Origin of the sequence: Flavobacterium sp. KMS (assembly GCF_000813005.1) — a bacterium.
In the GTDB taxonomy this organism is placed as follows: domain Bacteria; phylum Bacteroidota; class Bacteroidia; order Flavobacteriales; family Flavobacteriaceae; genus Flavobacterium.
In genome coordinates, this window is record NZ_JSYP01000024.1 from 115,343 (window position 1) to 201,508 (window position 86,166).

General features: G+C 31.8%; 81 protein-coding genes and 1 rRNA gene (1 of these 82 running past the window's edge). 61 read left to right on the forward strand and 21 right to left on the reverse strand.

Going from position 1 to position 86,166, the window contains the following annotated elements; all coding sequences use genetic code 11:
• The 5 genes from OA93_RS20110 to OA93_RS20135 all read right to left on the reverse strand — a co-directional run.
• Positions 1 to 95 carry the start of a BamA/TamA family outer membrane protein gene (locus OA93_RS20110; protein ID WP_039115726.1) on the reverse strand. Its footprint begins 1,165 nt before the window's first position, so only the first 95 of its 1,260 coding nucleotides appear in the window; it begins with the start codon at positions 93 to 95; the stop codon falls past the left edge of the window.
• Between the two features lie 30 nt (positions 96 to 125).
• On the reverse strand, positions 126 to 1,583 hold the full coding sequence (locus OA93_RS20115) for a DUF1254 domain-containing protein (protein WP_052259539.1): 1,458 nt from the start codon (positions 1,581 to 1,583) through the stop codon (positions 126 to 128).
• Positions 1,584 to 1,924: 341 nt separating this feature from the next.
• Positions 1,925 to 4,141, reverse strand: coding sequence for a glycoside hydrolase family 3 C-terminal domain-containing protein (locus OA93_RS20120; protein ID WP_039115727.1), 2,217 nt, complete (start codon positions 4,139 to 4,141; stop codon positions 1,925 to 1,927).
• A gap of 210 nt (positions 4,142 to 4,351) precedes the next feature.
• A complete protein-coding gene (locus OA93_RS20125; protein ID WP_052259540.1) occupies positions 4,352 to 5,998 on the reverse strand; it encodes a DUF6377 domain-containing protein in 1,647 nt (548 codons plus the stop codon).
• A gap of 325 nt (positions 5,999 to 6,323) precedes the next feature.
• Entirely contained in the window at positions 6,324 to 6,941 is a 618-nt protein-coding gene (locus tag OA93_RS20135; protein ID WP_039115730.1) for an outer membrane beta-barrel protein, read from the reverse strand.
• A gap of 420 nt (positions 6,942 to 7,361) precedes the next feature.
• Here OA93_RS20135 and OA93_RS20140 point away from each other — a divergent pair, with 420 nt between their 5' ends.
• The 7 genes from OA93_RS20140 (at position 7,362) to OA93_RS20170 (ending at position 14,987) form a co-directional block, all read left to right on the forward strand.
• Positions 7,362 to 7,913, forward strand: coding sequence for a hypothetical protein (locus OA93_RS20140; RefSeq protein WP_052259541.1), 552 nt, complete (start codon positions 7,362 to 7,364; stop codon positions 7,911 to 7,913).
• An 87-nt stretch (positions 7,914 to 8,000) separates the two neighbouring features.
• Complete coding sequence (locus OA93_RS20145; RefSeq protein WP_039115732.1) at positions 8,001 to 8,678, forward strand: response regulator transcription factor; 678 nt, start codon at positions 8,001 to 8,003, stop codon at positions 8,676 to 8,678.
• Positions 8,671 to 9,933 (forward strand): HAMP domain-containing sensor histidine kinase, encoded by a 1,263-nt coding sequence (locus OA93_RS20150; RefSeq protein WP_039115734.1) that lies wholly within the window; start codon positions 8,671 to 8,673, stop codon positions 9,931 to 9,933. Before OA93_RS20145 ends, OA93_RS20150 begins: the two co-directional genes overlap by 8 nt.
• Positions 9,934 to 10,004: 71 nt before the next feature.
• Positions 10,005 to 10,439, forward strand: coding sequence for a PepSY-like domain-containing protein (locus OA93_RS20155; protein WP_052259542.1), 435 nt, complete (start codon positions 10,005 to 10,007; stop codon positions 10,437 to 10,439).
• 177 nt (positions 10,440 to 10,616) lie between these two features.
• Positions 10,617 to 13,031 carry a TonB-dependent receptor gene (locus tag OA93_RS20160; RefSeq protein WP_039115736.1) on the forward strand — a complete coding sequence of 805 codons (2,415 nt, stop codon included), beginning with the start codon at positions 10,617 to 10,619 and terminating at the stop codon, positions 13,029 to 13,031.
• A gap of 98 nt (positions 13,032 to 13,129) precedes the next feature.
• The gene (locus OA93_RS20165; RefSeq protein WP_039115738.1) at positions 13,130 to 14,011 is read left to right on the forward strand and encodes a diacylglycerol kinase family protein; all 882 of its coding nucleotides are present in this window, start codon (positions 13,130 to 13,132) and stop codon (positions 14,009 to 14,011) included.
• Positions 14,012 to 14,156: 145 nt separating this feature from the next.
• On the forward strand, positions 14,157 to 14,987 hold the full coding sequence (locus OA93_RS20170; RefSeq protein ID WP_039115739.1) for a helix-turn-helix domain-containing protein: 831 nt from the start codon (positions 14,157 to 14,159) through the stop codon (positions 14,985 to 14,987).
• 375 nt (positions 14,988 to 15,362) lie between these two features.
• On the opposite strand, the gene OA93_RS20175 is transcribed toward OA93_RS20170, so the two are convergent.
• The gene (locus tag OA93_RS20175; protein ID WP_039115740.1) at positions 15,363 to 16,121 is read right to left on the reverse strand and encodes a phosphatase PAP2 family protein; all 759 of its coding nucleotides are present in this window, start codon (positions 16,119 to 16,121) and stop codon (positions 15,363 to 15,365) included.
• Positions 16,122 to 16,388: 267 nt separating this feature from the next.
• Between OA93_RS20175 and OA93_RS20180 the strand changes: the two genes are divergently transcribed.
• The 9 genes from OA93_RS20180 to OA93_RS20220 all read left to right on the forward strand — a co-directional run bounded on the left by OA93_RS20180 (position 16,389) and on the right by OA93_RS20220 (position 22,301).
• Entirely contained in the window at positions 16,389 to 16,829 is a 441-nt protein-coding gene (locus OA93_RS20180; RefSeq protein WP_039115742.1) for a hypothetical protein, read from the forward strand.
• On the forward strand, positions 16,819 to 17,316 hold the full coding sequence (locus OA93_RS20185) for a hypothetical protein (protein ID WP_039115743.1): 498 nt from the start codon (positions 16,819 to 16,821) through the stop codon (positions 17,314 to 17,316). The genes OA93_RS20180 and OA93_RS20185 overlap by 11 nt, the downstream gene beginning before the upstream one ends.
• A gap of 37 nt (positions 17,317 to 17,353) precedes the next feature.
• Positions 17,354 to 17,902, forward strand: coding sequence for a DUF2199 domain-containing protein (locus OA93_RS20190; protein WP_052259543.1), 549 nt, complete (start codon positions 17,354 to 17,356; stop codon positions 17,900 to 17,902).
• A 7-nt stretch (positions 17,903 to 17,909) separates the two neighbouring features.
• Positions 17,910 to 18,365 carry a hypothetical protein gene (locus OA93_RS20195; protein ID WP_039115744.1) on the forward strand — a complete coding sequence of 152 codons (456 nt, stop codon included), beginning with the start codon at positions 17,910 to 17,912 and terminating at the stop codon, positions 18,363 to 18,365.
• Positions 18,366 to 18,416: 51 nt separating this feature from the next.
• A complete protein-coding gene (locus OA93_RS20200) occupies positions 18,417 to 18,827 on the forward strand; it encodes a hypothetical protein (RefSeq protein ID WP_039115745.1) in 411 nt (136 codons plus the stop codon).
• Between the two features lie 102 nt (positions 18,828 to 18,929).
• Positions 18,930 to 19,310 carry a hypothetical protein gene (locus OA93_RS20205; RefSeq protein WP_039115747.1) on the forward strand — a complete coding sequence of 127 codons (381 nt, stop codon included), beginning with the start codon at positions 18,930 to 18,932 and terminating at the stop codon, positions 19,308 to 19,310.
• 55 nt (positions 19,311 to 19,365) lie between these two features.
• The gene (locus OA93_RS20210; RefSeq protein ID WP_039115748.1) at positions 19,366 to 20,385 is read left to right on the forward strand and encodes a TQO small subunit DoxD; all 1,020 of its coding nucleotides are present in this window, start codon (positions 19,366 to 19,368) and stop codon (positions 20,383 to 20,385) included.
• Between the two features lie 345 nt (positions 20,386 to 20,730).
• The gene (locus OA93_RS20215) at positions 20,731 to 21,123 is read left to right on the forward strand and encodes a VOC family protein (RefSeq protein WP_039115749.1); all 393 of its coding nucleotides are present in this window, start codon (positions 20,731 to 20,733) and stop codon (positions 21,121 to 21,123) included.
• Positions 21,124 to 21,593: 470 nt separating this feature from the next.
• Positions 21,594 to 22,301: a DUF4328 domain-containing protein gene (locus OA93_RS20220; RefSeq protein WP_052259544.1), complete on the forward strand. Its 708-nt coding sequence runs from the start codon at positions 21,594 to 21,596 to the stop codon at positions 22,299 to 22,301.
• Between the two features lie 23 nt (positions 22,302 to 22,324).
• Here OA93_RS20220 and OA93_RS20225 read toward each other — a convergent pair whose 3' ends face one another.
• Together OA93_RS20225 and OA93_RS20230 are read right to left on the reverse strand one after the other, a co-directional pair.
• Positions 22,325 to 22,714: a DUF1634 domain-containing protein gene (locus OA93_RS20225; RefSeq protein WP_039115856.1), complete on the reverse strand. Its 390-nt coding sequence runs from the start codon at positions 22,712 to 22,714 to the stop codon at positions 22,325 to 22,327.
• Positions 22,715 to 22,718: 4 nt separating this feature from the next.
• A complete protein-coding gene (locus OA93_RS20230; protein ID WP_039115750.1) occupies positions 22,719 to 23,555 on the reverse strand; it encodes a sulfite exporter TauE/SafE family protein in 837 nt (278 codons plus the stop codon).
• A 355-nt stretch (positions 23,556 to 23,910) separates the two neighbouring features.
• Between OA93_RS20230 and OA93_RS20235 the strand changes: the two genes are divergently transcribed.
• The 5 genes from OA93_RS20235 to OA93_RS20255 all read left to right on the forward strand — a co-directional run bounded on the left by OA93_RS20235 (position 23,911) and on the right by OA93_RS20255 (position 31,584).
• A complete protein-coding gene (locus OA93_RS20235) occupies positions 23,911 to 24,582 on the forward strand; it encodes a response regulator transcription factor (RefSeq protein WP_039115752.1) in 672 nt (223 codons plus the stop codon).
• Positions 24,583 to 24,584: 2 nt separating this feature from the next.
• Positions 24,585 to 25,943, forward strand: a complete 1,359-nt coding sequence (locus tag OA93_RS20240; RefSeq protein ID WP_039115754.1) for a HAMP domain-containing sensor histidine kinase — start codon at positions 24,585 to 24,587, stop codon at positions 25,941 to 25,943.
• Between the two features lie 96 nt (positions 25,944 to 26,039).
• The gene (locus tag OA93_RS20245) at positions 26,040 to 27,326 is read left to right on the forward strand and encodes a TolC family protein (RefSeq protein ID WP_039115755.1); all 1,287 of its coding nucleotides are present in this window, start codon (positions 26,040 to 26,042) and stop codon (positions 27,324 to 27,326) included.
• A gap of 27 nt (positions 27,327 to 27,353) precedes the next feature.
• Positions 27,354 to 28,442 (forward strand): efflux RND transporter periplasmic adaptor subunit, encoded by a 1,089-nt coding sequence (locus OA93_RS20250; RefSeq protein ID WP_039115756.1) that lies wholly within the window; start codon positions 27,354 to 27,356, stop codon positions 28,440 to 28,442.
• 37 nt (positions 28,443 to 28,479) lie between these two features.
• A complete protein-coding gene (locus OA93_RS20255) occupies positions 28,480 to 31,584 on the forward strand; it encodes a CusA/CzcA family heavy metal efflux RND transporter (protein ID WP_039115758.1) in 3,105 nt (1,034 codons plus the stop codon).
• A gap of 268 nt (positions 31,585 to 31,852) precedes the next feature.
• On the opposite strand, the gene OA93_RS20260 is transcribed toward OA93_RS20255, so the two are convergent.
• Positions 31,853 to 32,680 (reverse strand): helix-turn-helix transcriptional regulator, encoded by an 828-nt coding sequence (locus OA93_RS20260; protein ID WP_039115760.1) that lies wholly within the window; start codon positions 32,678 to 32,680, stop codon positions 31,853 to 31,855.
• 101 nt (positions 32,681 to 32,781) lie between these two features.
• Between OA93_RS20260 and OA93_RS20265 the strand changes: the two genes are divergently transcribed.
• The 21 genes from OA93_RS20265 (at position 32,782) to OA93_RS20365 (ending at position 52,382) form a co-directional block, all read left to right on the forward strand.
• Positions 32,782 to 33,699 (forward strand): 2-dehydropantoate 2-reductase, encoded by a 918-nt coding sequence (locus tag OA93_RS20265; protein ID WP_039115763.1) that lies wholly within the window; start codon positions 32,782 to 32,784, stop codon positions 33,697 to 33,699.
• 454 nt (positions 33,700 to 34,153) lie between these two features.
• The gene (locus tag OA93_RS20270) at positions 34,154 to 34,747 is read left to right on the forward strand and encodes a TetR/AcrR family transcriptional regulator (RefSeq protein ID WP_039115765.1); all 594 of its coding nucleotides are present in this window, start codon (positions 34,154 to 34,156) and stop codon (positions 34,745 to 34,747) included.
• Positions 34,748 to 35,170: 423 nt separating this feature from the next.
• Entirely contained in the window at positions 35,171 to 36,316 is a 1,146-nt protein-coding gene (locus OA93_RS20275; protein ID WP_039115857.1) for an efflux RND transporter periplasmic adaptor subunit, read from the forward strand.
• A 10-nt stretch (positions 36,317 to 36,326) separates the two neighbouring features.
• The gene (locus tag OA93_RS20280) at positions 36,327 to 39,488 is read left to right on the forward strand and encodes an efflux RND transporter permease subunit (protein ID WP_039115767.1); all 3,162 of its coding nucleotides are present in this window, start codon (positions 36,327 to 36,329) and stop codon (positions 39,486 to 39,488) included.
• A gap of 131 nt (positions 39,489 to 39,619) precedes the next feature.
• Positions 39,620 to 41,038 carry a TolC family protein gene (locus tag OA93_RS20285; protein ID WP_039115858.1) on the forward strand — a complete coding sequence of 473 codons (1,419 nt, stop codon included), beginning with the start codon at positions 39,620 to 39,622 and terminating at the stop codon, positions 41,036 to 41,038.
• Between the two features lie 291 nt (positions 41,039 to 41,329).
• Positions 41,330 to 42,682, forward strand: coding sequence for a hypothetical protein (locus tag OA93_RS20290; protein ID WP_039115769.1), 1,353 nt, complete (start codon positions 41,330 to 41,332; stop codon positions 42,680 to 42,682).
• 403 nt (positions 42,683 to 43,085) lie between these two features.
• Positions 43,086 to 43,472, forward strand: a complete 387-nt coding sequence (locus OA93_RS24255; protein ID WP_052259546.1) for a hypothetical protein — start codon at positions 43,086 to 43,088, stop codon at positions 43,470 to 43,472.
• A 151-nt stretch (positions 43,473 to 43,623) separates the two neighbouring features.
• Positions 43,624 to 44,229: a Crp/Fnr family transcriptional regulator gene (locus OA93_RS20300; RefSeq protein ID WP_039115772.1), complete on the forward strand. Its 606-nt coding sequence runs from the start codon at positions 43,624 to 43,626 to the stop codon at positions 44,227 to 44,229.
• A gap of 74 nt (positions 44,230 to 44,303) precedes the next feature.
• Complete coding sequence (locus OA93_RS20305; protein WP_039115774.1) at positions 44,304 to 45,044, forward strand: GNAT family N-acetyltransferase; 741 nt, start codon at positions 44,304 to 44,306, stop codon at positions 45,042 to 45,044.
• Positions 45,045 to 45,562: 518 nt separating this feature from the next.
• The gene (locus OA93_RS20310; RefSeq protein ID WP_039115776.1) at positions 45,563 to 45,940 is read left to right on the forward strand and encodes a DoxX family protein; all 378 of its coding nucleotides are present in this window, start codon (positions 45,563 to 45,565) and stop codon (positions 45,938 to 45,940) included.
• A gap of 265 nt (positions 45,941 to 46,205) precedes the next feature.
• Positions 46,206 to 46,415: a hypothetical protein gene (locus OA93_RS20315; RefSeq protein WP_039115779.1), complete on the forward strand. Its 210-nt coding sequence runs from the start codon at positions 46,206 to 46,208 to the stop codon at positions 46,413 to 46,415.
• Between the two features lie 92 nt (positions 46,416 to 46,507).
• A complete protein-coding gene (locus OA93_RS20320) occupies positions 46,508 to 46,894 on the forward strand; it encodes a VOC family protein (RefSeq protein ID WP_039115780.1) in 387 nt (128 codons plus the stop codon).
• Between the two features lie 28 nt (positions 46,895 to 46,922).
• Entirely contained in the window at positions 46,923 to 47,432 is a 510-nt protein-coding gene (locus OA93_RS20325; protein ID WP_039115782.1) for a DinB family protein, read from the forward strand.
• 44 nt (positions 47,433 to 47,476) lie between these two features.
• Positions 47,477 to 47,950, forward strand: coding sequence for a hypothetical protein (locus tag OA93_RS20330; RefSeq protein ID WP_039115783.1), 474 nt, complete (start codon positions 47,477 to 47,479; stop codon positions 47,948 to 47,950).
• A gap of 68 nt (positions 47,951 to 48,018) precedes the next feature.
• Positions 48,019 to 48,714 (forward strand): alpha/beta hydrolase, encoded by a 696-nt coding sequence (locus tag OA93_RS20335; protein ID WP_039115785.1) that lies wholly within the window; start codon positions 48,019 to 48,021, stop codon positions 48,712 to 48,714.
• A 183-nt stretch (positions 48,715 to 48,897) separates the two neighbouring features.
• Complete coding sequence (locus tag OA93_RS20340; protein WP_039115787.1) at positions 48,898 to 49,353, forward strand: SRPBCC domain-containing protein; 456 nt, start codon at positions 48,898 to 48,900, stop codon at positions 49,351 to 49,353.
• Positions 49,354 to 49,917, forward strand: a complete 564-nt coding sequence (locus OA93_RS20345; RefSeq protein WP_039115791.1) for a YdeI/OmpD-associated family protein — start codon at positions 49,354 to 49,356, stop codon at positions 49,915 to 49,917. It abuts the gene before it with no gap.
• A 215-nt stretch (positions 49,918 to 50,132) separates the two neighbouring features.
• Positions 50,133 to 50,924 carry an AraC family transcriptional regulator gene (locus tag OA93_RS20350; protein WP_039115793.1) on the forward strand — a complete coding sequence of 264 codons (792 nt, stop codon included), beginning with the start codon at positions 50,133 to 50,135 and terminating at the stop codon, positions 50,922 to 50,924.
• 91 nt (positions 50,925 to 51,015) lie between these two features.
• A complete protein-coding gene (locus tag OA93_RS20355; protein ID WP_039115794.1) occupies positions 51,016 to 51,444 on the forward strand; it encodes a DoxX family membrane protein in 429 nt (142 codons plus the stop codon).
• 23 nt (positions 51,445 to 51,467) lie between these two features.
• Positions 51,468 to 51,812 carry a cupin domain-containing protein gene (locus tag OA93_RS20360; RefSeq protein ID WP_039115795.1) on the forward strand — a complete coding sequence of 115 codons (345 nt, stop codon included), beginning with the start codon at positions 51,468 to 51,470 and terminating at the stop codon, positions 51,810 to 51,812.
• A 135-nt stretch (positions 51,813 to 51,947) separates the two neighbouring features.
• Positions 51,948 to 52,382, forward strand: coding sequence for a DUF6526 family protein (locus OA93_RS20365; RefSeq protein WP_039115797.1), 435 nt, complete (start codon positions 51,948 to 51,950; stop codon positions 52,380 to 52,382).
• 186 nt (positions 52,383 to 52,568) lie between these two features.
• On the opposite strand, the gene OA93_RS20370 is transcribed toward OA93_RS20365, so the two are convergent.
• Both OA93_RS20370 and OA93_RS20375 read right to left on the reverse strand, forming a co-directional pair.
• Positions 52,569 to 53,279 (reverse strand): response regulator transcription factor, encoded by a 711-nt coding sequence (locus OA93_RS20370; RefSeq protein WP_039115798.1) that lies wholly within the window; start codon positions 53,277 to 53,279, stop codon positions 52,569 to 52,571.
• Between the two features lies 1 nt (position 53,280).
• Positions 53,281 to 54,318 (reverse strand): histidine kinase, encoded by a 1,038-nt coding sequence (locus OA93_RS20375; RefSeq protein ID WP_039115800.1) that lies wholly within the window; start codon positions 54,316 to 54,318, stop codon positions 53,281 to 53,283.
• A 164-nt stretch (positions 54,319 to 54,482) separates the two neighbouring features.
• Between OA93_RS20375 and OA93_RS20380 the strand changes: the two genes are divergently transcribed.
• The 5 genes from OA93_RS20380 to OA93_RS20400 all read left to right on the forward strand — a co-directional run bounded on the left by OA93_RS20380 (position 54,483) and on the right by OA93_RS20400 (position 65,132).
• Complete coding sequence (locus OA93_RS20380; RefSeq protein ID WP_039115801.1) at positions 54,483 to 55,868, forward strand: TolC family protein; 1,386 nt, start codon at positions 54,483 to 54,485, stop codon at positions 55,866 to 55,868.
• Positions 55,869 to 55,880: 12 nt separating this feature from the next.
• Entirely contained in the window at positions 55,881 to 59,165 is a 3,285-nt protein-coding gene (locus OA93_RS20385) for an efflux RND transporter permease subunit (protein ID WP_039115803.1), read from the forward strand.
• A complete protein-coding gene (locus tag OA93_RS20390; protein WP_039115805.1) occupies positions 59,155 to 60,243 on the forward strand; it encodes an efflux RND transporter periplasmic adaptor subunit in 1,089 nt (362 codons plus the stop codon). Before OA93_RS20385 ends, OA93_RS20390 begins: the two co-directional genes overlap by 11 nt.
• 790 nt (positions 60,244 to 61,033) lie before the next feature.
• Complete coding sequence (locus OA93_RS20395; protein ID WP_039115807.1) at positions 61,034 to 63,217, forward strand: AAA family ATPase; 2,184 nt, start codon at positions 61,034 to 61,036, stop codon at positions 63,215 to 63,217.
• A gap of 10 nt (positions 63,218 to 63,227) precedes the next feature.
• Complete coding sequence (locus tag OA93_RS20400) at positions 63,228 to 65,132, forward strand: UvrD-helicase domain-containing protein (protein ID WP_039115808.1); 1,905 nt, start codon at positions 63,228 to 63,230, stop codon at positions 65,130 to 65,132.
• Positions 65,133 to 65,587: 455 nt separating this feature from the next.
• On the opposite strand, the gene OA93_RS20405 is transcribed toward OA93_RS20400, so the two are convergent.
• Complete coding sequence (locus OA93_RS20405) at positions 65,588 to 65,818, reverse strand: hypothetical protein (RefSeq protein WP_039115809.1); 231 nt, start codon at positions 65,816 to 65,818, stop codon at positions 65,588 to 65,590.
• 315 nt (positions 65,819 to 66,133) lie between these two features.
• Between OA93_RS20405 and OA93_RS25170 the strand changes: the two genes are divergently transcribed.
• Complete coding sequence (locus tag OA93_RS25170) at positions 66,134 to 66,280, forward strand: hypothetical protein (protein ID WP_165572126.1); 147 nt, start codon at positions 66,134 to 66,136, stop codon at positions 66,278 to 66,280.
• 49 nt (positions 66,281 to 66,329) lie between these two features.
• On the opposite strand, the gene OA93_RS24260 is transcribed toward OA93_RS25170, so the two are convergent.
• From OA93_RS24260 to OA93_RS24265, 5 genes are all read right to left on the reverse strand, one after another.
• Positions 66,330 to 67,028, reverse strand: a complete 699-nt coding sequence (locus OA93_RS24260; RefSeq protein WP_052259547.1) for a hypothetical protein — start codon at positions 67,026 to 67,028, stop codon at positions 66,330 to 66,332.
• A 103-nt stretch (positions 67,029 to 67,131) separates the two neighbouring features.
• On the reverse strand, positions 67,132 to 67,986 hold the full coding sequence (locus tag OA93_RS20420; RefSeq protein ID WP_039115811.1) for a hypothetical protein: 855 nt from the start codon (positions 67,984 to 67,986) through the stop codon (positions 67,132 to 67,134).
• Between the two features lie 40 nt (positions 67,987 to 68,026).
• Positions 68,027 to 68,452, reverse strand: a complete 426-nt coding sequence (locus OA93_RS20425) for a hypothetical protein (protein WP_039115812.1) — start codon at positions 68,450 to 68,452, stop codon at positions 68,027 to 68,029.
• A 42-nt stretch (positions 68,453 to 68,494) separates the two neighbouring features.
• Positions 68,495 to 69,166 carry a hypothetical protein gene (locus OA93_RS20430; protein WP_039115813.1) on the reverse strand — a complete coding sequence of 224 codons (672 nt, stop codon included), beginning with the start codon at positions 69,164 to 69,166 and terminating at the stop codon, positions 68,495 to 68,497.
• Positions 69,167 to 71,473 (reverse strand): hypothetical protein, encoded by a 2,307-nt coding sequence (locus OA93_RS24265; RefSeq protein ID WP_052259548.1) that lies wholly within the window; start codon positions 71,471 to 71,473, stop codon positions 69,167 to 69,169. It lies immediately after the preceding gene.
• 294 nt (positions 71,474 to 71,767) lie between these two features.
• Between OA93_RS24265 and OA93_RS20440 the strand changes: the two genes are divergently transcribed.
• From OA93_RS20440 to OA93_RS20495, 12 genes are all read left to right on the forward strand, one after another.
• A complete protein-coding gene (locus OA93_RS20440; RefSeq protein WP_039115815.1) occupies positions 71,768 to 72,088 on the forward strand; it encodes a metalloregulator ArsR/SmtB family transcription factor in 321 nt (106 codons plus the stop codon).
• Complete coding sequence (locus OA93_RS20445) at positions 72,085 to 72,582, forward strand: SRPBCC domain-containing protein (protein WP_039115816.1); 498 nt, start codon at positions 72,085 to 72,087, stop codon at positions 72,580 to 72,582. The genes OA93_RS20440 and OA93_RS20445 overlap by 4 nt, the downstream gene beginning before the upstream one ends.
• A gap of 499 nt (positions 72,583 to 73,081) precedes the next feature.
• Positions 73,082 to 73,531 (forward strand): GNAT family N-acetyltransferase, encoded by a 450-nt coding sequence (locus OA93_RS20450; protein ID WP_082001857.1) that lies wholly within the window; start codon positions 73,082 to 73,084, stop codon positions 73,529 to 73,531.
• A gap of 121 nt (positions 73,532 to 73,652) precedes the next feature.
• Positions 73,653 to 74,510 carry a transporter gene (locus OA93_RS20455; RefSeq protein ID WP_039115817.1) on the forward strand — a complete coding sequence of 286 codons (858 nt, stop codon included), beginning with the start codon at positions 73,653 to 73,655 and terminating at the stop codon, positions 74,508 to 74,510.
• 8 nt (positions 74,511 to 74,518) lie between these two features.
• A complete protein-coding gene (locus OA93_RS20460; RefSeq protein ID WP_039115819.1) occupies positions 74,519 to 75,013 on the forward strand; it encodes a DNA-deoxyinosine glycosylase in 495 nt (164 codons plus the stop codon).
• Between the two features lie 98 nt (positions 75,014 to 75,111).
• Positions 75,112 to 75,681, forward strand: a complete 570-nt coding sequence (locus OA93_RS20465) for a pentapeptide repeat-containing protein (protein WP_039115820.1) — start codon at positions 75,112 to 75,114, stop codon at positions 75,679 to 75,681.
• Positions 75,682 to 76,113: 432 nt separating this feature from the next.
• Entirely contained in the window at positions 76,114 to 76,638 is a 525-nt protein-coding gene (locus tag OA93_RS20470) for a GNAT family N-acetyltransferase (RefSeq protein ID WP_039115821.1), read from the forward strand.
• Positions 76,639 to 77,238: 600 nt separating this feature from the next.
• Positions 77,239 to 78,000, forward strand: a complete 762-nt coding sequence (locus tag OA93_RS20475; RefSeq protein WP_039115822.1) for an ABC transporter permease — start codon at positions 77,239 to 77,241, stop codon at positions 77,998 to 78,000.
• A 1-nt stretch (position 78,001) separates the two neighbouring features.
• Positions 78,002 to 78,778, forward strand: coding sequence for an ATP-binding cassette domain-containing protein (locus tag OA93_RS20480; protein WP_039115823.1), 777 nt, complete (start codon positions 78,002 to 78,004; stop codon positions 78,776 to 78,778).
• Positions 78,779 to 78,798: 20 nt separating this feature from the next.
• Complete coding sequence (locus OA93_RS20485; protein WP_039115824.1) at positions 78,799 to 79,611, forward strand: MlaD family protein; 813 nt, start codon at positions 78,799 to 78,801, stop codon at positions 79,609 to 79,611.
• A gap of 85 nt (positions 79,612 to 79,696) precedes the next feature.
• The gene (locus OA93_RS20490) at positions 79,697 to 80,896 is read left to right on the forward strand and encodes an FAD-dependent oxidoreductase (protein WP_039115825.1); all 1,200 of its coding nucleotides are present in this window, start codon (positions 79,697 to 79,699) and stop codon (positions 80,894 to 80,896) included.
• A 21-nt stretch (positions 80,897 to 80,917) separates the two neighbouring features.
• Entirely contained in the window at positions 80,918 to 81,178 is a 261-nt protein-coding gene (locus OA93_RS20495) for a SemiSWEET transporter (RefSeq protein ID WP_039115827.1), read from the forward strand.
• 56 nt (positions 81,179 to 81,234) lie between these two features.
• Here the strand turns inward: OA93_RS20495 and OA93_RS20500 are convergent, their stop codons facing one another.
• From OA93_RS20500 to OA93_RS24670, 3 genes are all read right to left on the reverse strand, one after another.
• Positions 81,235 to 82,254: an AraC family transcriptional regulator gene (locus OA93_RS20500; protein ID WP_039115829.1), complete on the reverse strand. Its 1,020-nt coding sequence runs from the start codon at positions 82,252 to 82,254 to the stop codon at positions 81,235 to 81,237.
• Between the two features lie 255 nt (positions 82,255 to 82,509).
• Positions 82,510 to 82,848 (reverse strand): hypothetical protein, encoded by a 339-nt coding sequence (locus OA93_RS20505; protein WP_039115831.1) that lies wholly within the window; start codon positions 82,846 to 82,848, stop codon positions 82,510 to 82,512.
• Between the two features lie 51 nt (positions 82,849 to 82,899).
• Positions 82,900 to 83,061: a DUF1328 family protein gene (locus OA93_RS24670; RefSeq protein ID WP_039115832.1), complete on the reverse strand. Its 162-nt coding sequence runs from the start codon at positions 83,059 to 83,061 to the stop codon at positions 82,900 to 82,902.
• Between the two features lie 547 nt (positions 83,062 to 83,608).
• On the opposite strand from OA93_RS24670, the gene OA93_RS20515 reads away from it, so the two are divergent.
• Positions 83,609 to 85,882, forward strand: coding sequence for a glycosyltransferase (locus OA93_RS20515; protein ID WP_039115834.1), 2,274 nt, complete (start codon positions 83,609 to 83,611; stop codon positions 85,880 to 85,882).
• Positions 85,883 to 86,065: 183 nt separating this feature from the next.
• Here the strand turns inward: OA93_RS20515 and rrf are convergent.
• Positions 86,066 to 86,166, reverse strand: a 5S ribosomal RNA gene (rrf, locus tag OA93_RS20520); the annotation flags it as partial.

The following is an 86,166-nucleotide window of genomic DNA, read 5'->3' on the forward strand; positions in this document are numbered from 1 at the left end:
TCGTTTTGTGCAATCGTACTATTTTGCATGAATATAACCAACAATATTATTGTCGCTTTAGTGAAGTATTTTTTCTTTCTAAAGAGTATATTCATCTACAAATATCATTTTGTTCCTAAAACTAATTATTCGACTGTTGCTACTACATCTGTTGCTGGTACAATTGGAACTATTTTTTTAATTGCTGGTATTTCCCATTTGCCTTTTAGCATTTGTTCATTTGGAGAATATACTCGCAATACGATATTAAAATCTCCTGATGATACTGGCAACCAATTACTTTCTCTAATTTTCCCTGGATATGATCTCTGAAAATAGATATCTATTGAACCATCTGCGTTTCTAATTAACTTATCACGATTACCTATCGTAAAACGATTCATCGGATTGCCTGCCGCGAATAATCCTTTAGAATCATAGGCTGTTAATGACCAGAAAACATTTGCCAATGGAACCTGATCTTTATTAAAGTGAATTGTATATTTATTAGCGCCATTAAGTTTTTCACCATCTTCGTCATTTATACAAAATGAGTAAATTAAATCTTGCGGAAGATTAATTTCTAATCCTGAGTATGCAATCTCGGCTCTGCGTTTATAGTCGGTTCCAAATACTCCTATTTTTGTATCTATTGGACTCCATCCATTTTCAAGCTTTGGTGGCGATTTAATGTCTTTATCTAACTCTCCTAATATTTTCTCAGGAAGTCCTCTTAAAGCAGCTTGTACGGAACTATTAAAGGAACTTAAATTGAATTTTGTTCCTGGTTTAATTCCTATCGTTGCAAGCAATTTTATTGTTTCGGCATCTGCTTCTTTTGGCGGATTGTTTGCCATTAACTGGTTTACATAATTAAAAAACTCTCCGATAGGTATTTTCGAAACAATTTCTGTTGGTGTACCTTTTGGTACCGATGAATCGATTTTTCCCATTGGTGCAATATAATCTGCTCCCCAACTGCTTAAAGGTATAAGTTTGTATAAGCGTTGTAGTTTGTAAACCTTTAGTCCATCGACATAACTATTCATCTGGATTCTGCTAATAATACGAACTATATTGGTTGGTGATTTAATCTCTTCCATTCCTATAGGAACAGGCTCATTAGATTTTGGTCCTGTTATTAAAAAATTTGCCGCAGTTATTCCTGTTGTTCTTTTGCCCACAGAGGAGAATACATTTGTATAAGCATCCTCCATAGAAAGTTGGTAATATCTACCATATGTATCTGGAACAGAAAGCACCACAGGCCCTTTACCCAAATCTAGCCAAGCCGATGAATAATAGGTGTCGGCATTAGGATATAAACCATTTTTAAGGGTTGCATCAGGAAACACCGATTTATGACTAAACTGGTTCATGGGTGCTACTACATTATTTGGCACCTCAGTATTAGTTAATTGTCTTCGGGTAATATCCATTATTACTAATGGTAATCCATATAAATAGGCTGCTTCAGCTGCTGCTATGATGGTATTATCATCGGCAACAGCAACTGTTTCTTTTGCCTTATCCTCTTTTTTTTCCTCTTTTTTGCATGCTATAAATAAGCAAATTATAAAAAGTGTAATAGTAAAGTTTTTCATAAGTTTTGGAATTTAATACAAAGCAAAATTATATACTTTGTAATTAATAAATATTCTCGAAACATCAATTATTAAAAAAATTATGTGACTAACTTAATTAAATTAAAAAATTTCTTACAAGTTACGTTTTATAATTAAACTCTCAAACCTTAAAATTAATTTTACTTTTTAACCTATCCTATTTAAACCTGCGAATTCTGTTGCATTTTACAATATGCAACAGAATTACTTAATTTAAGGCACAAAAAAATCCCGATTACAAAAAGTAGTCGGGATCATGCAAACTAACTAACCAACCATTGAAGCCCTAATTATTAAGCTCCAAAAGCATCTTTAGTGAACTATTTTAATTTAAATTTCACTTTCGTTTTAATGTCTGTAGAAGAAGCTCCAATTAATGCCTCAAAATCACCAGGTTCTGCAACCCAGTCATGTTTAACAGGGTCGAAAAAGCTTAAAGCAGCTTTATCTACTGTAATCGAAACTGTTTTTTCTTCTCCAGCTTTTAAGCTTACTTTTTCAAATCCTTTCAATTCTTTGATAGGACGTGGTAAAGAAGATTTTAAATCACTTATGTATAACTGAACTGTTTCTGAACCGTCTTTGGTTCCTGTATTTTTCACTTTTACAGTAAATGTAATTTTATCTGCAGCCGTTATTTCTTTCGCGCTAGCGGTAACATTTCCGTATTGAAAAGTAGTGTAGCTTAATCCGTGTCCGAAGCTGAACAATGGTTTTACTTTTTGCTTATCTGCCCAACGGTATCCTACAAATATACTTTCGTTATAAGTAACTTCTGGACCTCCAGGAAATTCTCCTAAAGCGTGTGCTCCATTATCTTTTAATTTTACTGGGAAAGTAAATGGTAATTTTCCTGATGGATTAGTATCCCCAACTAAAATTGATGCCAAAGCATTACCAGTTTCTGAACCTAAAAACCATCCTTGTACAATTCCTGGTACTTCGTTTACCCACGGCATTGCTACTGCATTTCCAGAAATATTTACAAATACAAGGTTTTTATTTGCTTTAAGCAATTCAGTTACAATTTTATCCTGATTGTACGGAAGGTCTAATGACAAACGATCTACACCTTCAGCATCTTGATGATTACTTTTGTTTAATCCACCAATAAACAATACAATGTCAGCTTTTTTAGCAACATCTATAGCTTCTGCTAATAATTGTTCTGCCGAACGTTTTTCTGATAAATCTTGCCCAGATGCAACTCCGTTATAACTACTTTCTGCATCTCCTACATATCCACGAGCATAGATAATTTCAGCTTGAGATCCGATTCTTTTCTTTAAACCATCTAATGGCGAAATTTCATATTTTGCTTTCAAAGATGAACTACCACCTCCTACTGTCATCATCTTAATTGCATTTTCTCCAATAACTGCAATTTTCTTAGTTTTGTTAAGATTAATTGGCAATATATTATTTTTGTTTTGCAATAAAACAATTCCTTCTTCGGCAATTTTACGACCTGCAAGACCATGCTCTTCCGTTCCAAACGAACCATAAGGTTTGTTTCTGTCCATTGTTGTAAGGAATGCCAATCGAAGTATGTTGCGTATTTTTTGATCTAATTCTTTCGTTCCTACTTTTCCTGATTTTATTAAATTCAGATATGGTTTTGCTAAATAATAGTTATCATATGCATTACTTGTTCCTGCAGATAAACCATTTGTCCATGTTCCGAATTCCATGTCCAGACCATTTGTAATTGCTTGTTCGGTATTACTAACGCCTCCCCAATCGGCAACAACAGCACCTTTAAAACCCCATTCTCCTCTAAGAATATCGTTTAACAAAAACTCATTGTGGCAGTTAGGTTGTCCTTTGTATTTATTGTAAGAACCCATAATTGTCCAGGCATCTCCTTCTTGAACTGCAGCTTTAAATGCCGGTAAATAGATTTCGTACAAAGCACGATCATCTACATTTACATTTACTGTATGACGATTTGTTTCCTGATTATTTAATGCAAAATGTTTTACACAAGCTGCAACTCCGTTTTCCTGAACACCTTTAATGTAAGGCACAACCATTTTTGAAGCCAAAAACGGATCTTCGCCCATGTATTCAAAATTACGTCCGTTAAGTGGTGATCTGTAAATATTTACTCCAGGCCCTAATAAAATATTTTTATTACGGTAACGAGCTTCCTCCCCTATAGATTTTCCGTATAATGCAGACATTTCTTTGTTCCAGGTTGCTGCAAGAGCAGTAAGCGCAGGAAATGCAATACAAGAATCATTTGTCCATCCTGCCTGATCCCATTCATCCCATAAAACTTCTGGGCGAATACCATGAGGACCATCGGTCATCCAGAAATCAGGAATTCCTAAACGTGGTACTCCAGGCGAACTAAATTTTGATTGCGCATGAACCATTGCTATTTTTTCTTCTAATGTCATTCTTGCAAGTGCATCCTCTACACGTTCCTGAATTGGCTTTTTATCATCTAGATAAACTGGCACTTTATTTTGTGCATTCATTCCGAATGAACCCAATAAAAGCAAAACAACAACTGCTTTAATGTTTCTAAACATAACTACTTATTTATTTTAATATAAAGACTAAACTTAAATTCTAGCTAATCTTAAACTAAGATTCCTATAATTAATATTGTAAAACTAAAACGTTATAGTTTACATAAGAAGTCTTATTATAGAAAAGTAGTGAATTAAAAACATAAAAAACTAATTAACAAATAGTTAATCAATTTTATAGCACAAAAAAAGTAGTAGATTTAAAATAAATTATTGCGTTTTGGCTACAATTAAGCCAATTTTAATAACCATTTCTTCAAAATCATTACGAGAAACTGCAGCCTTATTTCTCGCCCTTGTACGATAATTGTAAATGGTGCTTAATGAGTAACGAAGAAAAGCTGCGATTTTTACACTATCACTAATACCAAGACGTATTAATGCAAAAATTCGTAGTTCGGTATTTAATAATTCGCCCTGCTTAAGTACGATTTGTTCTTCTTTTATAAGCAAAGAATTAAAATCTTTTACAAAAGTGGGATATAGATTTAAGAAGATGGTATCAAAGTTCTTGTACAACTCTTCGAGTTCATTATCTACCAAGGTGGTTGATTTTAAAATTTTATATAACTCATCAAACTGTTTGGCGGTAGCCTTCTTGTTTAGGGTAATACGGTAATTTTCTAATTTATTGATGTAAGTAGAACAAAGACTAAAAAAATGCGCGATGTACTCTTCTTTAATATGATTAGATTCTGATAATTGAGCGTTTCTTTCTTGCAACTGATTATTTGTGTTACTAATATCAGCGTTTAGCTTTACCAGTTCTTCGCTTGTTTTCGAAAGTTCTTCTTTAATTCTCGAAACTCTTTTCATCTGCTTGTAAACATAAATTACAGCTACAACAAGAAAAACAGAAAGTATGCTTATAAATAAAAGGTACAATTGCAATTGACTTTTGCTTTTGGCTTCTTTCTCTAAATAGGCAGTATTGATAATCGAATATACTTCGGACATTTGTAGCGTACGGAATTGTACATTACAAAAAATAGCATCTTCGATAGCCGATCTTGTTAATTTATAAGCAGTATCTACATCTCCTAATTCATAATAAACCAATGCCAATTCCTGGATAGAAGCATTGTCTTTTATAGAGTTTTTTAAATCCGCAGTGGCAGAGATAGCGTAATATATTTTCTTTAATTCCAGATTCTCTTTCTTTTTATTGATGCTTCCCAAAAGATAAGCAATCATAGCATATTGCGGATTGTCATCATTTGTTTCTTTCAATAATTTTATCAAATCTTTTTCTGTACTATCAATTCTTCCTTCAGAAATATTCTTTTCGGCTAGATTGATCTTGTATTTCAGCGATTGCGGATTTAGTATTGCCAATAATGAATCACGATACTTTATAACCTGTTCTACATACATCGGATTATAACTATTGGTCGAATAATGCGAGAAAAACTCACGATATCCTTCATAGTAATCCGGAAGTAATTGTGGGGATAATTGCTTTTTGTTTATGCCTTTTAAAATTTCTTCGGACTCGCGGTATCTCCCCGACGAAGAATATAGATTTGCTAATTGTAATTGAGCCGTTTCTTCTAAATCTTTTTTATGAAGTTCATTGGCTATCTTCAGATTCTTTTTTACATAAAAAATAGCCGAATCTGAATCAAATTTTTGGTATTCCTTATATAAACTCTTGTTGTAATTATACTCCTGATAATCGGTTAAATCAGTCGATTTTATCTTTTTGAAATTAGCAATACGCTCTTCCTTTAACTCAACATATTTCTGCTTGTTCTTTAATGCTAAATTCAGTTTTACAAATACCGAATCGGCTCTGTTTTCAGCATAAGCAGGAAAGCATACAATAACAAGAAAAAGAAACAAAAGAGTATTTTTCAAAACCGTTTTTAGATATAAATAATTATGATAGCCAAAGATAGTAAAGTGCAATTAATTTTAAAGGTTCTTTCTTTATAAGGCTCATTCTTTATAAGGTTCTAAGAAACTAAGGTTCTAAGGCACTAAGAAACTTTGCGTAATCCTTTGCGAACTCTGCGGTTAAAATTTTGCCACAGATTAAAAGGATTTTTTTACTTTGCGCTTTGCGACCTTTGCGTAATCCTTTGTGAACTCTGCGGTTAAATTCCTTAATGGTAAATCGTTCTAAATGAAAAAAGCACCCAATCATGGATGCTTTTAATTTATCTTGTAAAAGATTCTGTTCTTATTTAAAATTGAAGCTAAATACAGCTCCTAATCCAAACTGATACGAAGCTACATAATCGGTTACAGCTACCGGACCATAATAATATGTCCAATAATAGCTATTTCCTACCGCAGTGCTCACAGATTGCAAATAGGCATTTAGGTTTATTGATAGTAATGAACTTGTTCTTAGTTTTACACCAGCTTTAACATCCCATGCAAAATTAGTATCGCTACCATTTCTTGGTATTTGGACAATTGCAACTCCAAGACCACCTCCTAAATAAGGGGAAACATTAGATGAACCTGTATCAAAATAATAAGTTCCTTCACCAAGAATAAAATTAAAAGTTGATTTATCATCACCTGCATTAATTTGATTTCCTAATATGTATATAGGTAAATCAACCTGCTGTCTTAAATATTTTAATTCGACAGAAGCGTTCTTTGTAATAAAATACTCAAAACCAGCACCATATTCAAATCCATCACCTACTTCACCAGAGGAATTATAATACGATACTTTATCAGAAAAAGTATATCCTCCGTATAGGTTAAGGGAAAAAGAATTTGCATCTTGGGCTTTCACTCCCATCGACACTAAAAAAACAACAAATAATAGACTGAAATGTTTCATAATTTTTGATTTTGATTATTAAAATGTAATTCCGTTAGGGGCAATAAAATAATTACAATCCTAAAATTAATCTTACTTTTTTAATCAGCCTATTTTTCTCAAATAAGTATGTTTCATTTTCTAAAATGGAACATAATTTGCCTAAAATCTCCAAAAAACTAAAAATTTGCGTTTTAAATAGTTAGTATTTTCTATCTAAAAAAATAAAAATTTAATTCTTTAATTTATCCCAAAAAGTCTTATTAATTTATAACTTCGGTTTTTTGACCAAAAATCTGGCGTGTCAAGTCAATATTTACGGAAGAAAAAGAGAAATCTAGTTTTTTAGATTATCTAAACAGAATCACATAAAGTAAACAATAGCAAAACGGCTGTTTTAATAAAAGACAGTACAAATTATTTAAAAATTAAAAAAACGCAATGCAGAAATTTAATGCTCTAAAATTTACCTTCATTTTAGTATCAACATTGGTAATAATTCAAAATGGAAATGCACAATCTAATAAAGGATTAATATCTCCATCTAATGCTACAATAAATAATACAGCTAAGCAAAAATTAGAAAATCAGAATCAAGAAAATGCAAAAAAATGGCTGATCAAAACTATTGAAACCAATTTTAATAAAGACACTTATGAAATGAGTGATATGACTACCAAAACCTATGCTCAGTATAAAAGCGATGCCATAAATATTGAGTATGATAATGGACTAACAGAGGAGTCTTTTAAAAAGAAATGGAAAAGTAAATTTGACACCAAATACGTTGGCATGAATGGTTTTCTTGTTCCAACACAAGATTATGGGAAAATAAAAGTATCTAGCTGCAAATTATTATATGTAATAAAAGACAAAGGCTTTGTTTTTGAAACCATAATTAAAGACCTTACTTTTAAAACAAGTTATAAAAGAGATATAAAAGTTATTCCTTCTGGCAAATCATTTTTAATAGCCGATGTTAAGGAATATTAATAAAAAACGAAACATATTTTCTTTATTAAAAACCAAGCAAATTTATAAATTCAGATTTCATTCAAAATTGAATTAGTAAATTGCAGTATGAAAATTTTAATAATAGAAGACGAATTAGAAATAGCTGCAAGTATAAAAAGCTATTTTAAGCCCAATGGTATTCATTGTGAGACATCTGGAACATACAAAGATGCTCTTGATAAAATCAATGCTTATGATTACGATTGTGTATTATTAGACTTGATGCTTCCTGATGGAGATGGTTTTGACATCTTAAAAGAATTAAAAAAAAGAAATAAAACCGAAGGCGTTATTATTATTTCTGCCAAAGAAACACTAGATACCCGAATTGAAGGTTTTAACCTTGGTGCCGATGATTATTTGACTAAACCATTTCATTTATCTGAATTACTAGTACGAATTCAAGCGCTTATTAGACGTAAAAACTTTAAAGGAAATAATAATGTTATCTTTAATGAAATTGTCATTGATATTCTTTCTAAAACTGTCACAGTAAACAATACCAGACTAGATATCACAAAAAAAGAAATAGACTTATTACTGTTTTTAATTGGTAATGAAACCAAGGTATTATCTAAAGGTGCTATAGCCGAACATCTTTCCGGAGATATGGCGGATATGCTCGACAATCATGATTTTGTTTACGCGCATATAAAAAACTTAAAAAAGAAACTAAACAATGCAGGAAGTGGCGATTATATAAAAACGGTGTATGGTTTAGGATATAAATGGGATAATGAATAAGAAACTTTTAAATAAAACAACGACCAGTTTTTTGATATTTTCAGTTTTTATACTGTTAATATCAGTTCCTGTTTTTTACTACATTACCGAGCGATTGTACCTGGAGGAAACCGATGAAACACTCACTTTACATAAGGATGAATTCTTAAAAAATGAGTTGTCAAAATTTGATAACAAAGACATCGCTTTGTGGAATAAATACAATCGAAACGTTCAAATTACCCCATCTCATATTGCTGCCAAAGACACCATTTTTAATAAAGTTTATTTTGATGAACTAGAAAACGAAAATGAACCTTACAGAGAACTTAATGCTCCAATTATAATAAAAGGGCAACCATACACTTACATAGGAAGAATTAACCTAATAGAGACTGAAGATTTGGTAACAAGTATTGCTATGCTATTTCTCGTTGTAATTGTCATTTTGCTTTTAGGGATATTAATCATTACCAAAATTTCGTCCCGAAAACTTTGGAAACCGTTTTACGATACGCTAGACCAAATTCAGGGATTTGAAATAGACAAAAACAAGACCCCTCGTTTTATGGATACTGATGTAGAAGAATTTGACCGTCTTAATAAAAGTCTTAATCGTCTTATCGAAAAAAATACTGATATTTATAACAATCAGAGAGAATTTGTCGAGAATGCTGCACATGAGTTACAAACCCCATTGGCACTTTTTCAGACAAAAATTGATACCCTTTTTCAGCTTGATATAACCCAAGAACAATCGGAGGTTTTAAGTTCTCTAAACAAAGATGTTTCCAGACTTAATAGGCTTAATAAAAATCTTTTGTTATTATCTAAAATTGAAAACGAAAATTATCTCGACAAGCAACCTATTGTTATAAATGAGTATTTAAAAAAACATCTCGATTTCTTTACAGAACAAGCAAAGGCCAAAAACCTCAACATAGTTATCGAATATACCGAAAAACTAAAAATAGAAGGAAATCCATCGCTAACAGAAGTACTTATTAATAATTTGTTTCTTAATGCTATTAGACACAATATTAAAAACGGAAAAATTAGCATTATAATTACTGGCGATTCTATTACGTTTTTAAATACTGGTCAGGAAACACCATTGGTTGTAGATAAATTATTCAATCGTTTTTCTAAATCAAACCCTTCATCACAAGGCAACGGACTAGGAATGGCGATTATAAAGAAAATAACTGAAATAAGTCATTGGAAAATAGACTACGCATTCGAAAATAATTTGCATCGTTTTACCGTTAAATTCTAAAAATTCAAACTTCCTACAGATTCCAAGAGTAATTTTGGCATAAATATTCATCAATCAAAAAATAAAAAAATATGAAAACCTCAATACTAACACTTTTTGCAATACTAACTTCGGCTTTTGCAATGGCACAGGCTCAAGATTTAGACCCAAAAGATGTTCCTGGAATTGTAAAATCGACTGTTTTAATAAAATTTCCAGATGCAACAAATATAAAATGGGAAAAAGAAAAGGATAATTACGAAGCCTCATTTATTTATGAAAAACAAGAACAATTTGCTTTATTAGATCCTTCTGGAAACCTCATCGAAACCGAAATAAAAATAACGAAAGACGATTTGCCTAATAGTGTTTTGCCATACGTTAAAGTTAATTACCGTCGCAAAAAAGTAAAAGAAGTCTCTAAAGTTACAGACGCAAACGGCAAAGTTTTTTATGATGTAGAAATCTATAAAAAAGATATACGATTTGACCATAAAGGAAATTTCGTAAAAGAAATCGACGAATAACCTACATCTTTCGTCTAGAGAACGTATCAGAATCTCCCTAGTCCTGATACATTTTTAACTGAAACACATTTTTAAAAACAGAATTTACAAATGCTATATGGAGTAATCATCTATAACTAGCAAAGGAATCTATTTGCCTATTTTTTCGGCAAAACAAATCATTGAATACCATATAAAATGAAAGCAAAAATAATTTTGTTGCTTGCTTTGGCTCTATTTATAGCTACAAAGACAACAGCACAAACCAAAACGGTTACCATATCTGGAATAATAAAGGATAAGACTTTAAAGTCTACAATTCCTTATGTAAACATTGTTTTAAAATCATCCAAGAATCAGTCATTTATTGCAGGAACAGTTAGTAACGAAGAAGGTCATTTTACATTATCGAATATTAACTCTGGGAATTATATCTTAGAAATTAGTTTCTTAGGATATAAAACAAAAAATCAATCCTTATATGTAGGTACATTATCTGAATTTCTTGATTTATCCAATATAAAGCTTGAAGAAGATATAAACACATTAAATGAAGTGGTTGTAAAAGCATCTAAAACGGATGAAGTATCGGCTAAAATGGATAAAAAAGTTTTCTCGGTAGCCGATAATATTACCCAAAGTGGTGGTTCGGTTTTACAATCTATGCAAAGTCTTCCCGGCGTTACTGTACAAGACGGAAAAGTACAATTGAGAGGCAATGATAAAGTAATGGTTCTTATAGATGGGAAACAAACTGCGTTGACTGGTTTTGGTAACCAATCGGGATTGGACAATATTCCTGCATCGGCAATAGAGAAAATAGAAATCATAAATAATCCTTCGGCTAAATTTGATGCCAATGGTAATGCAGGAATTATTAATATTATTTACAAAAAGAATAAACAAGAAGGTTTTAACGGAAAAATAGGTATTGCATCTGGATATGGTTCTTTATGGGAACGTAAAGCTAATTTGCCAACCATACGACCACAATACCAGGTTACGCCAAAAATTAATCCTTCGCTTTCGCTAAATTACCGCAAGAATAAAATAAACGCCTACTTACAAGCCGATTATTTATATACCGAAACACTCAATAAAAATGAGTTTGTTACCCGAACTTATGATGATGGTACTATTATAAACCAGCAAACAAAGAGAAATCGCAATACCCATTTTACAACTATTAAAACAGGACTTGATTGGAATTATAATGAGCAAAATACATTTGCATTCTCAGGTATGTTTGGGAGCGAAAAGATTATTGATAATGGCGATGAACCCTTTTTTAATCAAGACTATTCGGAACGTTTACGATTATGGCAATTTCTAGAAGATGAATTAAAAACAACAGCAATGGTTTCGGCATCCTACCAACATAAATTTAAAGAAGCTGGTCATAAATTAAACGCAGGAATTAATTACACCTATCACAGAGAAGACGAGAAGTATTTCTTTGATAATATTATGCCTACCTTTACAGGAAAAGATTCCTTTAAACTACTATCTGATGAAAAAGTAATAGATATAAATGTCGATTATGTTCAGCCTTTAAAATACGGTCGTTTTGAAACTGGATTAAAATTCCGAAACAGAGAAATCCCTACCAATATGCAATTTTTTCCTGGTATAAATTCTCCTTTGGATCCAAATGCTGGTGGTTGGGCAACCTACAAAGAAATTATCCCGGCATTGTACGGAAACTATATATTCGAAAATAATAAAATCGAAGCCGAAGCTGGTTTACGTGTCGAATATGTTAAGTTACAATATGATGTAAATCCCAACCATCCTACATACAAAAGTGATGGTTACGATTATACACAGCCCTTCCCTAGCCTTCGATTTGGTTATAAAATAAATGACAAGAATAAAATAACGGCTTTTTATAATCGTAGAGTCGATAGACCGAATGAAGTAGATATTAGAATTTTTCCTAAATATGATGATGCCGAAATTATAAAAGTCGGGAATCCTGCCTTAAAGCCACAGTTTACTAGCACATTTGAACTTGGTTACAAAACGAACATTAATAAAGGTTATTTATTTGCATCGCTTTACCATCGGTTTGTAAACGGTACTATAAGCCGCATAGCAACCACAGCGCCAGATAGTAATCTTATATATAATGTTTTCCAGAATGCAAACAGAAGCTCATCTACAGGTATAGAAGTAGTATACGCTAAAGAAATTAACTCTTGGTATTCTTTTAATTTAAACGGAAACGGATATCAAAATGATATAGAAGCATTTACTGTTACCAATTTATATCCTGTGCCAACAACCTATTTTGGAAAAAGACAACAGATTTTTTCTGGAAATATAAAATGGAACAATACTTTTCAGTTAAATAAATCTACCAGTGGTCAATTATCTGCCGTATATTTGGCCCCTGATATAATTCCGCAAGGAAAAATAAATTCTCGTTTCTCGATAGATTTAGGAGTTAAAAAAACTGTTCAGAAAGGAAAAGGCGAAATTTTTCTTAATGCAACAGATATTTTAAATACCCTTGTAATCAAGAAAGAGATTCAAGGCGATGGCTTTAGCTATAACAGTCGTGATTACTATGAAACACAAGTTGTACGATTTGGTTACAGTTATAAATTTTAAAATTATAATTCAGAATTTGATTAGAAACTTTAAGCCATTTTATTCATAAAAACACTAGATTGCGCACTATATTTTTTACAAAAAAATTAAAATAAATAATGACATATATTCACTTTATAGTTAACCCAATTTCAGGCAATGGTAAACACAATATTACAGGAGATTTTTTAAAAGATTCTTTCCCTAGTTCTGAATTTAAAATCGAAATTGATTACACAAACCACAAAAAACATGCTATCGAATTAACGAAAGCTGCTGTAGCTAATAATCCAGACTATATCGTAGCTTGTGGTGGTGATGGTACTATAAATGAAGTTGCTTCTTGCCTTATTGGTACTTCTATAAAATTAGGAATTATCCCTGTGGGTTCAGGAAATGGTTTGGCATCCAATCTAAATATTCCAAGAAAATTTGAAAAAGCAATCGAAATCATCCGTAAAGGAACTATTTCTACTATAGATGTTGGTAAAATAAACAATCAGTATTTTTTTAGTAATACAGGAATCGGAATCGATGCAATGATTATAAAAAAATATGAGAACTCAGGCAAACGTACGCTTATCGCTTATGTAAAAGCAGCATTATCATCTAGTCTTGAATTTAAAACTCAAGAAACAAAACTGTCTTTTGATAATAAAGAGATAATTGCAAATCCGTTTTTATTATTCATTTCAAACTCTAACGAAATGGGATATAATATGAGCTTAACGCCAAAGGCAAGTCTTAACGACGGCTGGCTGGATATGATAGTAGTACCTAAATTATCGTTTCTTGAAAAAATGACACTTGGTTACCATGTATTACGTAACACTGTCGAAAAATTTAAAAAAGCCCAACATACATTAATACAAGATTTAACGATAGAAGTTCCTACAGCAACATCTCTAGATGCGCAAATAGATGGAGAATCATATAATCTTAAAACCAATAGCATAAAGGTATCTATCATTAAAAATGGACTTACCGTTATTACCGACTAAAGAAAATCAGAGTATTTTTTTACTATTCTTACTATAAGCCTCAATAAAATGAGGCTTATATTTTTTATGCTTTATATAACATAGGTTTTTTGATTATATTTGAAAGCTAAATCGATTTATTAACAACTATTATTTCATTGCAATTATGGATCTGAAACTTTTCATTCCTCAAAGTAAATTATTGCAAAATTATATCGATTATTTTTATATTCTAAAAAAAGCTCCAGATACAGAAAACGTTCGCTATTATACTTTTCCTTACGTAAACTCTATTGTTTCTATTAATCAATATCCAGAGTTTATATTCGAAAAGAACAAACTAACCGTTGATAAAAACATCAATAATCCGTTACTAGCCACGCTTATATGCGGATATACAAAACCAATTGAAATAAGCATTCCAGGTTATATTCACGAAATCACGATTAGTTTTAAGCCATTAGGATTAAATGCTTTTTTAGAAAAAAACCTCAACTTTTATAACGGAAAATCCTTCTCGTACTTTAATCCGTTTAGTGATTTTAGTGCTTCGATGTCGGATATTATGAATACCGTTTTAGCAGAAGATAAAATAAAAAAGTTAGAGCAGTATTTCATTAGTAAATTCAAAGGATTTAGTCATCCATTTTTAGGGTCAATTCTTAAAGATATGCAAAATACTGAAGGGAATTATACGATTAAAGATCTTGCCGATAAATATAAAATAAGTCGTAAAACATTATGCAAACATTTTGAAATACATATTGGTAAAACCCCATCCGAACTCCGCAAGATTATTAGGTTTCGTCAGGCAATGCACCAACAAATGAATATGCGTACAAAAAATAATTTTTCGGATATGACTTATCAGCTTGATTTCTTTGACCAATCGCATCTTATCAAAGATTTTAAATCTATAACTGGCTTTACACCTAAGTCATTCTTCAACAGAATAACGGCACATGAAGGCGGAAATATTAATTGGTTATATATATAATTACTTAGGGTTACATTTTTACAATTTTAGAAGAATACAACTAGATATTTTTGTTAGATAATTCCCATATTTCATAATCACAATCAGTATGCTTGTAACATTAATTACAATCTTATTTAGGATGATCTTAAATCTGATTTAGAAAAAAACGGAAACAAATTTAACCTCATAATAGACCAGAAAACCAGTAGATTGAGAAAAATGCAAAAATAGAGCCGCGCTATTTTTGCATTAATTTTTTAAGAGAAGCAATAAACTCCTAAAATTAGAGCAAAAAGCTAATCATATAAGTTATCTAAGTCCATTTAAATAAAGTTTTTACAAAGCTTATATTTCCTTAAATTACTTACATGGTTTTAAACAAATCTATATGTTCTAAAACCCCATAGCAAACCCAAACCCTATTTGTTTGCCATTATAAAAAGGAGTAATCACCGAAGTAACTCCTTTTTCTCTTTCACCAAAAATTTTCTTAGTTACATAAGGACTTACCCAGTACGCTATTTTTGTACTCAAGATACCTATTCCTGCACCAGCAGCAACATCAGTAAGCCAGTGTCTATCGTTTACCATTCTAAATATTCCTGTTCCAGTTGCAACAGCATAACCCGCAATACCATACCATATCGATTTATCCTTATATTCCTGATATAAAAATTCGGCTCCCGCAAAAGCAGTTGCAGTATGTCCCGAAGGAAATGAGTTATTCGAACTCCCGTCTGGTCTTTCAATCTTGGTAATAGATTTTAAAGCTAATACAGTCGCTGTCATAATAACATAAGATGTCCCTAAGATTATAGTCCTGTCTTTTAAATTATTCTTTCCTTGAACCCCTAACCCATTCAAAGCATAAACAGAAACTGCCGGAGCATATTGCGAAAAGTCATCAACTGTTATTCTGGTATCAATATCCTCTTTTACTTCATCATGAATTTGAGAGTTGAAACCTTTTAACTGATCACTTTCAAGACCAATAATCCCATAACCAATTAAAACACCAGGAATAATCAGTTGTTTGTAATTGAATTTCAAATTCTGAACCGTATCATTTTTCACAGTTACAGTATCTTTTACAGTATTTTGAGCTTTAAGAGTTATAACGCTCAACAATGAAAATAGAATGATTTTTAGCATTTTTTTAAAGATTATAAATTAATAATACAGAAGTGAATAAACGAACAAGCGTAATTTTTCTTCATAACAACTATTTAAAATGTTTTTGGTTTTATAAATTTAATGCTAAATGCTAAATATTAAGTAATATCGATGTTGTATTATACTACAAATTTCATATCCAATTTTGAATAAATTCTGCATTTTGAATAAACTCTCCTATCTTTTTAATTAATATCTTCGCTAAGTCCTAAATCATATAACAACTTTTGCATGAAATTTATTTAAATGAAAGAAGATAGCTCCATAAGACAACGAACTATAACAGCAATAAATCGATCTGTAATGAATCCAGAGGAATGGCTTTATTCTAAGGTTTCAACTGATTTAAAAAATGATACTTTTTTATTTGAGGATAATGAATTACCTATTTTTGAAATTGAAACCTCAAAAGCAAAAACAATTATTACAACTCGTCGCATTTTAGAAAAAGAGAATGAAAATTTGAAACTAATTAGTTTTGATGATATTGACGATATAATTTTTGGAGATTTTAAAGGACAAATAAATAAACCTGAATTATCAATATTCCGAATTGTAGATATTTACGGTGAAGAACAAAATTTTCAGATGGAGACAGGAAAAGCTGCAATTGGATTGATTAAAAGTATTCAGACTGTTATAAAACTAAATACAAATATAAATAGTAAAATCCGATATGAATTCTAAACTTATTCTTCTAGCATTAACACTAATAATAATTGCAAGTATATTTTATTCTTGTAAACCCAAAAAAGAAAATGAAGTCCAGGAAATTGATCCTAGTAAAATACAACTAGGCCCAATAGTTCATAATGAATTAACTGAAGAACAGATTGAAAAAATAACAAAGATACAATCTTCCCTTGCTGATGTGTTGCCTATAAGTTTAGAAGAAACCATAACAAATTTTAAACGGGATAGAAATCCAGATAACGAAATTAATATTTGGTTAGAAATGCTGAGCGCTTATGAAAAATTTATTTCAAAAGAAGGAAATGAAATTACACTAAATAAAAAAACAGAAGTTTTTCAACTAATTTTAATGCGTTCAATGATGGATGAGCAAGAAGCTATAGCCAAAGTTGATTGTAAAATTTTAACTAAAAATGAAATAAAAGAGATTTTTAGTTATTATCAAACAAAGCCAAAACCTTTATCAATTGAAAAACGCTAATATTCTTTAAAAATAATAAAACCTAATAGCATACAAATTGAAATTAATACCCTTTTTAAACCCCGAAACAAACAAAACAGCCTATAAATGTGATTGTTGTGATGTTATTTATAACGACCTTCCGCTTTGTTTTGGTTCCGATTATCCTGAATATTATTTCTCTGTTCCACCAGAAGAAAGAGAAGAAAGAATTCAACTCGAAGAAAGTTTATGCGTTATCGATGATAAATACTTTTTTCATCGTGGCAGACTAACAATTCCGATTATTGATCATCATGAAGATTTTGCTTTTGATATTTGGACATCTATAAGCGCAGAGAATTTTGAAATCAGAATAAATTTGTGGGAAGACGAAAACCGAACCAAACAAGAACCTTATTTTGGTTGGCTACAAACCATGGTTCCTAATTACGGAGAAACGTTAAGCTTAAAAACAATCGCTATAGAGCAAGAACTTGGATTTATTCCTGAGATTAAATGTATCGAAGAAAATCATCCGCTAACCATCGACCAAGAAAACGGAATAACATTTGAAAAAGCAAAAGAAATGGTTGAAAATATATTGAGACAATCTCATAATTTATAATTCAAGAATGAAAAAAAGTATATTATTTCTAATGTTTTTACTCTTAGCATCGTGTAATGAATCTGAACCAAAAAGACAACGGATTAAATCCGGATTCATTAATAAGCCAGGAATATATTCTGTTTTTCAAAGAGATCTTAAAACTAAAAAAATAGTTTTAAAGCAATTTAAAGATGAATCTATAATATTTGCAATAACTGATATTCATAATAAAATATTATTTCAACAAGATTTAAATGAAACCTTTAGTGCTTATCATTATTGGTGTTTATATGTTGATGAGCATGCTAATGTATGGTATTATAATTCTGATTATGATTCTCCAAAAGCTATTATATTAAATCCTGAGACAGAATTATATGAGGTTAAGGATTTTTGCAAAACAAAGTTATTATTACCGACAGAGTTTAGAAAGGAATTAGAACTGAAAAATGCATTCACAAATTGTAAGTCATTCAATTAATCAAAAAGAAATTTTAAAGTGATTTAATAAAACAATCATCTAAACTAGCCCATGAAAATAAGTCATGCATTTTATATCGCAATTATTCTATTCTCATTTCTGTTTACTTCTTGTACAGAGAAGAATTCCGATGACCCAAATGAAGTATATGAATTATGGTCTTTTCGTGAACCCGAAAAGGATATAAAAATTACTAACGGACAATATTGGCAATCTGCACATTTTACACGAGAATATGAAATGTATCTGGAACTATATGCATCTCCCGAATGGCTAGATGAATTCATCAAAATAAATAATTTAAAAGTTCACACCTCCCAAATTTATTTACCAGATGATGCTCCTTCTTGGTTTAAACCAAAAATAGGTTTGATCGCTTTTTCATCTCCTAACAACCTAACATCAATCTATTTTATAGATTTTAAAAAAGGATATTTACTTTTTCATGAAATGCAATTATAAAATAGATTCTTTTTTCAATTCAACCCAGTAGTTTGTCATTAACATCTAAATTTTTCCATACTCCCCACGCTAAAGCAAAACAAAAGCATATCTTTGAAAAATATGAAAAACAAAAGAACCTATCCTAAAAACATGCGACTTGTCGTGATACTACTTGCTGTGGTGTTTGCGCTTACTCCATGTTCGGTAAAAAGTTCTTTATTTGCTGCTTTTGATATAGAGTACTTCCAAACGCTTAATAAGAACCAAACTACCCAAACAGCAGTTTCTTATTGCGAAGTAGAAGAATCAAACGTTAATCAGTCAGAAAATAGCGTTGAGAAACTCCACAAACAAATTCCTGTTTTACCCGTTTCTGTTTCTCGAAATCAAATCATATTAGCAACAGCATTACATAAAAAAGATATTTATGTAAATGTAGCCGCTGTAAACACTCCCCCTTTGTATATTTTATATAAACGATTAAAATCCGATTTGGCATAATCCAGAACAGTCGCATTTTATATACAATCGTTTTTTTAAATTAAAATATACACTTATGAAAAATATTCATTCGAATCAGTCATACAACTTGGCTGGTCTTTTTACGCTTTCTATTAGGCTTGTTATTGGCTGGACGTACTTTTCGGCTTTCTGGCGAAGATTAATTTTAGAGAACAAATTAATTCAAGATGAAGCAGGATATATTGGCGAAAAATTCAATCATTTCCTTCCCAATGCTTTAGGAATAAAACCTATAATCGAATACTTAGTTACAAATCCCGAAGCGCTTTGGTGGTCTATGGTTAGTTTTACCATTATCGAAGCCATTGTAGGATTATTGATAATGCTAGGCTTCTTTACCCGATTAATGAGTATCGGAGTCTTTAGTTTAGCCATGGGAATTTTGTTAGGTTCAGGTTGGATTGGTACCACTTGTCTAGACGAATGGCAAATCGGAGTATTAGGAATTGCTTGTGGTTTTACGCTATTTTTAAGCGGAAGTGGTTCTTATTCCCTAGACAATTATTTTATGAACAAAAACTACGCATTTACCAAAACAAAATGGTTTTCATGGCTTGGTTCAGGTAGTCTTCCTATTGCTAATCTTAAACCAGTAGTTCTTGTTATTTCCTTACTTATATTCTCGCTTACGTTGTATACCAACCAATATTTTCATGGTGGAGTATTTGGAAAACTACATAACAAATCGGTAAAACCAAAAGTAGAAATTAGCGATGCAACTATAAAAAATGAAGCCTTACAATTCCAGATATACCGTACAGAAGGTGTTGATGTTTACGGTTCGTTTTTAATTGGAATTCAGTTAAAGAATGAACAAGGAGAAATTATTTTCGATTTAAAAGGCGCTGATTTGGCTAAATTCCCTAAAAAAGATATAGCCAATATATATGTTACAAAAGTAAAACCAGGCAAACACAGTTTAATAATTCCGCTTGGCGCAAAAGCAATTCTGAATATTGATTTAAAGAATTACCAATTACTAAAAGGCACTAATTACACTTTAACTCTTACTGATATTAGCGGAACAGAATGGACGAGTAAAGTCGCAAAATAATCTATAAATAATTTTAAGTTTGGCGAGATAGAAGCATATTTTTATTTGTATTTTCGTTCAATAGAAAATGCCTTACTTCTATTTCGCCAAGCTTTTTTTAATTTAGAAATATAGGCATCAATTTCAGAAACAACTATTATAAACCTTTTGAGTATAATTAATTTTAACACATAGAAACATAGTTTTTCTCCTCTAAAAAAAAGGCGTTTCACTCATTTAAAATGCACATAGATAAATATGTGAGAGAAATGTATTTCTTTTTTGAGCTCTTTTTCATACATAAAATCTATGTTTCTATGTGTTAAATAAAATTACATCTAATACATTATTAAAACTTAACACCACATGGTAAAATTCGGCTACACAATATTATATGTTAACGATGTAAGTAAATCAATTTCGTTTTATGAAAATGCATTTGGTTTTACTAGAAAATTCATAACTCCCGAAAATGATTACGGAGAACTTAGCACAGGAGAAACTACGATTTCATTTGCATCCAAAGAACTAGCAAATTCTAATTTAAAAGACGGTTTTATCGAAAGTGATTTAACCAATAAACCTTTTGCTACCGAATTAGGCTTTATAACCGATAATGTAAATGAAGTACTTGCTAAATCTAAAGAAGCTGGTGCAACCATTTTGCAAGAAGCAAAACAAAAACCTTGGGGACAAACAGTTGCTTATGTAAGAGATATTGATGGATTCTTAATCGAGATTTGTACTCCGATGGGATAAATATTACTAACAAAGAAATCTAATTTATCAAAAATCAACACAAAGGCATGAGTAGCAGCACAAAATAAAGGACATTATTCATTTCATAAATTCTATCCTATTTTGACCATAACCCACAGTTTTAACCGTGTGATGCCAATTGCGATAATACATTGCGCTCCAACGGTTGAAACCGTAGGCAATGTTTGTAATGTGTTATCAATTACTCACAAAATAGCCACAATCTTGTCACCCTGACGAAGGAAGGGTCTCATCAAGTAGCTCTACAAAAATTATGGGGTTTCTTACGGAGATTTACTACGTCTGTTCGCTACCGCTCGGGTCTCTTTCATCGGAATGAAAAGATTATCTAAAATCAAGCTATTTCAAAATATAAATTTAGAATAACAATGAATTTAATTAGTAATTATAGTACAAAATAGAATATATTCGCTTCGCCTAAAAAAGTAAATAAAAGCTAAAACAAAACAATGGAAGAATTAAGACCTAACGGACAAAGAGCCAAAAATGCAATGCTATTAATATGGATTGTTATGGCAATTGAATTGGTAGCGTTAATTTCTAAATATTTTCAATATAATTTACTGCAAACTGCTGTAAATGGAGGTGTTATAACCACAGATGAAGCAATTGCAAATGACACTACCGAACAAACTATTGCAATCCTTTATTTGATTGTTTATATTATTTCTGCAGTAACTTTTATCCAATGGTTTAGACGTGCTTATTACAATCTTCACTTAAAAACTGAATTTTTATCCCATTCTGAAGGTTGGGCTGCAGGAAGTTGGTTTGTTCCAATTATTTCTCTTTACAGACCTGTACAAATAATGAGAGAACTATATGAAGAAACAGAATCTTACTTAACAGAAAAAGGGCTGAATATTGATGATAAACTCAAAACTAATATGCTAACTCCATGGTGGACACTTTGGATAATTAGCAACATATTAGGACGAATAATTTCTAAATACCCAACTAATAGTATAGATGACTTAATTAATAGCACTATCGCAAGTGTAGTTTTAAATATTATTGGAATACCTCTTGCACTAATTGCTATAAAAATAATTAAAGATTATTCAAGTGTAGAACCATTACTTATTGAAACTGAGATTAATGAAAAACAACTTAAAACTACAGAACCTTTAGTCGAATCAAATCTTGAAATATCGTAGATTATTTTATTCCACCTCAACCGTCAATGAGAGAAACCTAAAGAAACACTTACCAGAATTATAAAGATTACGATTAAAGTGATTACTACATACAGATAGTCTTTCTCTAATAAAAAAGAAAATAACGATAATAATACACGCAATACAGGAGTAAGAAAAAGCAATATTACACCAAAAAATATTATCGATTCTCCATTACCCTGAATAACTCCGTTGTAGATTGCAGAGATTACCTCGAAGATGTTTCTGTCGTTTTCTTTAAATACCGAATAATCTTCGATATCATTACCGTGATGCATCAAATAAACAACTCCACCAATAAAAGCAACCGATAACGAAATCCATACTCCGTAACGCAATAAATTACCTATAATGGTCTGAAAATCTTTTTCTCCAAATTTTTCGTGTGTCATAATCTTAGATTTTTCCGTTAAGTCCATTATAAATCATATTTACTGCAAGTACAAAAATCAGACAAGCAAAAAAGATACGAAGCTTTTTAGGATTTGTTTTTACTAATACTTTGGCTCCAGCCATAGCTCCAAATAATACACCAATAACAACTGGCATACAGATTCCTGGTTCTATATATCCTTTTTGGATATAAATTACAGAACTCGCCATTGCTGTAACTCCCATCATAAAATTACTAGTTGTGGTAGAAACCTTAAACGGAATTCGCATGATATTATCCATTGCAATTACCTTAAAGGCACCAGAACCAATTCCTAACAATCCCGACATCATACCTGCAATTCCCATCATACTAAATCCGCCAACAACATTTTTTGTTCCGTAGCTTACAACCTCTCCATCATGAGTGGGGTAAGTTCCTTGTAAACGTAACTTTTTAGCCAATGGACTTGACTCTAAAACAATATGTTCTTCTTTTTTTCGTAGTGAATTAATAGCCGAAAAGATTAATGTAAGTCCGAACAAAACAGCGATAAAAGATGTTGGTGCAATTGTAGAAAGTAGTGCGCCACCAACAGCTCCAATAGTAGTTGCAATCTCGAGGAAAATTCCCAAACGCATATTGGTAATTCCTTCTCTTACATAGGCTGCGGCTGAGCCTGATGAAGTTGCAATTACCGATACAAGAGCCGCTCCAATTGCGTAATGTATATCGACTCCGAGAATGACTGTTAATAATGGTATAATGATTATTCCACCTCCTAAACCTGATAATGAACCTATGAAACCTGCTAAAAAAGCACCAAAAAGCATAATCAGGGTAAATGTAAGTACTGTCATCCGAATGTATTTATATCGCCGCTAATTTACGAATTGATATTAATTATTTCAGATTTCTGTTTCATAACAAAATATTAAAAAACCTTATCCCTTCTGTTTTAATAGTAGATTCCCGTAATTAAGTGTTATTTTTGATATTCATTTTTAAATCGATTTATGATGAACGTTGTCTAAAATGGGACGCGGATGACGCGGATTCGCCAAGGCGAAAACACGGAAAAAAACGGATTTTAAAATTGATAGAAAGAAAAAGAATCCGTCTTTATCAGCGTCTTTACGTTAGTAAATCCGCGTCATCCGCGTCCCATCTTACACAATCTTTGCAATTAGAATAAATACAAGAAACAACTATTATATGAATGTTTTACTCATTGAGGATGATAAACGCATAAGCGAATTTATTGTAAAAGGTTTGGAAGAAAACAATTTTACAGTGCACCTTGCCGAAACTGGCGAGATTGCCCGTGACTTGATACAAGACAATACTTGGGATATTATCCTGATGGATATTATGCTTCCAGGCATCGATGGTATTCAACTAACTAAATTGATGCGTTTTAAAAAAATTCATACACCCATATTAATGCTCAGTGCACTTAGTAATACCGATGATAAAGTAAATGCATTAGATTCTGGTGCCGATGACTACCTCGTGAAACCTTTTCATTTTCAGGAATTAATATCGAGAGTTAATGCGCTTACGCGAAGAACCAAATTTAACTATGATAAAGTCGAAACACTATATACCTGCGGGAGTTTAACCATAAACCCCGAAGAACATAAAGTTACCGAGAACAACATACCTATAGATTTATCCCCAAGAGAATACAAACTGTTATTATTTTTATTAGAAAACAGAAATAAAGTAATGTCCAGAACCCAAATATTAAATGCTGTCTGGGGAATTAATTATGATAATAACACCAACGTAGTCGATGTTTATATTTCTTACTTAAGAAACAAAATTGAACAAAACCATAAATTTATCCATACCATAAAAGGAACAGGATATATGATTAAAGAATAGTCATGAAAATACGCAACCGATTTACATTAATATCATCATTTACGTTTAGCATTGTATTTATAATTGCTTCGATTATAACGTACTTTTCTTTTTACAGCTATTCTGAAAAGATAATGTATAATGAACTTCAAAAAACGTGCTTGCTTACAGGGATTTTCTACTTAGAAAAAGATGAGTTACCCGAAAATCAACATTTAATCATCGGACAGCAATTCAGAGAAAATTCACTCGAAATAGTTACTCGTGTTTATAACAAAGAAAATCAAATTGTATACGGCGATAAAGGAAATGATAAGAATATAAATAAAGAGCGACTTGATTATATCCGAAAAAATAGAAAGCTAAGTTTTAAATCAAATCATCATTTTTATTTCGGAAGTTATTACCATGACAATCAAGGAGATTTTGTTGTTTTTGTAAAGAAAAATGATGTCGAATTCAAGACCATTACAAACCGATTGCTTATCATCATGATTTTGGTTTTAATTATCGGACTTGTAATAATATATCTGGTTAGCCGTAAACTATCAAATCTTGCTTACAGTCCTATAAAAAACATTGTAAATCAGGTAAACGAAATCGAAGCTTCATCACTAGACAGACAAATTATTTCTCCTGATACTAAAGACGAAATACAAGAGCTCATAGAAACCTATAATAACTTGTTCAAGCGATTATCGGATACTTTTGTAATTCAGAAAAACTTCATCAATTATGTTTCTCATGAATTTAAAACGCCATTAACAGCTATATCTGGAAATCTGGAAGTATTTGCTCAAAAAGAAAGAACTAGTGCCGAATATAAAGAAATGTCCGAAAAAGTATTAGAGAATGTTTATCAAATAGAAGATACGCTCAACACGCTTATGATGCTTTCGGGATTAAGAGATAATACAGAGCTTAATGAAATTTTCAGAGTTGATGAACTTGTATGGGATATTAACGACCAATTGCCAGATGTTTATCAATTAAAAGATGCTCAAATACAAATTGCAATAGAGATTGTTAATGACAAACTACTTTCGATAAGAGGAAATAGTAACGAAATTAAGATTGCCTTATATAATATTATCGAGAATGCTGTAAAATATTCAAAAGGGAATCCTATAAAAATAAGTCTTTTGCAACAAGAGAATCAGCTAAAAATCATAATCGAAGACCACGGAACAGGCATTAGCGAAGACGACCTAAAATTTATCAAACAAACCTTTTACAGAGGTAAGAATGTAAATGATATAAAAGGTAGCGGCGTAGGACTTTCTTTGGCTAATATTATCTTTAAGCAGAATAATATTCATTTTACGATTACTTCAAAAAAAGGCGAAGGCACAACGGTAACATTACTATTCCCGCCACTCTAATCGTTTTCTAATGTTGCTCTAATCCTCTTTTAACATACATCAAATTATCATTTAATATGGCGCAAGTAGCTTTGCATCATCTTAAAATAACTTAATTTGAAACGTATAATTTTAACCCTACTCGTTATTGTATCATACAAAGGTGTGGCACAAACTGCTGCAATAAACGATACAATTGTTCTTTCCCGAACGCAGGCCGAGGCTTTGTTTCTGGACAAGAATATTTCTCTTATTTCCGAAAAGCTGAATATTGACGTTGCCGATGCTCAAGTTATTCAGGCAAAATTGTGGCCTAACCCTACTCTTACTATTGGCGAGATAAATCTTTGGAACAATGCTACAGCGCAACAATTACCACCTTTATGGGGCAATTTTGGAACTACATCGCAAGTAACTGCCGAACTGGAACAACTTATTCAAACGGCTGGAAAGCGAAAAAAGCTAATTGCCATGGAAAAAGTGAGCGTAGATATCGCCAAAGAATACTTTAAAACTTTTTTACGCAATCTAAAAATTGAGTTTAGAGGTAATCTTACCGAATTACAATTTGTACAAGCCCAAGAAGCCGTTTACCAAAAACAACTTTCTTCGATGCAAACTTTGCTTAAAGCATATAGTAATCAAGTTGCTCAGGGAAATATTGGCAAGGGCGAATACATAAGGTTAAAAGCTACTGAACTACAATTCTTAAAAGAAATCAGTGATCTTAAAAAAGAAAATAACTCATTGCAAAAAGAACTTAAAGTCCTGATGAATCTTCCTGCAACAAGTTATATCAAACTTACCGAAGATGGTTTTCTTCCTGATAATAAAAACATCGACAATATAAACTTAGGTAATCTTATGGCTTCGGCTGTAGAAAACCGACCAGACATGAAAGTACTTAAACTAGGAAATGAATATAATACTAATAAGTACAAATACGAAAAAGCAATGCGCACACCAGATGTTACTCTTGGGGTGAGCTATGACCGTGGCGCCAGTTTAATGAATGATTTTGTTGGTGTTGGATTCTCTCTGGATCTTCCTTTTTTTAATAGAAACCAAGGAAATATAAAGGCTGCAAAAATAGCTATCGACCAAGGTAAATTACTTGCCGAAGAGAAAACAATAAGTGTACAATCGGAAGTATTACAAGCTTATGAAGATTTAATAGTTACCAAAAAACTATATGATAGTGTAGATGCAGCTTATGAAGGAGATTTAGAAAAACTTTTAGAAAGCTATCGCAAAAACTTCATGCAACGTAATACAAGTATGCTTGAGTATCTTGATTTTGTAGATGCTTATTTAGATAACAAATCGATACTACTAAACTCTAAAAAAGACCTTAATAAAAACCTTGAAGAACTACGCTATATAGCGGGTCAGGAAATTAATTAAATCCCAAATTATTTAAAAATAATAACAATGAAGAAACTTATTTTACTCCCTATACTTGGATTAATGCTCGTTTACGGGTGTGGCAAAAAAGAAGAAATTAAAGATACAAAAGAGGAAAAGTTTTGTATTGACAAAGACCTAAAAGAAAAAATTACTATCGAGCCTGTACAAAAACGAGCTGTTAGTGAATCCATAAATCTTACTGGAAACATAACCTATAACAACGATCATGTAGTGCAGTTTAATAGCCTTGTAGAAGGAATTATAACAAAAACTATATTTTCGTTGGGGGATTATGTGAAAAAAGGACAAGTACTTGCCGAGATAAAAAGTACAGAACTTAACGGTATGCAATCCGAAAGTAAATCCTTGCAATCGCAAATAGCTGTTGCTCACCGCCAGTTACAAGCTACAAAATCAATGTTTGATGATGGTATTGCGTCGCAAAAAGATTTAATGCAAGCGCAGAGTGAATTAGATGTTTTAAAATCATCACTTGAAAACGTAAAAGCAAATCTTGCCATGTTTAGCGCTAGTAGCGAAAGAGCAGTTTTTCAGATAAAAGCACCTACAGAAGGATATGTAGTCGCTAAAAACATTAGTCCTGGAATGCAAATAACTGAAGGTAGCGAGCCGCTTTTTACTATTTCTGACTTAAAAGAAATTTGGGTATTGGTAAACGTTTATACCAGTAACTTAAAAAATGTAACCGAAAATATGCTTGTAGATGTAACTACACCTGCATATCCTGGCGAAATTTTTAAAGGAAAAATTACCATGCTTGCTAAAGTTTTTGATGCCGATGAACATGTGCTAAAAGCAAGAATTGTTATGGAAAACAAAAACTTAAAATTGAAACCCGGAATGACAGCAGATATCATTATCGATAAAAGCTTAGGTGGCGAAATGCTAGTAGCAGTTCCTGCAAAAGCAGCCATTTTTGATAATAATCGTGATTATATCTTGATCTATAAAGATGACTGTACCATCGAAACCAGAGAAATTAATCCTACTATAAAAAACAACAACTGGATTTATTTTGATAAAGGAGTTAAAGAAGGTGAAATGGTTATTACTAAAAACCACCTGTTAATTCACGAAAGATTAAAAAACTAAGTATCCCGCATAAAAACGGATAAACACAATACAAGACATGAAAAAATTTGTACAAGGCTTAGTTGCTTTCTCGCTAAAAAACTCCCTTATAGTTTTTTTCCTGACAGCAGTACTACTAGTCGCTGGTATAGTAAGCTATATCCATACCCCCATAGAAGCTTTTCCTGATGTAACCAATACTCGGGTAAGAATAATTACACAATGGCCAGGAAGAAGTGCCGAAGAAGTTGAGAAATTCATCACACTTCCTATTTCTAAACAAATGAACACGATACCTAAAAAAGCCGAAGTACGCTCTATTTCGCTTTTTGGATTATCGGTAGTTACCGTATTATTTGATGATGATGTTGAGGATTTTTACGCCCAACAATATGCATCAAATCGCCTTAACGGATTAGATTTACCAGAAGGAGCCGATGTAGAAATTGAACCACCATCCGGTGCAACAGGAGAAATTTTTAGATATATTATAAAAAGTGATTTACCTATTAAGGAAATAAAAGCCATTCAGGATTGGGTAATCGAAAGAGAATTGATATCTGTTCCAGGTGTTGCCGATGTGGTAAGTTTTGGTGGAGAAGAAAAGATTTTTGAAATAAAAATTAACCCTACCCAACTAGAAAATTATAACTTATCAGCATTAGATGTTTATGAAGCCGTTTCTAAAAGTAACGTAAACGTAGGTGGTGATGTTATACAACGTGGCGATCAGGCTTATGTAGTACGAGGAGTTGGTCTTATTAATAAAGTAGAAGATATTGGGAATATCCTTATCGAAACCAAAGGATCGTCGCCAATATTAGTAAAACACGTAGCGGAAGTTTCAATATCTGCCAAACCTAGACTGGGCCAAGTAGGTTTAGATGGAGATGATGATGTTGTGGAAGGTATTGTAATTATGCTTCGTGGAGAAAATCCTGGTGAGGTTATAAAAAGACTTAAAGATCGTTTAACCGAACTTAATGAAAGAGTACTTCCTGACAATGTAAAAATTATTCCGTTTATAGATCGTACCAAATTGGTAGATACAACAGTTAAAACAGTTACAAAAAACCTTGTAGAAGGGATTTTATTGGTATCTCTAATTGTATTTATTTTCCTTTACAACTGGCGTACCTCATTAATTGTGGCATCAGTGATTCCGCTTTCGTTCTTGTTTGCCATTATAATGCTACGAATTCAGGGATTACCTGCCAACTTAATATCTATGGGAGCTCTGGATTTTGGACTTCTGCTAGAAGGAACGTTAGTTATTGTTGAGCAAGTATTTGTCTCGCTCGAAAAGAAAGCGCATAAAGTGGGAATGGAACGCTTTAATAATATGAGTAAAATGGGGCTTATCAAGAAAAGTGTAGGTAGTGTAGCTACTTATATATTCTTTGCTTTAATTATTTTAATTGTTGCGTTATTGCCTATTTTCTCTTTCACTAAAGTGGAAGGAAAAATGTTCTCTCCCCTAGCCTTTACATTAAGTTATGCGCTATTAGGGTCATTAATTTTGTCACTTACTTATGTACCAGCAATGTGTAAAGTAATGTTGACCAAGAACATCGTTGAGAAAGAGAATATGATTTCGCGTTTCTTTAGAGAAAACCTATTTAAATTATTTAAATGGAGCACACGCAATCGTAAAGCAACATTATACGGTTTCTTAATTTTACTTGCCGTATGTTGTGCGAAATTTGCATTTTATGGTTCAGAATTTATTCCTAAGCTAAACGAAGGAGCAATATACGTAAGAGCAACTTTGCCAAATAGTATCAATCTAGATGAATCTGTGAGGCTTACCAAAGAGATGAAAGCTAAAATAAGGAAATTTGAAGAAGTAAAATTTGTACTGACCCAAACAGGACGACCAAATGATGGTACCGACCCAACGGGATTCTTTAATATCGAATTACATATTGAGTTATTGCATCAGGATGAATGGAAACGTAAAATTAGTAAAGAAGAGTTAATCGCCGAGATTAAGAAAGAACTAGATGTATATCCCGGAATAGGTTTTGGTTTCAGCCAACCGATTCAGGATAATGTCGAAGAATATGTTGCAGGTGTAAAAAGTCCGCTTGTTATAAAGATTTTCGGAAATGATCTTTTTCAACTCGAAGAAATGGCTGCAAAAGTTGCCAAATCTATCAAAGACGTAAAAGGAATTGAAGACATCAATGTGTATAAAAACATTGGATTACCAGAATTAAGAATTCAACTTGATGATGAAAAAATGGCGCGTTATGCCATTACAACTGCCGATGCGCAAGCTGTAATCCGAATGACAATTGGTGGACAAGCAGCAACCAAGTTTTATGATGATGAAAAGATATTTGATATTACATTACGATTCGAAAAAGAATATCGTGACTCCAAAGAGAAGATTGAAGACATCCTTATTCCAACCATGAATGGTAAAAAAATTCCTTTAAAAGAAATCGCAACTGTCGAGTATAAAACTGGTCCAACATTTATTTATCGTGAAGGAAACAGCCGTTATATTGCTATAGGTTTTAGTATCGAAGGACGAGATTTAGGAAGCACAATCGATGAAGCACAGAAAAAAGTTGCTGCAGAAGTAAAACTACCTAAAGAAAATATAATGAAATGGGCAGGAGAATTTGAAAGCAAAGAAAGAGCTTCTAAACAATTGGCTATGATTGTTCCAGTTGTATTAGTATTGATCTTATGTCTGTTGTATTTCAATTTTGGAAATTTCAAAGATACAATGGTTGCGATTAGTGCAATGCCATATGCCTTTATTGGTGGTTTCCTATCATTATGGATTACAGGAACCGTATTTGGAATATCGGCGGGAATAGGTTTTATTATACTCTTTGGGGTCAGCGCAATTGATAGTATTGTCCTCATCGGGATAATAAAAGAAAATATGAAAGCCAAGATGCACTTAAAAGATGCTATCTCAAATGGTATTTACGCCCGAATTCGTCCAATTGTAATGATTGCACTTATGGGAGCTCTGGGATTATTACCTGCAGCATTGTCTACAGGAATGGGATCTGAAGTACAAAAACCATTGGCAATTATGATTGTAGGAGGATTAATAACCTGTATGATATTATCTTTAACCGTATTACCACAAGTATTTTACTTAGTATATCGCAAAAAAGATCTTAGTAACACAGAATCTTAATCAGAATAAATAAAATTTTAAAACACCTTTAAGCTTAATGTTTAAAGGTGTTTTTTTTTATCTCGTTTTAAGTTGTGAAGATTGTCTAAAAATGGGACGCGGATTAAACAGATTCGCTTAGGCGAAAACGCGGATAAAAACAGATTTTTAAAAATAATAAAACTAAAAAATCCGTTTTTATCCGCGTCTTTCCTTTAGGAAATCCGTGTCATCCGCGTCCCTTTACCCTTTGTTCCTCTGCACCTTTGTTCCTCTGTGCCTAAAAACCTTAAAATCTCTTCCTGAATTCAGATGGAGAAATTCCGGTACTACGCATGATGAATTTATTAAAATGACTACTGTCTATAAACCCAAAATCATTACTAATCTCAGAGAAAGTCAGATTGCTTTTGCTTAGTTTTTCTGTTACAACCTTCAGTTTCGTTTGTTCGATATAATCTCTTAAAGTAATATTCAAATGATTTTTAAAATATTCGCCAATATAATTTATAGAAACATTAAAATGATTTGCCATTTCTTTTTTCTTTAGCAAATGCGGATTAGCAATATTCGAACGAATGTAACTTAAAATAGTATCTATCTTTAAAACCTCGGTGGTTTGGATATTTAAATTACTTTCGTTTATACTCGCATTCCTCCTTATTATATGAATAAGCGACATCATCAAACTCTTGATTATAACTTCATTATGCCCTTTTGGTTTGGCAACTTCATCTAATATTTTCAAAATAACCAATTCGCAAAATGCTTTATCATCCTCAAGGAAAATCAAATTTCCATTCAATTGATTATGATAATAGAATAGCTTTTCTATTTCTTCAATTTCTTTTTTATTCGAAAAAAAATTCGGCAAGAAACGCAAACAATGAAACTTTGTTGGTTCTAGTGTTTTAAAAGAATGATAGTCCTTTGGCGTAAGCAAATAAATATCATGCTCTTTATAATTATGATGAATCGAATTTAAGATATGGTTTCCTGTACCATATTCTATATATAAAAGCTCAAAGAAATTATGCCTATGTACTTCTTTCTTCCAAGTTAATTCTTCGACAGAGTAAATTTCGAAATCTTTGTATATAAAAAAAGTGTCTTTCATAATCCTTAAATTATACAAATATAACCTATATTTTTACATCAATTAATGAATACGAACCTATTTACTTTGTATCACTAATTTAAAACCCAAAATACTAAAAGATGAAATCAGATACAATAAAAATAGGAATTCTTGGCATTGGTGGAATCGGCGGATTTGTTGGCGCTCCATTGGCAAAAAAATATAAAGACACAAATACTAAAATTATATTCATTTGCAGAGGCGAAACCAAAAATGCTATACAAAATGAGGGCTTAACATTTGAATCTAAAGGCACAAAAGATACTATATTCCCCGATTTAGTATCCGATAATCCAGCAGAAATCGGAATCTTAGATGTATTGATAATCACCAGCAAATCATATTCTGTAAACGAGATATTGGCAACTTATAAAGATTGTATAAGTAATGATACAATTATAATCACTTTACAAAATGTTGTAAATGCCAGAGAAATTATTCGCGAAACTTTACCTGAACTTGGAGAAATAATGGAAGGTTGTATTTATGTTGCTTCCAATGTAAAAAGTCCTGGTCATGTTCAGCACGTTGGTGGTCCAGGAAAGATTTTCGTTGGTGGAGAAAAAGAAAACAAATGGTTTATTGATTTATTAACTGCTGGAGGATTAGATATTACTTATGTTGATAACATCAATCAGATACTTTGGAAGAAATACCTATTTGTAGCACCAGTTGCTGGAATAACTTCTGCTTACAATGTTTCTTTTGGTCAACTTCTCGAAGATAAAAACCTAATGCATACTTTGGAAGGTATGATGATTGAAATTCAGTCGCTTGCCAGCAAAAACAATATCAGCTTAACGCAAGAAGATATTGAAACCTCAAAAGATTTATTAACTAAATTTCCATTTGAGTCTAAATCATCGTTGCAATTAGATTTTGAAAACAACAATCAAACCGAGAAACAATTCTTAGTAGATTACGTTATCGAAAACTGCAAGAAACACGGAATCCCTACTCCCTTTTACGAAAGTGTAAACGAAAAGATTATTTCTTAAAGCAGAGTTATTTCGCAAAGTTTCACAAAGACTCACAAATAAAAAAGCACAGAGATTCGCAAAGATTTTCATCCACAAACTTGTCTTCCTGACAGAGGAAGGATCTCCACGAGTAGCTCGCCAAAGATTGCCTATAATGAGACGCGGATAAAACGAATTTCCTAAAAGAAAGACGCGGATAAAAACAGATTTTTATGCTTCGCGAACTTTGCGCAACCTCCTTGCGCCCTTTGCGGTTAAAAAACTTTGCGAATCTCTGTGCTTTTTTATTTGTGAGTCTTTTCTAAATTTCACGAAATAATTCCCCATTTTCCTCACATTTTCCTCAAAACAAAACCTCAATTAAAAATTCCTTATCAAGCAATAAGAAAAAACTATGAAAGATTTATTTTGTAATCCCGAAAATTGCCATACATTTGCCTAACGGTGTTAAACAATTTAATACTCTATAAAAATGGCAAGCAAAGATCGAATTTTAAGACAAAAAGAAGAAACCAGAAAGAACATTCTGGATGCTGCCTGTACTATTGTAAAAGATGAGGGATGGCAAGGTCTTAGTATGCGAAAAATCGCTGATAAGATTGAATATACTGCTCCAATCATTTATGAATACTTTTCTAATAAAGAAGCAATATTACAAGAACTAACAGGTAGAGGTTTTGTAAAATTAACTATTGAACTAGAAAAAGCCAAAAACAAATACGATAATCCTGAAGAACAGCTTGAAGCAATGTGGATGGCATATTGGGATTTTGCATTTACCGATACCGAAATGTATCAGTTAATGTTTGGTGTACAAATGACTTGCTGTAATGAGCGATGTTCGGCTTCTGAAGCACCTTATAAACTATTTGTTGCTGTTATTGCCGAAGTAATGAAAGATAGCAAACCAACTGAAGAAGTAATAAAACAAAAGTATTTTACTTTCTTTTCTGTTATTCACGGTTTAATTTCAATCAATATCATTAACAAAAGTGAAGTTTTAGAAACAATCAATACACAAATTTTAAAAGATGCCATAGGCGGTATCATAAAATCAATACGTTAAAAAAAATTTAATGCTCACTTAACGCTGATAAATAATTTAATGTAGTAATTTTGAACCAAACTTAATTACTCCATTGTCATCCAAAGTTGAATCAAAGAAAAATCAAAAGTTTTTTTTACAATTCCACTTAACAACGTTAGAAAATTTAATACAGTAATTTAATTCCACAATTTCAATCTATTATCGATCTGAACGGAATCGAAGGAGAAATTGAAGTTTTTTGCCACTTCACTTAACAGTGATAAATAATTTAATACCAATTATAGCATATTATAACTGGAAGGAATACTTATATGGATTTTTACACCATTTTACTTAACAACGTTAGAAAATTTAATACAATTAAATGTGAATCAAAATAATACAAAACCCAATCAGAATTCAAATTACCAAAATGTCCAACAAATTAAAATTAAAACTAAAATGAAAAAAGTAATCTTAACCAGTATCCTAATTGCCTTAGTTGTAATAGGATGTGCAGATAAGGCTCAAGCACCAGCTCCTGCAGCCCCATTATTACCAGTGCTTGCAATTAAAAATACCGAAGCAACCACAGATTCTGAATATCCTGCTTCGATACAAGGAACAATTGATGTAGAAATCCGCCCACAAGTAAGTGGTAATCTAGACCGAGTTTTTGTAGATGAAGGTGCTTATGTTTCTAAAGGACAATCTTTATTTAAAATAAACGAACGTCCTTTCCGTGAGCAACTTAACAATGCACTGGCAAACCTTCACGGAGCCGAAGCGGCATTAATCAATTCACAATTAGAAATTGATAAACTAACACCACTTGTACAAAACAAAGTAGTATCTGATTATCAATTAAAAACTGCAAAAGCATCACACAGAATTGCAGCTTCTAATATTGAACAAGCAAAAGCAATGGTAGAATCGGCAAGAATTAATTTAAGCTATACCACAATCACTGCGCCTGTAAGTGGTTACATAGGTAGATTGCCTAAAAAACAAGGAAGTTTAGTTTCTGCTACAGATGTAGAACCATTAACCAAACTTTCAGATGTACATCAAGTATATGCTTATTTCTCATTAGGAGAAACAGATTTCATCAACTTTAAATCTCAATATTCTGGAAATACAATTGGTGATAAGATTAAAAACTTACCTCCTGTTTCTTTAATATTAGCTGATGGAAATGCTTACACCCAATTAGGAAAAATCGATATGGTCGATGGACAATTCGATAAAAACACAGGTGCAATTACACTTAGAGCAACTTTCCCTAATGCAAACGGAACATTACGTTCAGGAAACACAGGAAAAATACGTTTAGGGATTCAGCATGACGATGCCATCTTAGTTCCGCAATCTGCTACTATAGAAATGCAGGATAAAGTTTTTGTTTATACGCTAAACAAAGGAAACAAGGTTAACAAAATGCCTATCACGATTATTGGTAAAACAGGAACTGATTATCTTATTAAAGATGGTGTAAAATCTGGTGACCAAATCGTATTAAGTGGTATCGACAAACTACAGGAAGGACAAGTAATCCAGCCTGAGAAATCAACACCAACTAAAGTTGCCCAAATAATTAACAAAAAATAATTAAACGAAAATGTTCAAAATATTCATACAAAGACCTGTACTGGCAACTGTTATCTCCATTTTATTGGTGATATTGGGTGTACTTGGGCTTACAAAATTACCCCTACAACAGTTTCCCGATATTGCGCCACCATCGGTTTTGGTAACGGCAGTATATCCAGGAGCGAGTGCAGAAACCGTTTTGCGTTCCGTAGCGCCATCACTAGAAGAGTCTATAAATGGTGTTGAGAACATGACTTACATGAGCTCAACAGCCAGTAATGACGGTACGCTAGCCATTACAGTTTTCTTTAAGTTGGGTACAGATGCAGATCAGGCAGCCGTAAACGTACAAAACAGAGTTGCACAAGCAACAAGCCAGTTACCTACAGAGGTGGTACAGCAAGGTGTAACAACCGCCAAGCAACAAAATAGTTTCATTATGGGTATCGGTTTATATACTGAAGACGAAGCTAAATATGACCAAACATTTGTTGCCAATTATGCCCAAATCAATATTATCCCAGAAATCAAACGTATTCCAGGAGTAGGTTCAGCAAGTATTTTTGGTGGTGTAAGAGATTATTCTATGCGTGTATGGTTAAACCCAACACAAATGGCAACTTATCAGGTTACCCCAAATGAGGTAATGAAAGCTATTCAAGACAAAAGTTTAGAGGCAGCGCCAGGAAAATTTGGAGAACGAAGTAAAGAAGTTTTCGAATACGTAATTAAATACAAAGGAAAACTTACCAAACCCGAAGAATATGAAAACATTGCAGTACGTGCTAATGCCGATGGATCTATACTTCGCTTAAAAGATGTAGCAAGAATAGAACTTGGAGCATACTCATACAACAGTTTAACTCGTTTAAATGGTAAAAAGGGAGTTGTAATTGGTATTATACAATTAGCAGGTTCAAACTCTAATGAAATTCAGGTAGCTATTAACAAGCTAATGGAAAAATCAGCTAAAAACTTTCCTGCAGGAATAAAACAAAATGTTTTTTATAGCACAAAAGTTTCATTAGATCAATCTATAGATCAGGTAAAACATACTTTGGTAGAAGCATTTATACTAGTATTTATTGTGGTATTTATCTTCTTGCAAGATTTTAGATCAACATTAATTCCAGCAATTGCAGTTCCAGTAGCTATTTTGGGTACGTTCTTTTTCATGCAGCTATTCGGCTTTTCGATAAACCTGTTAACACTGTTTGCATTAATCCTTGCGATTGGTATTGTCGTCGATGATGCGATTGTCGTCGTCGAGGCGGTGCATGCCAAAATGGAACACAAACATTTATCGCCAAAAGTGGCTACAAACGAAGCGATGCACGAAATAACTGGAGCAATTATCTCTATTACTTTAGTGATGGCAGCCGTATTCTTACCAGTAGGATTCATGGAAGGTTCAACAGGAGTTTTCTATCGTCAGTTTGCCTTTACAATGGCAATTGCAATTGTAATCTCGGCAGTAAACGCATTAACTTTAAGCCCTGCCCTGGCAGCCTTATTCTTAAAAGACAATCATGCTGCAAACGGAAATAATCCAGAAACCAAAAAAAGTTTTAAAGAAAAATTCTTTACAGGATTCAACAAGAGTTTCAATTCCTTAACCAACCGTTATGTAGGTAGCTTAAGATTCTTAATCCGTAACAAATGGGTTAGTTTAGGAGGTTTAGCAGTAATAACAGCAGCGACTATCTTAATGGTAAAAACTACTCCTGCAGGATTTATCCCTACAGAAGATCAAGGATTTATTGCCATTGCGGTAAACACACCATCTGGAACATCATTAGACGGAACTCAGAAAGTAATGACCGATGCAGAGAATACTTTAAGAGGATTAGACGCATCTCGATTTGTAACAGCAATTTCAGGTTTTAACCTGTTAACGAACTCAACAAGTCCATCATCGGCAGTTATTTTCGTATTGCTTAAACCAAATGAAGAACGTGGAGCAATCAAGAATATTGACCAAATCATGGCAGATGTACAAGGAAAATTAGGTGCTATTTCAGCAGGTAGTTTCTTCGTATTCAGCTTCCCTACTGTTCCTGGTTTCAGTAACGTAGAAGCGTTAGATATGGTGTTGCAAGATAAAACAGGTGGTAAACTAGATAAATTTAGCGGAATCTCACAAACCTTTATTGGCGAGTTGATGAAACGTCCGGAAATTGCAGTAGCATTTACAACCTTTAAAGCCGATTATCCGCAATTACAATTGGATATTAATGATGAAAAAGCAGACCAATTGGGAGTAAATGTAAAAGACATTCTACAAACCATGCAAGCTTATTTTGGTAGCGCACAAGCCTCAGATTTTAACCGATTTGGAAAATATTACAGAGTCGTTGTACAAGCAGATATTGCCGACAGAGCCGAGCCATCATCAATTAATAATGTATTTGTAAAAAACAAAAATGGCGGAATGGTTCCTATAAATACCTTAGTAAAACTAACCCGTATTTATGGTTCCGAAACGGCTTCGAGATACAATTTATTTAACTCGATTTCGATTAATGCAATCCCAAAACCAGGATTTAGTTCTGGAGATGCGATTAAAGCAATCGAAGAAGTTGCAGCCCAACAATTGCCAGCAGGATATAGTTATGAATTCTCAGGACAAACCCGCGAAGAAATTTCTTCAGGAGGACAATCAACAACGATTTTCCTATTATGTCTTGTGTTCATTTACTTCCTACTTGCAGCACAATATGAAAGTTACATTTTGCCATTGGCAGTAATATTATCAATCCCAGTTGGAATATTTGGAGTATTTGTAGCAATCGGATTAACAGGAATCGAAAATAACATTTATGTACAAGTTGCCCTGGTCATGCTTATAGGACTACTAGCCAAAAATGCAATTCTTATTGTCGAGTTTGCCTCACAGCGACGAAAATCAGGGAAATCATTAGTAGCAGCATCTATAGAAGCTGCCAAACTAAGATTACGTCCAATTATCATGACATCACTAGCATTTGTTGTAGGGTTAATCCCGATGATGAGCGCCACAGGACCATCTGCCAAGGGTAATCACTCTATTAGTATTGGTGCAGCCGGCGGAATGATTTCAGGAGTAATTCTTGGGGTATTAATCATCCCGGTTTTATTTATCGTATTCCAACATTTACAAGAAAAGGTTTCTGGAAAATCATTAGCCGTAATTCATAACGAAGAAAAATAAAAAATGGAAAATTATATAACATCAGTTCTGATAACAGTATTTGTTGTCTTCGCATTAATATCCTGGAAAGTTTCTAAAGTACTTGAAGCGCCAGAAGATAAATGTCAAAAAAATTAATGATACCATATAAAATGAAAAATTATATAACCAAAACTGTTGTGGCGGTCCTTTTAATCACAACATTCATATCCTGTAAAGTCTCGAAGGATATCGAAGTTCCAAAAGATGCATTTCCTGATAATTTCAGGAATGCATCCGCTTCAAGCGATACCACTAGTATTGCCAATTTGGAATGGAAAAATTTCTTTACAGAGAAAGACATCGTAAAACTGATAGACAGTGCTATTACAAAAAATAACGATTTGCAAATTGCAACCAAGAACATTGAAATTGCACAATATCAATTAACGCAGGCAAAATGGGGAAATATTCCGGAGCTAAATCTACTTGTAAATGCAAGTACCAATCGTCCATCCGAAAATAGTTTTACAGGTCATAACTTAAGTCAGGCCTTGCAAACAAACCATATCGAAGATTATTCGGCAGGGATCGGACTATCTTGGGAAGCAGATATCTGGGGAAAAATCCGCAATCAGAAAAAAAGTGCTTATGCAGGATATCTTCAATCCGAAGAAGTGAAGAAAGCATTACAAACGACAATAGTTTCTAATGTTTCCAAAGGATATTACAACCTTTTAATGCTAGATTCACAGTTAGAAATTGCTAGAAAAAACCTGAAATTAAATGACAGTACAACCTTCATCATCAAGTTAAAATACGATGCTGGGCAAGTAACATCATTAGCCATTCAGCAATCAGAAGCACAAAAACTAATTGCGGCACAATTGATTCCTTTATTGGAACAAAATATAGCAATTCAGGAAAATGCATTAAGTGTATTAACAGGTTCATTCCCTAGTTCTAAAGAGCGAACAATCACGCTAAATTCAATTGCGATAAAAGAGAATTTAACAGCAGGAATTCCGTCATCATTAGTAAGACAAAGACCCGATGTAAAAAGTGCCGAATTGGCCTTAGTAAAAGCAAATGCAAGCGTAGGAATTACAAAAGCTAACCTATATCCATCGCTTAAAATCACAGCAAACGGAGGTTTAAATTCGTTCGAAACAAGCAATTGGTTTAATATTCCAGCTTCCTTATTTGGAACAGCAATTGGTGGATTAACACAACCATTGTTAAACAATAAAAAGATTAGAACACAATACAATATTGCCAAAGTCGAAAGAGAAAAAGCAGTATTAAATTTCAGACAATCAGTATTGGTTGCCGTTAGCGAAGTATCAGACGCATTAGTAAAAATAGAAAAACTAGAAAGACAACAATTCTTTCTTAAAGAACGCGTAAAAACGTTGCAACAAGCGATAACTAACTCGAATATGTTGTTTAAAAACGGAATGGCAGACTACCTCGAAGTAATTACAGCACAAGCTAATATATTACAAAGCGAGTTGGAACTAGCCAATATTAAACGCGAACAATTAACTGCCAATACCGAATTATATCGCGCACTTGGCGGAGGATGGAAATAATAAGGTTTTATTATTAATTTGAGGCAGGAACGCTGCAAGACTTAGGTTTTGCAGCGTTTTTTTATTACTTAAAATGTCATCCTGAGCGGAGTAGAAGGAGGAGCAATTTCCTGCTGTACACTATATCTTTTATGGCGAACACCGCCACAAAAGGATGTCGTTACCATCAGGGCTAAAAATAAAATTTCATAGAAAGACAATTACATTTATTACGAAAACAATTACATTTACCAGACTTATTAACCCACATTTAAGTCAATTTAAAAAACTAATTACCCTAACTAAAACAAAATGAAACATTTATTAAGTATTGTACTTATTCTTACATTATCATTCCAGGGAATTTCCCAGAAGAAAAAAACTAAAAAGAAATCTAAACCCAAAACAGCAGTAGTAACATCAGACATAGCAGTCGAAGATATGTATGTTACAGAAGAAATAGTAATTGATACATTACGTATATCACAAGGAAAACGATATGTATTATTAGTTGATGTAGATAAATACTCAGGTCAAAGTGAAGTTACTTATACTTTCGCGGAAAGAACTGAAAAAACAGAATTGATAGAAAATTTTGGAAAAGAAAATCTGGAAGTAATAACTATTAATAAATATACTTATGTAGTTTTCGAAAACAAGCAAACACTGGATATTAGCGGTGAAGGTCAATCCTATCAAGCATTTGCCTATTGGAGCGGAAAGATAAAAGACGATGTACAGGTAAAAGAAGGTACAAAAATGGCTACCGAATTTGTCGCAGAGCAAATGGGGGTAAAAAAAGAATCTTCCTATGTCATTAATACTAAAAATTATAAAAAAGAAGTCGCTACATTACAGAAAAAAAATAAAATTACATCAAAATCCAGAGAAGTAATGAATGCTTTATTAAGTAGTTATGCTTTACCAATAACTGAAGTTCAATTAGAAGATATTCCGGTATATCAACAATCAAACGCAAAAATAAAAACTATAGAATCTTATTTGTTTAAAAAAGGCGGAACCAAAACACTCTTAAAAAGCATTTATTTAGATGAAAAAGGACTCCCTACAGCAATATCATATTATGACAGAGATGGAGGTGCTAAAAGCAAAAAAGACTATGTTTATAAAGACGGAATGCTTGTACAAATAAAAAAAGGGGATGAAGTAACATTATCTATCAATTACGATGATAATAAAATGATTTTTACTGGAAATGTTGGGGATGCAAATGAAACAAGAATCGTTTGGCTTGAAAATGGAAAGCTATTGGTAAAATCATATACCTTAATGATAGATGACAAATACTCATACATGAACACTCTTGTAGAAGAAAAAATTGAAGACAATTGTGTTTCGTATTCTATCAACAACGTTCGCTGGTCAATAAATTGCAGTAGTCAAGCTAATGTTTTTCCATTTATTCATAAATATACTTCATTTCAAAATGGTGATGTACTTCAATTCACAAAATCTAAGATAGAGAAAAAAGGAGAAAAAACATTCGAAAAATATTACTCTAGTGCAGAACGAGAAGAACAAAATGATATTTTTAAATTATGGGGAACTTTTCAGTTAAATGACCAAAATTTGGTAAGTACTTACAGTTTTTCAAAAGACAATAAAAAGGAAGTTATCAAAATAGACTATACATACTACGAATAAGTTGGTATACTATTTTCAGAAAACACTTTTAAAACGCTGCAAGACTTAGGTTTTACAGCGTTTTTTTATGAAGCCAATCCTGTTGCGCATTGTAAGTATCGGAATTCCCATAAAAAATGTCGTTCCCATCCTACGATGTATAAGAACAAAAAGTGAACACGAATTTCACGAATTGACACAAATTTTAATGGTTAACTTAGTTTGTGAAATTAATTCCACAAACTAATTCGTGTCAATTCGTGAAATTCGTGTTTAAAATTCATTTGTAATATTTGTGCCCATACGGTAGGTTCTCATCAGGGCTAAAAAGCAAAATATATAGAAAACAAAAACATATTAAATCACATATAAAATATACTTTTGTAGTTATCAATACGATCAGTTTTAATAAACCATAACCAATATGAAACTCATTTACAACTTGCTTTTTTGCTTAATTTTTATAAACTGTATTTCCCAAAATAAAAAGATTTCTAATTGCGGAACCGAAGATTTAGCAATACAAACAATTTCGAAATTAAAAGAAGTTCAATTACAACAAAAATATATAGACTCCATTTCAAACCATACAAAAGGAGTCTCCTACATGACTGATGAAAAGATCATTAAAAACAAAGCTTATTTTGAAGTCGCTACTGGTTATAATGGTGAATTGCGTTGGGAAACCTATTATCTTTTTTATGTAAATAAGAAAAACTGCGATGATATCTATTTAAATGAAGTCGTTTCTGGTGATATTATTTCAATCGCACAATGGAGAAAACTGAAAGCAAAAAAAGCGAAATACTAATTGACTGTTCAAAGTCTCCTTACTTCTCACAGCATGAAACCTTTGTCAAAGTTTTTTTAACTTTGACAAAGGTCACGCAAGATTGAGATAACCAAAATATTCATAACACTTTCCCCGTAATTAAATACTTTTGATAGGATAATAGAAACTCATGACATTCAATAAAGATAAATACAGCAACGATTTAAAATTGAAATTCCTAAGCTATGCTCCTATTACAGATGCTTCTTGGAAATTAGTTGAAGATATTATTGAATTCCAACTCCTAAAAAAAGGAGAAATCCTTTTGAGAAATGGACAGATTGCCCGAGAAATCCATTTTATATGCAAAGGAGCATTAAGAGCCTATATCACCGATAAAGAAGGAAATATCTATAACAAAAACATCTTTCTTGAAGGCTATTTTGCAGGTTCAAAAGTTTCATTATTGCAACAAACACCATCGAATTTTACAATCGAAGCATTAGAAGATTGTATTCTTATCGCCATAAACTATAAGAAGTACAGAGAGCTAATTAATCAAAATGATGATTTAAAAAACTATTATATTGCTTATCTCGAAAAAAATTGGGTAATCGAAAAAGAACAAAGAGAGATCGCATTGGTTATGGAAAATGCAACCGAAAGATACCTTGACCTTCTTGCCAAACATCCTGATATTTCGCATCGAATTCCCCTACTCCATATCGCATCACATTTAGGAATCACGCCAACACAGTTAAGCCGAATAAGAAAAAGTTTAGACAAAAATAGCTAAATCAACATATGTAAAGGTTCAAGTAAAATCCTAAACATATCTTTGTTCTATATTCCGCTATAAATAGTATCGAAATGAAAAAAAACGCAGACTTAATCGCAGACAATATTAGTAATCTTACTCGTTTATGGAAAACAGTAGGAACACCTTTTCAATCGAACCATAAAAAAGATACTTACGAATATTGCAAAATAGAAAACTCAGGTTGGCCAAACAAATTGTGGTTTAATCAAGACCTTACATCAGATAGTGCCGAAAAAGCAATTGAAACATTACAATCCAATCCTAATTTGGTTATTCCGTATTGGGATATTTACGGAACAAATTCTAATGAAATCTTGGAAGCTAAAGGTTTGATAAAGAAAACCGAACAAGTAGCAATGGCATTAAAACTAGACAAACCATTTGAACTACAAAACATACTAGAATTTAAACGTATTTGGAATAGCGAAGATGCTAAAATCTGGTCTGATTTATATCCAAATGCATTTGGTTATGTGATTAGCAAAGAGATACTAATTCATAATTACAACGAAGTACAATTTCATTTAGTTACTTACCAAAACCAGCCAATAGGCACTTTTATGTTATTCCAAACCGAAAATAACGTCGGAATCCATGGCGTGGGCGTAATTCCAGAAATGAGAAGAAAAGGCTTCGCCGAAGAAATCATGAAATATGCTCTTAATCTTTCGATAGATTTAAAAGCCGAATATGCATTACTACAAGCATCCGTAATGAGAAAAGGCATCTACACTAAACTTGGCTTTGAAGACTTGTTTATTATAAAAAATTACATTTTAAAAAGTGAATAAAAATTTTAAACCATTAAGTGATTAAGAAAATTAACCGCAAAAAACACAATCCCGACGCTTCGGGATACGCAAAGACTGCTAAGTTTTTGACAATCTAATTCTCATAATATTGTCTTTCTGAGGAACAGCAGCATCTCCACCAGAAACTCCATAATCTATGTCGAGCTACTAGCGGAGACCCTTCCTACGTCAGGGTGACAAAAATGAGAGTAAATGTCTGTGAAAAGATAAAAAAATCCTTCTAATCCTTTTAATCTGTGGCATTAAACTTAACTTTCCTTAATCTCTTAATGGTAAAAAAAATCCGTTTAATCCGCGTTCCATTCATCGTAATCCTCCTAATCAGTAACACAAAAAACTTAACTTTCCTTAATATCTTAATGGTTAAATAACCTTAATAGTATAAAAAAGCGATTGTCGCATACGCCCCTAAATTAGTCGTAAATGCGTATTTAATCAAAAAAAGAACAACTGTAAGTTTGTATAAGTAATTAATAACCACTTAAAAAACTAACAAAATGAAATCAACAAAAATTATTTTCTGGATAACAACCATTATCATTTTCCTATTCGAAGGAGTTATGCCAGCCTTTACTTCTCAAACTGAAGTAGCAAAAGAAGGAATCAGACATTTAGGTTATCCCGAATACTTCGGAAACGCATTGGTAGTATTTAAAATCGTTGGCGTATTATTATTAGTAATCCCTACAATTCCTAATCGTGTTAAAGAATGGGCTTATGCAGGTTTTGCATTCGACTTCATATTTGCTTCAATTAGTCATTGTGCTGTCGATGGAATTGGCTTTCTAACATTCTTCCCATTAATTTTTCTAGCGATATTAGTAATCTCATACATCAGCTATCATAAATTATTGAATTACAAAGCGTCAATTTAAATCCATAAATCTATACTAACTTAAATTGTCTATAAAGGAATACGGATGATACGGATTTACAAAAGTAAAAACGCAGATTAAAAACGGATTTTTAAAAATAATAAATGGAAAATCCGTTTAATCTGTGTTTTCGCGATAGCGAATCTGTTTAATCCGCGTTCCTTTCGCAAAGAATTAGATAGAATTAAAACCAGACTAATATTTTAATATATACATCAAAAATAAACTAACAATCAATACGTTATAGTTTAAAATCAGAAAACCCATGATAGAAGTTTTCAAAACAAATGTTCAAGAAGTAGAGCAATCCCAAATGATTGTTGCAAAACTTCTTGAGCATTTCCCTAATGGCAATATAAACTTTGACTTAGAAGATTGTGATAAAATTTTGCGTATTCATGATCTGAAGATTTCAAATAAAAAAATAATCGAACTACTTAATTCGTATGGGTATCATTGCGAGGTACTTCCGTGATAAAACAAACTCACAAATAACTGATTTTTAATACCTTAAAAACATTAAAAAGTGTAATTTTATTCTATTATTAAACTTAAAATTATAGAAAGATGGAAATCCCAACAACACATCAAGCTGTAATGCCTTATTTAATGCTAAAGGGAGCTTTAAAATTTATAGACTTTACAAAAAATGTTTTTGATGCACAACTAATAACAAGTATGCATAAACTACATGAAGATGGAGAAACAATAAGACACTCAGAAATAACAATTGACGGAAGCACAATAATGTTTACCGATGCAACAGAGCAATGGAAACCTCAACCAGCGAACTTATTTGTTTATGTAGACAATGCCGATGAAACCTATAAAAAAGCTCTAGCTAATGGCGCCACAACACTTATGGAATTAAGTAATCAGGATTATGGCAGAACCTGTGGTGTAACCGACCCTTTTGGTAATGTATGGTGGATAACATCATCTGTAAATAGATAATAAACACAACCTTTAATTAATCAATAAAATGAAAACATTACTCCAAAAAAAAATCACTGAAACATTTGAGCAGCTCTACAAAATACTTTCTTCACTTTCAGAAACGGAGCTAAACACCGTTCCTTATGAAGGAAGCTGGACAGCAGGGCAAGTACTACAACACCTCATCCTGGCGAGTTCTGGTTATCCTGAAATGTGCAGTGGTCCAACAGAAAAAACAACTCGTGAACCCGACGAAAAAGTAAAAGATATAGCAGCTCTTTTTCTAAACTTCACCATAAAAATGCAAGCTCCAGAATTCATAATACCATTGGATAAAAAATACAATAAAAATTCGCTAACTTTATCTCTGCAAAAAATAGAAGAAGAATTATTGCATGTATCCGACACTTATGATTTAACTTTAACATGTCTCAATTCTGAAATTCCAACATTTGGGAAATTCACAATTTATGAATGGATTAATTTTTCTCTTATTCATATACAAAGACATATAAAACAATTAAATACTATTTGTCAGGAAGTAACAAGACAGTAAGTTTACCAATTAATTTTAAGCACTAAACATAAACAATCATCTACATGAAATCAAAAGTTGGAACAATTTTATTATCAGGTTTAGTTGCTGGCACATTGGATATTATAACCCCTATTCTTATTTATGCCGTTATTTTACAAAAAACTACTGCTCTTAAAATTTTACAATCTATTGCTAGTGGTGTTTTTAAACAAGATGCCTACTCGGGCGACACAAAAATGGCATTTTACGGACTCGCATTTCATTTTATAATTGCGACCATATTTGCTTTATTCTATTTTAAAATTTATCCACACGTTTCGTTTTTAAAAAACAATACTATAATCTCAGGAGTACTATATGGAATTTTTGTTTGGATTATAATGAACCTAGTTGTTCTGCCAATTGTTTTTCCAATACTACCTGCCAAAAGTTTAGATTTTCCGCTACTATTATCAATCCTAATATTGATTTTTTGCATCGGGATTCCTATTGCATACATTACAAAAAAATACTACACATACACATCAAATAGGTGATTAAAATAAAGTCCCAATGAGATAAAACCTATGCATTAAAAAAATTGATTTAACTAAAAATTATTATCATGGCAACAAAAGATTTAAACATTGTATTGGTTCATGGAGCATGGGGCGATGGCTCACATTGGCAACATATTATTCCTGCTTTGCATAAAGAAGGATACAAAGTGCGAAGCGTACAAAATCCTTTAACATCACTAGATGATGATATCCAAAAAACAAAGGATTTAATAGATGCACAGGATGGCAAAGTATTATTAGTAGGACATTCTTATGGAGGTTCTGTAATAAGCGGCGCAGGACATCATGACAAAGTAGTAGGTTTGGTTTATATTGCGGCATTTGCACCAGATAAAGGCGAAAGTTTGGGTGGTATATTCGGACGCAGAGAACAACCAGCGGGCGGAGCAAGTATATATCCTGATAGCAAAGGTTTTTTATGGATTAAATATGATGAATACCATAAAAGTTTCTGTCAGGATTTAAATGAAAAAGATACCCTGACTATGGCTTTGGCACAAAAACCTATTCATGGTAGTTGTTTTGGAGCAGAATCTGGAGAACCAGCCTGGAAAACTAAACCAAGTTGGTATCAGGTATCCAATAACGATCATATGATTCCTCCTGCAACTCAAATAGAAATGGCAAACAGAATGAATCCTAAAAAAATAATTCATTTAGACGCAAGTCATGCTTCATTGGCTTCACATCCAAAAGGAGTATTAGAACTAATTCTGGAAGCTGCAAAAGCTGTTGAATAAATAACAGTTCTTTATTTTACTTAAGTAAATAATTAACCTGTTAGAATAGAGTTTCTGTTAACACATAGTAACATAGCTTAAATAACATGACAAAGATGTCTTCTAGGATTCATCTTAAGTTATAAATTTATGTCACTATGTGTTGATTTTTTTATACACCCAACAAGTTAAAATAAAATAATCATGGCAAATCAATTAACAGTTAACAATAGTATCGAGATAAATGCTCCTGCTCATAAAGTATGGGATGCATTGACAAATCCTGAGAAAACAAAAGTTTATATGTTTGGTTGCGAAGCTTTGTCTGATTGGGAAATAGGAAGCGAACTTCTTTGGCAAGCCAATTACGAAGGTCAGGACTTAGTTTTTGTAAAAGGGCATATTGTAAGCATCGAGCCTAATAAAAAACTTATTTATTCTACATTTGACCCAAATTCTACTATTCCCGATATTCCAGAAAATTATCTAAATGTAACCTATGAATTGGCGGATAATAACGGAAAAACAATTTTGAATGTTTCTCAAGGCGATTACTCAACTGTGGCAGATGGACAAAGAAGATATTGCGAGGCTTTAAATAATGGAGAAGGTTGGAATCCGATTTTGGTAGAAATAAAAAAACTAATAGAAGAAAATTAAATGAATCCAATGTTTTTCGAAGATCAATCTGAGTTTAGAAAATGGTTAACTCAAAATCACCTACTCGAAACTGAATTATTGGTTGGTTTTTATAAAGTAAACAGCAATAAACCTAGCATGACATGGTCACAATCTGTAGATGAAGCACTTTGCTTTGGCTGGATTGATGGCGTTCGCAGATCTGTTGATGCCGATAGTTATTCCATACGTTTTACACCCAGAAAAGCTACAAGTATTTGGAGTGCTATAAATATTAAAAAGGTCGAAGATTTAACCGAGCAAGGATTAATGCAACCCGCAGGAATTGCTAGTTTTAAATTACGAAAAGAAGATAAATCCAGAATTTATACGCACGAAATCGAAGAAGTTCACTTTTCTGATGAATTTGAGGAAATTTTTAAAACCAATGAAAAAGCTTGGAATTTCTTTCAGGCACTTGCACCTTCTTATAAAAAAGTTTCAAAAAACTGGGTTATGAGTGCAAAACAAGAAACTACAAGAATAAAGCGCCTAAACGAACTTATTGCCGATAGCGCACAATCTAAAAATAAATGGAAATATTAATCGCCAAAGCAAAACCACTTATTAAATTGTATAACTCAAAACCATTTAAGTCATTTAAGAAAATATAAGCTTTAAATACTTCTCTTAAATGAACTTACATAACTTACATGGTTTCTTTTATTAAAAGTTCATGGTTTTAATAAATTACTATTTAGCCATATAACACAAACCATTTATTCTTACTTTTGGTTAGAATGAAAATTATAAGAAGCTAAATGATTGATATAAAAAAATTTGACAATACTATTGGTTTAGAGAAACCGAGACGAGTTTTAAAATATGTTTTAATCTTTTGTATTTCGGGTTCGGTGACTATTTCTGTAGATGAAAATGAATTTGAGTTAACAGAAAATACCGTTCTTACCATTACCTCAGGACAAATTCATTATTTTAAAAACATTCATAATGCCAAAGGAATTGTTCTTGAATTTACTTATGATTACTTCTGTAAAAATGATAATGACATCGAATTAATTTTTCATAATGGTTTGTTTTGCCACTTTGCAATGAACGAAGTTATTCCTGTAGATAATAGTGAAACCATATTACAAGAATTGCAATTAATAGAAAACGAATTAGCCGAAACTCCCTATCAATATCTAATTTCTACACACAGCCGAATTGAGTTGATTTTGATAGAAATAAATCGTTCTAAAATAAATCGTGGTGACGAAATTTATAAACCCGATGCTTTATTTCTTACCTTTCTGGAAACAATACTTAAAAACTTCGAGAAAAACTTATCAGTAAACGAAATTGCCACTTTACTTGGTACTACAGAATCTAAGCTAAATGAACTCTCGAAACTTCATACTAACAAAACAGCACAGAATGTAATTTTTGGGCTAATCATATCCGAAGCAAAACGACTTTTTACCTACGAGAAATTATCGGTAAAAGAAGTTGCCTATATGTTAGGCTTCAACGATCCTTTTTACTTCTCTAATTTTTTCAAAAAACACACCAAAATTGCTCCTAAATCATATAAAGAAAAAGTCATGATCTAATAAGTACATGCTTTTTCTAATATTCTCTATTCTTTAGCGAATAACCATATCGCACCTTTGTCCTGATAATAATTACTAATAAAAAAAGTAAATGAAAAAACATCAGGACACAGCAACTTTACTATTACGTATTGCGCTAGCAATTGGCTTTTTATCGGCAGTTTCCAGCCGTTTAGGTTTATGGGGAGAATACTCTTCGGGATGGCAAAACTTTATTGCCTATACTGAGAAAGTAAATTCTTTTGCTCCCAAAAACAGTATTCCACTTATTGCAACACTAAGCACCATCTTAGAAACCCTATTTGCATTACTGCTATTAACAGGCTACAAAACCCGATTAGCAGCAACTGGAGCAGCAATCCTTACATTATTATTTGCTCTCGCAATGGCTTATTCTTTTGGCATTAAAGATCCATTAGATTATTCGGTCTTGGCATTTTCTGCAGCCGCATTTCTTTTGGCTACAATGCCACAATACCGTTGGAGTATTGACGAAATACTTCTTAAAAACAAAAACTAGCACTAATTTAAACTATACACAAAATGAAAAAGCAAATCACAAAAAGCAACGAAACCAATTGGAAACCATTAGTAGAAGAAGGTATAAATACAGATGGTGTTTATGTAAAAATCCTTCGCTTTGATGACGCTACACAAATACCTCCGACTTTTTTATTAAAATTTGATGCAGGTGCCTCCTACCCTAATCATAGTCATCCTGCTGGCGAAGAAATATATGTCTTAGAAGGCGAAATACGCTTTGGCGCAGACCAATTAAATAGTGGCGATTATTTGTATATGCCACCAGGAAGTACACATTCGGCATTTTCTAAAAACGGATGCACCATGTTATTTGTCGTACCAGAAGAAGTTGTAATCTTAAAATAAACAGTATACATTTTTTAAAACTAACCTTCAATATACATATTTTGAAGGTTTTCTTTTTTATTTAAACTCTTAACGTATTGATAAATTACATTTGATAAATTACAGTTTTGATTACCTTTAAAAAAACTAACTCAAATGGAAACACAATCCTACAACAATCACATTCGTTATTATAAACCTCATCATTTTGTTTATTATCCCGTATTATTAATATTACTTGTTTTTAGCATCTATTTTTCCTTCACAACCGATGACACAATTATCTGGATTTTTATAAGTCTGATATTTGTTATTTTATTAGGATTAGGATTTATGCTACGTCAGCATTATGCATTAACGTTACAAAACCGAATCGTAAAACTAGAACTTCGATATCGGTATTTGTCAATAACTGGAAAAAGATTGGAACTTATCGAAGACCAATTAACCGATGAACAAATATTTGCATTACGATTTAGTCCAGATAATGAACTTAATTTGTTAATCGAAAAAGCGTTGGATGAAAATCTTTCGGGAAATTCTATCAAAAAATCTATTACCAATTGGAAAGGTGATTACGAAAGAGTATAGTTTTTCTCGCAAAAACACCAAGTCGCCAACTTAAAACTATTTAAACCATGTAAGTGATGAAAGTAAATATAAGTGTGATTAGTCAACTTAAAACTTAACTGAACTTACATCACTTACATGGTTAACTTTTTGTAACAATTTTAAATTTGTGTAAGCGTCTAATTAAACTTTTATAAGCATTGGTATTTAAAGAATATTTTTATTCTTCAACCTATCTAGTAATTCTCTTTTATAAGTAATTCCTATAGGCAATCGTTCCTTTTTTATTACAACAAAATCTTTATCAGTAGCTTCTATTTTATCCAGAGCAACGATATATGATTTATGAATGCGCATAAAGCCCAATTCAGGAAGGCCCTTTTCGAATTCGCTGGTTGTAATAGATGCCAGATAGGTTCTTTTTGTAGTATGTAATTTTACGTAATTACCAAAACTTTGTGCAAATAATAAACTCTCTAATTCTAGTTCGATAAAATGACCATCTACTTTTACAGAAACTGTATTAGCAATAATTTCAGCAGGTTTATTCTGAACATTTTCGATAGAAAAGAAACGGTCAATTGCTTTTAAAAATCTCGGGAAATATATGGGTTTTAATAAATAATCGATAACTCCATAATCATAACTTTCCAGAGCAAATTCTGAGTAAGCAGTTGTCAGGATAGTTTTAGGCGGCGTTGGAATAATCTTTAATAATTCTATGCCAGTTATTTCAGGCATATTAATGTCAAGAAACATTAAATCGACTTTATTCTCCCTAAGATAATTCATGGCTTCAATGCCATTATAACATTGAAAAACTAAATCTAATTGTGGATTTTGCTTAATATAATTCACCAAAACATAATGTGCTGCAGGCTCATCATCAACAATAATACATTTTTTTGGCTCTTTCATTTTATACAAACTTCTTGAGTTGCAATTTCAAATCTACGATATACGTATTATTATCATCCTGAATATCTAATTTATATTCTTTACCATAAATTAAATTCAAACGTTCGATAGTGTTCTTCAACCCTATTTTGGTCGAAATAACATTTGTTTTTTTAGTTGGAATCGAATTTATCACATGAAGATGCAACAACCCATTTTCGACCGTGATAAAAATACGAACAAAACAGTTCTCTATTGCACAAGCTCCGTGTTTAAAAGCATTTTCTATAAAAGCAATCAATAACATTGGCGAAACTTTATAAGCATTCTCATTATCAATCTTGCAGTCATAAGTAATATCACAACGATACCCCACTCTTTCCTTTTCTAACTGGATGTAACTATTAATAAACGAAAGTTCCTCCTCTAGCGATACACATTGTTTGTTATTACTCTCAAGCTGATAACGCATTAATTGCGACACTTTCATGATTAAATCGGGTGTACGATCTGGGAATTCAAGACTAATTCCGTACAACGTATTAAACGTATTGAATAAAAAATGAGGGTTTAATTGTCCTTTAAGAGCATTTAGCTGCATTTGATTAAACAACAATGTTTCGTCTGTTTGTTTTTTATGGATTCTATAGAATTTAAAAACAATTATCGGACTCAGAATACATACCAATGTTCCTAATACACTTGCCAGCTGATAGGCATAACTTCGTTGATGTGAATTTTGGTACAAACGACATTTATTAAACATATCCAATGTCGTTATTTCATATAAAACTATCGAAAACAGCAATACTCCAAGAAGTGTGAGGAATATGTATGTTAATGGTCTTTGATCTTTAAATAAAATAGGAAGAATAAAAAAACGGTTAAACTGGGCATGCATGTATAAAACCAAGTAAAAAAAAACGCCCATGGATATAGATGCCAAAGAACTAAATAACATCCAATCATTTTTTAACGTGTAGATTGTAAACGAAAAGGCTATAACAGCAATTTCTTGCCACCATTTGTTGTCCAATATCTTGTTAAACTTCTTATTCATTTTTAATACTTAAATAGTTTACAAATTAACCACATTTTTTTAGTTTTTAAGATCAATAAATGACCAATTCAATTCGTCATTTATTATCGCATTACATCATTTAAGAACTGTTATTTCGGCACAAGTAAAATATTTTTGTTTCATAATTTCTTATTTAGAGTTTTATGTATTTCAAAAAAATTGCCTTATTATTTTTATTGTTTTCCGTTTCGGCAAGCTTTGCCCAAACATTATCATTAAAAGATGCTATTAAAACAGGTCTTGAAAATTATGGTAGTGTCAAAGCAAAAAGCAATTATGCTAATGCCTCCAAAGAAACGCTAAAGCAAGCAAATCGGGATTATTTACCCAATTTAAACCTATCTGCACAACAAGATTATGGAACCATAAATGGGCAGAATGGTGCCTTATATGGTTTTAATGGTTTAGGAACTGCCTCTTCTGGTCCTGCATTGCCAGAACAAAACTGGAACGCTTCGTTTGGAGCATTATATCTGGTTAACATGAATTGGGATTTTTTTACTTTCGGAAAAATCAAACAAAAAATCAATCTTGCTAAAGTCGAAGTTCAAAGTCGTGAAAATGATTTGCAACAAGAAAAATTTCAGCAAGAAATTAAAATCTCTGCGGCATATCTTAATTTGCTGGCAAGCCAACGTTTATTAATATCTCAGCAAAAGAACTTAACACGTGCCGTAGTTTTTAAGAACACTGCCGTGGCAAGAGTAAAAAACGGATTACTTGCCGGAGTAGATTCTACATTGGCTACAGCCGAAGTTTCTCGTGCTAAAATTGCTTTAAATCAGGCTAAGGATTTTGTAAAAGAACAAAATAGCAAACTGGTTATTTTAATGGGAGTTCCTACTCAGGATTTTATTCCAGATACTTTATTTGTGAGTCAGATTCCGAAAGAAATGATACAACCTACAGAATCTAATGATAGTTTGCATCCTGTACTTCAATACTACAAAAGCAAAATTGATTACAGCAATCAACAAGTTAAATTATACAAAAGAAGCTATTACCCAACGATGAGTATGTTTGGTGTTTTGCAAACCAGAGCATCAGGATTTAACTCCGATTATGTTACAGATCAAACTTCTTTTAACCGAAATTATATTGATGGTATTAGTCCCGACAGAACCAATTATCTGGTAGGAGTTGGAATTACCTGGAATCTTACAACGCCGTTTAGAACAAGCAAACAAGTAAGTGCTCAAAAATTTATTTCGCAAGGTTTACAAGATGAATACAACCAGATTGATACCGAGCTTAAAGCACAATTAAATCTTGCCGACGCAAAAATTAAAATCACGATGGATAATTATGTCGAAGCACCTATTCAGGTTAAGGCTGCTGCTCAGGCGTACTTACAGAAATCGACTTTATACAAAAACGGATTAACGACATTAACCGATATTACCCAAACACTTTATACGCTAAACCGTGCCGAAATAGACCGTGATATTGTCAATAATAATGTTTGGCAATCTTTCTTACTCAAGGCTGCTGCCACAGGTAATTTTGACTTATTTATAAATGAATTTTAATTATAGATCCTAATGAATTTAATACGTTTTGCACTTCGCAAACCCATTTCCATACTGGTTATGGTTGCAGGTTTATTCTTCTTCGGAATTGGTGCTATTAAGGATATCAAGGTAGATATTCTTCCGAAAATGAATTTGCCAGTTATTTATATCGCACATCCCTTTGGTGGTTACACACCCGACCAGATGGAAGCTTATTTTGCCAAAAATTATGTCAATATTCTACCTTTTGCCAATGGCGTAAAATCGGTAGAAACTAAGAATATTCAAGGGTTAATGATTATGAAATTAACCTATTACGAAAATACAAATATGGCTCAGGCTGCTGCCGAATTGAGTTCGTTATCTAATAGAATTCAGGCTGCATTTCCTCCAGGAACGCAACCACCATTTATCATTCGTTTTGATGCTTCGTCTTTGCCTATTGGGCAATTGGTATTAAGCAGTAAAATACGTTCAAATAATGAGTTGCAGGATTTAGCCAATGTCTATGTTCGTGCCTCCTTCACTTCTATTCCCGGTTTATTATCTCCGGCACCCTTTGGCGGAAGCCCAAGAACAATCGAGGTAAATGTTGATCCCGATTTGTTGCGTTCGCATAATATGACACCCGACCAGATTGTTGAAGCTATACGTGTAAACAACCAAACGGCTCCATCAGGAAACGTGCGTATGGGCGATAAAAACTATATTACGCCAACCAATAATACGATTAAAGAAGTTAAAGATTTTGAGAACATTCCGTTGTTTAAAGGAAGCGTTCAAAACTTAAAATTAGGCGATGTTGCAACTGTAAAAGATGGTGCCGATATTACTGCTGGTTATGCCTTGGTAAACGGAAAACGTTCGGTTTATATTAGTATTGCCAAAGCGGGAGATGCTTCGACTTGGGATGTGGTTCAGAAATTAAAATCAGAATTACCTAAAATACAAAGTACACTTCCCGAAGATGTAAAATTATCATACGAGTTTGACCAATCGGTTTATGTAATCAATTCGGTTAAAAGTTTAATTACCGAAGGAATCATCGGAGCTGTATTAACCGGATTAATGGTTTTACTTTTCCTTGGTGACAAACGTGCGGCTTTAATCGTAATCTTGACAATTCCTATTTCGATTATTTCGGGGGTTTTATTCCTGAAATTATTCGGACAAACCATCAACTTAATGTCATTAAGCGGATTGGCTCTTGCCATAGGAATTCTGGTAGATGAAAGTACGGTTACCATCGAAAATATTCACCAGCATCTCGATATGGGAAAACCCAAGGCACTCGCCATTTGGGATGCCTGTCAGGAAATTGCGTTGCCTAAATTATTGATTCTTCTTTGTATTCTTGCTGTATTTGCACCCGCATTTACCATGGTCGGAATTCCGGGAGCCTTGTTTTTGCCACTTGCATTAGCAATTGGATTCTCGATGGTTATTTCGTTTTTACTATCACAAACTTTTGTACCAGTTATGGCAAACTGGTTAATGAAAGCACATCCTGTTCATGCACACGCACCGGGCATTACCGATGATGAAGCTGAATTTAATGATTGCGGATTAACGCCTGAGTCAGAGAAAGATTTGATTACTCAGAAAAAAGCAATGGTCGAAAGAGACGATTTTAATAATGATGGAAAAATAAGTCATTTTGAGAAATTCAGAATCCGATTTATGAAAACATTAGACCGTTTGTTTCCGCATAAAAAAGGGGTAACTCTAGCTTATCTTTTCGGAATCACTTTCTTAGCAATATTACTGATTACGTTTATTGGGAAAGATGTTTTCCCTAAAGTAAACTCAAGCCAGTTCCAACTAAGAATGCGTGCTCCCGACGGAACTCGTTTAGAACGTACCGAAGAAAAAGCAATTTTAGTACTGAAAGAATTAAACAAAATGGTTGGCAAGGAACATATCGGAATTTCATCTGTATATGTTGGGCAACACCCATCGTTGTTTTCTATAAACCCAATTTATTTATTCATGGCAGGTTCACATGAAGCGGTTTTTCAGGTAAGTTTAAAAGACTATCATGCCGACATGGATGAGTTTAAAGATGAGTTTAGAAACAGGCTTAAAAAAATCCTTCCAGATGTAAAAGTCTCTTTTGAACCAATCGAACTTACTGATAAAGTATTGAGCCAAGGTTCTCCTACTCCTATCGAGGTACGAATTGCCGGAAAAGACAAAAAACGAAATGAGCTTTATGCTAACCAAATAGTCGAGAAACTAAAGAGAATATCCTATTTCCGAGATGTACAAATTGGGCAACCCATACATTATCCAGCAATGAATATTGATATTGACAGAACTCGTGCTGCCGAATTAGGCGTTGATATGAATGATATCTCACGTTCTCTGGTAGCTTCAACCTCATCGTCAAGATATACGGAGAAAAATACATGGGTCGACGAAAAAGCTGGATTATCCTATAGCGTTCAGGTACAAGTGCCGCTAAACAACATGAAAAGCAAAACCGATATTGGCGAAATTCCAGTATTAAAAAATTCGCTTCGTCCTGTTTTAAGCGATGTTGCCAAAATTACACCGGGATTTGTGAGTGGAGAAAATGACAATCTTGGAGCCATGCCATACATTACTGTTACAGCCAACATTAGCCAAACCGATTTGGGTACGGCAGTAAAAGATGTAGATGCAACAATAAATTCATTGGGCGAATTACCACGCGGATTATTCATAAGCCCAATTGGTATGAGCAAAGTATTAGTAGAAACACTAAGCAGTTTACAAGTAGGTTTATTGGTTGCAATTTTCGTGATATTTTTAATGTTGGCGGCAAATTTCCAATCTTTCAAGGTATCGTTAGTAATCCTAACAACAGTTCCTGCAGTAGTTTTAGGAGCTTTATTAATGCTTACAATTACAGGCTCTACATTAAACTTACAATCGTATATGGGAATCATTATGTCAGTTGGGGTTTCTATCGCCAATGCCGTTTTATTGGTTACCAATGCCGAACAATTACGCAAACACAATGGCAACGCATTAGAGTCGGCACGTGAAGCTGCTGCATTGCGTCTTCGTCCTATTATCATGACCTCTGTGGCGATGATTGCAGGAATGTTACCAATGGCAATTGGTCACGGTGAAGGTGGCGATCAGGTATCACCATTAGGGCGTGCGGTTATCGGCGGATTATTCTTTTCGACCTTTACAGTACTACTAATTTTACCACTGATTTTTGCGTGGGCGCAAGAAAAGGCAACAACACAATCTGTTTCTTTAGATCCAGAAGACGAAGAAAGTATTCATTATATATCCTCATTAAATCCAAAAAATGAAAAATAAAATATTACAATCAATAATGCTGTTTCTAGTAGCAATAAGTTTATTAAGCAGCTGTAATTCGGGCAAGAAAGAAGAAGCTGTTGCCGAAATCGAGCCGAAAACTGAAACATTTCTTTTGCAAAAAGAGAAGTTAACCACCGAGCTAAGAATGCCAGCAGAATTATCTGGTTTCCAACAAGTAGATTTATATGCAAAAGTGAGCAGCTTTGTAAAATTACTTAAAGTAGATATTGGCTCGAAAGTAACCAAAGGACAACTTTTAATCGTACTAGAAGCACCCGAAATTAGTTCACAACTTGCAGCTGCCGAATCGAGATTAAAATCGATGGAAGCGATTTACAATACAAGCAAAAGCACGTACAATCGTCTTTATGAAACTAGTAAAGTCGAAGGGACAATCTCTAAAAACGACTTGGAAATGGCAAACGGAAAAAAGAATTCTGATTATGCACAATACCAAGCAGCCGTGGCTTCGCATAAAGAAGTGGCTATTATGAAAGGTTATCTGGAAATTCGTGCCCCTTTTAACGGAATTGTTACCGCAAGAAATGTCAATTTAGGCGCTTATGTTGGTCCATCTGGTAAAGGATCGGATTTGCCGTTATTGACAATCCAGGAACAAACAAAATTACGTCTTGCCGTTTCTATCCCTGAACTTTATACAGGATATTTAAAACAAGGCGACGAAATGAGTTTTAATGTAAAATCATCGCCTGATACATTTAAAGCTAAAATCCAACGTATGTCGGGAGCGTTAGATTTAAAACTGCGCTCAGAACGTGTAGAAATGGACGTGAACAATACAAGCGGAGATTTATTACCAGGAATGGTAGCCGAAGTTTTGCTTCCGCTAAATGCAAAAGACAGCACATTTGTAGCTCCGAAAACTGCCGTTGTAAGTTCTGCCGAAGGTGTTTATGTTATAAAAGTAGTAAACCATAAAGCAACAAGAATCAACGTGAAAAAAGGAAGAGAAATCGATGATAAAATCGAAATCTTTGGCGATTTAAATGCCAATGATAAACTGATAAAACTTGCCAGCGAAGAAATTAAAGAAGGTGATACTGTAAACGAATAACTACCGTTTAGCTTTCTTTTTTATTAGATTACCCAAAGAACTGTACGCAATTATTAATTCCCGCATTTAAGAGTCTAAAAGGATTTAAAAATGCACATTAAAAATTGCCCTAAAGGACGATGCCTCATAAAGTATCGTCCTTTTTTTTGTGCTTAAAAGTTTCGCAGAGATTCGCAAAATAGCGCGGAGATTCACAAAGTTTTTATTCTCATTTTTGTCATCCCCTATTGTCATCCCCAGCGTAGTCGAAGGCTTATAAAACCGAAATAATAAAAGAATCAAAGACGCGGAGCCGCAAAGTTTCTATTCTCATTTTTTTTCATTTCGAGGAACGAGAAATCTTCGCGAGTAACTCTACAAAGATTGACGATTTTCTATGCGGAGCTACTCACGAAGATTTACTTCGTCTATTCGCTATCGCTCGGAGCTCCTACGAAATGACACACTTTGTGGTTATGCTTTTTTTTAAATTTTCTGGAGCTATTCCTGCTATCATTCCAATCTTTTTTATTGTGAAAAACAATAAAAAAGGATTTTCCCTTCTATCAGGGCTAGGAAATTAGTTGTAAACTTATTTTGGAACGAGACAACCGCACTGAAAAATTAATTTATTTTAAGAGCTTTTTCAATAAAAAAATAATTTAAAATAAAATTCCCATTATGGTATTCCGTATTATTATTGATTAAATAATTTTTACATTTATCAAATAAAACAATACACTAAAATAAACGCAAAAGGTTTAATTAAATATTTGTTTTATTTCGATTTACTTACAAAAAAACCTCAACCATGAACATAGATTGCGTCGATATCCAAAATTTTAGAAAATTAAAAAAGTGTAGAATTGATTTTTCTAAAGAAGAGACAATTTTAGTGGGACCAAACAATAGCGGTAAGACAACTGCAATGGATGCATTAATTAGATTTTTAAAGAAAAAGAAATTTTCCAGTAGAGATTTTACATTAACAAATTGGTTAGAAATAAATGCAATTGGTAATTTATGGATTAGTGAACCTGAATTATCAAAATTAGATTTCACAATAGAAAAATGGATCGATAATTTACCATCATTAGACATTTGGTTTCATGTAGAACAAAATGAGATTCATCATGTTATTAATCTAATACCTACCCTTGATTGGGATGGTGGCTTTTTAGGAGTTAGGTTGCGGTTTGAACCAAATTATATTGAGCAAGTATATGAAGAATTCATGTTCTCTTATTCTAATTCAAAATCAATTACTGGTGATGAGGAAAATGATTTTAAGCTATGGCCAAATGATCTATGGGATTTTTTAGATAAAAAAGGCAATTTAAATAAATTATTTTCTATAAAAACTTATTTATTGAATTCAGAATTAAAAGATTCAACTCAAGAACTTCTTAAAGATAATATACCTACAGAAACGGATATAGTAAGCGGACTTATAAAAGTTGATATTATAAATGCTCAAAGAGGTTTTTCAGACATAAATGTTGATGCAGACGATACCTCTAGCATTAAAAATTTATCAAGCCAATTAAGAGAATACTATGATAGGCATTTAAACCCTTCTGAAAATCCAACAACAGACGATCTGAAAGCTTTAAATGCAATACAACAAGCTAAACAGCTTTTTGAAGATAATTTACAAGAGAGTTTCAAACCTTCTTTAGATGAATTGCAAATGCTTAATTATCCCGGATTTGGTAATCCGACAATTAATTTATCAAGTAAATTTAATACTGTGGACACTTTAAATCACGATTCTGCAGTTCAATATAATTTATGTACTGAAAATCCAAATCTTACTCTTCCTGAAAAATATAATGGTTTAGGTTATCAGAATTTAATATCTATGATTTTTAAATTAATTAGATTTCGAGATGAGTGGATGCAAGTGGGAAAGAATCATAACACTGGTACAGTAGTTAATAGTGGAGAATTTGAACCATTACATTTGGTTTTAATTGAAGAACCAGAAGCACATTTACATGCACAGGTTCAGCAAGTTTTTATAAAAGAGGCATATAAAGTACTTAGAAATCATAAAGACTTGAAAATTGGTAATTTTAAAACCCAATTATTAATTAGTACTCACTCAAATCACATTGCTCATGAAATAAATTTTACTTCATTACGATATTTCAAAAGAATCAAAGGAAATAGTGGATCAATAAATTTATCTGAAGTAGTAAATTTATCAGAGACTTTTGGGACAACTGATGACTCAACCAAATTTGCTATTAGATATTTAAAAGCTAATCATAGTGATTTATTCTTTGCTGATGCCGTAATTCTTGTGGAAGGACCAGTTGAAAGAATGCTAGTTCCTCATTTCATAAATAAAAATCATAAAAATCTAACATCATGCTATATATCTATACTAGAAATAGGAGGTAGCCATGCTCATACTTTAAAACCTCTTATTGAAAATTTAGGAATACTAACTCTAATAATTACTGACTTGGATTCTGTCGATCCATCTAGAAATAATGCAAAAACTCTACCTGAAAAAGCAAAAAAATATAAAACAGGTAATGATACTTTAAAAAAATGGTTTCCTATAAAAACTGAACTTGATGATTTATTTAAATTGAGTTCTACAGAAAAGGAACATACGATTTATCCAATTAAAGTCGCATACCAAATTCCACTACAAATTAATAATGGAAAAATGGATGTTGAAGTATATCCATATACTTTTGAAGATTCATTAGTAATGGAAAATAAATTAATTTTTGAAAAAATATCAAAAGCGACTGGACTTTTAGCAAAAATGATTGATGCATCAAAAATAGAAGATATTAATGTCTCTGCTAAAAAAATGTATGAGGTAATTACTGAAAAAGGAGCAAAAAAAGCAGAATTTGCTTTAGAACTTTTATATTTTCAAGAACCAAACGACTTAATAACCCCAGAATATATAAAACAAGGATTAGATTGGCTTGAAACCAAATTAGTAGGTAAAAAAGATGGTTTAACAGTATAAAATAAAAAAAATGAGCGCAGAAAAATCTAATCATGACACTGATGATCATGTAGATACAGAGATATATAACTGTTTGAAACTTGAAAATCCTAAAAGCTTTTTTCTCTTTGCTGGTGCGGGATCAGGTAAAACAAGATCTCTTGTAAAAGTCTTAACCGATTTTAAAACTGAATATGGAAAACAATTGAGATTAAACAGAAAAAAGGTAGCAATTATCACATATACAAACGCGGCTTGTGACGAAATAATTCACAGATTAAAATATGACCCAATTTTTGCTGTAACTACAATTCATAGTTATGCGTGGGAATTAATTAAGAACTTTAATCATGATATAAAATTATGGTTGAAAAATAATTTAGCTAATGAAATTTATAAGTTAGAAGAAGAACAAAGCAAAAGTAAAAATTTATTAAATAAAACATCAATAGATAGAACAAGGAAAATCGAGTCAAAAAACAAAAGACTTGATAATTTAAATAATATTCAACAATTTACATATAATCCTAATGGAGATAATATTTCTAAAGATTCATTAAATCATTCCGAAGTTATAAGTATTGCTGCTAATTTTATACAGAATAAACCATTAATGCAGGATTTATTAGTTTGTAAATTTCCAATAGTTTTAGTTGATGAGAGTCAGGATACTAAAAAAGATCTTATAAATGCATTTTTTGAACTACAAAAAAATAAAAAGGAATCTTTCTCATTAGGCTTATTTGGTGATACTATGCAAAGAATATATGTCGATGGAAAAGAAAACCTTGAACTAGAATTGCCGAAAGATTGGATTAAACCAGTAAAAAAAATGAACCATCGATCTAATAAAAGAATAATTTCATTAATTAATAGTATTAGACAATCCGTTGATAAACAAAAACAAGAACCGAGAAATGAAAAGGAAGAAGGCTTCGTGAGGCTTTTTATTTGTAAGAGAGGTCTAGATAAACAAAAAACTGAAGTTAATGTATCTCAAAGAATGTCTGAAATCACGGGTGATTTTTTATGGAATAATGACATAAATAATGCAAATATAAAAACACTGATTCTTGAACATCATATGGCTGCAAGAAGAATGGGATTTTTAGAATTTTTCGAACCCTTATACAAAGAAGATAGATTATCAACAGGAGTACTCGATGGAACATTAGCAGGAGCTAATTTCTTCACAAAAATAATTTTACCTATAGTTAATGCAAATGAAGTAGGGGATAAATTTGCTATAGCTCGAATCGTCAAAAAATATTCCGCCTATCTAAATAAAAATGAAATTCTTAAAAATGCACAACAAATAGAAAATATAAGAAAAGCAAATATGGCCTTATTAGATTTATTGGTTTTGTGGGATGATAATGCAGATCCTCTTCTAATTGATGTAATTAAAAATGTATATAAAACGGAATTATTCCCCTTACCTGATAGCTTACTTACAATTGCTAAAAGAACAAAATCTGATTTATTCGAGGCCAATAAATTAGAAAATATTGAAGTTGAAGACGAAGTTAGTGATGATGTAATTGACGCATGGGATCTTGCTTTAGCTAATTCTTTTTCTCAAATAAAACATTATAATGATTATATATCTGAAGATTCTAAATTTGGAACTCATCAAGGTGTAAAAGGATTAGAATATGAGAGAGTAATGGTTATTTTAGATGATGAAGAATCGAAAGGTTTCTTGTTTAGTTATGATAAATTATTTGGTTCTAAAGATCTAAGTCCAACGGATAGAAAAAATATAGAAGAGGGAAAAGAAACCGCTAATGATAGAACAAGAAGACTTTTCTATGTAGCTTGTAGTAGAGCAAAAGAAAGTTTAGCAATCGTAGCTTACACCGACAATCCTGAAATAGTTTCAAAAAGCGCAATAGAATTTGGCTGGTTCAAAAAAGAAGAAATTGTAATTATATAATAGTAAATTATGAGTATTAAAGAATTTGATTTTCTCCATGCTGGCGCGAGCGCAATGTCATTAAGTTTTTAAACTATAATTTTTCTCGCAAAGACGCCAAGTCACTAAGTTTAGATATGATTTCTTCGCGTCTTTGCGAGAGATTTATTCAGCAAAGCATTACGAACATTTCCTTAACCTTAATGATATTGCGCGCTAGCAAAGGACAAGTTTGTGGTTCTTTTATGTGCAAACTTGTATATAAATAATTTTTGTTTCTACCCAATCTTGTCACCCTGACGGAGGAAGGGTCTCTACAAGAAACTAACACAAAGCTTTTCTTGATTGTCGAGTTTCTTGTGAGGTTTCGACTTCGCACAGCATCCATAAATAGAATGTGCATCATGCAGAGAAAAGAGTCAAACAAAAAATCTCGACTTTTTTAAAAATCGAGGTTTAAAGATATAATCAGAAACTTACTCTACATCCAAATATGGATTTAGAATTTCGGCTAATTCATTGAGCCAATAAAAGCTATTTTCTAGGTTTATTATTTCGTTTTGAAGGGTTTGTTCCCTCATGGCTCCTAAAGCAAGAAGATAATTTGCTTGCCTTAATACCTTAGCCATACCTTTTGGATCGATTGTATTGCTAAAGAAATTCATAAGCCTTGTTTTGGCTTCTTCTGAAAGGTTGTTTGTACTCATAATGTCGTAATTTAAGAATATAAAAACCCTTGCATTTTAGTGTTTCTAACGCCTACGACAGCGTTTACGGTCGTTTCCGATACCGCACACATAATACAAGGGCAATTTATTTAGTTCTTAAGGTCGTAGTTTAAGAACGGCAAATATAGGAAAAACCCGCGTAATCGATGGGCTTTCCTCATCATAAAAAGAATATACTTTCACTTTTGTCTCTATTGATTATTACAATTAAAGAAAGTGCATTATGGTTTTCAGTAATAGAATCAAAAAATGCAGGGCTAACTTTCGAGATATTAATTATAAAAATAAATTATTATGGCAAAAGTAGATCCGTTTTACAGTGTAAAACAAGATGTCCATCACAACAACAGTAGTTGTACAGAAGGGAACAACATTGAGAAAGAGAATCTTAAATCTGGAACTGGCGGAAAGCCTCTTTGCAGTCGTTGCAGTAAACTTTAATTTTTAGCCGCTCTAACAAAGCGGCTTTATTATAACATTGTAGCAAGGTTTAATCAAAATAATAACTACTATCATTATCAAAAAAACATTCGATAATTTTATTCCATAACTTATGCTCAAAAGTTAATTTTATAGGATTCTTAATATCATTTGTAATATCCAAAAGCCTCATGTTTTCGGCATCAAAAACAATCCAGCCAATGGTACTTTCAGACTTATCGTTTGCATCAAACAAACGTAGTTTCATATTAACCTCATTATTATTTTTAATCGCAATTTTCAAATTATCCTTGAAAGGATTTTTAAAGTTTGAACCCTTAATTAAATCTATAATAATTTGAGAACAATCAGCTTTTAAATTACTCGATTTAGATGTATGCAATTTTTGACTTCTAAAAAACTTAATATCTTCCATGAAAATATTTGTCAATTCTTCTTTTGTTAAAAGGGAAGTCTTTAAATTTTCATCTGTTATTTTATTTATTTTAGGATTTGAATTTATATAAATTGGTTCTTCATAATTAGAAGTTACTCGATTTGCATTAAATAATTCTTTATTAAAAATAAAGGTATAATCTATTTTTCCCGTCTCGCCATAAATTGTAGATTTAATAATTGAATCATTAGTTCTTTGATTTTTAAATAATGATAATTTTTCTCCTTCTGAACTATTAGAAAAAACTATTGTATCTTTTAATAATATCAAACTATCAATTATCTTAGGCTCCAATGCTTCAGATGTTTTCATTTTTTGCACTTTATTATCACAACTATTGAATACAATAATTAGAAATACAATCATCAAAGTTTTAAAATTTCTCATATTATCCTAGACTTTTCTCATTTGTATTCTATTCATTGCACTTTTTTAAAATTATTTCTTGCTGATTTTTTCTGTTTTCCTGTTGAAAGCTACATTCTGTAAATTCTCTTTTTTGCGTTTTTTTATTATAGAACCCATACCAATAAAAATATAGTGTATTATCATCTATTATTTTTACATAAGCAATAGACTTATCATTAACATATTCCTTCCAATTTAAATTAACTCCAAAATTCCCTTTATCTTCTGGTATTTCTTTTAATTTGTAAGCGATACCATTATCCGAATCATATCTTTTTATTTCAATCATATCTATATAAATTTGATTGAACATAACTTCTAAAAAAGCAGTTTTATCTTTTATATTAATACTTGAATTCCCATTTTTGCAATCAATTTTCCAGTTGCCATTTAGCGTTACTTCATTACTATTTACTTGCTTTTTAACATCATCACAGTTGTCACATTCCTTACACGGCTGTTTTATATGAGGAATTGTGTTTATAAAAATACTATCAATAAAAACTTTTCCATTTATTGAATAATATTTATCATCAATTTTGCTAATATTCAGTATTGAAACTTTCTGAGTAGGGTCAGTGTTTTTTATTTGTAGTTCATAATCATTGCTATTCTTTTTGATACCTAAAATTCTATATCTAAAATCGCCATCTTGAGCTGTAGTATAAACCAATAAAGAATCCTTAATACTATATTTTTTATTAGAAGCATCACAAGGTTCGTAAATACTATTTATTGAATTTATTTTTTTAACCTCAAAAAAAACATGATTACTAACTTCTGAAAAGTCAATTTTACTTTTAACTTCTTGGCAACTAGAAAATGTACTAATTAATAATATAAGCCTAAATAATTTTTCCATCTTTAGATCATTTGAAATTATACACTATACATTCATTATTTTATTTTTGCTGTAATAATTGCCAATCTTTATCATAAAAGCGTTTACTTCTTATGTAGTACTTATTCTTTATTTTTTTTATAGATATAATTTCTGAGCCTTTAGAAAAATCAATTTCATCATTTTTATCTTTCATAGCTGGACACGGGCGCCCATCATTTTCATCACGGATTAGATAAAGAATACTATTTTTCTCCTTATAAAAATATTTTCCTTCACATAATGCAAATTCATTATTAGAAAAATTTAATGTTACATAATTTTTACTAAAATATAGATAGTAAGTAACATTTATAGCCCTATTTGTCTCATAATTTTCAATATGAACATCAGCGAAATACATTCCCTCCAAACTATTTTTAATTAAATTTTGAGAATAGCAATTAATACAATTTACAAGTAAAAATAACGTTACAATTTTTTTCATTCAATTTAGATTTTTATAATTTTTCATTCGTCTTATATTTTTTTAAGCATCATATAACAATTCAATAATTAATTTCCCTTTTGAATCTCTCCATCTTATCCAATAATTTTTATTATTACTATCTTCTATCATTAACCAATCATCTTTAATTTTAATAGGATAATAATCTTCGTCTTTATTGAAAAGCAATTGTTTTGATCGAATGTTTGGTTCTTCATAAAGTGGATTTGTTTTATCATCAAAGTTTACAAATACGACAGTTAAAATATGCTCAGCTAAGGTTTGGTATTCAAAATTAGAATCAGATATTTTTATAAATTTTATCAAATTTTCATCGCTTTCGTTTACAACTATTTCGTAAAAACCTTTTTCTTTTTTTAGAGTCTTAAAAACTAAAAGATTGTTTTCAGGTTTAATCGCGTAAGGCATTATTTCGATATCAGAAAAAAAATCATCAAATTTAAAAGACTTCCAGATTGAATTATCCCTATTGTAAATTTTTATTAAATTCTTTTTATTGTAGCTATTTTTCAAAACCAACAAACCATAATTATCTTCTTTATCTATTTTTAATATTGATTTCTTATTATCAGTTGTATCAATAGATGAATTACTTTTATCCTTTTTTTTGGCTTCATATTTATCACCACATGAGCACAGTAATAAAGACAATAAATAGCAAGACAATTTTGTAATATTATTTTTCTTAAACATTTAATTTATAATTTTAGCGTTTATTTCATCAACTATCTCATAATCTATGGATAAAGTCCCAAAGTGGCCATGATCATAATGTTTACCAACTTTAGGATTTACACCAACATAATTTTTATCTGTCGCATAATTTTTATCAAAGCCATATTTAAAGCCAATTTTAAATAATTCTTCGTTTTTATTATCATCGAATATTATTGAACTGGTATTGCCTCTAAAACTTTTTCCGTTTTTATTAAGATATCTAAAATCTATATTCAAGCCTGATTGTTTTCCTTTATGACCATGTCCGCTATGATGAGATTTTGCATTTGAAGGATTACTCGTTGGGTCGCTTCCATTTTCAGATGACATATCTCCAAAATCTATTTGCCATTTCTTATCAATAGCGTCAGATATAACTCCGAATAATGCAGCAGCAGTTTGGGGTAAAAGATAATGATCTCCTTTTCCTACATCTTCAATTTTAGATTTTCCTCCAACATCTTCTCCCCCATATCTTCCGAAACCATCTCCTAAAGCAGGAAATTTAACCAATCCATAAATATTTTTAGAAAGGGTTTCTATTTTTTTGAAATTAATACTACCTTCTTTTACTTGAACATAATATGAAATTTCTTCTGTGCTATTTATGTATTTGATATCGCCATTTCTGTAAATATAAAAACCAGAATCAGTAATACTTTCAACAGAATTTATCCTTTCACATATGAATTTGGTTTCTTTATTCTCAATTTTACTTCCTTCTTTAAAAGAATCATACGCTCTTACTGCAAGTTCTTTTTTAGTAATCCCATTTTTTGAATCTGTATCTATCGACGCATTAGCATTATAGAACTCTGTCCCTTCTTTATAAAGAGTAGTACTATCATCACTCCCATTCATTTTTGATGGCGCAAAAACTAATAAATATAAGTCAGCCAAAGTCAATTTATTTGTAATTTTATTTACTTTTTTCCAATGCGCAATATATTTTTCTACATAAAAAAATTGCTCTAATTGTGTCATTAAAGCTAATTTTCTTTTGGTCAATGAATAACCATAATTTGTATTCAAACCATTGATAGCAGCAGGTGTGAATTGAATAAGACCAACAGCACCCGAGAAACTTTCATCCAATTTTAGAATCTCTTCCTTTGTTAATCCTCTATAATCTACTTTAGAATTACCATCTTTTTTTAATTCTCCTGTTGACCTTAGTTCTACTTTTGATGGTGAAAAAGTATGGGAAGTCTCAGCCCACATTACAGCCATTAGGTGATTTGGATCAAAATTTTGTCTCTTACTTATCTCAATTACTTTTTTTCTAAATTCACAACTCACGTTAGGATGCGCTCCCCAAATTAAGTCAAGTTCCTTACAAACACAAACATCTTTGTCCTCCTTCTTCTTCCACCAATTATTATCCGTATTAACCTTCATCAAACTATTAATTTTTTCCCAAACGGGATTAAATTCTAATGTAGGTTTTATAACTACTTTTGTTTCATGATAATCATAAACTTTATTATCAGATTTATTAACTCCTTTTACTTCTTTTTTAGATGGGCCTTTTTTCTCTGCGGGTGTTTGTTTTATGACTACTTCTGTTTTATAATCAGGATTAGGTACGTTAGTGTTTAAACTAGGTACTCTTTTTGATTTTCTTTCTAAAAATTCTGCTGTTACATAATACTCATGATATTCGCCCTCGCTAGTATCTCCTTCTGCCAACTTTGCATTAGCAAGCCATGCAAAGCTAGGTTTTAGCTGAAACGAAACATCGGCTTTACCATTTAAAACAATTCCTTTTTTTTCTTGTATTCTTACGTTAGTAGTGTTTTGTTTGGTTTTATCTCCATCATCTTCCCATAAAGTAACTGCTAGAGAGAATCTATCCATTCCGACGCAATGTACTCGAGCAACAATCCAATCACCATAAGCAAATGGTTTTGTTGGTTTACTTAAATTAACATCTAACAAATCGACATGTACTATTTTGGCTTGTGATGCTTTTAGCGGCTTTATATCAAAAATAGCTTTTTCCCCATTAACTTCAACCGATATTTTTATTGCTTCACGAGCAAGACTCTTTTGGTAAAAAATATAATCTACTGTTATTCCTGTTTTATTATTTTCTTTTGTTTTTCGCCAATAACCTCGTTCAAATATCCAAACTGACCATTTTACTTGATCATTGGATGCAACTTGATATTCTGGTAGAAAATTTTGTTTAGGAACTGAATCTCCAAACAATTCATTTATGGAGTAATATTCCTTTACTCCTACTACTGGACTATGATTTCCAAATATCTTTAAGTTTGACATATCCGTTTATATTTTAAAAATAAATATAAGATTAATTATACGATATCATAAACAATTATTCTTTAAAAATAATATTTGTATTACAAAACTATATTTCGCTTTATAGATATGCTCAACAGGACATACTTTACCCCCTTCTTTAGAAAGGAAAAGATATAGTGTCCAGAATTGAGACAGAAATTCATATTGATCAGATTATCAGCTCTTAAAAAAAATCCTTAAAAAATTTGCGAAACCGAATAGTTGCACGTAAATTTGCAACTGATTGGTTTCTTATTTTAAACTTTAAGTAATATGAGACGAGATATATTTCAGGCTGTAGCCGACCCAACAAGGCGATCTATAATTGCCTTACTTGCCATACAAGCAATGACACCCAACACCATTGCGGAGAACTTTGACACTAGCCGACAATCTGTTTCTAAACACCTGCGGATACTTACTGAATGCGAACTTGTAAAACAGGAACAACAAGGCAGAGAAATTTATTATTCACTCGAAATTGAAAAAATGAAAGAGATTGATAAATGGTTAACCCAATTTAGAGAAATCTGGGAAACTAAATTTAATCAACTCGACGAAGTATTATTAACACTTAAAAATCAGAAAAAATGAAAAATTTACAATTTGATTTTACCGTTGACAAATCCATAAAAACGGTATTCATAAACCGAGAATTTAATGCGGAACTTCCGTTAGTTTGGGACGCTTTTACCAAACCAGAACTTCTGGATCAATGGGTTGCTCCTAAACCATGGTCAGCTAAAACAAAACACATGAATTTTGAAGTTGGCGGACGAAGATTTTATGCCATGGTAAGTCCCGAAGGATTGGAACGCTGGTCTGTTCAGGAATTTACTTCGATTACTCCAAAGACCAATTTTAAAATGTACAATACTTTTGCCGACGAAAATGAAAATAAAGAAATACCCGGTTCTGATTGGGATTACAATTTTAGCGAACAAAACGGCATAACAAAAGTGAGCATTACTATTGTAAATGAATCTCTGGAACGTTTGGAAAGAATGATTGAAATGGGCTTTAAAGAAGGCTTTACAATGTCTATTGATAACTTAGAAAAATTATTGGGAACTTTATCTCAAAAATAATTTATGCTTAATTTATATAAATCTCCTGCAAGGTCTTTTTTTGACCTTGTAGGTATGATAATTAATAAGATACCTAACAGGTTTATCCCGAAGCTTCGGGACTGTTAAGATAATAATACGAAATCTTATAGATTGTAAAAATTATACCTACAAGGTTGAAAAAAACCTTGCAGGAATAGAAATCCTATTGAAAAACAAGCTTAAAAAAGGTGATAGAATTACTAATCTTCCCTCCTAGCCCCGATGGAAACGGCATCCTTTTTATGGCTCCTTTAGCCATGAAAAGATATAGTGTACAGCGGGACTCAAGTTGATATTAACTAACTCTTGTTCTGCTCCTGGAAAATAGAATCTTCTATTTATTTAATATTGTTTTACAGAAAAAATTATTGCTTGTTGTATTAATAAAACTTAAAATTTTCTTATTGATTTTGAATATATGTAGTCAACTACGTATATTTACATATAAATTATTTTTTGACAGCATAAATCAATTAAAATGGAGAATAAATCAAACGCAACTTTGACCAATATAATTAAGACTGAACAAATCGATAACCATGATCAAATAGATCTTGCGTTCTTTATACGAAGACAAGTTTTTGTAGAGGAGCAGCATGTATCGGTAGAACGCGAATCGATGGACGATAACGAATCTGTTCATTACTTAGCTACGTATAATGAGTTGCCTGCTGGTGCAGCGAGATATAGAAAAACAGAAAAAGGAACTAAAATAGAACGTATTGCCGTACTGAAAAACTATAGAGGAAAAGGTATTGGTGAAGCATTATTGCTTAAAATTCTGGATGATGTAAAATTGGAAGAAAAGATATACTTGCACGCTCAGGTTGTTGCGAAACAATTTTATATAAAAAATGGTTTTAAAGAAACTGATAATTATTTTGTAGATGCCGGAATCGATCATCTCGAAATGGATTTCATTAAATAAACCTGATTTTCAGGTAAATATAAAGCCTTCTAAAACCTACGTTTTTGAAGGCTTTTTTTAATTAAAATAGAAGTAAATTTGGTAGCGAATAATTTCGTCGAAAATAAACCAGAAAAAATATATGTTATTTCTAATTTTAAGTATTGTATGCAGTGTAAGTGTTGGTGTTTTATTTAAGATAGCACGAAAATACTATACTAATAATACCCAAATTGTCGCTTACAATTACATCTTTGCATTGGCGCTTTGTTATATATCATTTAGCCCAGATATTACTGCAATTACTGCTGCTGCTCCATGGAATCTTTACATTGTGATTGGGGTTTTATTACCTTCTATATTTCTCTTTTTGGCACTGTCTATAAAACATATGGGGATTGTAAAAACCGATGCTGCACAACGCCTTTCGCTATTTATCCCCATACTTGCAGCTTGGTTATTGTTTAAAGAAGAATTTAATATTCTTAAAATCACAGCGCTTTTAATTGGCTTTCCTGCCCTATTACTTATCCTGAATAAACCCGCAGACAAGACCACTAATAAATGGTTTTATCCTGCAATTGTATTATTAGGTTTTGGAGTAATTGATATTCTTTTTAAACAAATAGCAACGCACACCGACCTTCCCTACACTACTTCGTTGTTTGCCATTTTTGCAATCTCGATGGTGATAATGGTTGTAGTTGTTCTGTATCAAACGCTTATTAAGAAAGTAAAACTAACTCCGAGGAATATCTTATTTGGTGGATTAATTGGTATCCTTAATTTTGGTAATATTCTTTTTTACTTAAAAGCGCATAAGGAATTTGCCGAAAATCCGTCGACTGTTTTTGCGGGAATGAATATGGGTGTAATCATTATAGGAAGTCTTACTGGTATTTTAGTCTTTAAAGAAAAACAAACTAAGCTGAATTATCTCGGGCTTTTCCTTGCGTTAATAGCCATTGTTTTAATTGTGATTTCTCAAAATAGTAAATAAACTAAATAATGGAAAGTTATTCTTTTGATCCCATATCGTCACCAAATGCCTCTGTTTTAATTCTGGGAACTATGCCTGGAATAAAATCTTTGGAATTAGGGCAATACTATGGACATAAACAAAATAACTTCTGGAAAATATTATTCACCGTATTCAATGAAGATTTTACTGATGTTTATGAAGCTAAAAAAGAAATCTTAATAAAAAATAACATCGCATTATGGGATGTTTTAAAATACTGTGACAGAGTTGGAAGTCTTGATAGCGCCATTAAGAATGAAATAACAAATGATTTTGATACTTTCTTGAAACAACATCCTGACATTAAAACTATCTTGTTTAATGGACAAAAAGCAGCAGCATTTTTTAAAAAGTATATTAAAGTAAGTAACGATTACAAACTTATTACGCTTCCGTCAACCAGTCCTGCAAATGCTGGAAAATCATTCGATTCTAAACTAAATGAATGGAAAATTATTTTGGAATTACAGCAAAAAATTTAAAAACCAAATCTTGAATTCTACAATAAATATTTTCGTTTATTTGTATCACCTTTTCATTTTTCACATTTCACTTTTACCTTTTTCCATCACTAATTAACATGACTGACTATTTCCTTGATATTGAATATAAAGACATCACTTACAACAGAGATGATGCAAATTTCAAGGATTTTGAATCTTGTACTTTTACCAATTGTAACTTTTCTGCCTGTACTTTTCTAGCCGTAACTTTTATCGATTGTGTTTTTAATAATTGCATCTTTAGCGAAGCCAAAATAAACTATGTCGCTTTTAGAACCGCTACTTTTAATGATTGTGAAATCAAGGATGTGAATTTTGCCATGTGTGACAAACTCATCTTTGAAGTAAATTTTAATAATTGTGTTCTCGATTTTTCTAAGTTTTATACTTTAAAGATAAAAGGAACTTCCTTTACCGATTGCAGTTTGGTTGCTGTCGATTTTATGGCGAGCGATATCACAAATGTAATTTTTGATAATTGCGACTTATATCGTGCCGAATTTGATAAAGCTATTGCAAACAAAACTGACTTTAAAACTAGTTATAATTATACCATCGACCCATCTAGAGTAAAACTCAAAAAAGCTATTTTTACCTTAAAAGAAGTAAAAGGATTGCTTTTTAAACATGATATAATAGTTAGTTAAAAAAAATTCAAGAAAATGTGTATATCTTATAGTTACTAATATAAATTGTCTAGAAAGGAACGCGGATTTAACGGATTCGCTATGGCGAAAACGCGGATAAAAACGGATTTTTTTAACAATGGTGATATCGATTCTGAAGCTTCAGGACGGAAAGGGAGAAATCTGTTTTTATCTGCGTCTTTACTTTTAGTAAATCAGTATTATCCGCGTTCCTTTCGCAAAGAGTTAGATAGAAGAATTCTATCCCATTCCGACATTTCAGGATTGCGACCTCTGCGTAAACCATTGCGCCCTTTGCGGTTCATTTCTTCAGTCTAAAACATTCACGAATTCACTCATTAATTTAAAAAAATTAGTTTTAATCCGCGTACATTGACAAAGAATTAAAAACTATATATTTACTTCTTCAATATTAACAAACCATATTAGATTATGAATAACCAAGAATATACCATCCGAAATGCTAATGCAAATGAATTTGAGGAAATCGGAAAATTGATGGTTCTGGTTTATTCGCAATTAGAAGGTTTCCCTAAAGAATCTGAGCAACCCAATTATTATAAGATGCTTGCCAATATTGGTGATTTAACTACTAATTCCGAAACAGAACTTTTGGTTGCTGTTTCTTCTGATAACAAAATAGTTGGTGGCGTAGTTTATTTTGGCGATATGCAATATTATGGTTCTGGCGGAATTGCTACCAAAGAAAAAAACACCTCTGGTTTCCGATTATTAGCAGTAGATTCTATGACAAGAGATCAAGGAATTGGTAAACTATTAATAAATGATTGCATCCTGAAAGCTAAAAACAAGAAACAACATCAGCTAATTATCCATTCGACCAAAGCAATGCAAACTGCTTGGAAAATGTATGAACGATTGGGTTTTATAAGATCTGAAGATTTGGATTTTATGCAAGGTGAACTTCCTGTTTTTGGTTTTAGATTATTGTTCTAAACAAAAAATAGATATGTTCCTTTAAATAAGACACTTTAAAACTTCTACTCTCTTAAATCACTTATATAATTTAAGAAAAACGAAACATATAAGTCATGTAAGTACATTTAAGCTTACTCCAATAAAACTTATTTTTCCTTTATAGTGTAATAATATTCTACTTTCTTAAATCACTTATATGGTTTAAGAAAAGTCAATATATAAGTTATGTAAGTACATTTAAGCGTAGTGTATCAAAACTTATATTTCTTCTTTGGCGAAAGCCAATAAATCATAGGTTTAACAATTTATTATATCATTTCTTCTCTCTTATTATATCTATTTGCATCAATATTCCTTAATCGATGCGAATTATATAATCTTTATTTAAAGTTATATAATGAAAATTGTATGTGAAATACTGACCTTTATCATTACAACAACAAACATAACATTTTACAAATCAATATTTTAAAACACCCTGATTTGTAAAATCATAGTGTTTTTCAAGAAAATATAAATTACCTTTAGTTAAGTATTTTTTTACAGACTAAGAATTTTTCCATTTTTTTAATACGCATTACGATTATAAAATGATTTTTCAACAACTAAAAATATACTATGCCACTTTTCTACTTAAAAGACACTTTTACAGATATTGGTGATGTAACACTTTTTACCAAAAAGTTTTTCAAGGAGGTTTTTATTCCTCCATACGAAACCAAAGAATTCTTTAGGCAATGTTATCTTATTGGCTATAAATCTCTTCCGTTGGTAGCGATAACAGGCTTTATAATGGGATTAGTGCTTACATTGCAAACAAGACCTACATTGGCCACTTTTGGCGCAGAATCTTGGTTACCAGGTATGGTTGCATTGTCATTAATTCGAGAAATTGCTCCAGTAATTACGGCATTAATTTGCGCAGGAAAAATTTCATCCGGAATTGGTGCCGAACTAGGTTCGATGAAAGTCACCGAGCAAATAGATGCTATGGAAGTAGCAGCCATAAATCCGTTTAAATACTTGGTTGTAACCCGCATTTTAGCCACAACTTTAATGGTTCCTATATTGGTAATTTTTGCCGATGCAATAGGAATTTTGGGCGGCTATGCAGGAATTACAATTCACAGCGATGTAAATGCTTATCGCTATATGTCGCAGGTTTTTGAATCCCTAGACTTTATAGACATTTTTCCAGCCACTATAAAAACTTTTTTCTTTGGTTTTTTTATAGGAATGATTGGCTGTTACAAAGGTTTTAATGCCGCAAATGGTACCGAAAGTGTTGGTAAAGCTGCAAACTCAGCAGTAGTTACAGCATCGCTTACCATTTTTATCATAGATATGCTCGCAGTACAAATCACTGATTTATTCTTTTAATATGAAATCTGAACAAGAAAATATAGTACAAACAGTTGCTCCCAATAAAAAAACTCCTGTAATCGAGATTAAAGATTTGCATAAATCTTTTGGCGATAACGATGTTTTAAAAGGAGTAAATCTTACTGTAAATAAAGGCGAAGACTTAGTGATATTAGGAAGGTCTGGCGAAGGAAAATCTATAACTATAAAATGTATTGTAGGATTGGTAATTCCTGAGAAAGGAAATATAAGTGTTTTAGGCGAAGAAATAATTGGATTAGGAAAAAGTGAACTCAATAAGATAAGAGTCAAAATTGGATTTCTTTTTCAAAGTGGGGCTTTATATGATTCGATGTCGGTAAGAGAGAATTTAGAATTTACATTAAAAAGACATAACAAGGAATTATCCCCTCAGGAAATAGAAACTGAAGTTATGGATGTTCTCGAAAGTGTTGGTCTAGCCGATGCTGTAGATAAAATGCCTTCGGAATTATCCGGCGGTATGCGAAAACGAATTGGTCTTGCTCGTACATTAATACTAAAACCTGAAATTATTTTGTATGACGAACCTACCACGGGATTGGATACAATTACATCTAAAGAAATAAGTGAATTAATATTAGAAATTAAGAAAAAACGTAAAACTACCTCGATAATTATTACCCATGATATGTCTTGTGCCAAACTAACTGCAGATAGAGTTATGATTTTAAAAGATGGTGTAATACATGCTGAAGGGAAATACGAAGAATTAGAAAAAAGTGAAGACGAATGGGTAAGATCATTCTTTATATAAACATTTAATAAAACGAAATTATGAATAAGGAATCTGGATATAAATGGAAACTAGGAATGTTTGTAACAATAGGCTTAATCCTTTTTATGGTAACTATTTACTTTATCGGAAAACAACAAAATCTATTTGGTTCAACATTTCATATAACATCAACTTTTAAAACCGTAAGTGGTTTACAAGTCGGAAACAATGTACGTTTCTCAGGAATTAACATTGGTACTGTCGAAGAAATACAATTGATAAACGATTCTTCGGTAGTTGTAAAACTGGTTATAAAAGAAGAAGTCAAGCAATTTATAAAGACTGATGCCAGAGCTAGTATTGGCTCTGAAGGATTGATGGGTGACAAAGTTCTTACCATATCTCCGGGAAACAAATCTAATAGAATCATTGCTAATAATGGCAAAATTGCTTCTATAGATGCCATAGAAATGGATGATATCATGAAAAGTGTAAAGAAAAGTGTGGACAATGCAGGTGTAATATCCGAAGAACTTGCCATTTTTACCCATAATATGAATAATGGGAACGGTGCTTTATCTAGATTAATGACTGATCCTAAACTTGCAAATACACTAACCAAAACAATTACCAATCTAGAAAATGGTACACAAGGGTTTAGTCAGAACATGGAAGCTGCCAAAAGTAATTTCTTGTTTAGAGGATATTACAAAAAACAGGAAAAAGAGAAAGAAAAGGAACAAGAAGAAGCCGATAAAAAAGCAAAGGAAGAACATGAAAAACTAGAGAAGGAGAAAAAAGAGAAAGAAAAAGAAAAAGAAAAGGAGAACGAGAAAAAAGAAGAAGCTACAAAAGAAAACACAAAAAAATAATATATAAAAATACTTCTACTTTAACTTCTAATCTAATTACTTGTTCTAAAAACAGTAATCAAATGATTATCGAAAAGATACAATTATGAAACTACGTTCAACCGAAACTTTTTGGCCTATAAAAAATGCTATGGACGCAAGTTATCCATCGTTGGATGCAGACATTACTACGCCTGTTTTAATTATTGGCGGAGGAATTACCGGAGCTTTAATAGCTTATAAACTAATCTCCGAAGGTAAGAAAGTAGTTCTTGTAGACAAACGAGATATCTGTAACGGTAGTACGGCCGCAAGCACAGCGCTATTACAATATGAAATTGATATTTCTTTGCATGAATTAATAGAAAAAAGAGGCTTCGAATGTGCCGTTTCGAGTTATAAGAATTGCGAAAAAGCAATCTTTGACCTCAAAAAAATTATCGATACAATAAAAAGTGATTGTCAATTTGAGTTTAAAAAGAGTATTTATTTTTGTTCATTAAAAAAAGATGTTCCGTTTTTACAAAGAGAGTTTAAAGCACGAAAAGAGAATGGTTTTAAAGTAAAGTGGCTTGAAGAAATTGATTTAAAGAAGCAAGGTTTAAATGCTTTTGCTGCCATAGAATCAGAATCTGGAGCAATAATGGATCCGTATAAACTGGCACATGACCTTCTGAAATATTGTAAACAAAAAGGAATGCTAATCTATGACCGCACTAATATTACTGAATTTAAATATCTAAAAGGAAAAATAGTCGCTTTAACTGAAAATGATTTTACAATTACAACCGAAGATATTATACATTGTACTGGTTATGAAAGTACTGAAACCCTTACTGAAAAAGTTGTAGATTTAAAAAGTACTTATGCATTAACATCAGAAAGCTTTATAGAAATTCCTAATCCTTTTAAAAATGCTATTTATTGGAACACATCTGAACCTTATTTATATTTTCGAGGAACTGCCGATAATAGAATTATTATGGGCGGTGGCGATGAAGAATTTCATAATGCCGAAAAACGAGATAAATTATTACACCGAAAAGAAACCTATCTTTTAAAACAATTCGAGAAATGTTTTCCTGATATAAATTATAAACTTGATTATTCCTGGGCTGGTACATTTGGAGAAACTCAGGATGCTCTACCCTATTTTGGCAAACCCAATCCTAAAAAAAACGAGCATTATGTTTTAGGATTTGGTGGTAACGGCATTACTTTTAGTGTCATGGCAATGAATTCTATTATGGCATCTCTAAACGATTCTCAACATCCTGATTTAAACTTTTATAAGTTTAATAGATAATTAAATTCCTAAAACAATGTTATGGAAACTACTAATATCATAGGGCTTGTAGCAGGAATATGCGTAACTATTGCTGTTATTCCGCAAATTATAAAAGTGTGGAAATCTAAAAAAGTAAAAAATGTTTCTTTAACGATGTTTAGTACGCTAACGCTGGGTATTTTTTTATGGGTCGTTTATGGTTTTCTTAAAAAAGATTATCCGATAATGATAACAAATAGTATTTCTTTATTTCTTAATTTATTGATGATCTACTTTATTAGTAAATACGAAAAAGAATAAACAAAAAAAACAGCTTTATAAAAGCTGCTTCTTTCCTTAATAAACCAATAAATATATTAGGCTGTTTTAGCTATCGAGTTCTGGTTGTATTTATATTCTTTAGGACTACAGTTGTATTTTTGTTTGAATATTTTAGAGAAATAACTTCTGCTTGTAAAACCTATAGAATATACAATTTCAGAGATATTTAAGTCTGATGTTCTAATTAAATTTTCTGCTTTTTCTATTCTCATAAAAGTTATAAAATCATTCACAGTTCGATTATGCACGAGCTTAAATCCTTCTTGCAATTTATTTGGTGATAATCCTGTTTTTTGAGTTAAAAACTTAATAGTAAATTCCTCTGCAGGAAAATTTATAATGAAATTTGAAATCCTTTTAATTTCATCAATTTGTTTTAATGTAAGACAAGTTATAGCTTGTGATATCTTAGTAAAGCTATCAGTATGCTGTTCGATTTCCATTGCCAAAATAATTTGCAAAATTCCTTTTTTTAGCAAACTCCGAACAATTCCTGTTTGTGTTATAGCATTAAACTCTTCAATTTTTTCGGCAATCTTAAAATTCTGGAATCTAATATCTAAGTAATTTTCTTTCTTATTTAAAAATGTATTTTTTAGCTTATTTATTAAATCATCATTATGTCCATTAGTAGATACACTAATACCAACTCCTATTATAGAAAATTTAATCGGAATATTTTTTTCAAAGTATAAAATACTATTAATACTAGAGGAACTTTTTAGTACTCCTGAATTATATTTCTTAAGACTCTTTTTATCTCCGTTCTCTCCAAAACTATGCTTAAGAGCACCTTCGGAACAATAAGCAAATAAAATCGGGGATGTCTTAAAAGATTCCATACTCAACATTACATCATCAGAAAAAACAAGATCAAATTGCATGTACGCCATCCCTTCCTGAAATGTTATTCCTTCGATATTACCTTTTACAAAATCTGATTCTAGTGCTAAATTGTATTCTTCATTATTCAAGGTCAAAGTACCTTTAAGACTTTCTTTTAATTCATTAAAAACATCTTGTGCTTTTCCGGCTTTTAGATATATATTTTTCATTTTTAATAATTTTTTAAAATAATTCTTAATTCTTTTGAATGTTCTAAAAAAACAGATGCTCTAAATCTGTTTTAATTCTTTCTTGATACTTTCAAATTTCGCATTATAAACAAGAATATTGTTATAGAATTTTGATATTAAGTTTCATAATTAACTATATATCAACACAAAGCACAAAAAAAAGTCTTATCATTATAATGACAAGACTTTTTAAGCAAAATAATTTTATTGATCCCCCAATCAATAAAAAAACAGTTATGGATTATTTATACTTTCTTTATCTGAACAATTAATCTCCGGAATATCCTTAAAAAATTCAGAGGCATCTAAATCACTAGTGGGACCATAGCCCAGTAAAAATGTTCCTTTTACTGAGTCTGCAGTTTCAATTATGTACAAAATAGACATATCATCGGGATTACTCATACCTTCATATCGATGTTGTGCTACAATAAATATCTCCTCTGGTTTATAGGAGTATTTTGTTTCTGTATCAATCAAATACCCTTTTTCGAAAAGATAGTTAGATGTATATCCTTTTTCTTGATACTCTTTAATATAATCCGTTTCGTGTTTTGCATATTCTATTTTCATAATTAATAAAATTTTTAAAGAGATAAATACAATATTTTACCTTCTTTTAATTTATACTTTTCTTCTTCCTGTAACCAATGAAATTACAAACAATACAATGAAGATAAAGAATAGCACTTTGGCTATACTTGCGGCTCCAGCAGCAATACCACCAAAACCAAAAATTCCGGCAATAATTGCAAGAATTATAAAAATGACTGTCCAACGTAGCATAATGATATATTTTTAGTTAGTAAATAAGATCATGATGACCTTCTAGTTATTACAAATTTCTCTTTTCTTAAAGAATTGAATTAACTCAAATACAAAAATTATTACCTCAATTAAACATTAACCTTATAAATACTTAAAAAAATAAATTATGCCTTTTTTAAATCTAGTATTTTAAACAATTCATAATTATCTAAAAACAAGTAAATTACATTGTTTTTAATTCATTTTTACTAGCTATTTATCCTTACATTTGATAAAAGCAATTTTATCTATTTTGCGGTTTTAAACTTTAAATTTCAACCAAATCTTCCATTTTAACGAATAAACATAAATGAGTCAATCAAATAATCGATTGAGTTAATCTATGTAATTCTACAATACTAATTTTATAAATTCAAGATTTGTTACAAAACGGTTACTAGATATAAAACTAGAATAGAATAACTTATAAGTTCCATAATACATCTAGTACATGTTGTCGATAATAAAGTTATAGTAGAATAATAAACATAAAATGATTTATTACAAGAACTAAAAATTAACGCCCATGAAAACGAGAGACACTAAATCGAAAATAATATTCCTTTCTACATTTCCGCCAACGCAATGTGGTATTGCTACCTATACAGAAGACAGTATTAATGCGATAAATAAAGTATATGGGAAAAGTATTTCCTGTGAAATATGTGAATTGACCGATAAAATAAATCCAAATACTAAATCGGGATATGTTTTAAATACTAAAAATAGAGATGAATATAAGAAGGTAGCGCTTGAAATAAACAAAGACGATGCTGTAAAATTAATCCATATTCAGCATGAATTTGGATTGTTTGGCGGAGAATATGGTAATTTCTTAATCGACTTCTTAAATGCAAGTAAAAAGACTATAACTTTTACTTTTCATAGCGTTATTCCAAATCCAAACGAAGAATTAAGAAGCTTTGTTAAATTATTAGCATCATATTCTGATTCGTTTTTTGTAATGACAAATCAATCTAAAAAAATTCTCGTTGAAGATTATGGAATAAATAAAGAAAATATTGTTTGTGTTCATCATGGTACACATATCGTAGAATATGAAAATACATCAAAAGCAAAGCAAAAATTTAATTTTGAAGATAGAATAATACTTTCCACTTTTGGATTATTAGGTGAAGGTAAAAATATTGAGACAGGATTAAAAGCACTTCCGAAAATTGTAGAACAATTCCCTACTGTATTGTATCTGATTCTTGGGAAAACTCATCCCAATAATATTATTAATAATGTAGATGAATACCGCAATCATTTAGAATCTATTGTAGATGATTTGAACTTAAAAAACAACGTCCTTTTTGTTAATCAATATTTAGAAGTTAAGGAACTTTTAAATTATTTAAAAGCAACCGATATCTATCTTTTTACATCAAAAGACCCAAATCAGGCTGTAAGTGGTACTTTTTCGTATGCTATGAGCTGTTCTTGTCCTATTGTAGCAACTAAGATACCTCATACTATAGAAGTACTCTCTCCTGATACCGGTATTTTGGTAGACATTCAAAACGCGGAACAATTTACAAATGCGACTATAAAACTTCTTTCTGATTCTAGTTTACGGGAATCTATGGCTTTAAATGCATTCGAAAAAACCAGAAAAACTTCCTGGGAAAATGTAGCAATCAAGCATATGATTACCTACCAGAAGATTATAAAAGAGCCGATGGAAGTCAAATTTACGTATCCAGCAATAAAAATGGATCATCAAAAAAATATGACTACATCGCTAGGAATGATACAATTTAGTAAAATCTCTGAGCCTGATATTACTTCTGGTTATACACTCGATGATAATGCGAGAGCATTAATTTCTATGTGTTTACATTACCAACTTAAAGAAGATATCAATGATATTTATTATATCAATACCTATCTTAATTTTATTGAAAGATGCCAACAACCTGAAGGTAATTTTATAAATTATGTAGATGAATTTAATAATGTAGATCCTAAAAATGATACTGTAAATCTAGAAGATTCAAATGCAAGAGCAATTTGGGCTTTAGGAATGCTAATTTCATTAAAATCGACACTTATACCTCCTTCTACGCTAAACAAAGCATCTAAATGTATTTTAAAAGCATTAGATTGGACAGAAACTGTTACTTCGCCTAGATCAATTGGTTTTATAACCAAAGGATTGTTTCTATACAACTCCGTTGAACCTACACCACGCATTATCGAAATAATAGATAAACTAGCTGCTAGACTTTCTAAGAATTATAATGATCATGCAATCAAAAATTGGAACTGGTTTGAAAATTATCTTACTTATGCCAATAGTATATTGTCTGAATCGATGCTATATGCTTACTTAGCAACGGATAGGTTACTATATAAGAAGATTGCAATTGAATCTTTTGATTTTTTATTGCCTAAAATGTTTATAAATGGAGAATTCAAAGTCATTTCTAATAATGGATGGCATCATAAAGGATCGATACCCTACCAATATGGCGAGCAACCTATAGATGTTTCTTATACTATACAGACATTAGACCTATTCTATAAAATTTTTAAGGATCCATTTTACAAAAAATCCATGAAAATAGCCTTTAATTGGTTCTTAGGTCAGAATCATTTAAACCAAATTATGTACGATCCAATTACTGGCGGTTGTTATGATGGTTTAGAAAAAGAAAATGTAAATCTAAATCAAGGTGCTGAGTCTACGATTTGTTATTTAACTGCACGTTTACTCATGGAGAATAATATTGTTTCTAATAGTAAAATTATAAAGCTGGAGAGTTCAAAAGAAAACTTAGCATATAAATCAATTTAGATCACATTATCACTCGAAGTAGTTAAAAATAAAATTTAACGCAAAGAGCGCAAAGGATTACGCAAAGTTTCGCAAAGTTTAATAAATAGCTTTGCGAAACTTTGCGAAATAACTTTTTCACAAAATCCAAAAAAGTAACGCACAAAAAAAAATCCTCATCAAATAAATGATGAGGATTCTAAAGAAAGGCGACGACATACTCTCCCACATAACTGCAGTACCATCTGCGCAGGCGGGCTTAACTACTCTGTTCGGGATGGGAAGAGGTGAGCCCCGCCGCAATA

Coding starts and splice junctions, on each gene's coding strand:
- OA93_RS20115 (WP_052259539.1), bottom strand. CDS start 1,583: ATGAAAAACTTTACTATTACACTTTTTATAATTTGCTTATTTATAGCA.
- OA93_RS20120 (WP_039115727.1), bottom strand. CDS start 4,141: ATGTTTAGAAACATTAAAGCAGTTGTTGTTTTGCTTTTATTGGGTTCA.
- OA93_RS20135 (WP_039115730.1), bottom strand. CDS start 6,941: ATGAAACATTTCAGTCTATTATTTGTTGTTTTTTTAGTGTCGATGGGA.
- OA93_RS20140 (WP_052259541.1), top strand. CDS start 7,362: ATGCAGAAATTTAATGCTCTAAAATTTACCTTCATTTTAGTATCAACA.
- OA93_RS20145 (WP_039115732.1), top strand. CDS start 8,001: ATGAAAATTTTAATAATAGAAGACGAATTAGAAATAGCTGCAAGTATA.
- OA93_RS20150 (WP_039115734.1), top strand. CDS start 8,671: ATGAATAAGAAACTTTTAAATAAAACAACGACCAGTTTTTTGATATTT.
- OA93_RS20155 (WP_052259542.1), top strand. CDS start 10,005: ATGAAAACCTCAATACTAACACTTTTTGCAATACTAACTTCGGCTTTT.
- OA93_RS20160 (WP_039115736.1), top strand. CDS start 10,617: ATGAAAGCAAAAATAATTTTGTTGCTTGCTTTGGCTCTATTTATAGCT.
- OA93_RS20165 (WP_039115738.1), top strand. CDS start 13,130: ATGACATATATTCACTTTATAGTTAACCCAATTTCAGGCAATGGTAAA.
- OA93_RS20170 (WP_039115739.1), top strand. CDS start 14,157: ATGGATCTGAAACTTTTCATTCCTCAAAGTAAATTATTGCAAAATTAT.
- OA93_RS20175 (WP_039115740.1), bottom strand. CDS start 16,121: ATGCTAAAAATCATTCTATTTTCATTGTTGAGCGTTATAACTCTTAAA.
- OA93_RS20180 (WP_039115742.1), top strand. CDS start 16,389: ATGAAAGAAGATAGCTCCATAAGACAACGAACTATAACAGCAATAAAT.
- OA93_RS20185 (WP_039115743.1), top strand. CDS start 16,819: ATGAATTCTAAACTTATTCTTCTAGCATTAACACTAATAATAATTGCA.
- OA93_RS20195 (WP_039115744.1), top strand. CDS start 17,910: ATGAAAAAAAGTATATTATTTCTAATGTTTTTACTCTTAGCATCGTGT.
- OA93_RS20200 (WP_039115745.1), top strand. CDS start 18,417: ATGAAAATAAGTCATGCATTTTATATCGCAATTATTCTATTCTCATTT.
- OA93_RS20205 (WP_039115747.1), top strand. CDS start 18,930: ATGAAAAACAAAAGAACCTATCCTAAAAACATGCGACTTGTCGTGATA.
- OA93_RS20210 (WP_039115748.1), top strand. CDS start 19,366: ATGAAAAATATTCATTCGAATCAGTCATACAACTTGGCTGGTCTTTTT.
- OA93_RS20215 (WP_039115749.1), top strand. CDS start 20,731: ATGGTAAAATTCGGCTACACAATATTATATGTTAACGATGTAAGTAAA.
- OA93_RS20220 (WP_052259544.1), top strand. CDS start 21,594: ATGGAAGAATTAAGACCTAACGGACAAAGAGCCAAAAATGCAATGCTA.
- OA93_RS20225 (WP_039115856.1), bottom strand. CDS start 22,714: ATGACACACGAAAAATTTGGAGAAAAAGATTTTCAGACCATTATAGGT.
- OA93_RS20230 (WP_039115750.1), bottom strand. CDS start 23,555: ATGACAGTACTTACATTTACCCTGATTATGCTTTTTGGTGCTTTTTTA.
- OA93_RS20235 (WP_039115752.1), top strand. CDS start 23,911: ATGAATGTTTTACTCATTGAGGATGATAAACGCATAAGCGAATTTATT.
- OA93_RS20240 (WP_039115754.1), top strand. CDS start 24,585: ATGAAAATACGCAACCGATTTACATTAATATCATCATTTACGTTTAGC.
- OA93_RS20250 (WP_039115756.1), top strand. CDS start 27,354: ATGAAGAAACTTATTTTACTCCCTATACTTGGATTAATGCTCGTTTAC.
- OA93_RS20255 (WP_039115758.1), top strand. CDS start 28,480: ATGAAAAAATTTGTACAAGGCTTAGTTGCTTTCTCGCTAAAAAACTCC.
- OA93_RS20260 (WP_039115760.1), bottom strand. CDS start 32,680: ATGAAAGACACTTTTTTTATATACAAAGATTTCGAAATTTACTCTGTC.
- OA93_RS20265 (WP_039115763.1), top strand. CDS start 32,782: ATGAAATCAGATACAATAAAAATAGGAATTCTTGGCATTGGTGGAATC.
- OA93_RS20270 (WP_039115765.1), top strand. CDS start 34,154: ATGGCAAGCAAAGATCGAATTTTAAGACAAAAAGAAGAAACCAGAAAG.
- OA93_RS20275 (WP_039115857.1), top strand. CDS start 35,171: ATGAAAAAAGTAATCTTAACCAGTATCCTAATTGCCTTAGTTGTAATA.
- OA93_RS20280 (WP_039115767.1), top strand. CDS start 36,327: ATGTTCAAAATATTCATACAAAGACCTGTACTGGCAACTGTTATCTCC.
- OA93_RS20285 (WP_039115858.1), top strand. CDS start 39,620: ATGAAAAATTATATAACCAAAACTGTTGTGGCGGTCCTTTTAATCACA.
- OA93_RS20290 (WP_039115769.1), top strand. CDS start 41,330: ATGAAACATTTATTAAGTATTGTACTTATTCTTACATTATCATTCCAG.
- OA93_RS24255 (WP_052259546.1), top strand. CDS start 43,086: ATGAAACTCATTTACAACTTGCTTTTTTGCTTAATTTTTATAAACTGT.
- OA93_RS20300 (WP_039115772.1), top strand. CDS start 43,624: ATGACATTCAATAAAGATAAATACAGCAACGATTTAAAATTGAAATTC.
- OA93_RS20305 (WP_039115774.1), top strand. CDS start 44,304: ATGAAAAAAAACGCAGACTTAATCGCAGACAATATTAGTAATCTTACT.
- OA93_RS20310 (WP_039115776.1), top strand. CDS start 45,563: ATGAAATCAACAAAAATTATTTTCTGGATAACAACCATTATCATTTTC.
- OA93_RS20315 (WP_039115779.1), top strand. CDS start 46,206: ATGATAGAAGTTTTCAAAACAAATGTTCAAGAAGTAGAGCAATCCCAA.
- OA93_RS20320 (WP_039115780.1), top strand. CDS start 46,508: ATGGAAATCCCAACAACACATCAAGCTGTAATGCCTTATTTAATGCTA.
- OA93_RS20325 (WP_039115782.1), top strand. CDS start 46,923: ATGAAAACATTACTCCAAAAAAAAATCACTGAAACATTTGAGCAGCTC.
- OA93_RS20330 (WP_039115783.1), top strand. CDS start 47,477: ATGAAATCAAAAGTTGGAACAATTTTATTATCAGGTTTAGTTGCTGGC.
- OA93_RS20335 (WP_039115785.1), top strand. CDS start 48,019: ATGGCAACAAAAGATTTAAACATTGTATTGGTTCATGGAGCATGGGGC.
- OA93_RS20340 (WP_039115787.1), top strand. CDS start 48,898: ATGGCAAATCAATTAACAGTTAACAATAGTATCGAGATAAATGCTCCT.
- OA93_RS20345 (WP_039115791.1), top strand. CDS start 49,354: ATGAATCCAATGTTTTTCGAAGATCAATCTGAGTTTAGAAAATGGTTA.
- OA93_RS20350 (WP_039115793.1), top strand. CDS start 50,133: ATGATTGATATAAAAAAATTTGACAATACTATTGGTTTAGAGAAACCG.
- OA93_RS20355 (WP_039115794.1), top strand. CDS start 51,016: ATGAAAAAACATCAGGACACAGCAACTTTACTATTACGTATTGCGCTA.
- OA93_RS20360 (WP_039115795.1), top strand. CDS start 51,468: ATGAAAAAGCAAATCACAAAAAGCAACGAAACCAATTGGAAACCATTA.
- OA93_RS20365 (WP_039115797.1), top strand. CDS start 51,948: ATGGAAACACAATCCTACAACAATCACATTCGTTATTATAAACCTCAT.
- OA93_RS20370 (WP_039115798.1), bottom strand. CDS start 53,279: ATGAAAGAGCCAAAAAAATGTATTATTGTTGATGATGAGCCTGCAGCA.
- OA93_RS20375 (WP_039115800.1), bottom strand. CDS start 54,318: ATGAATAAGAAGTTTAACAAGATATTGGACAACAAATGGTGGCAAGAA.
- OA93_RS20380 (WP_039115801.1), top strand. CDS start 54,483: ATGTATTTCAAAAAAATTGCCTTATTATTTTTATTGTTTTCCGTTTCG.
- OA93_RS20385 (WP_039115803.1), top strand. CDS start 55,881: ATGAATTTAATACGTTTTGCACTTCGCAAACCCATTTCCATACTGGTT.
- OA93_RS20390 (WP_039115805.1), top strand. CDS start 59,155: ATGAAAAATAAAATATTACAATCAATAATGCTGTTTCTAGTAGCAATA.
- OA93_RS20395 (WP_039115807.1), top strand. CDS start 61,034: ATGAACATAGATTGCGTCGATATCCAAAATTTTAGAAAATTAAAAAAG.
- OA93_RS20400 (WP_039115808.1), top strand. CDS start 63,228: ATGAGCGCAGAAAAATCTAATCATGACACTGATGATCATGTAGATACA.
- OA93_RS20405 (WP_039115809.1), bottom strand. CDS start 65,818: ATGAGTACAAACAACCTTTCAGAAGAAGCCAAAACAAGGCTTATGAAT.
- OA93_RS25170 (WP_165572126.1), top strand. CDS start 66,134: ATGGCAAAAGTAGATCCGTTTTACAGTGTAAAACAAGATGTCCATCAC.
- OA93_RS24260 (WP_052259547.1), bottom strand. CDS start 67,028: ATGAAAACATCTGAAGCATTGGAGCCTAAGATAATTGATAGTTTGATA.
- OA93_RS20420 (WP_039115811.1), bottom strand. CDS start 67,986: ATGGAAAAATTATTTAGGCTTATATTATTAATTAGTACATTTTCTAGT.
- OA93_RS20425 (WP_039115812.1), bottom strand. CDS start 68,452: ATGAAAAAAATTGTAACGTTATTTTTACTTGTAAATTGTATTAATTGC.
- OA93_RS20430 (WP_039115813.1), bottom strand. CDS start 69,166: ATGTTTAAGAAAAATAATATTACAAAATTGTCTTGCTATTTATTGTCT.
- OA93_RS24265 (WP_052259548.1), bottom strand. CDS start 71,473: ATGTCAAACTTAAAGATATTTGGAAATCATAGTCCAGTAGTAGGAGTA.
- OA93_RS20440 (WP_039115815.1), top strand. CDS start 71,768: ATGAGACGAGATATATTTCAGGCTGTAGCCGACCCAACAAGGCGATCT.
- OA93_RS20445 (WP_039115816.1), top strand. CDS start 72,085: ATGAAAAATTTACAATTTGATTTTACCGTTGACAAATCCATAAAAACG.
- OA93_RS20450 (WP_082001857.1), top strand. CDS start 73,082: ATGGAGAATAAATCAAACGCAACTTTGACCAATATAATTAAGACTGAA.
- OA93_RS20455 (WP_039115817.1), top strand. CDS start 73,653: ATGTTATTTCTAATTTTAAGTATTGTATGCAGTGTAAGTGTTGGTGTT.
- OA93_RS20460 (WP_039115819.1), top strand. CDS start 74,519: ATGGAAAGTTATTCTTTTGATCCCATATCGTCACCAAATGCCTCTGTT.
- OA93_RS20465 (WP_039115820.1), top strand. CDS start 75,112: ATGACTGACTATTTCCTTGATATTGAATATAAAGACATCACTTACAAC.
- OA93_RS20470 (WP_039115821.1), top strand. CDS start 76,114: ATGAATAACCAAGAATATACCATCCGAAATGCTAATGCAAATGAATTT.
- OA93_RS20475 (WP_039115822.1), top strand. CDS start 77,239: ATGCCACTTTTCTACTTAAAAGACACTTTTACAGATATTGGTGATGTA.
- OA93_RS20480 (WP_039115823.1), top strand. CDS start 78,002: ATGAAATCTGAACAAGAAAATATAGTACAAACAGTTGCTCCCAATAAA.
- OA93_RS20485 (WP_039115824.1), top strand. CDS start 78,799: ATGAATAAGGAATCTGGATATAAATGGAAACTAGGAATGTTTGTAACA.
- OA93_RS20490 (WP_039115825.1), top strand. CDS start 79,697: ATGAAACTACGTTCAACCGAAACTTTTTGGCCTATAAAAAATGCTATG.
- OA93_RS20495 (WP_039115827.1), top strand. CDS start 80,918: ATGGAAACTACTAATATCATAGGGCTTGTAGCAGGAATATGCGTAACT.
- OA93_RS20500 (WP_039115829.1), bottom strand. CDS start 82,254: ATGAAAAATATATATCTAAAAGCCGGAAAAGCACAAGATGTTTTTAAT.
- OA93_RS20505 (WP_039115831.1), bottom strand. CDS start 82,848: ATGAAAATAGAATATGCAAAACACGAAACGGATTATATTAAAGAGTAT.
- OA93_RS24670 (WP_039115832.1), bottom strand. CDS start 83,061: ATGCTACGTTGGACAGTCATTTTTATAATTCTTGCAATTATTGCCGGA.
- OA93_RS20515 (WP_039115834.1), top strand. CDS start 83,609: ATGAAAACGAGAGACACTAAATCGAAAATAATATTCCTTTCTACATTT.